This is a genomic window from Streptomyces sp. NBC_00984 (assembly GCF_045162475.1).
In the GTDB taxonomy this organism is placed as follows: Bacteria; Actinomycetota; Actinomycetes; order Streptomycetales; family Streptomycetaceae; genus Streptomyces.
On record NZ_CP108734.1, the window covers coordinates 4,006,682 to 4,119,419 of the forward strand.

The following is a 112,738-nucleotide window of genomic DNA, read 5'->3' on the forward strand; positions in this document are numbered from 1 at the left end:
TCGGCGGCATCGTCCCGATGATCCCCGAGGGCCTGGTGCTGCTCACCTCGGTCGCCTTCGCGATCGGAGTCGTACGGCTCGGCCGCAAGCAGTGCCTGGTGCAGGAGCTCCCCGCCATCGAGGGCCTGGCCCGGGTCGACGTCGTCTGCCTGGACAAGACCGGCACCCTCACCGAGGGCGGCATGGACGTCACCGAGGTGCGGACGCTGGGCGGTACGGACGACACCTACATACGCAGCGTGCTGGGCGCCCTCGGCTCGTCCGACCCGCGGCCCAACGCCAGCCTCCAGGCCATCGTGGACGCCTACCCGGACGGCGAGAAGTGGCTGTGCACCCAGACGCTGCCGTTCTCCTCGGCCCGTAAGTACAGCGGCGCCGCGTTCGACGAGGGCGGCGGCCGGGAGTCGTCCTGGCTGCTCGGCGCCCCCGATGTGCTGCTGCCCGAGCAGGACCCGGCGCTCGCCGAGATCGAGCAGCTCAACGAGCAGGGCCTGCGGGTGCTGCTGCTGGCCCGCGCGCAGGGGGCGCTCGACGGGCCGGACATCGCGGCCGGGGCGGTGCCGAGCGCGCTGGTCGTCCTGGAGCAGCGGCTGCGGCCCGACGCCGGGGAGACTCTGGCGTACTTCGCCGACCAGCGGGTCGCCACCAAGGTCATCTCCGGCGACAACGCGGTCTCCGTCGGCGCGGTCGCGGGGAAGCTGGGTCTGCCGGGCGCCGAGCACACTCTGGACGCGCGCCGGATGCCCACCGACCCGGACGACATGGCCACGGCCATGGAGGAGAACGCGGTCTTCGGCCGGGTCACCCCGCAACAGAAGCGGGACATGGTCGCCGCCCTCCAGTCCCGCGGCCACACCGTCGCCATGACCGGCGACGGCGTCAACGACGTACTGGCGCTGAAGGACGCCGACATCGGCGTCTCCATGGGTTCGGGCTCCGAGGCGACCCGGGCCGTCGCCCAGATCGTGCTGCTGAACAACAGCTTCGCGACGCTGCCGTCCGTCGTCGCCGAGGGCCGCCGGGTGATCGGCAACATCACCCGGGTCGCCACCCTGTTCCTGACCAAGACCGTCTACTCGGTGCTGCTGGCGGTCCTGGTGGTCTGCTTCCAGGTCGACTACCCGTTCCTGCCGCGCCATCTGACCCTGCTGTCGACGCTGACGATCGGCATCCCGGCGTTCTTCCTGGCGCTGGCCCCCAACAAGGAACGGGCGCATCCGCACTTCGTGCGCCGGGTCATGCGGTACGCGATCCCGTCGGGCGTCATCGCGGCCGTCGCCACCTTCGTGACGTATCTGATCGCCCGGCACCACTACTCGGGTACGGGCGCCCTCGAAGCGGAGACCAGCGCGGCCACGCTCACGCTGTTCCTGGTCTCGATGTGGGTGCTGGCGATCATCGCCCGCCCGTACACCTGGTGGCGGATCGGCCTGGTGCTGGCGATGGGCCTGGCGTTCCTGGTCGTGCTGGTGGTGCCGTGGCTGCAGGACTTCTTCGCGCTGAAGCTGGTGGGAACGACGATGCCGTGGGCCGCGGTGGGCATCGCGGTGGTGGCGTCGGCCGGCCTGGAGTACGCCTGGCGGCTGGTCGGCCGACGCTTCCCGGTGTAGGGCTCCGTCCCCCGCGCCGCCGCTACTTCACGTCGACGAAGTCGCCCGCGGTGGTGACGGCCGGGGTGGTGGACGTACCCGCGAAGCTGTAGCGCCAGTAGCCGTCGACCGAGGCCTTGGCCGTGGTCTTCAGGTTCCCGGTGCTGTTCGTCCTGATCGTCTTGACCGTGGTGTACGTGGAGCTGGTCTTCTTGCGGAACTGGAGCTTCACGGACTGGCCGGTGTAGCCGTGGTACGCGTGGTCCTCCCAGTTGGCCCGCGACAGCTTGCCGGCGACCGTGATCGTCTTGCCCTTCTTCACCGGCTCCGGCGAGGCGTTGACGGTCAGCTTGGACAGCCGCTGGATCCTCGCCGTGGCGTAGGAGTCGTAGTACGTGCTGGAGCCGTCCTTGGCCTCCGCACCCGTGAGGATGCGCCAGGAGCCCGCCTGCACGTTCTTCGTGAGGTCGACCCTCGGGTCGATCGTGATGGTGAGCGAGCAGGTGCTGGTGGTGGCGCTGGCGGCCTTGCAGGTCGCGTCGTCCTCGTTCGGCGTCAGCACGCCGTCCAGGCCCTCGTCCAGGTCCTTCCCGTGCCACAGGAGCAGCCAGCCGGATTCGATGCCGGAGGCGTGCGAGGCGGTGACCGAGACGGTGACGGTCTTCGGCGCCGTCGTCCCCAGGACGACGTCCTTGCCACCATTGACGGTGACCTTGGAGATGACGGGATCGGCCGTTGCCGCGTGCGCCGCCGGAACGGCGAGGGCGGACAGGACCAGGGCGCCGGAGGCTGCGGCGACAGTGGCACGTATACGCATGGGTTTCTCCGTGGAGAAAGGCCTTGGGGGCCGGATGGGGATGCACGGGACGGATGCGTGAACAGCGGGACCCCTCGCGGAGGGATCCCGCTGTTCACGGGTGATCACAGGTGGCCATGGATGGCCGCGGATGGCCGCGGATGGCCACGGTTGCGGCCCGGTACGGCCGATGTGGCCCGGTGGGACCTGGTGGGACCTGGTGGGGCTACTTCACGTCGACGAAGTCGCCGGCGGTGGTGACGGCCGGCGTGCTGGCCGTACCCGCGAAGCTGTAGCGCCAGTAACCGTCGACCGAGGCCTTGGCCGTGGTCTTCAGGGTGCCGGTGCTGCTCGTCTTGATGGTCTTGAGCGTGGTGTACGTGGAGCTGGTCTTCTTGCGGAACTGGAGCTTCACGGACTGCGTGGCGTAGCCGTGGTACTTCAGGTCGTCGAAGTTGGCCCGCGACAGCTTCCCGGTGACCGTGATGGTCTTGCCCTTCTTGACGGGCTCCGGAGCGGCGTCGACGGTCAGCTTCGAGAAGCGCTGGACCCTGGTGCTGCCCAGGCCGTCCTGGAGCGCGAACCCGATCTTGGAGGGGTCGGGGTTGTCCGGGTTCTCGCCGTTGTAGTCGACGGCGAAGCCCATCCCCTTCCACGTGGTGGCGTCGGAGTTGCCGATCAGGTCGTAGACGGGCGAGACGGCGATCCGGCCCGTGCAGGTGGCGACCGTGGAGGAAACCTTCTTGCAGGTGGGGGCGACATCGCCGTACAGCTCGTTCGCCGGGGTGTCGAACGAACCGCGGTAGAGGCCGACGCCCAGCTCGAAGTTCGAGGCGAAGATGTTCACGTCGGCGCCGTGCGTCACGGTGAACGTGGTCGGCACGATCTTCGTGGCGGCGGTGCCCACGGCGATCGGCTTGCCGCCGTTGACCGTGAACTTGGAGAAGGTGAGGTTGAGCTGACCCGCGGTGTTCGCGACCGCGAGGGAGCGTGCGCCGGACTTCGCGCCGGACTGCACGGCGGAGTCGGACTGGGCCGCACGCGCGGCATCGGCGACGGAGCCGATCGCGCCGTGCGCGTCGCCGGCCTGGGCGGCCGACGGTACGACGAGGGCGGAAAGAGCCAGGGCGCCGCTGACGGCTGCCACGGTGGCACGAATGCGCATGTTCATTCCCCAAGTTGGAGAAGGGACCCGCGGAGCATGACCGCCCGCAGGCCCAAGATCGTCTGCGAAGCCTGATGGCTTCACAGACGAGACCATCCTCAAACGTGAAGGGTTGTGCGGTGATTGGGGATTTCTCGCGGACATTTCATATGCCCGGCCCCGCTGTGCATCGGTCGGGGCCCGTCAGTCGAACCAGCGGTCCCGGGCCAGCTCCTCCGTACGGGACGGATCCTCCAGCAGCGCCGCGACCTCGAAGCGGCGCGGCCACTGCCCCGCCGCCCAGGCCAGGCCCGCCGCGACGCCCTCCAGCGTGGCGGCGTGGACCGTGCCGTCGGGGGCCCGGCGCCAGTCCAGCTCGACGCCGCCCGCGCGCAGTTCGCCGTGTTCGACGTACGCGTCCGGAGTCCCGGCGCCGAGCAGGGCCCGTACCGCGTCCGGTACGTGATGTTCCTCGCCCTCCGTCGACACCTCCGCCTCGACGCTCTCGCCGAGCCGGCGCACCTGGAACAGCTCGGCCAGCTCGGCCGCGCGCGTCGGGGCGACCGGGAGCAGCGGGAGCCCATCGGTGAGCGGCAGCAGATCGGGGGCGTCCGCGATCACGGCGTCCGCCGCGTCGACGACCCGTACCTCGCCGTCGACCACGGCCCGCAGTTCGTCCGGCAGCGTGACCTGTTCCGGGTCGAGATCGGCCAGGGCCGTGTACAGGGAGTGCAGCTGTACGGGGCCGACCGGGCGGTCCTCGTCCGCGAGCCGGCCGAGGAGCTCGGCGGCGCCGCCCGGCTCGTCCAGCAGGGCGGCCACGGACGTCCGTACGCCGAGGGCGCGCAGCACCTGCGCGTCGTCGAAGCCGGTCGCGTCGGCGGAGTCGTACAGCCCGGCCAGCCGGGGGTCGCCGCCCGCGGCCCGCAGCCCGGCGGGACGGCGGCCGTCGAGCACCGGGTGGTCGCGCAGCCACCAGGCCGTGTAGGGGCGCACCGACTGCGTGGTGCCGTCCGGCAGCAGCACCCGCACCGGCTGGGTCAGCGCGTCGCGCAGCGGCGGCCGGGCGAGCATGGCGAGCGCCTGCGGCCAGGCGTCGTCGTCGACCAGGTCCAGATCACGGACGGCGACGAGCTCGGTGGCGACCGGCGGCACGGGGGTGTCGGGCAGCTGGTCGAGGATGTCCTCGCACCACACGTCCACCGCGTCCAGCAGACCGGCGTCGTCGGGCTCGGCGAAGTCGCCCTCGCGCGGCTCCAGTTCGTCCGGGTCCAGCACCACGTCGGTGGCCCGTACGAGGGCGAAGGTGGCCAGCACGCCGCAGGCGGTGAGCGGCTGCTCGCCCCAGCGGTCGGCCAGCTCCTGGTCGCAGAGCGCCAGTTCGCCCTCCCGCATGATGGCGGCGAACGGGCTCGCGGGCAGCACGAGTTCACCGGCGGGAGCCGGTTCGCCGTCCTCGTCGGGGAGGGCGAGCGCGCCGAGCCAGGGCTCGTCGCCGGGTGCCAGTTCGGCGTCCCGGACGAGGGTGAGGACGGTCTCGGCGAGCTCGTCGCCGTCCAGCGCGTCCTCGTCCCAGATCTCGCCCGCGTCCAGCGATCCTGCGACGGCGGCCCGCACCTGCGGGGTCGTCAGCACGGCGCGCGGGGTGGCGGGCAGGGCGCCCAGCTTCTCCAGCAGCGGGTGGGCGGCGTCCGGGTGGGCGACCTTCAGCCCGAGCCGGGAGAGGCGTTCCAGCACCGGTCCGGCAGCTGCGTCGGGGAGCGGGAGGAGGACCTGGCGGGGCCCGATGGTGGTGCGGGGCACGGCGGGGGTGCCGGGGTCCGTGGTCTCCGGGGTCCCGGCCAGCGGCACGGGCAGTCCGGAGAGGCGGTCCGGGTCGATGCCGGACAGGCTGTCGTACAGCCGCCGCCACCAGCCGGGGTCGCGTTCCAGACCGGCGAGCCGGTCGATCGCCTCGGTCAGCGGGACGCGGGCGACCTGGAGCGTGCGCAGCTCGCTGCGGCGTTCCAGTCCGGCGGGCAGCAGACACGGCAGGACCTCGGCAAGCACCCGTACCGTCTCGGCGCCGACACCTTCCAGCACTTCGGCCTCGATGGGCCGCAGCGCCGTGGTGTCCGCCTCGGCGAGGCCGTCCGCCTGCGCGTCCCAGCTGTCCCACCGGACCGCCTCGGCGGTGGTGTCGCGCGGGGCGGCGGGCGCCAGGAACGCGATGCGCGGCAGCCGCTCCAGGATCGCGCCGCGCAGCGCACCGTCCAGTTCGCCCTTGCCGAGCGGCCCCGGTACGAGGTCGATGGTGTCGACGGACACCGGCTGCCAGCCGGCGAGCAGTTCGGCGTACGCGTCGGCGGCGCGCTGCACCAGGAAGTCGGTGAGCGGTCCCGGCGCGAAGTGGCGGCGGGCGGTGTCGAGCGGCAGCGAGGCGATGAGCAGCGCGGGGATGCCGAGGGGTTCGTCGGTGGGCGTCGGCGCGTGGACGACCGGGAGGGTGCGGGGGCGCACCGGGGCGCCCTCCGCGTCCACCGGGACCGCCCAGGTGACCGACCAGTGCGGGCGCAGCCGTTCCTCGCGGGGACGGTCGGCGAGCAGGGCGGGCTCGACCGGGCCGTGGTGGGTGACGGTGCGCCAGCGGTTCGTGCCGTGCGCGGAGTCCTCGACGTGGGTGTACGGGCCGTGCTCGGAGCGGCTCAGCGTCCGTACGGAGCCCGGGGTCTCGATCACGATCTCGTCGAGGCCGCGCAGGGTGAGCAGCAGGGCGTCGTCGACCGCGTCGAGCAGCCGGAGCACGAGGTCCTCGGCGCCGCCGTCGCGCAGCGGGAGGACGACGACGGTGTCGTACCCGTCGGGTGCGGTGCCCTCGGCGGGCAGCGGGAGCCGGAGCAGAGGTACGTGGCCGTCGCGGCGGCGCAGTTCGTCGCCGAGGCCGGGGCTGGCGACGGCCGCCCGTGCGGCGAGGTCGCGGGCCTCGGCGAGGGACCAGCGGATGCCGCCGTGCCGGCCGACGACGGCGGGCTCGTCGCTCACCGCGAGCACGGCGGCGAACCCGACGCCGAACCTGCCGACGGCTCCCTCGTGCCCCTCGCGCTTGGCGGAGGCGCGCAGGGTGGAGAGCGACTCCACGCCGGTGGCGTCGAGGGGCGCGCCGGTGTTGGCGGCGGCGAGGACCGCGGGGGTGTCCGGGGTCGCCGGGCGCAGGGTGAGCCGGAGCCGGCCGGGGACCTGTGCGCGGGCGGCGGCGTCGGCGGCGTTCTGGGCCAGCTCGACGACGAGGCGGTCGCGGTAGCCGCCGAGCGCGAGGTCCTCCTCGGCGTTGGCGTCCTCGCGGAACCTGGCGGGGCCGGCGCCCCAGGCGTCGAGCACACCGCGCCGCAGCCGTGCGGTCCCGAACGGATCGGCCCCCTCGGTCGCATTCATGCTCACGCTCTGACTCCGCTCTTTCCGGTTACGCACTGCCCATGCCGCCAAGTGTGCGCCCGAAGGTACCGGGTCCTCGCGCCGGACGGGGGCCGCGGAACAGCGCATCGGCCGGTTCAAGCCCTTGGCTCCGCCCCCAAGGGCTGAGCCCGTCGCGCCGCCCACCACGGCAAGGGTTCCGTCCTCGATCCTCAATCGCCGGGCGAGCGGGAAATACCCGAACGCGCGGAAAGTCTCCGGGGGCGGGAAGATCCCCGAACGAGCGGAAAATCCCTGAACGGGCGGCAAAATCCCTGAACGGGCAGGAAACTCCCCAGGCGGGCGGGAAGATCCCCGGGCAGGCGGCAAAATCGAGCCCGTCCCGCGATTGAGGACAGGGCGGTCGCCGGGGCGCCCGGCATCCCGCTCAAGCCCGTCCGGCGATTGAGACGGACCCGGTTCGCCGGACGCGCCCGAGGGCCCTCGGGCGCGGGGCCCCCGGAAGCTCCGGCCACCGCCTACGAGTGGCCGAGGTCCTCCGTCGGCGCGTCCGGCTCCGCCGGGACCGAGCCGGAATCCCGGGCCGGCCGCAACGGATACTCGTCCGCCTGCATCGTGTCCAGCGCGTGCGGCGCCGGCTTCGGCGGCTTCGGCATCACCGCCGCCTCCGAATGCCCACCGCACCCGTACGCCAGCGACACGACCCGCCCGTCCGCCGGACCGAACTCGTTCGCGCACACCCCGAACGCCTGCCTGAGCGAACCCGCCAGCGGCACCAGGAAGGCACAGCTGGCGCACGAGGCCGGCGCCGCCTGGGCCATCGGCGTCTTCGCGCCGAACGCCTCGTCCCACCGGTCGGCCGCCGCATGCAGCCCGTACCGGGACAGCACCCGCGCCCGCCGCATGCCGAGCTCGTCCGCGACCGCCGCGATCGAGCCCCGGCTCGTCGTCGAGGGGCGCGTCGTCAGCTCCGCGTCCTCCACGTCGACGAGGTCGGCCATCTCCTGCGACACCTCGGAGACCGCGGAGTTCGGCGGCGGCTCGTCCTCGCCGGTGTAGCCGGGCTCCAGGCGGATGTCGTCCGCCTCGGTGGGCAGCAGATCGCCGGGCCCCATGTCGCCGGGGCGCAGCCGCTCGCTCCACGGCACCCACTCCGGGGCGAGCAGCGCATCGCTGCCGGGCAGCAGCACCGTCTCGTCGAGGGTGACGTACTTCGCGCGGGAGGCCCGAGCGACGGTCACCGCCCAGCGCCAGCCCCGGTAGCCGGGCTCCTTGCACTCGAAGAAGTGCGTGACGACCCGGTCCCCCTCGGAGACCACGGCCACATGTTCACCCACGGCCCCCGGCGCGGCTGCCTCCTCGGCCGCCGCGCGCGCAAGGTCTACCGCCTCGGCGCACAGACGGTCGGGGACAGGGGTACGGGCCGTACGGCTTCGCGTCGTCGCAGCACTCACAGGTCTCGCTTCTCTCCTACGCCAGTCTCACGAGCGCGCCAGCACATCCATCGGTTTCGGCCATGACGGATGCGGGCGGAGCGGACCTGAGGGCCGCGTCGACGTCCACACCCGTTGCTGCCTGCCTCGGGCACACCTTCTGCAACCCATTCTGCGGGATCGCCGAGAGGCGCGCGGCCGAGAACAACCGCCGGTGGCGCGCTACGCACGCTACCCTCTCCGCCGCCCCCCGCCCACCTGCCCGTCCCAAACAAGGCCGTATCCGGTGTCGTGTCCCCGGCGAATCCCCTGCGAATCCCCTGCGAATCCGTTACGGAGAACCGGCCCTCGGCCGCCCACGAACGGCCACGGCTCCGGGCCGGGCCCGCCCCGCCCGGCCGGGACGGATCACTGGCCCGACAGGGCGGAGTGCATCGCGCCCCGTGCCGATGCCGGTTCGCCACCACCGGGACTGGGGCACTATGACGAGGTGACTTCCGCCAGGTCGCACGAGGGACCCGGCCCGCTCCGCAGGACGGGCCGGGCGGTCGGACATGCCCTCCACCTGCCGTTCACCGGCACCGCCAGGGGCATCCGGAAGGTGACGCACGCCCATGGCGCCGGGGAGTCCGGGCTCGGCAAACTGATCGAACTGCATGCCGTGAACGGCGCGGGTGACGTAATGATCACGATCGCGCTCGCCTCGACGGTGTTCTTCTCCGTGCCGACGGACGAGGCCCGCGGCCGGGTCGCCCTCTACCTCGCCGTCACCATGGCGCCCTTCACCCTTCTCGCCCCCGTGATCGGCCCGCTCCTGGACCGGCTGCCGCACGGCCGGCGCGCCGCGATGGCCGGTGCGATGCTGGCCCGCGCGGTGCTCGCGCTCACCATGTCGGGCGCGGTCGCCACCGGCGGCCTGGAGCTGTATCCGGCCGCGCTGGGCGTCCTGGTCTGCTCGAAGGCGTACGGGGTCGTGCGCAGCGCGGTGGTGCCGCGACTGCTGCCACCCCGTTTCTCCCTGGTGAAGGCGAATTCCCGGGTCACCCTGGCCGGGCTGCTGGCGACCGGTGTCGCCGCCCCGATCGGGGCGGGGCTGCAGACCGTCGGGCCCGGCTGGCCGCTGTACGGCGCGTGCGCGATCTTCATCGGCGGGACCGTTCTCGCCTTCACGCTGCCGCCCAAGGTCGACTCCTCGAAGGGCGAGCGGAAGGCCCAGCTGGTGCCGCCGCACGGCACGGCGGCCCCCGTCGGGACGAAGGAGCCCCGGAAGGGCAGGGCGCGGGGCCGGGAGCGGAACGGCGAGAAGCGGCCCGGTCTGCGGTCCGTGGGCCCATCCGTGCTGAACGGGCTCCAGGCCAACACCGCGCACCGCGCGCTCTCCGGCTTCCTGATCTTCTTCCTGGCGTTCCTGCTGCGCGAGTACCCGCTCGCCGGGCAGAGCGCCGCCATCTCGCTCGGCATCGTCGGCGTCGCGGCCGGCGTCGGCAACGCGCTCGGCACGGCGGTCGGCTCCTGGCTCCGGGCCCGCGGCCCCGAGGTGATCGTCGCGTCGGTGCTGGCCCTGGCCCTGGGGATCGCCGTACTCGCCGCGCTCTTCTACAGCACGGTCATGGTCGCCGCGCTCAGCGCCACCGCGGGTTTCACCCAGGCCCTGTCGAAGCTCTCGCTGGACGCGATGATCCAGCGCGACGTGCCGGAAGAGGTGCGCACCTCCGCGTTCGCCCGGTCCGAGACCGTGCTCCAGATGGCCTGGGTGGTCGGCGGCGGCATCGGCATCGCCCTCCCCCTCAACGGCGTACTGGGCATGTCGGTCGCCGCGGCCATCCTCGCCCTCGGTGCCGCAACGTCCGTACGGGGTCTGCTGGGCGCCGCACGACGCGGCTCGCCGCACCCCCGCGTGGCGTGAGCCGGAGCGACCGATAGCCTTCGGCCCATGACCGTTGCGTTCTTCTCCGGTAAGGGCCGCCGAATCGGCGTCGCTCTTGGTGCCGTGTCCGCGGGACTCCTTGTCCTCTCCGCCTGCGACAAGCCGACGCCGCTCGCGACCGTAACGGTCGGCGGCAACTCGGTGAGCTCCGAGGCGGCCTGCTACAACGACGGCAAGCCGCTCAAGAAGTCCGAGTACCAGAGCTGCCTCAACAAGAAGGCGGAGAAGTCCGTCGAGGTCGCGATGGACGACAAGGTCCACTTCGGCGTCGATCCCGAGATCGCGGACAACGGCTGGACCCTGTTCATCAACGGCCAGCAGGCCGAGCAGGAGCCGTACAAGAAGACCTACCGGTCCATCCCGGGCAGCGCCTTCTTCTCCAGCCAGACCGGCGAGACCACGAACAAGACGCAGATCAGCATCGTGGAGACCAAGGGCAAGGAACTGACCGGCGTCTGGCACTTCGAGCTGAAGAAGTCCTCCTGACACCCTCTTGACCCCCTCCTGCCCTCGGAGGCTTCCCCCGTGCGTGTGCTCGTCGTGACCGCTGTCCCAGCAGAACGGGACGCGGTCACGCGTGCGTTCGGGGACGTTTCCGAGGCGCGGGCGCGTCACGTGCCGGGCGCCGAGCTCCACCGCGTGGGGCCCTTCGATGTCCTCGCGGGCGGCGTCGGACCGGCCGCCGCGGCGGCCGCGACGGCCTTCGGTCTCGCCTCCGGGCCGTACGACCTCGTCGTCTCGGCCGGCATCGGCGGCGGATTCGCACCCGTCGCCCCGGTCGGTTCGCTCGTCGTCGCGAGCGGCATCGTCGCCGCCGATCTGGGCGCCGGGACCCCCGAGGGCTTCGTACCCGTCACCGGCCTGGGCTTCGGCCGTGACCACCACTTGCCGCCCCGGTCGCTGTTCCGGGACGTGGCCGCCGCGACCGGCGCGCTCGCCGCCGAGATCCTCACCGTCTCCACCGTGACCGGCACCGCCGAACGCGCCGCCGCCCTGCTCGCCGCGCACCCGGAGGCCGGAGCCGAGGCCATGGAGGGCTTCGGGGTCGCGGAGGCCGCCGAGCGCGTCGGCGTGCCCGTCCTGGAGATCAGGGCCGTCTCGAACGCCGTCGGCCCGCGCGACCGGGACGCCTGGCGCATCGGCGACGCGCTGGCCGCGCTCACCGAGGCGTTCGGGAAGCTCGTACCCGTACTGGAAGGTTGGACCCACCATGACCGAAACGACTCCTGACCCGCTGCGGAACCCGCTGCGGATCGCTTTCTCGCCGTGCCCGAACGACACCTTCGTCTTCGACGCCTGGGCGCACGGAAGGGTCCCCGGCGCGCCCGCCCTCGACGTCACCTTCGCGGACATCGACATCACCAATGGGATGGCCGAGCGCGGGGAGCTCGACGTCCTCAAGGTCTCGTACGCGGTGCTGCCGTGGGTGCTCGACGATTACGCGCTGCTGCCGTGCGGCGGGGCGCTGGGCCGGGGCTGCGGCCCGCTCGTCCTCACGAGGGACGGGGCGGACACGGACCTGACGGGCCGGACCGTCGCCGTACCGAGCGAGCGTTCCACCGCCTATCTGCTGTTCCGCCTCTGGGCGGCCGAGGTGGTGCCGGGCGGTGTCGGCGAGATCGTCGTGATGCCGTTCGACGAGATCATGCCCGCCGTGCGCGACGGGAAGGTGGACGCCGGTCTCGTCATCCACGAGGCCCGGTTCACGTACCAGAACTACGGGCTGCACAACCTCGCCGACATGGGCCGGCACTGGGAGGAGACGACCGGGCTGCCGATCCCGCTCGGCGCGATCATCGCCAAGCGGTCGCTGGGCGCGGACACGCTGAAGCGGCTCGCCGAGTCGGTGCGCACCTCGGTACGGATGGCCTGGGACGACCCGGAGGCGTCCCGGCCGTACGTGCTGGAGCACGCCCAGGAGATGGACCCGGCCGTGGCGGACCAGCACATCGGGCTGTACGTCAACGAGTTCACGGCCGACCTCGGCGAGGACGGCTACGCGGCGATCCGCGGGCTGCTGACCCGCGCGGCGGCCGAGGGACTGGTACCGCCCCTCGGCCCCGACGCGCTGTCGTTCGTCTGAGCCGCGCGCTCGCCCGAGCCGCGCCCGGGATCACACGTCGAACAGCGTGATCACACGTCGAGCGGAATCAGACATCCAGCTGGTCGGCGACCGCGCGCAGCAGGCCGCCGATCTGCTTGCCGGCCGCCTTGTCCGGGTACCGGCCGCGCTCCAGCATCGGCGTGATGTTCTCCAGCAGGGTGGTCAGGTCCTGCACGATGGACGCGAGCTCGTCCGGCTTGCGGCGCTGCGCGGCCGCGACGGAGGGGGTCGGGTCCAGTATCGCCACCGAGAGCGCCTGGTCTCCACGCTGACCTGCGACGACCCCGAATTCGACGCGCTGGCCCGGCTTGAGGGCGTCGACGCCGTCGGGGAGCACGGAGGAGTGCACGAAGACGTCGCCGCCGTCGTCGCGGGAGAGGAAGCCGAAGCCCTTCTCGCTGTTGAACCACTTGACCTTGCCAGTCGGCAAAGCACGCACCCCATCTCAACCCGTATGCAACCTGTATGCCGGAACAAAGCCTCAGCAGGTCAGGCTATCCAGTGGTGGTGCTCCCCTGCTGGCAGCAGCCTCCCCAGGGGGAGTACCCCTCGTCAAGCCTGGTCATCCGGACTCTGTCCGGAAACGGCGCCTGCTTCGTGCACCGGTCGTCGCGGGGTTGACTGCGGTGTTGACGGCGGGGTTGGCCGCGGGGTTGTCCGCCGCCGCCGGGAACTACCCTGACGGGGTGAGTACTACACCTTCTGGCGCAGGTGACCGGCTGGTCCGGATCGGCGCGATCGTCTTCTTCATCGGCGCACTGTCCACCCTGGCCACGATGGCCCCCCTCTTCCTGGGCACCCACCCGCTTCCGTCCATCGCCTGGTCGCTCTGCATGCTGATGGGCGTCGGCTTCCTGATCGCGGCGGCGGGCGTGATCCGCTCGGTGCGCGCGGGCTCACCGAAGCGGTAGCGGGGTCGGAAACCCACAACCCTCTTCCCTAGCGCAAACGCCACCTGCCTTTCCGGCCAGTCATCCGACCACCGCCTCGCGGGGCGGCAGCAGGAGATGGGAAAGGCGGTCCCAGCTGCCCACCCGGTAGCAGGGCTCGGTCGCCACGACACTCCGCCACCACGTTGCGTGCTCAATCCAACACGCGTTTGGCTTGAAGTGCGTTGCCACTGCTACGAACCCCCTGATACAGATGAAGATCCTGTCGCCCGTGACACGCATGTCGCCGGGCGCAGTTGACGCAACGTATTGACCGGGGGATGCAGGGGGATGGCATGACGGGGTGGGACATCAGGCCGAGCGGGGTGGAGTCCGTTCTGTCGTTGGTGGGTCTGGCCGCCGAGGACCTGAGCAAGGGCGTCAGGGGCTACGGCAAGAGCGTGGAGGACGCCGCGCTGCAGGCGGGGACGATCAGCGGACCGTACTGCGGCGAGGCACCGGCGGGACCGGTCGGCGCCGCGGTGGCGAACTTCATCTCGGACACCCAGCAGCAGATCAGGTTCATGGCCGCCCGCACGAAGAAGTCGATGGACGGCACGGTCAAGGCCACCACCGAGTACATCGAGGGCGATCTGGCCATGGCCGCCCGCGCCCAGCGCGAGGCAGCGAAGGCCCCGACCCCTGCCGAGATCAGGGCGGTCGGGCAGAAGCCCGGCCACCGGGGCGGGGAGTAGCCGACGTGATCGAACCGGGTGGGATACCTCAGTACACCGGTGACTTCGGCCAGTTGGAGAAGACCGCGTCCGGTCTGCGTACGCATGCCACGGGCATCCGGAACGGCGGGAAGGACGTCCATTCCCGCTTCCAGGCGACGGCCGCTTACTACAAGGCGCCCGAGGCCGAGAAGCTGTTCTCCTCGACCCAGCCGGTCATGGACACGGCCGAGGAGTTCGCGGGGAACATCGAGTCGCTCGCCGATGCCCTGGACACGTTCATCTACGAGGCCAAGCCGCACGCCGACCGGCTCAAGCAGCTGAGGCTGGACGCGATCGACTTCGTCGACGGCGTCCGGGGCGACGACGACTGGACCGAGGACAAGAACAAGACCGACCAGCACCAGGCGTTGATGGACGGCGTGGATGCGGCGCGCGCGGCCTTCCAGGAGGCCGAACGCAACGCGGCCAACAAGATCAACGCGATCAGCCCCGCTGTCTGCCGCCCCGCGTGGATCGTGGACGACGGCACCCACGGGCTCGGCATGTACGGCCAGAACGCCGGCGCGCTCAAGGACATGAAAGACCTGCCGTGGGGCAGCCCCGAGGGACGTACCTATGAGCGCTGGAGCCTGGAGTGGTGGGGGCACGGGGCCAAGAGCTGGGCGTGGGACGGCATAGCCAAGGACAGCATCTGGGGCGGCATCGACGGCCTGGGCACCCTCGTCGGCTTTCACGGGGGCGAGGCGCGCGACCAGGCCTGGGACGGCCTGCGACGCATCGCCGTCGGCGGCTACGCCTACGGCATGGACCTGTTCGGACAGGACGAGCACCTGTCCGACTGGCAGCGCGACAGCAAGGCGTACGCGAAGGAGTTCGGCAAGCAGTTCATCGCGTACGACATGGCGAACGAGGATCCCGCTCGCGCCCACGCCGTGGTCTCCTTCAACATCCTCACCCTCGCCACCGGCCCCTTCGCCGCTGCCGCAAAGCTCGGCAAGGGCGGCACGATCGCGAAGGCCGCCGGCACCATGGCGAAGATCGGCGACGCCCTCGACCCGCTCTCCGGCACGTTCAAGGCCGCCAAGGCGCTTTCGGGCCTGCCCAAGGTCTCCCAGGTCCTGGCCAATGTCAGCGACCATCTCCAGATCCCGAAGACCAAGTTCCCCGACGGAGCCTTCGACCTGAACGACCGTTTCCGGGTCGACAAGGACGGCAAGTTCGTCCCCCTGGGCCCCGACGGCAAACCCGACCTGACCCCGGCCAGGCACGAACCCTCCGCCGCCGAACGGGGCGCCGGCCGGCCGAACGGTGACCGCGAACCGGTCGGTGCGGGCGCGCGGACAAGCGAGAACTCTGCACATGCAGGCGGCCACAGGTCGCCACAAGCGAGCCATGACCTACGCGGCGAAAACGGTAATCGCGCTGATTCGGCGGGTGAGAGGCAGAGCGGCCAATCCGGTGAGACCGATGCTGGGAAAGCTACGGAAGGGCGGCACCCCAATGGCCTCCAGGATGGGGAACTCGGGGGCTCGGACGGCCATCCTCATGACGGTGTTCCGGACGGAGCGGGCGCATCCCCCGGCTCTGGCGGCCACGGTGGGTCCGACGGGGATGTTCCGGCGACGCCCGACGGTCCATCACCGGACGGCGATGGACAACCCATGGTTCGCGGGGGCGAGACAGAGCAACGTGTTCGTGACGCGATCAAGGGAATTCCTGGCCCGCAACGGCCGAAGCCCAATGTCCTTGACAGGGTGCTTGACCGGCTCGCTTCGGAACCCGACGGCCAACGGGTCGCCAACGTCATTGCTTCTGGGCAATTCGACCAAAGTGACAAGTTCGGGCACGTCATATCCTCCCTGGGGGCAAAAAGGGAGCAAATGTTCCAACCCGGTGCCGACCAAATCATCTTTGCGGACGACTTGGTCAGGAGTGGCGTGCCCGGGCACGCCATCGACTTCGAGCAGAAAGTTCCGGTCGGTGCCGACATGGACGTCCGCATCAAGGACGAGTCCGGTGCCGTCTACGCCTACCAGATGAAACACCTCAACAACCCCATGGATGAGGTCAGCGAGATCACCAGAGGCCATAACCTGCTTCAGCTGGCGAGAGCCGAAGCGGACCACCACGTGCTGCTCGTGGACGGTGGCCGAGGAACTCGCGCGGACTGGATATCAAACGGCTCATACGATGCCCTGATGGACATCCACCGCGGCGGGAGTGGACCGAAGGGTGAAGGCATCGCATTCGTCGTACGCCTGGAGGATGGAACCCTCGTGATCCCGCCCGGCAGCAAGCTCGACCCCAAGGACATGTTGTGATCACCTCGACGCCCATTGGCGACTGGACGTGGGAACTTACTGCGGACAGTGGTGAGATTCGGCCCACCCGTGCCGCACAGATCGCGGCAGCGATCTGGAACGAGCTGGCTGAACGAGAGCTCGCTCTGCCCGGAGGGAAGGCCAACGTTCGGGTCATGAACCGGAACAATCCGCGCGATATCCACCTCGATGCAAGGGGCCTGCGCATAGGGACGACCCCCTTGGCTCCGCGATCGGCCCTCGCACAGACCGTGGCGCAAGCCGAGGCGTTTGATGGGGACCTCATCACCATCATCCGCGTCGAATGCCCTGGCTTGTGGCTGGAGCCGGGATTCAAGTATCGCGCGGAGAAGCTGTTCGCAATCCATCTGGAAGTTTGGGGCGGCAGACTGCTTGCTGTGACGCTGGAGACGTACTCCGACGCCTGGCTGACAATGGACACACGCAACCGAGAACAGCCCGAGGTGTACGCGGCGAACGCTCCCCGACTCGCTGCCGCACTCCAGGCCATCTCGGCACTGCTCGGCACTGCGCCCGTACCCGGAGACGAGAACCACTACGCAGCACCGAGCGAGACCGGCTTCAATGACCTCCGGGACGAAGGTCCTGCCTACGACGATTCCTGGGGGACCTTCGAAGGGCTCAACCGGGCAAGCCTGCTGCAGTCCCGCATTCCGCAATCCGAGGACGAGTACGAACAGATCACCGAGCACTCGGTCCGGTACTTCACCATTCAACGGGACGGAAGGACGCTCGGATTCCTCTGGGCTTCCGTCGGCGATGCCGCCGCCGGTTATATCCCTCGAACCGCAGCCGGAGACGATGCATTCGATGTGGGAGCGGCCTGGCTGTTGGCCTTGCGAGAAGCCCACGGACAAGGGCTCGCCCCGCTCGCGGCATTGGACTGGCTGGCCAAGCACCCGGCCCGACCCGGAATCGGCGTGATCGTTGAGGACACCCCCCAGGCGGCATCTTCCCTGGACGCCTTGGAAGAGTTGTCGGGTCGGTACTGACGCCTGCCCCGCATCCCTATTTCTCTGCCAGAAAGCAGTCGATGACCCAGGACGTCATAGCCCTCACCCCGCAGATGCCCGACACCAGGACGCTGCTGGCCGGGCTCCTCGCCGGCGGTCCCGATCTGCTTGTGAACCGGGCCGGCGACGGGTCCGTCGCTCAGCTGTGCACGGCTGCCGGGCAGGCGTTGGTGTCGGTCGAGGCGCCCCGGTACGTCCAAGTGCCGGGCGAGGTGGCCCGGTTGCTCGGGCCGGACGCGCGCGCGGAGTCGCCCGTGTGGTGGACCGAGGCGCGGGCGACCAGTTCTGTGGAGGGGGCCGTGCGGCTGGCCGGGTCCGTAGCCGGGCGGCTGGTCGCCGTGCACGGGGGCGATGTCTGGCCGCGCGAGGCCGGTCACACCGAGGTCGTGACAGACCTCGCCGACGCCGTCGCGGAAGCGACACCCCTGGGCGTCGACCTGCTCACCGAGAAGGCCGCCGTCGTCATCCAGGGCCGCCCCGTGATCGCTGCCACGACCTGGCTGACCGACGTGGTGCGCAACGCCGCCCGCACCGGACGCGAACTCCAGCTCGTCACCCCGCCCAGCACACGGCTCACCTTCCCCGCCCGCACGCTGCTGGACGGGCTGCCCTCCCGCTGGGTCGTGAGCGACCCCGGGTGCGGTTACTACGACGGCCTCTCCGGATCCGTACTGCGCTGGCACGACGGGCGATTCACCCACGCCGCCGACGACAGGCCCCAGGTCGCGGATGCCTTCCGGCCCCGACCCGGCACCGAAGGCGAACGGCAGCTGCTGCTGTCCATCCGTACGGTCCACCCCGCCGACGAGCATCTCGTCCTGGGCGGCGCCCTGGAACAGGCCTGGCACACACTCACCGGAGCCCCGCCCGCCGGGTGGTCCACCGCCGAACCCGTCAACGTGCCCTGGTCACCACGGCAGTTGACCGACCTGGCCCGTACCCGCGCCCAGCAGTCCCTGCCCACCTGGGCCGTCGCGATCGGCACCCCCGACCACCCGGCGATCGCCACCGTGCGCACCGCCCGCACCCACCTCGGCGTCGAGGAGCACATCACGCTGGCCGTCGGCTACCGCGCCGATCAGAACGCCCCGGTGGCCGCCATGCCCGAACTGGCCGAATCCCTGGCCGCCAGGCACAACCTCGCCACGATGATCGGCCAACTGCGCACCGCACGCGCGGATCTGACCACCCCCGCCCACCACGAGCCACCCCCGGTGCCGCTCTCCTTCACCCTCGGCCCCGACGCCGTGGCCGAGCTCGACGCGGACCGCACACCCTTCGCACCGACCCGGCTCGGCCCTGCCGCCCGGCCTGCCCTGCACTACGCACTCGGCGACGGCACCGACCCCGCCGCCTGGCAACGCCTGCGGCAGATCAACGACCACGTGACCGCCGGTACCAGCAGGGGCTGAATCCCGCCAGGGGCCGGGTCGGCCAGGCGCAGAAGTGTCAGCCCCGGTGGGGACGCTCCTTGAGAGTGCGTACGAAGACGGCCCACACGCCCGGTGTGGTGCGGAGTATCGCTCCGGTGGGGTCGCCGCTTTCAGTGAGCTTGACGCCGCCGTCGGCGTCCGGGGCGACATGGACGCAGGATTCGCCTTGTCCGCAGTACGAGGACCTCTGCCATGCGTGCTCGTTCATATCCAGTTCCTTCACTGGTCGGCAATCAGACTGTGGATGAAGTCCCGGGACTCGTCCGGCGCCAGCGCCACGGCCTCCACGCGTGCCAGCAGGAGGCGGTAGGCCTCCAGTTCCGCCTCGGCATCCACCAGGGCAGGGCCGTGCGACTGGTCCAACGAAACCGTGTCGAGACGGGGCACTGAGCCGTGTACGTACAAGATGGTCTGGCCAGATCCGGGATAGGCGCCGATAGCGAACGGGATCACCTGGATCGTGATGTGCTCTCGCTCACTCTGTTCGAGCAGATGCCGAAGCTGGTTCCTGGCGACGACGGGACCGCCCACCGGGACGCGGAGGGCGGCTTCGTGTATGACCGCCCGAAACGCTGGCGGATTCGGTCGGTCGAGAAGGGTCTGGCGCTGAAGCCGGTGGTTCACACGATGCTCGATGTCCGAGCGGGAGAACTCCGGCACCACCTGCCGGAAGATCTCGCGGGCGTGGTCCGTGGTCTGGAGAAGCCCCGGGATATGGGACGTGTTGGCAGATCGCAGCGCGGTCGCATGGTGCTCCAGTTCTGCAATGTCCAGCAACGGGGAAGGCAGCACCTCGCGGAATGTCTCCCACCAGCCCGACGAACGTTCCCCCGCGAGATCGAGCAAACCTGCGACGTACGCGGTGTCCGAGCAGCGATAGTTGCGAGCCATCGCGCGCAGCCGTTCCGCACTCACGCCGAAGCGGCTCGCCTCGATGTTGCTGAGCTGAGCCTGGCTGATACCGAGCAGACGCGCGCCCTCCGTGGCCGTGAGCCCAGCGCGGTCCCGCAGTCTGCGCAACTCGGTCCCGAGGCGCAGGCGCCGCACGCCAGGGGTGCTTCTGGAGGCCATGCGTCAACTCTCCCTGGTCGGAAACACGTTGCCAACGTCACTCACACGAGTGCAGATCTCAATCGATTGGCAATCTGGCAAATATTTCATGTCCCGCGCCGTTAGCTTGGTCTCAGGCCACCCGCCCGGAAGTACCCCGCTCGACGGAGCGGCCTCGTCACCGGGCAACCGGAAACCCGCGATCCAACTCCCTCCCGTGAACGGAGACTTCCATGGTCGGTTCCACGGTATCCCCGCCCTGGACATACACCCTCCAACTCCCGCAGGATCCCCGCGCCCCCGGCGTCGCCCGTGCCACCCTCCGTAACGTCCTGCGCGTGCACGGCATGCCCGAACTCACCGAAGTCGCGGAGCTGTTGGCGAGCGAGCTGGTCACCAACGCCTACCTGTACTCCTCGGGGCCGTACTCCCTGCGCCTGCGCGACGCCGGGCGCAGCCGTATCCGGCTGAGCGTCTGGGACACCGATCCGCACATCCCCGCCCCGTTCCGATGGGGCGCCAGGACACCGGAGGAACTGGCCGAACGCGGGCGCGGGCTGTACCTCGTCACGCTCTACGCGGAGTCCTGGGGCGCGTACCCGATGCGCGGCGGACTGCCGGGACAGGGCGGGAAGCTGCTCTGGGCCGAGTGCGCGGCCAAGGCGTAGGCGCCCCCGCAGACCTCAGCGCGCCGCGTACCCCTCCAGCCACGCCGGGAACTCCGTCAGGGACGACAGGACGACGTCCGCCCCCGCCGCCCGGAGTTCCGTCGCGTCGCAGGGGCCCGTGGTGACCGCGACCGACAGGGCGCCGGCCGTGCGGGCGCCTCGTACGTCGCCGGTGTGGTCGCCCACGTAGATGTGCGCGCCGTGCTCGCGCAGGGCCCGGCCCTTGGCCTCGGCCCACAGGCCGCCGATGATCGCGTCGGGTTCGATCCCGAGGTGATTCATGTGAAGTTCCGCGCTCGGCCGGTGCTTGGCGGTGACGACTATCGTCCGGCCGCCCCGTTCGCGGATCGCCGCGACCGACTCCCGCGCGCCCGGCAGCGCGAGGCTCGGGTCGATGGCGTGTGTGGGGTAGATCTCGCGGTAGCGGTCGGCGGTCGCGGCCACCGCGTCGGCGGGGAACCAGTTCCGCAGCTCTTCGTCGACCGGCGGGCCGAGCCTGCTCACCACCAGGTCGGCGTCGATCGGCGTCCCCGTTTCGGCGGAGAGCGCCAGGTAGGCGGCCTTGATGCCGGGCCGGGTGTCGATGAGCGTCATGTCGAGGTCGAAGCCGACCGTCAGGGGGTGTGAGGGCATGGCAGCCATTGTCGTGGGGATGGGTGGCGTATCCGTCCCCGGTGCGGCCTTCGGGCCTGAAACGGCGGTGCTTAGACTTAGCCAAGCCTTACCTTCGCACTGTTCTCGCCACTTGTTCTTCGCCACTTGATTGGGTCCGATGTCAGCCGCCGCACCACGCCGCTCCAGACGCGCACTCGCGACGGCGGCGGCCGTCGCGGCGCTGCTCGTGGCGGTACTACTCAGCCTGGCCGTGGGGGCCCGTTCCATACCCCCGTCCGAAGTGTTCGACGTCCTGCTGCACGGCGGGCACTCCGACAACGCCGAAGTCATCCGGAACATGCGCGTGCCGCGCACCCTGATCGGCCTGATGGTCGGCGCCGCACTGGCCCTCGCGGGCACAGTGCTCCAGGGCATCACCCGTAACCCCATCGCCGACCCCGGCATCCTCGGCATCAGCCAGGGCGCCTCGGTGGGTGTGGTGCTGGCCATCGCGTTCGCCGGGATCCACACCCTGACGGGGTACGTATGGTTCGGCTTCGCGGGGGCGGCGGTCGCCTCCGTCGCCGTGTACGCGATCGCGTCGAGCGGGCGCGGGGGCGCCACCCCCGTGAAGCTCGCGCTGGGCGGCGCCGCCATCAACGCGCTGCTGGTGTCGGTGGTCTCGGCGGTGCTGACGACCAAGGCGTCCGCGCTGGACGAGTTCCGCTTCTGGCAGGTCGGCTCGATCGCCGGGCGCGAGGCCGAGGTGGCCCAGCAGATCTGGCCGTTCCTGCTGGTCGGAGCGGTGCTCGTGCTGTCCGTCGCCCGTGGGCTCGATGCGCTGGCGCTCGGCGAGGACGTCGCGAAGGGGCTCGGGCAGAACGTCGCGACGGTACGGATCGTCGGCGGCGTCGGGGCCACGGTGCTGACCGGGGTCGGTGTCGCGGCGGCCGGGCCGATCGCCTTCATCGGGCTCGCCGTCCCGCACATCGCCCGCGCGGTCGTCGGCTCCGACCACCGCTGGGTGCTGCCGATGGCGGCACTGATCGGGCCCGTGATGCTGCTCGTCGCCGATGTCATCGGCCGCATCGTCTTCCCGCCGAGCGAGGTCCCGGCGGGCGTGATGACGGCGCTGATCGGCGTTCCGTTCCTGGTCGCCCTGGTACGCCGGAAGGCGGTGCCCGCATGAGTGCCGAAGCTGCGGTCCGGGTACGGCCCGCCGGGTATCACGTCGTACGGATCGGGGCGCGGGGGCGGTTCCTGCTGCACCGGCGGGCGGCCCTCGTCGCCACCGTGCTCGCCGTGCTGCTGGCCGCCGTCTGTGTCGCGTACCTCTGCGTCGGCGAGAGCTTCGTCGCGCCCGGCGAGGTCGTGAAGGTGGTCCTGGGGCAGCCGTCCCCCGACGAACTGGTCGTCGGCACACTGCGGCTGCCGCGGATGACCGTGGGCCTGCTGGTCGGCGTGGCCTTCGGGATCGCCGGTGCGCTGATCCAGACGGTCGCCCGCAATCCGCTGGCCAGCCCCGACATCATCGGCATCAGCCAGGGCGCGAGCGCGCTCACGGTCGGCGCGATGACCTTCGGCATCACCTCGTACACCGTGCTGCCGTACCTCTCCGTCATCGGCGGGGTGGCCGCGGCGGCGCTCGTGTACGTCTTCGCCTGGCGCGGCGGGCTGCACGCCACCCGCTTCGTCCTCATCGGCATCGGCTTCGCCATCGCGCTGCGGTCGGTCACCACGCTGTTCCTGACGAAGGGCGACTACCTGGTCGCCCAGCAGGCGCAGATCTGGATGACCGGCTCGCTCAACGGCCGCGGCTGGTCCGAGGCCGCGCCGATCGGCTGGACGCTGCTGATCCTGCTGCCCGCCGTCCTGTGGGCGGCCCGCGCCCAGCGCACCGTCTCGATGGACGACGACACCGCGACCGCGCTCGGGGTGCGGCTGGGGCGGGTACGGCTGGGTCTTGTCGCGCTCGGAGTGATCCTGGCGTCCGTGGCGACCGGGACGGCCGGGCCGGTCGACTTCGTGGCGCTCCTCGCCCCGCAGATCGCCCGCCGGATGACCCGCACCGCACAGATCCCGCTGTTCTGCTCGGCGCTGCTCGGCGCGGTGATCGTGGTGTGCGCGGATCTGCTGGCGCGCAGGCTCTTCTCGCCCACCGAGCTGCCGGTGGGCGTTCTGACGGCGGCGGTCGGCGCCCCGTATCTGATCTGGCTGATCATCCGCGGTCAGGGCGGCGGTCGCGGCCGTAGTGGAGGCACAGCATGAGTTCGACCCCCAGGTCCGGCACCACGGCGACCGCGACCGCGACCGCGACGGCGACCGGCCGGCTCACCGCGCGGGAGCTGACGCTCGCGTACGAGGACCGCACCGTCGTCGACGCGCTGGACCTCGACGTGCCGGACGGCCGGGTCACGGTCATCGTCGGCCCGAACGCCTGCGGCAAGTCGACCACCCTGCGCGCGCTCGGACGGCTCCTCAAGCCGCGCGGCGGGGCCGTGCTCCTCGACGGCACCGAGCTGTCGAAGATCCCCACCAGGAAGATCGCCCAGTCGATCGGGCTGCTGCCGCAGACCCCGGTGGCCCCGGAGGCGATCACCGTCTCCGACCTCGTCGCCCGCGGGCGCCAGCCGCATCAGCACTGGTGGCAGCAGTGGTCGGAGGAGGACGAGCGGGCGGTGACGGACGCGATGGAGCGCACGGACATCACCGCGCTCGGCGACCGGTCCGTGGACGAGCTGTCCGGCGGCCAGCGCCAGCGGGTCTGGATCGCGATGGCGCTCGCCCAGGAGACCGATCTGCTGCTGCTCGACGAGCCGACCACGTACCTCGACATCGCGCACCAGGTGGAGGTCCTGGACCTGGTGCGCCGGCTCACCGCCCCGGCGGCGGACGGCACCCGCGGCCGGACCGTCGTCACCGTGCTCCACGATCTCAACCAGGCCGCCCGGTACGCGGACCACCTGGTCGCCATGAAGGCGGGCCGGATCGTCGCCGAGGGCCGCCCCGAGGACATCGTCACGGCCGATCTCGTACGCGAGGTCTTCGGCCTGGAAGCGGTGATCGTCCCGGACCCGGTGACCGGTTCGCCGCTCGTGGTGCCGGGCGCTCCCTGGCAGGCCGAACCGGCTTCGTGAGCCCGCGCCCCGCCCCCGGTCCCCCCGGCGCACCCTCGACCGACGACCACCCCCATCCCTACGAAAGGCACCCCATGGCCCCCTCCACCCGCCGCCGCGGCCTCGCTCTCGGCGCGCTCTCCCTGGTCGGCGCGCTCGCGCTCTCCGCCTGTGGATTCTCGGAGTCCGGCGGGAGCGCCAGCGGCTCCTCCGACTCCGGCTCCGACTCCGGAGACGCCAGGACCCACACCGTCAAGACGGCCATGGGTGACGTCAAGGTCCCCGTGCACCCCAAGCGCGTCGTGGTGCTCGACACCGGTGAGCTGGACTCCGCGCTCACCCTCGGCGTGCAGCCCGTCGGCGCGACGCACTCGGCGTCGGAGGACAGCTTCCCCTCCTACCTGCCCGCGAGCCGGACGAAGGGCATCAAGGAGGTCGGCGAGATCGCCAACCCCGACCTGGAGACCGTCGCCTCGCTGAAGCCGGACCTGATCCTCACCAGCAAGGTCCGTGACGGCGACCGCTACGAGCAGCTCCGGGCCATCGCCCCCACCGTGATGACGGAGTCCACCGGAAGCGCCTGGAAGGAGAACTTCCAGCTGCACGCGGAGGCGCTCGGCAAGCAGGCCGAGGCGAAGAAGGTCGTCGCCGACTACGACGCCCATGTCGCGAAGGTGACCGAGGCGATCGGCGGCAAGGAGAAGGCCGCCGCCACCGACGTCAACTTCGTCCGCTTCGTCGAGGGCGCCGACATCCGCATCTACGGCAAGCAGAACTACATCGGCTCGATCCTCACCGACCTCGGCGTGGGCCGCCCCGCCATCACCGACAAGGCCAAGGACGGCTTCTCGTACGACGTGTCGCCCGAGAAGATCGACCTCGCGGACGCGGATGTCGTCTTCACGTCGACGTACGGCGACCCGGCGAAGGCGGGGACGACCAAGACGATGAACAGCGGCCTGTGGAAGGGGCTGAAGGCGTCCAAGGACGGGAAGGTCTTCAAGGTCGACGACCGGCTGTGGATCGCGGGCATCGGCTACACCGCCGCGGGCAAGATCCTCGACGAGTTCCAGGCGAAGATGACCGGCTGACGTTCCGGGCGAGGATGACCGGCTGACGTTCCGGCGAAGATGACCGGCCGACGCTTCAGGGGCGAAGCCGACCGGCCGACCCTCCGGGCGAAGATGACCGGCTGACGTTCCGGCGAAGACGACCGGCCGACGCTTCAGGGGCGAAGCCGACCGGCCGACCCTCCGGGCCAAGCCCGACCGACCGGCCGGCGACCGGCCGTCACGAGCGTTGCCTCCGCGACCTCCACACCAGGTAGAGCGCGGAGGCGACAGCCGCCCCCCGCACCACCCACGGCCACATCTGGCCGATCGCGTCGCCCATCTGCCCGGTCCCGATGGGCTCGCCCCACCGGCCGTCGCTCCTGCCCCACAGCCAGACCAGGGCGCCCGCCGCGACCATGCCCGGCAGCCCCATCGCGGCCCACTTCGCCTCCGCTCGGGACATGGTGCGCGAGCTGTACGCGAGGAGCCAGCCGCCCGCCAGGGCCAGCCAGGAACCCGTCACGGCGCCGGTCACCAGCAGTACGGCGGCGAGCAGCAGCAGCGGGTGGGAGATCCCGCGCCCGCCCGCCCCGTCCTCGCGCGGCGCACGGCGGCGGAGCCGCGGAAGCCGGAGGCGTCGCGGCGCCGCCTCCTCTTCCTCCTCGGCACCGGTGTCCTCACCGGGCTCCTCGTCCAGCGGCTCGTCGGCCGCCGCGCGCGGGCGCGGCACCGCGTCCCGGGGCGGCGGCCTCATCATGTCCGGGATCTCGACACCGCCGACGAACCCCGGCACATCGACCCCGTCGCCGAACGGCCCCGGCTCGATCCGCCACCAGTCGGGCTCGCTGCCCGACGGCCCCAGCTCGTCCGTACCGGCCATGTGCGGCGGCGAGGGCACCCGGCCGGCCGCCGCTTCCGGCGTGCCGGAGCCGGACTCCTCCGGCTGCGACGCGCCCTTGCCGGAACTGTCTTTCCGGAGCATCCCCTTGCGCGGACGGGGGATGCCGCGCCCCTCCCCCGGTGCGGCTTCCGCCCGCTCGGGCCGCTCCGGCAGCTCCACCGTGCCGTCGCCCGACGTGACCGCGGCGGCCACCAGTTCGTCCGGTGTGCCGAGCCTTCCGATGATGCGGCGGACCGCCGCCGGGCTGTCCCCGGACTGCTTTCCGCGCTGCCGGTCGATCTCGCCCCGGAGCGTCGACACCAGCCTCATCCGGGCGGCCGAGGACAGCTGTTGCTGTTGTGCCAGGTCCCCCACCCGGCTCAGATAGTCGTAGACCAGCTGGTCGCTCTCGATCCCCACGCGATCGTTCCCCTCTACCGCCCTGCACCGACGGTAGCGCCCTCAGAGCCTGTCGGGCCTGTCCGGAGCGACTACCGTGGGACGGATGGGGATGACCACACCACCGCGGACGCTCGCCGAAGCGCTCCGCGCCCGGGACGACGAGTCGTTGGCCGGGCTGCTGCGCGCCCGCCCCGACCTCCTCAACCCGGTGCCGGGCGACATCACCCAGCTCGCGACGAGGGCCGGCACCCGCGCCTCCGTCGTACGCGCGCTGGAGCACCTCGACAAGTTCGCCCTGCAGACCGCCGAGGCGCTCGCGGTGGCCGCCGATCCCGCCCCGTACGAGACGCTGCTCGGGCTGCTCACCGGCGACGGCCGGGACGACGGCGAGCACCGTGACGACGCAGGCGCGGCGATCGTGGACGCGCTGCCCGGTGCCCTGGCCACGCTGCGCGAACAGGCCCTCGTCTGGGGCGAGGACGACCGGCTGCGGCTGGTGCGCACGGCGCGCGAGATCCTCGCGCCGTCCCCGCAGCACGCCTCCCCCACCGGTCTCGGGCCGACCGTCGCCGAGGCGACCTCCGGCATGTCCCCGGGCCGCCTTCAGGAGATCCTGGCCGCCGCCGGACTGCCCGCCACGCACGACCCGGTCTCCGCCGTGGCCTCCCTGTCCGCGCTCTTCACCGACCGGGCCAGGATGGGCGAGCTGCTGGACACCGCCCCGGCCGAGGCCCTGTCCGTACTGGACCGGCTGGTGTGGGGGCCGCCGTACGGGGAAGTGACCCCGAACCCCACCCCGCCCGTGAAGTGGCTGCGCGACCACGGGCTGCTGCTGCCCGTGTCGACGCGCACCGTGGTGCTGCCCCGCGAGGCCGCCCTGCATCTGCGGGCCGGGCGCGCCCATCGCGTACCGGAACCCCGGCCGCCCGCCGTGGAGGCGGTCGCCAACCGCAATCCACAGGCTGTGGACAGCGCCGCGGCCGGTCAGGCGTTCCTGGCCGTGAACACCGTCGAGGAGCTGCTGAAGAGCTGGAACGGCGGCGGCCCCGCGATACTGCGGGCCGGCGGACTGAGCGTCCGCGAGCTGAAGAAGACCGCCGCCGCCCTGGAGGTCCCCGAGCAGGTCGCCGCGTTCTGGGTCGAACTCTCCTACGCCGCCGGGCTGCTGGCCTCCGACGGGGAGGCCGACGAACGCTACGCGCCGACCCCCGCGTACGACGACTGGGCCGAACTCCCCGCGCAGGAACGCTGGGCGGCCCTCGCCACCACCTGGCTCGCCGTCACCCGCACCTCCGGGCTGGTCGGCGGCCAGGACGCCAAGGGCCGGGCCCTGTCCGCCCTGGGCCCCGAACTCGACCGCTCCGCCGCCCCGGAGGTGCGCCACCGGGTCCTGGCCCTGCTCGCCGCCCTGGAGCCCGGCACCGCCCCCGACCCGGAGACCGTCCTCGCCCGGCTGCGCTGGGAACGTCCCCTGCGCGGCGCCTCCGCCTCCCCCGGGGACACCACCGATCTGCGGTCCCGGATCGCCCTGTGGACGCTCAACGAGTCCGAGCTCCTCGGCATCACCGGCCGCGGCGCGCTCGCCACGCACACCCGCGCCCTGCTCGACACCGGGCCGGCCGAGGCCGCCGCGCTGCTCGCGCCGCTCATCCCGGAGCCGCTGGACCACGTCCTGCTCCAGGCCGACCTCACGGCCGTCGCCCCCGGACCGCTGGAACGCCCCCTGGCGGACATGCTCTCCGCCCTCGCGGACATCGAGTCGAAGGGCGGTGCGACGGTCTACCGCTTCACCCCCGGCTCGGTACGCCGTGCCCTGGACGCCGGGCAGTCCGCGGCCGACCTGCACGCCTTCCTCGCGGCCCACAGCCGTACGCCCGTCCCGCAGCCGCTCAGCTACCTCATCGACGACATCGCCCGCCGCCACGGCCATCTGCGGATCGGCGCCGCCTCCTCGTACGTGCGCTGCGACGACGAGGCCGTGCTGAACGAGATCCTCGCCGACAAGCGCTCGGCCACCCTTCGCCTGCGCCGCCTCGCGCCGACGGTCCTGGCCGCGCAGGTCGACCCGGCGTCACTGCTCGAAGGGCTGCGCGAGATGGGCTACGCCCCGGCCGCCGAGTCCGCCGAGGGCGATGTCCTGATCACCCGCGCGGGCGCCCGCCGCACCCCGCCCCGCACGGCCCCCGTCCCCGTGCCCGAGGGCCCTCCGCTGCCGGACGCCACGCTGCTCGGCGCGGCGGTACGGGCGATCCGCGCCGGGGAAACGGCCGCCACGGTGGTCCGCAAGGACACCCCGGAGGCCCCTGCGGCAACGCCCGGCGCCCTGCCCCGTACGACCTCCGCCGAGACCCTGGCCACCGTCCAGGCCGCCGCGATGACCGGCTCGGCGCTCTGGATCGGCTACGTGAACGCGGACGGCGCCGCCAGCCAGCGCGTCATCGCCCCGGTCCGGGTCGAGGGCGGCTTCGTCACGGCGTACGACCACACGGCGGACGAGGTCCGCACGTACCCGCTGCACCGCATCACCGGCGTCGCCGAACTGGCCGACGACGCCACGGCGTGAGCCGGCCCCGCGGCCCCGCCCCGTCCCGGCCCCCGTGCCCGACAACACACGCGCCATGACCGCCGGATGCGGCACACTGGACGTTTGGCCGCATGCCGTGGCCGCACCCCGCAGAAAGGGCCGACGTACGTGACCGGACCCCTCATCGTCCAGAGCGACAAGACACTGCTCCTCGAAGTCGACCACGACCAGGCCGACGCCTGCCGTCGGGCCATCGCGCCCTTCGCGGAGCTGGAGCGCGCCCCCGAGCACATCCACACCTACCGGCTGACCCCGCTCGGGCTGTGGAACGCGCGCGCCGCCGGGCACGACGCCGAGCAGGTCGTCGACGCGCTCGTGCAGTACTCGCGCTATCCCGTTCCGCACGCGCTGCTCGTCGACATCGCCGAGACGATGGCCAGGTACGGCCGCCTCACCCTCTCCAAGCATCCGGTGCACGGTCTGGTGCTGACCTCCACCGACCGGCCCGTGCTGGAGGAGATCCTCCGGTCGAAGAAGGTGCAGCCGCTGGTCGGGGCGCGGATCGACCCGGACACCGTGGCCGTGCACCCGTCCGAGCGCGGGCAGATCAAGCAGACGCTGCTGAAGCTGGGCTGGCCCGCCGAGGACCTCGCCGGTTACGTCGACGGCGAGGCGCACTCCATCGAGCTGGCCGAGGACGGCTGGGCGCTGCGGCCGTACCAGAAGCAGGCCGTCGAGGGGTTCTGGCACGGCGGCTCGGGTGTCGTCGTACTGCCCTGTGGCGCGGGGAAGACGCTGGTCGGGGCCGGTGCCATGGCCGAGGCCAAGGCGACCACGCTGATCCTGGTGACGAACACCGTCTCGGCCCGGCAGTGGAAGCACGAGCTGGTGAAGCGGACTTCGCTGACCGAGGACGAGATCGGCGAGTACAGCGGTACGCGCAAGGAGATCCGGCCGGTCACCATCGCCACTTACCAGGTGCTGACGACCCGCCGCAAGGGCGTCTATCCGCACCTGGAGCTGTTCGACTCCCGCGACTGGGGGCTGGTGATCTACGACGAGGTGCACCTGCTGCCCGCGCCCGTCTTCAAGTTCACCGCCGACCTCCAGGCCCGGCGGCGCCTGGGCCTCACCGCGACGCTGGTGCGTGAGGACGGCCGCGAGTCGGATGTCTTCTCGCTGATCGGGCCCAAGCGGTTCGACGCCCCGTGGAAGGAGATCGAGGCGCAGGGCTACATCGCGCCGGCCGACTGTGTCGAGGTGCGGGTCAATCTGACGGACTCGGAGCGGCTGGCGTACGCGACCGCCGAGGCCGAGGAGAAGTACCGGTTCTGCGCGACGACCGCGACGAAGCGGAAGGTGACGGAGGCGCTGGTGCGCAAGCACCGCGGCGAGCAGACCCTGGTCATCGGGCAGTACATCGACCAGCTCGACGAGCTGGGTGAGCATCTGAACGCCCCGGTGATCAAGGGCGAGACGAGCAACGCCCAGCGCGAGAAGCTCTTCGACGCGTTCCGGGAGGGCGAACTCAAGGTCCTGGTGGTCTCGAAGGTCGCGAACTTCTCCATCGACCTGCCGGAGGCGACCGTCGCCATTCAGGTCTCGGGGACGTTCGGCTCGCGCCAGGAGGAGGCGCAGCGGCTCGGCCGGGTGCTGCGGCCGAAGGCGGACGGGCACGAGGCGCGGTTCTACTCGGTGGTCGCACGCGACACGATCGACCAGGACTTCGCGGCGCACCGCCAGCGGTTCCTGGCCGAGCAGGGGTACGCGTACCGGATCGTGGACGCGGACGAGCTGCTGACCGACAGCTGACCGGCGGCCGACCGGCGCGTGTTCAGTGGGCGTGGTGGCGGCGGACGCCCGCCTCCTCCGCGTACTCGCCGAGCACGACCACGCCGAACGCGGCACGGGCGAAGACCTTGACGGCGTGGACCGCGTCGCCGACCCAGTGGGTGTGGTGGTGACCGGTGGCCGCGGTCGCGCCGTGCGCGGGGCCGGTCCTGCGGGGGTTCAGGCTGACTGTGCTCATGTGTTCCATGGTCCTGCGCCCGGCCCGTGCGGGCATCGGCCCGGGGGCGGAATCCGGCGGTGGTGCGGGTAGGTCTGCGGTCGCATGCCGTCCCCTACGGGATGGACCCGGAATTAATCCGCTCGCCCCGGACGAACGTGGTCGATACAATCGCCGGTCTGCCCGCCTCCCGCACCGTGGTACCGGCAGCCCGAGGGCTTTTCGCCCCAGGGCGCGCGCCGGCAGCCGGGGGAGCGCCGCCGACCGGACGGAAACCGGCCGACAGCCGTACGCGCACCTGCTGCGCGTACCCGTGATCGATCCCCGAGCGGACCGCATCGCCCCCGAGCACCGGCCGGGGACGAGCTGCGGTCCGCCGTCCTGCGTTGAAAAGCCGGAGGCAACACCGTGCCCGCGCACGAACACGAAAGCGACACCACCACCGATCCCCTGGCTCGCGAACGCGCCCATCTCACCGCGTCCCGCTCCGCCCTGCGGGCCATGCGTGAGGACGCCCAGGCCCTGGACATCCGCGATGTCACCGCGAACTGGGTCAACGCGGCCGTCCTGCAGGCCCAGATCGACGAGCGCATCAAGTCGCTCGCCGATCTCGCCCACACCCCGCTCTTCTTCGGGCGCCTGGACTATCTGCACCGGGTCGGTGCCGAGCAGGCCGAGGGCGCGGAGGGCGAGCAGTTCTACATCGGACGCCGCCATGTCCACGATGCCGACGGCGACCCGATGGTCATCGACTGGCGCGCGCCCGTCTCGCAGCCGTTCTACCGGGCGTCCAGGAAGGACCCGCAGGACGTGGGTCAGCGCCGCCGCTTCGGCTACACCGGCGGTGAACTGACCGCGTACGAGGACGAGCACCTCACCGACCCCGCCGAGGCCGAGCAGACCAGCAAGCTCCTCCAGGCGGAGATCGAGCGCCCGCGCGTCGGCCCGATGCGGGACATCGTCGCGACGATCCAGCCCGAGCAGGACGAGATCGTCCGTAGCGAGCTCGGCGGGACGGTCTGCGTGCAGGGTGGGCCCGGTACCGGTAAGACGGCCGTCGGCCTGCACCGGGTCGCGTATCTGCTGTACGCGCACCGCGAGCGGCTGGCCCGCACCGGCACGCTGGTCATCGGGCCGAACCGGTCCTTCCTCCAGTACATCGAGCAGGTGCTGCCCGCCCTCGGTGAGCTGGCGGTGAAGCAGGCGACCGTCGACGACCTGGTGACGGCCGGCATCGAGGTGCGCGGCTCGGACGCGGCGGACGCCGCCGTCGTCAAGGGCGACGCCCGGATGGCCCAGGTGCTGCGGCGGGCGATCCGTTCGCATGTGACGCTCCCGACGGAGCCGGTCGTGGTGGTGCGCGGTTCGCGGCGCTGGCGGGTGCCCGCGTACGAGCTGGCGGAGATGGTCACCGAGCTGCTGGCCCGCGACATGCGGTACGGGGCCGCCCACGAAGCGCTTCCGCAGCGCATCGCGCACTCCGTCCTGGTCCGGATGGAGGAGGCGGGCGAGGCGCCCGACGACCGGGTGCAGAACGCGGTGGCCCGCACCCCCGCGGTGAAGGCGGCCGTGAAGGCGATCTGGCCGGCCGTCGACCCGGCGAAGCTGGTGCTGCGGCTGCTCATCGACGCGGAGTTCCTGGCCGCCCACGCGGAGGGGCTGCTCAGCGAGGACGAGCAGAAGACGATCCTGTGGACGAAGCCCGCCCGGAGCGTGAAGTCGGCGAAGTGGTCGGCGGCGGACGCGGTGCTGATCGACGAGGCGAACGATCTGGTGGCGCGTACGCACTCGCTCGGCCATGTGGTGCTCGACGAGGCGCAGGACCTGTCCCCCATGCAGTACCGGGCGGTGGGCCGGCGCTGCACGACCGGTTCGGCGACGGTCCTCGGCGACCTCGCGCAGGGCACGACGCCGTGGTCGACGGAGAGCTGGGCGCAGGCGCTGCACCATCTCGGCAAGTCGGACGCGGTGGTGGAGGAGCTGACGGCGGGCTTCCGTGTGCCGCGCGAGGTGATCGCGTACGCCTCCCGGCTGCTGCCGGTGATCTCGCCGGGCCTCGCGGCGGTGGAGTCGGTGCGTGAGTCGCCGGGTTCGCTGGAGGTGCGGGAGGCGGCCGGTCCGGCGGAGCTGGACGCGGCGGTGCTGGCGGCGTGCGAGGAGTCGCTGACGCGGGAGGGTTCGATCGGCCTGATCGCGGCCGACGCGCGGATCCCCGCGCTGACGGAGGCCCTGATGGCGGCGGGGCACGCGTACCTCTCCCCCGGTGAGGAGACGACCGCCGAGTCCCGTCTGACCCTGGTCCCGGCGTCACTGGCGAAGGGCCTGGAGTACGACTACGTGGTACTGGACGAGCCGGCCGCGGTGGTCGACGGCGAACCGGACGAACGCACGGGCCTGCGCCGGTTGTATGTGGCGCTGACGCGTGCGGTGTCGGGATTGACGGTGGTCCACGCGACGCCCCTGCCGGAGGAACTGGCACCGCGCGCCGACTCCAGCCCCTCCGGCGGACACCCCAGCCCCTCCGGCGTACATCCCAGCCCCTCCGGCGGACACCCCAGCCCCTCCGGCGTTTGAGGAGCGGGGGTCCGGGGGCGGAGCCCCCGGTTACGGGAAGGGGCGGGTAGGGGAACAGGCCCGCCGCAGGCGACCCACCCGCACCGCCTCACCCCGCTCCCGCCCCCACCCCCGCTACGCGTCAAGCACCGCCCGCCACTCCCGCACCGCCGCCGCGTCCACCGGCCCCGACCACCCGTGCGGGCGCGCCGCGCCGCCGATGTGCACGGCGTCGATGCCCGCGGCCAGCAGCTCCGGCAGGTGCTCCAGGCGCAGGCCCCCGCCCACCAGGATCTGCGGCTCGTACCCGGGCTCGCCCGAGCGCGCCGCCTCGACCAGCAGCGTCGGGATGCCGTCGTCGACGCCCTTGGACGAGCCGGCGGTGAGGTAGGTGTCCAGGCCGGGCAGGTCCGCCAGCTGCTTGCGCAGGGCGTCCCGGTCGGCGGCCCGGTCGATCGCGCGGTGGAAGGTCCAGCGGCAGCCGTCCAGCTCGGCGACGAGCCGTTCGACGGCGACCAGGTCCGGGCGGCCCTCCGCGTCGAGGAAACCGAGGACGAACTCCTCGGCGCCCTCCGCGCGCAGCTCGCGCGCCCTGGCCACGAGCACCTCGATGTCGCCGGCCGCGAAACCGTCCGCCACCCTGAGCATCACCCGCAGCGGAATGTCCACCGCCGCCCGGATCTCCGCGAAGGTCGCACAGGACGGGGTCAGGCCGTCCGCCGCCATGTCGGTGACCAGCTCAAGCCGGTCTGCACCACCCGCCTGGGCAGCGACCGCGTCCTCCGCGTCGAGAGCGATCACCTCCAGGACTGCACGGTTGCTCATGGGATCCCAATCCTCCAGGAAACATCGACAGGGCACGTCGACAGGAAACGTCAATAGGTCTAGTCCAATGGCCAGCCTACGGGTCAGTACACCGAGGATGCAGCCTCAATGCCAGGTGAAGATACGTGAGGTCAGACGCACCTCGGGTGATCGAACGCGCACGTTCCGGGCCCGCACGACATATCCGCCCTTGCGTTTCATAGGGGAGGGGGGTATACCTGAATCAGCAATGTATACCCCCCAGGGGTATCAACGTCTCCGCCAGGGAGGACATCGTGTCCGCGCACACCGCCACAACCGGCACCGGCAACGCCACCGGCACCGCCGCAGAGGTCGAGCTCGCGATCGGCGGCATGACCTGCGCCTCCTGCGCGGCCCGCATCGAGAAGAAGCTCAACCGGATGGACGGCGTCGAGGCCACCGTCAATTACGCCACCGAGAAGGCCAAGGTCAGCTACCGGGGCGAGGACGTCTCCGTACAGGACCTGATCGCCACCGTCGAGAAGACCGGCTACACCGCGCACGAGCCCGCTCCCCCGGTACCCACCGGGGACGACGCCCCCGAGGCCGCGGACGACGACGAGCTGCGGCCCCTGCGCCAGCGGCTGCTGACCGCCGTCGCGCTCGCCGTGCCGGTGATCGCGATGTCGATGGTCCCGGCGCTCCAGTTCGACTACTGGCAGTGGCTCTCGCTGACGCTGACGGCCCCGGTCGTCACGTACGCCGCCTGGCCCTTCCACCGCGCCGCCTGGACCAACGCCCGGCACGGCGCGGCCACGATGGACACGCTGATCTCGGTCGGCACCTCGGCCGCGTTCCTGTGGTCGCTGTGGGCGCTGTTCTTCGGCACGGCGGGCATGGTCGGCATGACGCACCCGTTCGAGCTGACCATCGGGCGGAGCGACGGCGCCGGGAACATCTACTTGGAGGCGGCCGCCGGAGTCACCGCCTTCATCCTGGCCGGGCGCTACTTCGAGGCCCGCTCCAAGCGGAAGGCGGGCGCGGCCCTCAAGGCGCTCCTCGAACTCGGCGCCAAGGAAGTGACCGTGTTGCGCGGCGGCCGTGAGGTGACCGTGCCGACCGCCGAACTCCAGGTCGGGGACCGGTTCCTGGTCCGCCCCGGCGAGAAGATCGCCACCGACGGCACCGTCGTCGAGGGTGCCTCGGCCGTGGACGCCTCGATGCTCACCGGTGAGTCCGTGCCCGTGGAGGTCGGCGTCGGCGACTCCGTCACCGGGGCCACGCTCAACGCGGGCGGCCGGCTCGTCGTCGAAGCCACCCGGATCGGCGCCGACACCCAGCTGGCCCGGATGGCGAAGCTCGTCGAGGACGCGCAGAACGGCAAGGCGGCGGCACAGCGCCTCGCGGACCGGATCTCCGCCGTCTTCGTGCCCGTCGTCATCGCCCTGGCACTCGGCACACTCGGCTTCTGGCTCGGCAACGGCGCGGGCCTGACCGCCGCCTTCACCGCCGCCGTGGCCGTACTGATCATCGCCTGCCCCTGCGCCCTGGGCCTCGCCACCCCCACCGCCCTCATGGTCGGCACCGGACGCGGCGCCCAGCTCGGCATCCTCATCAAGGGCCCCGAAGTCCTGGAGACCACCCGCCGCGTCGACACGATCGTCCTCGACAAGACCGGCACCGTCACCACCGGCCGCATGACCCTCCTCGACGTCCACACCACCGAAGACACCGACGAAACCGACGTGCTCCGCCTCGCCGGCGCCCTGGAACACTCCTCCGAACACCCCATCGCCCAGGCCGTCGCCGCCGGAGCCGCCGACCGCACCGGCACCCCCCTCCCCACCCCCGAGGACTTCGCCAACATCCCCGGCCTCGGCGTCCAGGGCGTCGTCGAGGGCCACGCCGTCCTCGTCGGCCGCGAGCAGCTGCTCGCCGAATGGGAGCTCCACCTCCCGGTGGAGCTGGCCCGGCGCAAGGCCGAGGCGGAGGCCGCGGGCCGGACGGCCATCGCGGTCGCCTGGGACGGCGAGGCACGCGCCGTGCTCGAAGTCGCCGACGCGGTCAAGGACACCAGCGCGGAGGCCATCGAGCGGCTGCGGGCCCTGGGCCTCACCCCGATCCTGCTGACCGGCGACAACCGGGCGGTGGCCGAGGCGGTCGCGGCCGAGGTCGGGATCGAGAAGGTGTACGCGGAGGTCATGCCGGAGGACAAGGTCGACGTCGTCAAGAAGCTCCAGGCCGAGGGCCGTTCGGTCGCCATGGTCGGTGACGGGGTCAACGACGCCGCCGCCCTCGCCCAGGCCGATCTGGGCCTGGCAATGGGCACCGGCACGGACGCCGCCATCGAGGCCGGCGATCTGACGCTGGTACGCGGGGACCTGCGGGCCGCGGCGGACGCCATCCGGCTGTCGCGCAAGACCCTCGGCACCATCCGCACGAACCTGTTCTGGGCCTTCGCCTACAACGTGGCCGCCCTGCCGCTCGCCGCGGCCGGGCTGCTCAACCCGATGATCGCGGGCGCCGCGATGGCGTTCTCCTCGGTCTTCGTGGTCGGCAACTCGCTGCGGCTGCGGGGGTTCAGGGCGGCGGCGTAGGACCTGTTCTCAGCCCGCCCGCACGAACCGCACCCGGGTTCCCGGCACCGCCTGTGCCGCGCCCGCGAGTGCGGTTTCGTGCACGACACCGACGACCGGGTAACCCCCGGTCGTCGGATGGTCGTTGAGGAACACCACCGGGCGCCCGTCCGGCGGCACCTGGATCGCGCCGAGCACCATCCCCTCGCTGGGCAGCTCGCCCTCGCGGGCGCGCGCCAGGGCCGGACCCTGGGTGCGCAGGCCGATGCGGTTGCTGTTCGGCGAGACGCGGTAGGTGGCGCTGGTGAGCGTACGCAGCGCCTCGTCGGTGAACCAGGCGTGGCGGGGGCCGAGGCGCAGCGGGAGCACCAGCTCGGCGGGCACGCCCGGCCAGGGCACGGCGTCGGTGCCCGGGGGCCTCGACGGGTCCTGGCCCAGGGGCAGTACGTCCCCGTCGCGCAGGGGTGCCGGGCCGAGCCCGGAGAGCAGGTCGGCCGATCTGCTGCCCAGCACCGGTTCCGGCAGCAGGCCGCCGCCGAACGCCAGATAGCTGCGCAGGCCCCGGACCGCGGGGCCCGCGTCGAGCACCGCGCCCGCCGGTACGCGCACCGGGGTTCCCCAGGCCACCGGCCGCCCGTCGACGGTGACCCGGCAGGGCGCCCCGCCGACGACGGCGAGCACGGGCCGGTCCGGGCGGACCGCGCAGCCGGTGACGGTCGTCTCCAGCACCGCGGCGTCCGTCCCGTTCCCGGCCAGCCGGTTGGCGAGGCGGTGGGCGGGGGCGTCCAGGGCGCCCGCGCGCGGCACCCCGAGATGCACCCAGCCGACGCGACCCGCGTCCTGAACGGTGGTCAGGGCACCGGCCCGAACCACCTCGATGGCACCGGCCCGGACCACGTCGACGGCACCGGCCCGAACCACCTCGACGGCACCGGCCCGAACCACGTCGATGGCGCCGGTCACGCCCGCGCCTCCGCCGCGACGAAGCGCACCCGCGCCCCGGGGCTCAGCAGCGCGGCCGGTTCACGGACCGGGTTCCACAGCTCGCCCGGGTCGGGCATCCGCCCGATGAGCTGCCAGCCGCCGGGCGACGGACGCGGGTACACCCCGGTGTACGCCCCCGCGAGTGCCAGCGCACCGGCCGGGACCCGGGTGCGCGGGGTCGCGCGGCGCGGCAGGTGCAGGCGCTCGGGGAGCCCGGTGAGGTAGCCGAAGCCGGGGGCGAACCCGCAGAAGGCCACCCGGAATTCGGTCCCGGCGTGGATACGGGGCACTTCGGCGACGGCGACGCCCCAGGCCGCCGCGACGTCCGCGAGGTCCGGACCGTCGTAGACGACGGGGATCTCGACGGCTTCCCCGGTGTCGCGGCGCAACGGCGGTATCGGCCAGGAGGCGAGATCCCGGGCGAACCGCGCGCGGCCGTCCGGGGTGCGGTCCGCGATGCCGTCGAGGAGGACGGTCCGGGCACCGGGCACGATCTCGCGTACGGCGGGCAGTTCACCGAGCGCGCGGCGGCGCAGCAGCTCGGCGTGGAAGGCCTCGGCCTGTTCACCGGAGGCCAGCTCGACGAGCAGCGCCCCGGGGCCGGCGGGGAGGACCTCGATACCCCCGCCCGTGCGAACCCCCGTACTCATGCGAACGCCCGCAGGGTCACACCCGCCGCCTCCAGCGCGGCCCTGACCCTGCGCGCCAGCGCCGCCGCACCCGGGGTGTCGCCGTGCACGCACAGCGAGCGCGCCGCGACGGGTATCCGGCTGCCGTCCACCCCGGTGACGCCCCCGTCCACCGCCATCCCGACACTGCGGCGTACGACCTCGTCCTCGTCGTGCACCACCGCGCCGGGCTCGCCGCGCGGGACCAGCGTGCCCCGGGGCGTGTACGCGCGGTCGGCGAAGGCCTCCTGCACGGCGGTGAGGCCCGCGGCCCCGGCGTGGGCGAGCAGGCGCGAGCCCGGGAGCCCGAGGACCGCCAGGTCCCCGCCGGCCAGCCGGACGCCCTCGACCACGGCGGCGGCCTGGTCGTCGTCCCAGACGGCACGGTTGTAGAGGGCGCCGTGCGGTTTGACGTACGAGACCGTGGACCCGGCCGCCTCGGCGAACACCCGCAGGGCGCCGATCTGGTAGGCGACCTCGGCGGTCAGCTCGGCGGGCGGGACGTCCATCGAGCGACGCCCGAAGCCGGCCAGATCGCGGTACGCGACCTGGGCGCCGATCCGTACCCCTCTGGCGGCGGCGGTGTCGCATACCCGCCGCATCACGGAGGCGTCGCCCGCGTGGAATCCGCAGGCCACATTGGCGCTGGTGACACAGTCGAGCAGCGCGTCGTCATCGGTGAGGGTCCAGTGCCCGAACCCTTCGCCGAGATCGGCGTTGAGATCCATCGGGGCTGTCCGGCTCGGCGGGTTCGTCAGATCCATCACGGGCGCACGCTAGCGATCGTTCAACAATCTGACAAGACCCGGCTTGGGCAGTGGGAGACGCCGTACGGTTCACTGAAGCGACAGACAGCAGCGCGAACAAGCGCGGCGCACCAGGCACCGGCACGAACAGGCAGGGGACGGGGCATGACGGGGACCGCGGGCGGCCGGACTTCTCCGGACCTCTCCGAACTGGCGGCGGACAGCGCCTCCCTGGCCCGTTCCGGCACCGCCGAGCGGGTCGCCGCCATCCTGCGCGACCGGATCACCGAAGGCTACTTCCCACCGGGCAGCCGGCTCTCCGAGGAGAACATCAGCGGCGCCCTCGCCGTGTCCAGGAACACCCTGCGCGAGGCCTTCCGCCTGCTGTCGCACGAACGCCTCCTGGAACACCGGCTCAACAAGGGCGTCTTCGTCCGCGTCCTCGCCGTCGACGACCTGGTGGACATCTACCGGGTCCGGCTGCTCGTCGAGTGCGCGGCCCTGCGCACGCTGGGCGAACCGCCGTACGACCTGACGGACGTCGAGGCCGCCGTGTCGACGGGCGAACGGGCGGCGCTGGCCGACGACTGGCCGGTCTGCTCGACCGCCAACATCCGCTTCCACCAGGCCCTGACCGGCCTCGCGAACAGCCCCCGCACCGACGAACTGATGCGCAACGTCCTCGCCGAACTGCGGCTGGCCTTCCATGTGATGGCCGACCCGCGCCGCTTCCACGAGCCCTACCTCACCCGGAACAGGGAGATCGCGGACCGGCTGGCGCAGGGCGACGCGGCGGGCGCGGAGCGGATGCTGGCCTTCTACCTGGAGGATTCGCGGCGCCAGCTGGCGGAGGCGTACGCGGAACGTCTCACCGCCCGATAGCCGGCGGCTCACACCACCCTCCTGTGGGTTTGTTGAACAATCGCTTAATGTCTCGCGAAACACACCGTCCGATCAGGACCTCGCAGGTCTGTGCCTGCACGTCCATGCGCGGAAGAAGGCCGACACGTGATCGGGCCACATACCCGGTCGGGCACGGGATCCGCCCCAACAGCGCGTTCGGTCCGGGGGCTGCGTACCTGGTTCACGCCGGACCACGACGCCCCCGCCCACTGGGAGCCCTCCGGCCTGGACTTCTTCTCCCCCGGAGTTGCCGGAAGCCGGCCGGTCCCGGGCTATAGGGTCATCGCATGAGCGACAGTTCGCGTGCGGGCGGTGCCCACGGGGCCGACGGCGCCGATGACTCCCTCCGCGAGCGCTGGCAGGAAGCGCTCATCCGCGCCCGGGGCGGGGCTCCCGGGCCCGATCCGGCGCCGTACGCCGCCAACCTGCTGGCGCGCTGGGCCGAGCCGCAGCGGCGCTACCACACCACCGCGCACCTGGTCGCGGTGCTCGATCACATCGACACGCTCGCCGGGTACGCGGCCGACCCGGACGCGGTACGCCTCGCCGCCTGGTTCCACGACGCGGTGTACCGGCCCGACCGGTCCGAGAACGAGGAGCGCAGCGCGGCGCTCGCCGAGCGTGCCCTCCCGGAGGCCGGGGTGCCGGACGGTGTCACGGCCGAGGTGGCCCGTCTGGTGCGGCTCACCATCACCCACGACCCGGCGGACGGCGACACCGACGGCGAGGTGCTCTGCGACGCGGATCTGGCCATTCTCGCGGCGGCCCCCAGGGAGTACGCGGCGTACGCGGCGCAGGTGCGCGAGGAGTACGGCTTCGTGCCCGACGACGCGTTCCGGGAGGGGCGGGCGACGGTGCTGAGCCAGCTGCTCGGGCTGCCGCGGCTGTTCCGTACGCCGTACGGGGCAAAGCACTGGGAGCCGCGGGCGCGGCAGAACCTGCAGACCGAATTGCAGCTGCTCAGCCACTGACCCGCGGCGGCGGGGGAATGCCGGGGCCGTGATCGCTGTTGGCAGCTGTCATGCCCGACTCTGCCGCTAGCCGCTCCCGCATGCCCCTGGCCGTATACATCCTGGGTCTCTCGGTCTTCGCCCTGGGAACCAGCGAATTCATGCTCTCCGGGCTGTTGCCGCCCATCGCCGACGACATGAACGTGTCGATCCCCCGTGCCGGACTCCTCATATCCGCCTTCGCGATCGGCATGGTGATCGGCGCCCCGCTGCTCGCCGTGGCCACGCTCCGGCTGCCGCGCCGCACCACGCTGATCGCCCTGATCTCCGTCTTCGGCCTCGGTCAGGTCGCGGGCGCGCTGGCCCCGACGTACGAGGTGCTCTTCGCGTCCCGGGTGGTGAGCGCGTTCGCCTGTGCCGGGTTCTGGGCGGTGGGGGCGGCGGTCGCCATCGCGATGGTGCCGGTGAACTCGCGGGCCCGTGCGATGGCCGTGATGATCGGCGGTCTGTCGATCGCCAATGTGCTGGGCGTGCCCCTGGGCGCGTTCCTCGGTGAGAACCTCGGCTGGCGGTCGGCGTTCTGGGCCGTGGGCGCGGCATCCGCCGTGGCTCTGGTCGGGGTGACGACGCTGATTCCGCGTATTCCGCTGCCGGAGCAGAAGCCGCGGCTCAAGCAGGAGATGAGCATCTACCGGGACCGGCAGGTGTGGCTGTCGATCGTGATCACGGCGCTCGCCGCGGGCGGTGTCTTCTGCGCGTTCAGCTATCTGGCCCCGCTGCTGACGGATGTCGCCGGGCTGGACTCGGGCTGGGTGCCGACGGTGCTCGCGCTCTTCGGGATCGGTGCTCTGGTCGGTACGACGATCGGCGGCCGGGTCGCGGACGCGCATCTCTTCGGGGTGCTGATGACCGGTATCGCGGCCTCGACGGTCTTCCTGGTCGCGCTGGCCCTGTTCGCGTCGAACCAGGTCGCGGCAATCGGGCTCTCGTTCCTGCTGGGCCTGTCGGCGTTCTACACGGCCCCGGCGCTGAACGCCCGGATGTTCAACGTCGCGGGCGCCGCCCCGACGCTGGCCGGCGCGACGACGACGGCCGCGTTCAACCTCGGCAACACGGGCGGCCCCTGGCTGGGCGGCACGGTGATCGACGCCGACTTCGGTTTCGCGGCGACCGCGTGGGCCGGGGCGGCGATGACGGTGCTGGCGCTGGTGGCCGTGGTGTTCTCGCTGCGGCTCCAGCGCAGCCGCGGCTCGTCGTCCCGGCTGGTGACGGGCGCCCCGGCCGCCGCGTCGCGGGACGCGGCGGAGGTGTGCGCGCCCTCGACGACCGCCTGAGCGCGGATCAGCCCGGTGCGGGCCGCCCCTTGGGCCGCCGCAGTCCCGCCTCCGTGATCCGGCGGACGAGCTCCTTCGAGCCGATCTGCCGGGCCCCGGCCCGCACCGCGTCCTCGTACCGTGTTTCCGGTAGGTCGTAGTGATCCCGCTCGAACGCGCGCGGCGGGCAGCCGATGGACGCCGCGAAGGCGTGCAGTTCCTCGAAGGACACATCGCTGACCAGGTGCGACCAGAGTCGCCCGTGTCCCGGCCACTGCGGCGGGTCGATGTAGACGGTCACCGCCGCAGTATCCCGCTCAGCGAACCGACCGGTGCCACGGCCACCGCGGCCTTGGTGCACACCCAGTGCGGGTCCGGGCCCAGTTCGGGTTCGACGTCCAGGGCGTGCGGGTCGCCCGCGTCGCAGACCGGGCAGAGCGGCCATCGCCCGTACCGTTCGAGCAGGGCGTCCTGTACGTCCTGGGCGACGAGCCCGACCACGAACGCGGCGCCGTCGGGCCACTGCTCGACCCACCAGCGGCGGTGCGTCACCGCGTCCTCGACCAGCGAGACGATCCCGGCCTCGGCGACGTCACCCGCGGCAAGATCGGCCATGACCAGCGCGCGGGCCGTGTGCAACGCCTGTTCCAGGGGGTTCATCTCCATGGGCCCATTGTCACCCCGCCCGCGAACCCGCCTCGCGCGCCCGCCGCTCCCGTTTCCGCGCTGTCGGCGGCAGCGACCGAAGAGGCAGGGACCAAAGGGGGGGTTGACGGGCAACCCGGTTGAAAATATCTTTCAAAGGTGACCCATGACCTGAAGGAAAGTTTCAGCGCTGACTCCCCGCCCGCCCCGGCGGCCCTCGCGGCCAAGGTGCGCACGCTCGCGCCCTCCATGACCCGTTCCATGCAACGCGTCGCCGAGGCCGTCGCCGGTGACCCGGCCGGCTGCGCAGCCCTCACGGTCACCGGTCTCGCCGAGCTCACCGGCACCAGCGAGGCGACCGTGGTCCGCACGGCCCGCCTCCTCGGCTACCCCGGCTACCGCGATCTGCGTCTGGCCCTCGCCGGGCTCGCCGCGCACCAGCAGTCCGGTCGGGCTCCCTCCGTCACCGCCGACATAGCGGTCGACGACCCGATCGCCGACGTGGTCGCCAAGCTGGCCTACGACGAGCAGCAGACCCTCGCCGACACGGCCGCGGGGCTCGACACCGTCCAGCTCGGTGCCGCCGTGGCCGCCGCCGCCACCGCCCGGCGGATCGACATCTACGGCGTGGGCGCCTCCTCCCTCGTCGGCCAGGACCTCGCGCAGAAGCTGGCCCGGATCGGCCTGATCGCGCACTCCCACACGGACCCGCACCTCGCGGTGACCAACGCCGTGCAGCTCCGCTCCGGCGATGTGGCCATCGCGATCACGCACTCCGGCTCCACGGTCGACGTCATCGAGCCGCTGCGGGTCGCCTTCGACCGCGGGGCGACGACGATCGCGATCACCGGCCGCCCCGACGGCCCCGTCACGCAGTACGCCGACCACGTACTGACCACGTCCACCGCCCGGGAGAGCGAGCTGCGGCCCGCCGCCATGTCGAGCCGTACGAGCCAGCTGCTCGTCGTGGACTGCCTGTTCATAGGCGTCGCACAGCGCACGTACGAGACGGCCGCACCGGCCCTCGCCGCCTCCTACGAGGCGCTGGCCCACCGCCACACCCCACGCCCGCGCTGACCGGCCCGCCCCGCCGGACCAGAGCACCCGCACCCGCACCCGCTGAACCGTACGAGACCGAGAAAGCAGAGCCGCCCTCCATGACCTCCACCACCGACGCCGACCCCACCGCCGCCGACGGATACGGCGAGCTGCGCGCCCAGCTCGCGACACTCACCACCGAGGCGTTCCGTCCCGAGCTCGCCGAGATCGACCGGCTCGGCACGCTTGAGATCGCCCGCATCATGAACGGCGAGGACCAGTCCGTCCCGGCCGCCGTCGGCGCCCGGCTGCCCGAGATAGCCGCCGCCATCGACGGCACCGCGGAACGCATGGCCCGCGGCGGCCGGCTGATCTACGCGGGCGCGGGCACCGCCGGCCGGCTCGGCGTGCTCGACGCCAGCGAGTGCCCGCCCACCTTCAACACCGACCCCTCCGAGGTCATCGGCCTGATCGCGGGCGGCCCGTCCGCCATGGTCAAGGCCGTCGAAGGCGCCGAGGACAGCAAGGAGCTGGCCGCCGCGGACCTCGACGCCCTGGACCTCACCGCCGACGACACCGTGGTCGGCATCTCCGCCTCCGGCCGCACGCCGTTCGCGATCGGCGCCGTCGAGCACGCCCGCAGGAAGGGCGCGCTGACCATCGGGCTGTCCTGCAACGCGGACTCCGCGCTGGGCGCCGCGGCGGAGCACGGCATCGAGGTCGTCGTCGGCCCGGAGCTGCTCACCGGCTCCACCCGGCTCAAGGCGGGCACGGCCCAGAAGCTCGTCCTCAACATGCTCTCGACGATCACGATGATCCGGCTCGGCAAGACGTACGGGAATCTGATGGTCGACGTCCGCGCCTCCAACGAGAAGCTGCGCGCCCGCTCCCGCCGGATCGTCTCGCTCGCCACCGGGGCGTCCGACGAGGAGATCGAGGCCGCCCTCGCCGCGACCGACGGCGAGGTGAAGAACGCCATCCTCGCCATTCTCGGCCAGGTCGACGGCCCCACCGCCGCCACCCTGCTGGCCGCCTCCGACGGCCATCTCCGCGCCGCCCTCGCCGCCGCCCCCCGCACCACCTGACCCACCGGTTCCACCCCCGCACCCCCGCACAGCAAGGCCCCACGCACCATGGCAACAGAAGACAAGAACCGCGCCACCGCCGCCGCGATCCTTCCGCTCGTCGGTGGCGCCGCGAACGTCAGCTCCATCGCCCACTGCATGACCCGGCTCCGGCTGGGCCTGCACGACCGTTCGCTCGTCGACGACGAGGCCCTGAAGGCGGTCCCCGCCGTCATGGGTGTGGTCGAGGACGACACGTACCAGATCGTCCTCGGCCCCGGCACCGTCGCCCGGGTCACACCGGAGTTCGAGCAGCTGGTCGAGGAGGGCAGGACGGCGGACCCCGCACCGGGCGAAGCCGCACCTCCCGCACCGGCCTCCGCCTCCGCCTCCGCGGACGAGCTCGCCGCTCAGGGCGCCGCGATGAAGGCGGCGCGGAAGACGAAGAACGCCACCCCGTTCAAGCTGTTCCTGCGCAGGGTCGCGAACATCTTCGTCCCGCTGATCCCGGCGCTCATCGGCTGCGGCATCATCGCCGGCCTCAACGGCCTGCTGGTGAACCTGGGCTGGCTGACCTCGGTCACCCCCGCCCTGGCCGCGATGGCGTCCGGCTTCATGGCGCTGATCGCCGTGTTCGTCGGCTACAACACGGCGAAGGAATTCGGCGGTACGCCGATCCTGGGCGGTGCGGTCGCCGCGATCATCGTCTTCCCGGGCGTCGCGAACATCGAGGCGTTCGGCCAGAAGCTCTCCCCCGGACAGGGCGGTGTGCTGGGCGCGCTCGGCGCGGCGGTGCTTGCGGTGTACGTGGAGAAGTGGTGCCGGCGCTGGGTGCCCGAGGCACTGGACGTACTGGTCACCCCGACCCTCACGGTCCTGGTCTCCGGCCTGGTGACGATCTTCGGCCTGATGTACGTGGCCGGTGAGATCTCCACCGCCATCGGTACGTTCGCCGACTGGCTGCTGTCCAACGGCGGCGCGGGCGCGGGCTTCGTGCTCGGCGGTCTCTTCCTGCCCCTGGTGATGCTGGGCCTGCACCAGGCGCTCATCCCGATCCACACCACCCTGATCGAGCAGCAGGGCTACACCGTGCTGCTCCCGATCCTCGCGATGGCGGGCGCCGGCCAGGTCGGCGCGGCCGCCGCGGTCTACTTCCGCCTCCCGCGCAACGAGTCGATCCGCCGCACCATCAAGTCCGCCCTTCCGGCCGGTCTGCTGGGCGTCGGCGAGCCCCTGATCTACGGCGTCAGCCTCCCGCTCGGCCGCCCGTTCATCACGGCGTGCGTGGGCGGTGCGTTCGGCGGCGGCTTCATCGGCCTGTTCAACCAGCTCGGCGACAAGGTCGGCTCCACGGCCATCGGTCCGTCCGGCTGGGCCCTGTTCCCCCTTTTGGACGGCAACCACGGCCTGGGCACCACGGTCGCGATCTACGCGGGCGGCCTGCTGGTCGGTTACTTCGCCGGGTTCTTCGCGACGTACTTCTTCGGCTTCAGCAAGGACCTGCTGGCGGAGTTCAACGTCTCGCAGGAACCGGCCGAATCCACGGTCGCGGCAACGGGCGGCCCGACGTCCCCGACGACCGGCCCCGACAGTCCGACGAAGGAACCGGCCGGGGTCTGACCCCGGGCACACGGACATGGACGAGGGCGGCACCCGACACCGGGTGCCGCCCTCGTCCATGTCCGCTCAGGCCGGGAACTCATCCGTGAGGAGCGTCGTACCGAACGGCTCCGGCAGGACCAGCGGCTTGCCGAACGGCACCGGATCGGAGTGCTTGTACGTCCCGTCCTCGTTGGGCTCCGTGAACAGGGTGGTCATCGCCCCACGTGTGTCGAACCGGTCGATCAGCAGATACATCGACACGCCCGCGCGGGCATAGGCGCGGTACTTCTTCGTCCGGTCGTCCCGGGCGTTGCCCTTCGAGGTGACTTCGACGATGAGCTGTGCTTCCGCCGCGTCCATCGGGTCGCTGGTCTCCGGATCGGCGGCCATGATCAGTTCGCGCTCCATGATGACCAGATCGGGGACGTAGAGCCTGTCGAGGGGCGCAACGTGGATGCCCAGGGTCTGGTAGATGCCCAGTCCTTCGGGGAGCACCCGATATAGGCGATGCTGCACCATTTCAGCGATGCCGTTGTGATGCGCATGAGGCGGAGGTCCCAAGACGATCCGCTCTTCATCGATCTCGGCACGCCACCCCTCGGGCACGTCCAGTTCACGCCATGTCCGCAGCAGGTAGTCCCACGGGTGGCCCCCGGATGTCCGGTCGTTCCCGACCATCGCGGCAGTCATCGCGAGTCCCTTCTCCTGTGGCCTGTCAAAGGAGCGTAGATCGACGGTTCCGCGGCAGTTTCGCCGTTCCCCTCAGCGTCCCACGATCGTGTGACGCATGCAGTGACCGGCCGCGTAATACTGGCCCGGTGACCGCAGCACGCATTCTTGTCGTCGAGGACGACCACGGCCTGCGCGACGTCCTGGCCCGTGGCCTGCGCGACGAGGACTTCGACGTCGTGACCGCCGCCGACGGCGCCACCGCCCTGAAGGCGGTCGACGCGTCGGTGCACGCGGTCGTGCTCGATGTGGGGCTGCCGGACTCGGACGGGCGGGATGTGTGCCAGGCGATGCGCGGTGCGGGGTTCACCGTTCCGGTGATCTTCCTCACGGCCCACGGCAATCTCACCGACCGGCTCTCCGGCTTCGCCTCCGGCGGCGACGACTACCTGGTCAAGCCGTTCCACCTCAGCGAGCTCGCGGCCCGCGTCCGCGCGGTCCTGAACCGGACCGGGCACCGCGGCAGCACCCTCGCCGACAGTGCGGGCGCGATGCGGCTGGACCCGATACGGCACGAGCTGACGGTGCACGGCCACCCCGTGGCCCTGACCCCGACCGAGTTCCGCCTGCTGGCGTGCCTGATGGCCGACCCCGGCTCCGTGGTGCGTCGCCGGACGCTGCTGCGGGCGGGATGGCCGGAAGGGGCGCAGGTCAGCGACAACACCCTGGACCAGTACCTGGCCCGCCTGCGCCGCAAGCTCCGCGAGTCGGACAGCCCCCGGGGCATCGGCACGGTCCGCGGCGTCGGCTACCGCTTCGGCTGAGGCCCCCATGAACCGCCACCTCGCCCCCCGGACCCTCCGCGGTCGCCTCGCCCTGATGGCCCTCGCCACCGGCGCGCTGTGGATCGGCGTCCTGACCACCGTCTTCAACCTCGCCCTCGACAAGCGGCTGCACGGCCAGGCCGACGACGTCCTGCGCACCCGCGCCGAGGCCGTGGCGGCGACCGTGGACGTACGCCCGGACGGCCGGCTCGTCGTCCGGGAACCGGCCGAGGACCGGGCCCTGGACGCCGGAGTCTGGATCTTCCAGGGCGGCACGGTCATCGAGAAACCTCCCACCGCACCCGCCGGCCCGGAGGCGCAGGCGGCCCGGCTCGCCGGCCGGCGCGAGACCTTCGCCGACACCAAGGGCCCCGGCTCATGGCGGCTGTACGCCTTCCCCGTCGACACCCCCGCCCGGGAGGGACACCCGCCCGTCCGGGCCGGTACCGTCGTCAGCTCCGTGAGCCTCGACCCCTACCGCAGCACGGCGGACACCGCCCTGATCGGTTCGATCGCCCTGGCCGTGCTCCTGCTCGCCACCATCTATCTCCTGACCCGCCTCGTCGTACGGCGGGCCCTGCGCCCCGTGACCGCGATGAGCGAGCAGGCCACCCGGTGGAGCGCCGCGGGCGCCCCGGAACGGTTCGGCGCCGAGGGCAGGCCCGCCGAACTCGCCACGTTCGCCACCAGCCTGGACGCGCTGCTGGACCGACTGGCCGCGGTCCTGCGCCACGAGCAGCAGCAGGCCGCCGAGCTGTCCCACGAACTGCGCACCCCGCTCGCCAGGATCACCGCCGAAACCGAGTGGCTCACCGGACGGCCGCGCACCGCCGAACAGCAGGAGACCTCCCTGGCGGCCATCGCGGGCGCCGCAGCGACCATGCAGCAGATCTGCGACTCGTTGCTCTCGGAGGTCCGTACCCGCAACACGCACACCCCCGGCCGCTCCCGCTTCCCCGACATCGCGCACCGCCTGGCACAGCGCTACGCGGCCCAGTTCCCCGACGCCCCACCCCTGACCGTCACGGCGGACGGCACGCAGGACGTGACCATCGGCGTCTCGGAGGACGTCGCCGAACGCATCCTCACACCGCTCCTGGACAACGCCCGCCGCTACGCGACCCGGTCGGTCGCCCTCGGCTGCGCACCGGGCGCGGGCGAGATCACGCTGTACGTGTCCGACGACGGCCCCGGCATCCCGCCGGACTTCGTCGCCTCGCTCTTCGAACCCGGCCGCCGTGCCCACCCCGAGGACGGACACGACGGCGCGGGACTCGGTCTGGCCCTGGCCCGCCGACTGGCCAGGGCCGCGGGCGGCGACATCACCCTGGACGCCACCGCCCCCGGCGCACGCTTCGTCGTCACCCTTCCGACGGGCTGAGCTTCCGCGCGCCGGACGCCTTCAGGGGGTCTTCCTCAGTCACATCGCGCCGGGTCCGGGTCAGAAAGACCACGAGGCCGAGGATGACAACGAGGAACAGGATGCTGGTGCCGACCGTGCCCAGTCCGAGACCACCGTCCGCGGTGGGCTGCGACAGGTAGTCCCCCAGCGAGGCCCCGAGCGGCCGGGTCAGGACGTACGCGATCCAGAACGACCACACCGCGTTGAAGTCGAGCGTGCGGTGAGCGAGGGCGACGGCCGCGATCAGCGCCGCGAACACGATCGCGGAGAGCCAGTACCCCAGGTTCAGTTTCTCCGCCGTCAGGTCGCCGGCGGACGTGCCCAGGGCGAACGTGAACAGGATCGCCAGCCAGTAGAACGCCTCGCGCCGCGTCGTCCGGATCGAGTGGATCGACAGCGTCCGCTCGCTCGCGTACCAGGCGAAGAACGTGACGGCGAGCGCCACCGCGAACACCACGGTCGTGGTCTGGAGCGGGACGCCGAGGTTGTCGGTCAGATTGTCGCTGATCAGCGTGCCGACCACGCTGATCAGGACCACGGACAGCCAGTACAGCCCCGGTACGTAGGAACGCGCCCGGAACTGGAAGACCAGAGTGACGACCAGCAGCGCACTCATCAGGTACGAGGTGTTGGTCAGCCCCATGCCGAGATTGTCATTGAGCAGATCGGCCGCGGTCTCGCCCACGGTGGTGCACAGCACCTTGATCACCCAGAAGTAGAGAGTCACTTCCGGGACCTTGTTCAGCATCTGCCGCGCCCGCGTGCGCCCGCCGGGCGCGTGGGTGTCCGTCATGTCGGTTGTCATGGAACGGCACGCTGGCAGGGGCTCCCTGAAATTTTCCTGACTGCGCTCGGCCGGCTCCGGGCCGGAACCTCCACTACGGCCCCACGACGATCGGCTTCTTCGGCTGCGCCATCGAGGTCTGCGACGCGACCATCCCGTACGTCGAGGACCACCCCGACGAGGCCGGCGGCCCCTTCCTGCCCGGCCTCGCCCACTGCCCCGGGACTTCGAAAGCCCGTATGCGAAGTCCCCGCTCCGTAAACAGCACCGACCGGACCTCATCGACCCGATCGAAGGGCGGCACCCGCCCAGGGCGTCGCCCTTCCGTGCGTCCTCCGCCAGGTCACACCCGGCGTCCCGACACCGTCACGGCAGCCTCCCCTCCCTGTTGACCTCCCGGACCCGGGCCCGCAGCACCTCCCCCAGCGGAGCCGGACGCACCGACTCCGGCGGACATTCCCACTCCGCCCCACCCCCCGGCGCCCGCAGTTGTACGTATGGTCCGACGTTCCCCATCACGCGCCCCACCCGCCCGTCCCGGGTGTCCACCGCGAACGACCCCGGCTCCGGCTCGCACGGCTCAAGGCCCTCACCCGTCATGGCCCGCCTGTCCCTGCGCCTCCAGCACCATGCTCAGCCGCAGCACCGTGTCGAGGTTGCACCGGCCGAGGTCGACCAGCGGCGACACCGGGTCGCTCCCCGCACACGACACCGGGTCGATCCGCAACGACGGCAACGTGATCCCGACCCCCGAGAAACCCTCCTTCAGCCGCGCCACCGCATCCTCCGCTGCCCGCACTCTGCCCTCCGTCACCCTGCGCCGTTCCTTGATCGTCATGACCCATTCCTTTCCACGCTGAGTAATGACAATGCATACCCAGCGTGTCCAACGCGCCATTAACCTGGAAGAGGCGCAGAACCAACAACCGCACATGTGTCACAGGGAGTTGTCATGCCGGGTCCCAAGAAACTCGATCCCTCCTCCTCACCACGCGCCCTGCTCGGTGCCGAACTCCGCCATCGGAGGGAGTGCGCGGGCCTCTCGCAGGAGGAGTCGGGAGTCCCGCTGTTCGTGAGCGGTCCCCTCATCGGACAGCTGGAGTCCGGTACGCGCCGGATGCGGCTGGACCAGGCCCAGAAGCTGGACGAGATCCTGGGGCGGACGGGTTCTTCGTCCGCGACTGCGCCGCCCTGAAAAAGTCGAAGTACCGGGACCACTTCGCGGAAGAGGCCGATGCGGAGGCGGTCGCGAAGGCGATCAGGGAATACGCGTCACAGCTGATTCCGGGGCTGTTGCAGATGGAGGCATACGCCCGCGCGGTGTTCCGTGCCTACCGGCCGACCGCTCGGCAACTGCCTCGAAGTCGGCGACGGCCACCCCGGCATCGTCCCCGTGCGGGACTCCAAGGTGGCCGAGGGCCCGACGCTCGTGTTCCGGGCCGCCGCCTGGACGTCGTTCGTCGCGGACCTCAAGAACGCCTGGCCTCCGCGTCCGCGCCTACGTCCGCGCCCGCTCGCCGGGCCGTGGCAGCGATGCCCTGGAGCGCCGCGACATGCAGGGCCAGGGCCTGCTGCCCGGCAGGGGTGAGCGAGAGCCAGGTACGGGGGCGCTTGCCGACGTAACCCTTGCGGATGGCGAGGTATCCGATCCCCTCCAGGGCAGAGGCGATCTTGCTGAGCATCGAGTCGGACACCTGACAGCTACTGCGCACGGTGGCGAACTCGGCCTCGTCGCAGGCCGAGAGGAAGGCGACGACCGCCAGCCGGGTGGGGTGGTTGATCGCCGCGTCGATCGCGGGCTCGCCCGGCGCGGGGGCGGCAGTCATCTCGTCGCCTGGAGCTTCTGCTTGATCGTCGCGTTCCGCGCGACGAACACCACCCAGGCGCCGAGCCCCAGGACGGCGAACATCGCGATCTTGCCGACCGCGTTGTCGGCCCCGAACTGCCGGCACAGTCCGTACGTCGCGCCCCCCGCGACGAGAAGGATCAGGAGGGGAGCCCCGACCCGGCGCAGGCGCGCCGACCAGGGCAGCGTCACCCTCACTCCCGACCTGCGCCTGGCGACGTTGACGAGCACCAGCACCACGCCCAGGCCCGCAAAGGCGATCAGCAGGGACAGGAGCACCGCCCAGCCGCCCCGCCCCTGGGCCCAGGCGTCGACGAGGGCGGGAACGATCAGGGCCACGGCCGCAGCGGGGCCGTACCAGGCGGGAGTCAGCCCGGCCGCGAGACGGGCCCGCTCCCTGGCCGTGTCTATGCCCTGCAGAGCTTCGGCCGCGAGGTCGGCGGACACGTCTGTTCCGCCCGGACGGGCGGGGGTGTTCTCCTGCGGTGCCATCGCGCTCTCCCGGGCCTGCTCATCACTGCCTGAACTGCCTACCCCCTCATCCTGGCATCTACTTTCCAGAAAGGAAAGTACTTTCCTCTCCGTTGGACACGGCCGCTCCAACTACCCCACCGGACAGGGCGTTTGACGCACACCCCGGGGAACAGGGAAAAGAAGGGCGGGAATCGCTCGATTGGGTGGAGGTTTCAGGCCATACATACGGTTTGGGCGAAGAATGGTCTCTTCGAACGCGATCATTCGGCGGTGATCTCAACATTTCGGACGGCACACCGTCCCAAGTCGCTGCGCACGGCCGGGTTCGGCGCACTCGCCGTACTGACTCTGCTTCCGGCGATCCCGGCCGCCGCCGCCCCCGCGAAGGAGTCGGCGCCCCGGCTCGCCGCCCACGCGCTGCCCCGCCCCGTCACCCCCGCCGAGGCCAGGACCGCCGCACACCTCGCCTCGTTGCAGGGCAGGCCGGCGAAGCTGAAGGCCTTCTTCAAGGCGCTGCCCAAGGGAGGCGACCTCCACAACCACCTGTCGGGGGCGGTCACCACCGAATACCTGATCAAGCTCGCGGGCGAGAACGGGCTGTGCATCGACGCGACGGACACGGCCGTGGCGCCGCCGTGCGGGCCGGGCACGAGGCCCGCGATCGACGCGCAGCACGACGCCGCGTTCCGGCAGCGGATCGTGCGGGCCTGGTCCATGCAGGACTTCCCGGCCGACCAGTCCGGGCACGACCACTTCTTCGACACGTTCGGCAAGTTCGGGCTGGCCACCGCGTACACCCGCGGCAAGATGCTCGCCAATGTGGCCAACACCGTGGTCGAGCAGAACCAGTTCTATCTGGAGACCCTGGTCACCCCCGCGTCGGACAGCAGCAAGAAGCTCGCCGACAAGGTGGGCTACGACGCCGACCTGGCCGCCCTCCACCGCAAGCTCGTGGCGGGCGGTCAGCTCGACCGGGTGGTGGACGAGGCGGTCCAGGAGGCCGACGACACCGACGTGCAGTTCCGGGCGGCAGCGCACTGCGACACCGCCCGCCCCGCCCCGGGCTGCAGGCTCCCCGTCAGGTGGATCTCCCAGGTGTCCCGGGGCAGTTCCCCGGTACGGGTGTTCACGCAGATGGCGGTCGGCATGCGGCTGGCGGAGCGCGACCCGAGGTTCGTCGCGGTCAACCTCGTACAGCCCGAGGACGGCGAGAGCGCGCTGGCCAACTACAGCCTCCAGATGCGGATGCTGAAGTACCTGCGCGGCCAGTACCCGGGCTCCCACCTCACCCTGCACGCCGGTGAGCTGGCCCCCGGCCTGGTCAAGCCCGAGGACCTGACCTTCCACATCCGCGAAGCCGTACTCGTCGCCGGGGCCGAGCGCATCGGCCACGGCGTGGACCTGGTCCACGAGGACGACTGGCGGCAGCTGGCCCGGACGATGGCGCGGCGCAAGGTGGCCGTCGAGGTGCCGTTCACCAGCAACAAGCAGATCCTCGGCATCGCGGGCGACGATCACCCGTTCAACGCCTACCGCCGCTACGGAGTCCCGATCGTGCTGGCCACCGACGACCCGGGCGTCTCCCGTATCGACATCAGCCACGAATACCAGTACGCGGCCAGGACGTACGGCCTCAGCTACGTCGAGCTGAAGGACCTGGCCCGCGCCTCGCTGGAGTACGCGTTCCGCAACGGCCGCAGCCTGTGGGCCACCGGTTCCGCCCCTTCCGGCTACCGCCCGGTCTCCGCCTGCCTGGGCAACCGTCCGGGCACCGAGCACCCGAGCACGCGCTGCGCCCGCTACCTCGCCGCCAACCCGAAGGCGGCGACCGAGTGGCGTCAGGAGACGGCCTTCGCCGCCTTCGAACACAACAACCGCTGAGAGCAGGACGACCTCTGAGGCGCGACAACCGCTGTGCCGGGCCCGGGGCTCAAGTCCCGGGCCCGGCGCTCGGGCCCCGGGCCCGGACGTGCGCGCGGTGACCGCATCGGCTACCACCTGCGTTCCGGCGCCCACGACATCACCCCGTGCGGCTGGGGCCGCTACCTGGACTTCGCCGACCGCCATCTGTTCACGCCCCGGGCCGGGGGAACGACGCCGTAGCACCGAAGCCTCGCCTCCCCCGGGCGCCCTCCCCTACTGCGGCGCGGACCAGAGATGGCTGAGCGTGCCGAGCACAAGGCGGCAGACCTCGTCCGGCTCGGCACCGGCCAGGGGTTCCCGCGCGACAACCGTCCGCATCAGGCCGATCCCCAGCAGCCAGGCCATGGCGAGATCCGCACGCAGCGCACCGTCCGGGGCACTGGAGAGCCCGGCCAGCGCGCTCTGGTACTCCTCCCCCAGCTCCCGCAAGGTTCCGGCCGCCTCGTCGCCCCGCCCGACCGACCGCAGATAGACCTCCAGGGAACGGTCCTCCGTCCCCTCCGCGCTACGGGTCAGCATCGAGCGCAGGGCGGTCTCGAAAAGCTCCTCGGGCGGCGTCGCCCGCAACTGCTCCAGCCCGCCCAGCGCGACGACCTCCGTCAGCAAACCCCGTTTCGAGCCGAAATACCGGAACAGCAGGGCCTGATTGACCCCGGCGCGCGCCGCGATGCTCCGGACCGTCGCCCCCTCGTAGCCCCGCTCCGCGAACAGGTCGCGGGCCGCCTCCAGCAACCGGCGACGGGTGGCCGCGGCGTCCCTGCGGCGCTCTTCGGACGGCGGGACGGAACCGGGTTCCATGGTGGCATTCCTCTCGGACGGCCCGTCAGGATAACGGCCATAAAGCGTCGTTGACTGCCCCCGAGGGCCGCTCCTACCGTTGTAAGCAGCTGCTTACATCCGGGAGGACGCAGTGACCACAGCAGATGTCGCACCCCTCTCCTACCCCTTCAACACCCCCGACGGGCTCCAGCTCGCCGATGCCTACGAGCACGTCCGTGACCGGCAGGGCCTCTTACAGGTCCAGATGCCGTACGGCGAACCGGCCTGGCTCGTCACCCGCTACGCCGATGCCCGGCTGGTCCTCGGCGACCAGCGCTTCAGCCGGGCCGCGGCCGCCTCGCACGACGAGCCCCGACAGTCCGAGGGACAGCGCAACGGCGGCATCCTCGGCATGGACCCGCCCGACCACACCCGGCTGCGCTCCCTGGTCGCCAAGGCGTTCACCGTCCGCCAGGCCGAGAAGCTGCGCCCCCAGGTCCGGGAACTGACCGCCGGCCTCCTCGACGAGCTGGAAACCGCCGGACCACCCGCCGACCTGGTCGACCTGTTCGCGCTGCCGCTGCCGGTCGCCGTGATCTGCCGCATGCTGGGCGTCCCCACCGAGGACCGGCCGCGCTTCCGTGTATGGAGCGACGACGCGCTGTCGACCAGCTCGCTCACCGCCGAGGAGTTCGACGCGAGTCGCGAGGAACTGCGCGCCTACATGGCCGGGTTGATCGACCAGCACCGCCGGTCGCCGCAGGACGACCTGATGACAGCGCTCATCGAGGCCCGCGACGGCGGCGACCGTCTCTCGGAGCTCGAACTCATCGATCTGTGCGTGGGCATCCTGGTCGCGGGACACGAGACCACCGCGTCCCAGATCCCCAACTTCGTCCTCACCCTCCTCGACCACCCGGACCAGCTGGCCAGGCTCAGGGCCGAGCCCGAGCTCGTCCCGAACGCGGTGGAGGAGCTGCTCCGCTTCGTGCCCCTGGGCAGGGGCGCCGGCCAACCCCGTTACGCCACCGAAGACATCGAGGTCGGCGGAACCCTCGTCCGCTCGGGCAGCCCGGTCCTGGTCGCCGTCGGCGCCGCCAACCGCGACGCACTGCGGTTCGCCGCCCCGGGCGTGCTCGACATCGCCCGCGAGGGCAACCAGCACCTCGGATTCGGCCACGGGGTCCACCACTGCCTGGGCGCCCCGCTGGCCCGGCTGGAACTCCAGGAGGCGCTGTCCGCCCTCATCACCCGCTTCCCGGAACTGCGCCTGGCCGGCGACGTGACCTGGAAGTCCGAGATGCTGGTGCGCGGCCCGCGCGTCATGCCGGTGGAGTGGTGACCGCCATGACCTGGAACGTACGCGTCGACCCCCAGCTCTGCCAGGGATCGGGCATGTGTGCCGGAACCGTCCCCGAGGTGTTCGCCCTGGACGGTGAGCACGCCCGCGCGCGGGCCGACGGGATCGAGCCGGACGAACGGGTCCTGGACGCCGCCGACATCTGCCCGGCCCTGGCGATCACCGTGCACGACGGAACCACCGTCATCGGCCCCCGCCGCGACTGACCTGCCCCACCCCGCCCTGCCCGGTGTGCCGGAACAAGGAGAGGCAGTTTCTGCCTTTCCCCGCACACCGGGCCCCGGACCACGGACCACGGCCCACGGGCCCCGGACTCCGGATCCGTCCGCCGGATCAGTCCCGCCGGATCAGCTCGGGATTCACCCGCCGCCCCACCAACGGCAACGCCCCGACCGCCACCACACCCAACGCCGAGAACAGCAACAGCGGAACGCCCTCCCCGTCCCAGAACAGCGCGCCGCCCCCGGTGATCAGATAGCTGGACTCGGTGAGCTTCCCCGTCACCAGCGCAAGCAGCAGCCCCACCACCAGCGGCAACACCACCTGGGCACACTGCACCGCACGCAGCGTCCGAGGGCGCGCGCCGAGTGGGGCGAGCGCGGTGACCTGGGCTCTGCGTTCAACAGCCCGGTCCGTCACGGACACCAGATAGGCCGCGACACCGGTCACCAGCCCCAACACCGTCCCGGCCCCGAGCAGCGCCTTGACGACCGCGATCTGCTGCATGCCCTCGACGTTCGTACCCACCAGCGCCGCACCCTCTCACGCGCCGGACCGCCGCCAGGCGCAACGCCCGACAGAAACGTGACCGGGCCCGGAGCTCAAGCCCCGGGCCCGGTCACGGAATGTGCGGCGGACTAGCCGAGCCGCTGCAGGAACCACTGGGGCCTGCCGTCGGGGAGAACGACCGCGCGGTCACCCTCCGTGGTCAGATAGCCGAGCTCGCCCCGGCCGAGGGCGATGGCCACCGGCGCGCCGCCGTCCGGGCCCTGGATCGACCACTCGTCGGGCTGGCTGCCGCACCGGTCCACCCATACCACCGGCGGGTAGATCCGGATCGGCGAGAGCGCCAGGCAGCGGCCTTCGCCGCGCGCCTCGACGATCCGGGCCAGGCCGTTGCCCTGGTTGCGGATCTCCCACACGGTGCCGGGGTTGCACGGCTCGACATGGCCCCCGAGCGGGCCTTCGCCGCCCGCGAGACACTGACCGCTGCGCGCGTCACGGATGAAGTAGGCGCCGTCGTCGGCGGCCTGGGAGGGGGTGGCGAGCGCCAGGACCGCGACGGCGGACGCGGCCAGCGACAGGATGGATCGGATACGCACGGGACTCCTCGTACGAGTTGAGTGGGGAGTGGTTCGGGCCCGATCGGCCCGGCACTCAAGATCACAGGAGCCCGCCGCCCTTTCCCCGATTCCCGCATCGCGCCCCAACAGCTCCACCCCGTCAGCAGCGGCGCATTCGGAGCACACCCGGCGCATTCGAATCACCGCACACGCCCCCTCCTGCCAGGGACATTCCCCCCGGAGCTCAAGCCGCGAAGTCCGAGCGCTCTTTCCGAGGAATGGGAGGTGGGCCACTTCCCACCCACCCACCCCGAGCGGCGAGTTGACTTTTCGTGACCGACTTGCCACGGACGGTGGCGACGCTCTAGCGTGCCGAATACAGAACGTCGCAGAAACGCAGAACAACGCAAAACGCAGAACGGCCCCTGCCGGTGGTGGAACACCAAACAGGGGCCTGACCACTTCGATCGTCAGGAGCGATCTAATGGCTGACGGCCAGCTTAGTGCCGCCCCGTGCGCACCGCACGTATCCCTGCCCACGCCCCCGGCCCCGCACCCGATGGCCAATCCGGGTTACGGCAAGCGCTCGGCCTCCGACCAACATCCGCGTACCGAACGCGATTTCGCGCACCTCCCGCCCCGTGAGGCGTCCATCGCCGCGTACCTCGACCGACTGCCCGAGGGCGCCGACATCTCCGTGAAGACGCTGGCCAAGGTGCTCCCGTACGGGCAGTGCGCACTGCGGACCGCCCTCAACCGGCTGCAGGACGCCGGGCATCTGCGGCGCGGCAGCGAGTGCGTCGCCAACGACGAGGTACTGCTCTGGGTGACCCGGACGTTCTTCTCCCGGACCGCCCGGGACGACGAGTGGTGGGCGGCGTTCACCCGGGGCGACGTACCGCCCGAACGGCCTCAACGCCCCACTCGTTCCCGCGCGTTCGCACTTCTCGCCGCGCTGGGCCGTACCGCACCCACGCTCACGCTGTCGGCGGCGGACTGCACGACACTGGAGCCGCAGGTCACCGACTGGTTCGAGCGAGGCGCCACGGAGGCGGAGCTGCTGCACGCCCTCACCGACGGGCTGCCCGCCCCCGTCCACCACCCGGCGGCCCTCGTCCGCAGGCGGCTCACCGACAAGATGCCGCCCGAACGGGTCACTCCAGCACAACAGCGGACGGTGTTGCGCACCCTCGAATGCAGCGAGTGCCGCTCGCCGGGCAGCGCGGAGGCCCTGATCGGCGGCCGGTGCAGGCCGTGCCGGGGCGAATCGGTCGCCGTACCCGCCGGGCCCGGCGGAGCCGTACCGGCGGACGGCGTACGCGGCCGGATGAACGAGGTACGGGCCGGACTTGCCCGACGGTCCGCGCGGCCGAAGTCACGCTGACCCGGGGAGGCGGGAAGCCGCGCCGGGTGTCCGAAACCGGCTCCCACCTGGGGGTGGTTTGATCCGCTTTTCCTGGGCCGGTGACTACGTTGCGTGTTCCTCTTGGCGCGCATCGTAATCAACCATCCCAAAGGGGAACGAACCATGTCCGAACCGTCCCACGAGCAGATCGTCTCCGGACTCCGCGACAAGCCCCCCATCGCCCTGGCCCCCGGCCCCCGCCTGGACGCCGAGAAGCCCGTCTCGCTCCCACTGCCGCCCAGCACCGTGTGGGACCTGCCGGGCGGTACCGCCTGGGTCTACTACGGCGAGGGGAACACCGGTCTCGTACGGCCGGTCATCTTCGCCGACGGCTTCAACACGGGGCCCAGCGAGCTGGAATTCTCCTGGGAGATCATGGAGTTCGGTGACTACGCGCTCATCAGCGAGCTGCGCCGCCGTGGCCATGACGTCATCCTCCTCGGCTTCCATGAGCGCAGCGCGTCGATTCTGGACAACTCCCGCACCGCGCAGGCCGCGATCATGCAGGCCATCGCGGAGCGGCTGGGCGACACACCGCTGGCCGTCGGCGGGTTCAGCATGGGCGGGCTCGTCACCCGGCATGCGCTGGCCAAGCTGGAGTACGAGAGCATCGACCACCAGACCGCTCTGTACTTCTCGTACGACAGCCCGCACCGAGGCGCCTGGATCCCGATCGCGCTCCAGGCGTTCGCGCACTACATCAAGGATCTCGACAGCCGGTTCTCCGACCAGATCAACAGCCCGGCCGCCCAGCAACTGCTGTGGCGGCACATCGAGAAGTGGGACGACACGCCGGACCAGAGCGTCTTGCGCGCCCAGTTCCTCGCCGAGATGGAAGCCGTCGGCCAATGGCCGCGCCGACCCCGGCGGATCGGTGTCGCCAACGGCGTGGCCGACGGCACCGGCACCGATGTGCGGGCGGGCGAACTGGCCCTGGAGGGCAAGGGCCTGTCGATCGTGGGGACCAAGCTCTACACTCAGGCGCCGGGCCCCGACGAACTCGTCGCGAAGCTGCGCGTGGTGACGCTGAAGACCAACGAGGTGCGTGCGAACGGACTCCCCTCGATCGACGGCGCACCCGGCGGCTCGCTGGAAGGCTTCGGCATCCTCGCCGACGGGCTCAACGCCCTGAGCCCGTTCCTCGGCTTCAAGACCGACGTACGCATCCGGTCGCACTGCTTCGTGCCGGCGGTCAGCGCGGTGGACATCCGCGATCTGGACACGGACGAGGAGCTGTACGCGGACATCTCCTCGCTCCCGGAGGACGAGAGCGGGCTGGACGAGTTCAAGCTCGCCTCCCGGAACGAGGGACACACCCTCGTGACGGAGGAACTCAGCACCTGGCTGCTCGACCGCCTGCCGTAGCGCGGGTCGGCGGGCGGGAGCGTCACGGTGCCCGACACCCCGTCATACCGGGAGCCGGACGCCCACGACGGAATGGGGGCCGCGGTATCACGCGCCCACGATGCTCCGGCGGGCATCGTGGGCGCGTCCACCGCACGCCCACGGGGAGCCGCGGCTGGAAGGGCCGATGTGACGCCGACCGGTTCGCGGCACGCCTCGTACCCGGGCGCACAAGCACCGTTCGCCCCGGAAACGACATCGGGCCCCTGGACCAGCTGGTCCAGGGGCCCGACGCGGCAAAGCTGTACAGGAACTACCGATCCGTCAGGATCAGAAGTCCATGTCACCGCCCGGCATGCCGCCCGGAGCGGCCGCGGCGGCCTTCTCCGGCTTGTCGGCGATGACGGCCTCGGTGGTGAGGAACAGCGCGGCGATGGACGCGGCGTTCTGCAGGGCGGAACGCGTGACCTTCGCCGGGTCGAGGATGCCCTCGGCGATCATGTCGACGTACTCGCCGGTCGCGGCGTTCAGACCGTGGCCGACGGCCAGGTTGCGCACCTTCTCGACGACGACGCCGCCCTCGAGACCACCGTTGACGGCGATCTGCTTGAGCGGGGCCTCCAGCGCCAGCTTGACGGCGTTGGCGCCGGTCGCCTCGTCACCCGAGAGCTCCAGCTTCTCGAAGACGGCCGAGGCCTGGAGCAGAGCCACGCCACCACCGGCGACGATGCCCTCCTCGACGGCGGCCTTGGCGTTGCGCACCGCGTCCTCGATGCGGTGCTTGCGCTCCTTGAGCTCGACCTCGGTCGCGGCACCGGCCTTGATGACGGCCACGCCGCCGGCCAGCTTCGCGAGGCGCTCCTGGAGCTTCTCGCGGTCGTAGTCCGAGTCGGAGTTCTCGATCTCGGCGCGGATCTGGTTGACGCGACCCTGGACCTGGTCGCTGTCACCGGCACCGTCGACGATCGTCGTCTCGTCCTTGGTGATGACGACCTTGCGGGCGCGGCCGAGCAGGTCGAGACCGGCGTTCTCCAGCTTGAGGCCGACCTCCTCGGAGATGACGGTGCCACCGGTGAGGATGGCGATGTCGCCGAGCATGGCCTTGCGGCGGTCACCGAAGCCCGGGGCCTTGACGGCGACGGACTTGAAGGTGCCACGGATCTTGTTGACGACCAGGGTCGACAGGGCCTCGCCCTCGACGTCCTCGGCGATGATCAGCAGCGGCTTGCCGGACTGCATGACCTTCTCCAGCAGCGGAAGGAGGTCCTTCACGTTGCTGACCTTGGAGTTGACGATCAGGATGTACGGGTCGTCGAGGGACGACTCCATGCGCTCCATGTCGGTGGCGAAGTACGCCGAGATGTAGCCCTTGTCGAAGCGCATACCCTCGGTGAGCTCCAGCTCCAGACCGAAGGTCTGGGACTCCTCGACGGTGATGACGCCTTCCTTGCCGACCTTGTCCATGGCCTCGGCGATGAGCTCGCCGATCTGGGTGTCGGCGGCGGAGATGGAGGCCGTCGAAGCGATCTGCTCCTTGGTCTCCACGTCCTTGGCCTGCTCCAGGAGGGCGGCGGAGACGGCCTCGACGGCCTTCTCGATGCCCCGCTTGAGGGCCATCGGGTTGGCACCCGCGGCGACGTTGCGCAGACCCTCGCGGACGAGAGCCTGGGCGAGAACGGTGGCGGTGGTCGTACCGTCGCCGGCGACGTCGTCCGTCTTCTTGGCGACCTCCTTGACCAGCTCCGCACCGATCTTCTCGTACGGGTCCTCCAGCTCGATCTCCTTGGCGATGGAAACACCATCGTTGGTGATCGTGGGGGCGCCCCACTTCTTCTCAAGGACGACGTTGCGACCCTTGGGGCCAAGGGTGACCTTGACGGCGTCGGCGAGCTGGTTCATGCCGCGCTCGAGACCGCGCCGGGCCTCCTCGTCGAACGCGATGATCTTGGCCATGTGAAGTGGTCCTCCCGGACAGGGGTGGATTTCTCCGGACCGAGTGGCGCCCGCGACGGACGGCCTGCGTGACCGGTGGTTCCTTGCCCCACCGACCTGCGGGCCTCACCGGCCCGGTCCAAGTTCTGTCACTCTCACCTGGAGAGTGCTAACGCCAATGATTAGCACTCGACCCCCGAGAGTGCAAGCGTCCCCCTCGGGATGTGGACACCGCGCCGGGGCGCGCAGGAGGCAGACACGGCACGCGCGGGAGGCATGCACGGCGCGCGCAGGAGGCGTGCACGCCGCCCACGGAAGGCATGCACGCCGCGCGCGGGACGCACTGAGGGCCCGTACCCCCGGGGTACGGGCCCTCAGTGCGTGAGTGCAGTGCGTGAGTGGCGTCGTTGGCCGACCGCTCGAACTCAGCCGACGGCGAGCTTGACCATGTCTGCCTGCGGCCCCTTCTGGCCCTGCGAGATCTCGAATTCAACTCGCTGACCCTCTTCGAGGGTGCGGTATCCGTCCATCTGGATCGCGCTGTAGTGGACGAAAACATCCGCACCACCGTCGACCGCGATGAAGCCGTACCCCTTCTCCGCGTTGAACCACTTGACGGTGCCCTGAGCCATGCCTAACTCCCCTATTACTGGCCCTTGCGCAGGACCGCACTTCGCGGACCCGGGTCAGAACTCACCCTCCGACAGGAGAGGGTGGGTGCGCCGGAACGCGTCGACCGCGGCTGAATGTATCTGCCCAACTGCCCTCTGCAACAGGTCAATCGGACGAGAATTCTCGGCAGAACCGAACGCCCGGATATGCGGAATTCATATGAATCCTGGGCAAGTCGGGCCAGGCAAAGGCGACTTATGCCTCAAGCGGATCGCGCACTTTGGCTGCATCTTGTCGTGGCCGGGCGCATTCTCGTATGCGGGCGGCACGGGCAGCTGGGGGGACTTCCCACACTGTACCGCGCTCAACCATGCAGAATTGCCCCCTCCGTTTCAAACACGGAGAGGGCAATTCGATTACGCGGTGCGGTCGGACGGGGCGTCAGCAACCGCCGGCCACGGCCGGGATGATCGAGATGCCGGCGCCGTCCGGCGTGGCCGTCTCCAGGCCGCCCTCGAAACGCACGTCGTCGTCGTTGACGTACACGTTCACGAAGCGGCGCAGCTTGCCCTGGTCGTCCAGGACGCGGGCGGCGATGCCCGGGTGGTTCTGCTCCAGGGACTCGATGACCTGGGAGAGGGTCGAGCCCTCGGCCGGGACCTCGGCCTGGCCGCCCGTGTAGGTGCGGAGGATGGTGGGGATGCGGACCTTGACGCTCATGGTGGGTGCCCTTCCTGAAGTCTCGGGTGGTCAGCTGGTGGCGAGGCCGGCGGCGCGGAACGCGTCCAGGCTGGGACGGATCGTCGCGGTCGCCTGAGAAGTGTCGGCCACCGCGTCGAGGGTCTTGAGGCCGTCACCCGTGTTGAGTACGACGGTGGTCAGCGACGGGTCGATCAGACCGGCCTCGATGAGCTTCTTCGTCACGCCGACCGTCACACCGCCCGCCGTCTCCGCGAAGATGCCCTCGGTGCGCGCCAGCAGCTTGATCGCGTCGACGACCTGCTCGTCGTCGACGTCCTCCACGGCACCGCCGGTGCGACGGGCGATGTCCAGGACGTACGGGCCGTCGGCCGGGTTGCCGATGGCGAGGGACTTGGCGATCGTGTTCGGCTTCTGCGGCCGGACGATGTCGTGGCCGCCCTTGTACGCGACCGACACCGGCGAGCAGCCCTCGGCCTGGGCGCCGAAGAGCTTGTACGGCTTGTCCTCGACCAGGCCGAGCTTGATCAGCTCCTGGAGGCCCTTGTCGATCTTCGTGAACTGCGAGCCGGACGCGATCGGGATGACCAGCTGGTCCGGGAGCTGCCAGCCGAGCTGCTCGCAGATCTCGTAGGCCAGGGTCTTGGAGCCCTCGCCGTAGTACGGACGCAGGTTGACGTTGACGAAGCCCCAGCCCTCGCCGAGCGGGTCGCCGATGAGCTCGGAGCAGAAGCGGTTGACGTCGTCGTAGTTGCCCTCGATGCCGACCAGCTCACCGCCGTACACCGCGGCCATGACGACCTTGCCCTGCTCCAGGTCGTGCGGGATGAACACGCAGGAGCGGAAGCCGGCGCGGGCGGCGGCGGCGCCGACGGCACCGGCGAGGTTGCCGGTGGAGGAGCAGGAGAGGGTGGTGAAGCCGAAGGCGCGGGCGGCCTCGATGGCCTGGGCGACGACGCGGTCCTTGAAGGAGTGCGTGGGGTTGCCGGAGTCGTCCTTGACGAACAGCTTGCCCTGCTCGACGCCGAGTTCACGGGCGAGGTTGTCGGCCTGGACGAGCTTGGTCCAGCCGGGGTTCAGGTTCGGCTTCTCGGCGACATCGGCGGGGACCGGCAGCAGCGGCGCGTAGCGCCAGATGTTGGCCGGTCCGGCCTCGATGCGCTTCTTCAGCTCTTCGGGGGAGCCGCTCGGAAGGTCGTACGCGACTTCGAGCGGCCCGAAACAGGAAGCGCAGGCGAAAATGGGGCCGAGTTCGAAACGCTCGCCGCACTCGCGGCAGGAAAGGCCCGAGGCGGGACCGAGGTCGACGGCTTCGGCGTTGGCGTCAGCGTCGGCGGAAGAATTGGTGCTTACTGCAACGGTCTGCGCAGCCATGGTGGCGAGGCCCTTTCTCCTCATCTTCCTCGCGGCGCGTTTCGCCACGAGACGGAATTGGCACCTTCCCCACCTGACCTCACGGTCGGCGGGGGGGTTGCCGGGACTTCAACGGGCCGTTCCCTCAGTCCCTCTGGATGAGCGCTGTGGCACCGGATCTTCGATCCGGGCATTTATCGGCGGCCGGACCCCGGCATGCGATGGTCGTCCGCGTTGTTCAAGACTGTAACCGAAGCACCGGACTGTTGAGATAGTCGTCCGAACCGCGAGATGGATCACATACAGGGAGTATCGACCGTGCTGGAAGAGGTCGAATGCTGGCTGGCCAGGCGTTCCTGGTCGGCCGCCGACCGCCCGTTGGACCGCCTCCTGGCCGCCAGGGCCACGGCCGGGGAAGCGGGCCGCGGGAGCGTCAGTGTCGTACTGCCCGCGCTGAACGAGGAGGCGACGGTCGGCAAGATCGTCGCGACGATCCGGCGCGAGCTGATGGAGAAGGTCCGGCTGGTCGACGAGCTCGTGGTGATCGATTCCGGTTCCACGGACGACACCGCGAAGGTGGCCCGGGAGGCCGGCGCCCGGGTGGTGCACCGGGACGCGATACTCCCCCGGATACCGGCCGTGCCCGGCAAGGGCGAGGTGCTGTGGCGCTCGCTCCTGGTGACCGGCGGTGACATCGTGTGCTTCATCGACGCCGATCTGAAGGACTTCTCGGCGGACTTCGTCTCCGGCATCGTCGGTCCGCTGCTGACCGACCCGGACGTGCAGTTCGTGAAGGCGATGTACGACCGCCCCTTCGGTGACACGGCGGGGCAGGGCGGTCGCGTGACCGAGCTGGTGGCCCGTCCGCTGCTCAATCTGCACTGGCCGCAGCTGGCCGGTTTCGTCCAGCCGCTGGGCGGCGAGTACGCCGTGCGCCGCTCCCTGCTCGAACGGCTGCCCTTCCCCGTCGGCTACGGCGTGGAGCTGGGCCTCCTGGTCGACGCGCTGCACACGGTGGGGCTGGACGCGCTGGCCCAGGTCGACGTGGGGGTGCGCAAGCACCGGCACCAGGACGGGCAGGCGCTCGGCCGGATGGCGGCGGCGATCTACCGGACCGCGCAACTGCGGCTGTCCCGCGGCCACCTGGTACGCCCGGCGCTCACCCAGTTCGAGCGCGGCGCGAACGGCTTCGTACCGCGCACCCATGCCGTGGACACCGAGGAGCGGCCCCCGATGTGCGAGATCGAGGAGTACGTTTCGCGCCGCGCGGCCTGACGTGGCCTGACTTCGCACGTTTGGGCGGTTCGTGATCGGGCTAGATTCCGCAACATGGTCTCCGAGCACGAAGCCCAGTCCACCGCCCGACCCTCCGCCCAGGTCCTCGTCGCGTCCAACCGCGGCCCGGTGTCGTACACCCTGGGCACGGACGGATCGCTCGACGCGAAGCGGGGCGGCGGCGGGCTCGTCTCCGGGCTGAGCGCCGTCGACGACAAGCTGTGGGTGTGCGCGGCGCTGGGTGACGGGGACCGGGAGGCGGTCCGGCGCGGGGTCGGTGAGCCGGGCGTACGGATGCTCGACATCGACGCGGACGTGCACGCCGACGCGTACAACGGCATCGCGAACTCGGTGCTCTGGTTCGTCCACCACATGCTGTACCAGACGCCGCTGGAGCCGGTCTTCGACGCGGAGTTCCGGCGGCAGTGGGCGTCGTTCGAGACCTACAACCGGGCCTTCGCCGAGGCGCTCGCCGAGGAGGCGGGGCAGGGCGCCGCGGTGCTGGTGCAGGACTACCACCTGGCGCTGGTGCCGGGCATGCTCCGCGAGCTCCGCCCCGACCTGCGGATCGGGCATTTCTCGCACACCCCGTGGGCGCCCGTCGACTACTTCCGGCTGCTCCCCGACGACATCGCCGAGCAGCTGCTGCACGGCATCCTGGGCGCGGACCGGGCGGCGTTCCTGACCCGGCGCTGGGCGGACGCGTTCATCGGCTGCTGCACCCAGATCCTGGGCGGCACCGGGCGGACCAGGATCGGGGTGCACGGTCTCGGCGCGGACGGGGACTTCCTGCGCCGCCGGGCGCACGAGGCCGATGTGGACGAGCGGATGGCGGCGCTGCGCGAGCAGACCGGCCCCGGCCGGAGGACGATCGTACGGGTGGACCGAACGGAACTGTCCAAGAACATCGTGCGCGGCCTGTTCGCGTACCGCGCGCTCCTGGACGAGCGGCCCGAATGGCGCGGACGCGTCGTCCATGTCGCCTTCGCGTACCCCTCCCGGCAGGACCTCGCGGTGTACCGCGACTACACGGCCGAGGTGCGACGGGTCGCCGACGAGATCAACGCCGTGTACGGCACGGAGAGCTGGACGCCGGTCGTGCTGCACGTCAAGGACGACTTCGCCCGCTCGCTCGCCGCGTACCGGCTGGCCGACGTGGCGCTCGTCAACCCGATCCGCGACGGCATGAACCTGGTCGCCAAGGAGATCCCGGTCGTCTCCGACCACGGCTGCGCGCTGGTGCTGTCGCGGGAGGCGGGGGCGTACGAGGAGCTGGGCAGCGACGCGGTCGTGGTGAACCCGTACGACGTCTCGGCGACGGCGACGGCGCTGCACGAGGCGCTGACGATGGCGGAGGACGAACGGGCCGCGCGCACGGAACGCCTGGCCGCGGCGGCGGTCGCGCTGCCGCCGCAGCAGTGGTTCCTGGACCAGTTGGACGCGCTGCGGCGGGAGTGAGCCGCCCGGGGTGTCAGATCCGCCGGGCCAGCCCGGCCAGGAAGGCGACGACGTCGCCCGGTCCGGCCAGCAGCAGGTCGGCCCGCTCGGCCAGCTCGGGCACCTCCGCGCTGCCGCTGCAGACCAGCAGTCCGGGGATGCCGTCGGGGCCCTCGGTGCGGAGCTTCTCCACCGCGGCGTACGCGGCGAGGTCGCCGAGGTCGTCGCCCGCGTACAGCACGGACTCGGCGTCCGTCTCCCGTACGTACTGGGCAAGCGCCACGCCCTTGTCCATGCCCGGCGGGCGCAGCTCCAGGACCAGCCGGCCCGGCTCGACGATCAGTCCGTGCCGGGCGGCGAGCTCGCCGAGCGGGCCGCTCAGCGCCTCGAACGCGGCCTGCGGATCGGCGGCCCGGCGGGTGTGGACGGCAATCGCCCGGCCCTTCTCCTCGATCCAGGTGCCGTGCCACGAGCCGGCCCGGTCCAGCACGCCCGGGAGCTCGGCGCGGACCGCGGCGATGCCGGGGTGCGGGGCGGGGGCGTGGACGGTACCGGACACGGCGTCCCAGCGTTCGGCGCCGTAGTGGCCGAGGACGACGAGGTGGTCCAGGCCGGGCACTCCGGCGAAGCCGCCGTGCCGGACCGCGACGCCGGCCGGGCGGCCGGTGATCACGGCGATGGAGGCCACCTTCGGGGCGAGCGCGGCAAGGGCCGCGACGGCGTCGGGGTGGGCGCGGGCCTGCTCCGGGTCCGGGACGATGTCGGCGAGGGTGCCGTCGAAATCGAGCGCGATGACGGCGCGGTCGGGGCGGGCGAGAATCGCGGCGAGGGCCTCTTGGCCGGCCGGGGTGGTGGGAGTCGGGAGCGCGGACGGGGTTTCGCTCGGTGTGGGTGCTTCGGGGTTGCTGCCCATGGGGCGAGCCTATAGCGGAGGGCCCGGAACCGGCTCGCCCGCGGCGTGACGGGCGAGGAGCAGCCGGCCGCCACACGCGCATGAGGCATCTCGAACGGACGAACGGTCCCGGCCTGGCGTGTGGTGCCCATGGGGTGCGGACAGTGATCAGGGCGACCAGTTCCCCCCCTCGATCGGGAGCGGCCCCTGATGCGCAGGCCTCTTGTCCTTTCCACGGTACTGGCGGCTCTCCTCGCGGGTGCCTCCCTCTCCCCCGCCCCGGCTCAGGCCCGGCCGGCCGGGCCTGAAGCCCGGCACGCGGCGGATGCCGGCCTCTTCTACACCAACGGCGACCACGTCCACGTCTCCAGTACGCCCCCGGCGACGGCGTCCGGACACGGCTGGTGGGTGCGGGTGAAGGGAGGGAAGCCCGGCGAGAAGGCCAAGGTCACCATCTGGCTCCAGGCGAAGGACCGGCACGGCAAGTGGAGGTCCGTGGCCAGTGGGTCGAAGAAGGTGAAGCCGACCAAGGGCAAGGCGAGCAGCACCCATCGGGCCAACGCCCGTAAGACGTGCGAGGGCCGGAAGAAGACACAGTGGCGGAGCCTGATCGACGTGGACGTCATCGGCGAGGCCGACTCCCCGGAGAAGGCCGTCACTGCCACGATGACCTTCAACTGCGGCGCGGGTGTATAGGGAGAGGCAATGGGTGATGCGGTGCGGGATGCGACCCTGCTCATGGGCGTGCACGGAGTCCTCACCCGGCATCCCTGGCTCACACCGCCCGAGGGCGCTTCGGCGTCCGGCCCGCCCGAGGACGGCTCGGAGTCCGGCGTGCCCGAGGGCACCTCGGATTCTGATTCCGACGTGGCCGAGGACGCCTCGGAGGCCGAAGACGTCGACGTCTTCGGCCTGGCGGTGAACCGGGCCGAGGCCTACGGGTGGAGCAGCACCCTGCTGGGCGCCGGCATGGAGCTCGGCGGAAGCCGGTGGGGGCACAACGACGCGGGGGAGGACTGGACGCAGGACGGACGTGTCCGGGAGCTCGGCTGGCTCCAGGTGGACGTGTCCTCGCGCCTGAACCGGCAGCGACTGCCCGTGCTGCCGGTGGCGACGGTCCTCGGCGATGTGCTGCGGCAGGTGGGCGACGTCCGGGTCACCGGAGTACACACCGTGGCGCCGGTGCATCTGGCGCCGGATCCCGCCGCGGCTCTGCTGTACGCCGCGCATTGGTACGAGCTGGCCGATCCGGGCGCGGCCAGGGACATCACCGTGACCGTGTCGGGCCGCGAGGCGGGGCTGCCGGGCCGGGGCGGGCGCGTCCGCGACGAGGCGCTGGCGTGCGCCTACGGCCGGATGGCCGTCGAGCCGGAGAGCACCGCCGTGAACCTCCCGGGTCTGTCCCGGTCGCCGACCGGGAAGGTGCAGACCGAAGGGATGCGCCGGGCCCTGGCCTTCCGCTGCCGGGTGCCGGTGTGGTCCCTGGACGCGGCGGCCTGGACCACGGAGGTCTTCGTCGAGGCGCTCCGTGCCACCGGCACCGCGGAGCCCGTCCTGATCACCGTCTCCTGCTGAGCGGGCGCCGGTCCCAGCGCCGCCCCGCCCCGTACTTCGGCCTCAGCGGCGCTCGCGTCTGGCGTCCCTCACCCGGCGCAGGCGGTTGACCGTCACCGGGTCCTCCGCCAGTGCGCGGCGGTCGTCGAGCAGGGCGTTGAGGAGCTGGTAGTAGCGGGTGGGCGAGATGCCCAGCTGTTCGCGGATCGCCCGCTCCTTCGCCCCGGGGCCGGACCACGACTGCCGTTCGACGGCGAGCACGGCACGGTCCCTGTCGGAGAGGCCGTCCGGGTCGTCGGGGCCATGCGTGGGGGCGGTCATATCAGCCAACATATCGCCCGTCCGAAGGGCCGCCACCCGCCAGGGATTACCGGACAGCCCGGTCGGTCTTAGGGCCTGTCCGGCGGATCATGGCCGGACAGGCCCTAGTCCGCTGCCGCCGCCGCGGCCGAATCGCGCGCGATCCGTCCCAGCACGCTCCCGGGGCTGCCGTTCGGCGCGACCGCCTTGCCGATGTTCTCCTTGATCGACTCGCTGGACCGGGCCCAGGACCTCTTGCCGTACGGGTAGAACTGCGAGTCCGGCAGCGCGGCCAGGAACTTCCACAGCGGCTTGTACCTGGCGTCGGACTCCATGGCCGCGGAGGCGCTGTCGGTGACCGGGAGGAGGTCGTACTCGTCGGCGAAGCCGATGACGTTCTTGTCGGTGAACAGATAGTCGAAGAACTTGCCCAGCTGCACACGGTGGCCGTGCTGCTTGAAGCCCATGATCCAGTCGGCCACGCCCAGCGAGTTCTTGCCGGGGCCGCCGCTGCCGGGCATCGGCACCATCCCGACGGAGACGCCCTTCCGCTCGGCCTCCTGCATCAGCGTCGGGTGGCCGTTCAGCATGCCGACCCGGCCGTCGGTGAACGCGTCGAACGCCTTCTGGCGGTCGAGCTTCCCCGGGGCGACGGGGCCGACGAGGCCCTTGTCGACCAGGTTCGCCTTCAGCCAGTCGAACGTCCTGACGTTCTCGGCCGAGTCGATCTCGTACGAGCCGCTGTCGTCGATGTAGCCGCCGCCCCCGCTGAGCAGCCACATCATGGTCTCGGCCTGGGGCTCCTCCGGACCGAGCGGCAGCGCGAAGGGGTAGGTCACGCCGCGCTGTCTGAGCACCGCCGCGTCGTCGCGGATGTCGTCCCAGGTCCGCGGGGCGTCGAGGCCCGCCTGCGCGAAGTACTTCTTGTTGTAGAAGAGCAGCCGGGTGCTGGCGACGAACGGCAGTCCGTACTGGGTGCGGTCCACGCTGCCCGCGTCGGCGAGGGACGGCAGGAAGTTGGCCTGGGTGCGGATGGACAGCATCTGGTCGGCCCGGTAGAGCTTTCCGGCCTTGGCGTAGTCGGCGTACGAGCCGATCTGGGCGATGTCGGGGGCCTGCCCCTTCTTCACCATCGTGGCGACCTCGCGGTCGATGTCCTTCCACGAATGGACGCTGACGTCGACCTTGATGCCGGGGTGGGTCGCCTCGAAGCCCTTGACGAGTCCGTCCCAGTACTTCTCGGAGCTGTTGGCGGGGCCGGTTCCGTAGTCGGCCGCGACGAGCTTGAGAGTGACCTCCCCCGAACCGCCGCTGCCGCCGCCGCAACCCGCCAGCGTCGCCGTCATGCCCAGCGCGGTCACGGCCGCGGTCAGTACCCGGTAGCGCAACTGCACAGCCCAGACCGTCCTCATCCATCGCGTCATCCGTGCCGGCCACGCCGTCGTGGGGCCTTCGAACGGGGTGCGATCTTCTCCCAGGCCGTCGCCGATGGTCTACACCAGAGCGGTATCGCTTTCGCAACGTAACCGGGCCGGTACCCGGCGCCGCGCCTGAGAGCATTGCCCCCGAACTGCGCCTACTGCTAAGTAGGTTCAGGTGCGGGTGCCGCCTGCCCCGCACCGCCGCTGTGCCGTACCGCCCGCACCGTTACGTTCCACGCCGCAAGGAGCCGTTCAGCATGTCGCGTACCGCATCAGAAATTGCCACCCAGCCCGGCTGCTGGCGGCGCGCCGCAGAGGCGGGGGCGGCGTTCGACGGGCTGCCGCGGCCGGGTGAGCGGGTCGCCGTCACCGGGTGCGGCACCTCCTGGTTCATGGCCATCGCGTACGCGGCGCTGCGCGAGGCGGCCGGGCAGGGCGAGACGGACGCTTACCCCTCCTCGGAGTTCCCGGCCGGGCGCCCGTACGACCGGGTGGTGGCGATCACCCGCTCCGGCACCACGACCGAGGTGCTGGAACTCCTCGGCGAGCTGCGCGGCAGGGTCGCCACCGTCGCGCTGACCGCCGACCCGGGGACGCCGGTGATGGACGCCGCCGACGCGGTGGCCGTACTGGACTGGGCGGACGAGGAGTCGGTCGTCCAGACCCGGTTCGCGACCACCGCGCTGGCCTTTCTGCGGGCCGGCCTGGAGGCGTCGGGTCCGCTTCCGGCCGGGGTGAAGACGGTCGCCGCCGCCGCGGTGGACGCGGAGCTCGCCGTGACGGAGCCGCTGGACGAGGCGGTGGTCTCGGCCGAGCAGTGGACGTTCCTGGGGCGCGGCTGGACGTACGGGCTGGCGCAGGAGGCCGGGCTGAAGATGCGCGAGGCGGCGGGCGCCTGGACGGAGTCGTACCCGGCGATGGAGTACCGCCACGGCCCGATCTCGATCACCGGACCGCACCGGGTGGCATGGGTGTTCGGCCGGCTGCCGGAGGGGCTCGCCGGCGATGTGGCGCGGGTGGGCGGAACGCTGGTCGCGCATGCCACGGCGGACCCGATGGCGGATCTGATCCGGGCGCAGCGGCTGGCGGTCGAGCTGGCGGAGTCGAAGGGGTACGACCCGGACCGCCCGCGCAACCTCTCGCGCAGCGTGATCCTTTCGCCCTGAGGTGTCCGGGGCGGCCCGGTTCCCGTGCCGCTCCCGTCCCGTGAATCCGTGGCCGCGATTTTGTATGGATCCGCAACAAACCGGGATAGTGGACTAGACCTTTTTGCCTCCTCGGGCGAAACTGTTTCCCGTGAAACACGTCATCGCCCTCGATGTGGGCGGCACCGGAATGAAGGCCGCACTGGTCGGGGCCGACGGCACCCTGCTGTACGAGGCGCGGCGGGCCACCGGCAGAGAGCGCGGCGCCGAAGCCGTCGTGGAGTCGATCCTCGACTTCGCCGCCGATCTGCGGGCGTACGGCGAGGAGCACCTCGGCGAGAGCGCCGTCGCGGCCGGCGTCGCCGTGCCCGGCATCGTCGACGCCGAGAACGGGATCGCGGTCTACGCCTCGAACCTGGGCTGGCGCGACGTACCCATGCGGCAACTGCTCGGCGAGCGGCTCGGCGGTGTCCCCGTCGCGCTCGGCCACGACGTACGCACCGGCGGGCTCGCCGAGGGCCGGATCGGCGCGGGCAAGGGCGCCGACCGCTTCCTGTTCGTCCCGCTGGGCACCGGCATCGCCGGGGCCATCGGCATCGCGGGCACGATCGAGGCGGGCGCGCACGGGTACGCGGGCGAGATCGGGCACATCGTGGTCCGGCCGGACGGACCCGACTGCGGCTGCGGACAGCGCGGCTGTCTGGAGACCCTGGCGTCCGCCGCCGCCGTCAGCCGCGCCTGGGCCGCCGCGTCCGGCGACCCGGAGGCGGACGCGGCGGACTGCGCGAAGGCCGTCGAGTCGGGCGACCCCGCGGCCGTACAGGTCTGGCAGAACGCCGTGGACGCGCTCGCCGCCGGGCTGGTCACCGCGCTGACGCTGCTCGACCCGCGCTCCCTCATCATCGGTGGCGGTCTCGCCGAGGCCGGGGAAACCTTGTTCACACCACTCCGTGCGGCCGTCGAGGAACGCGTCACGTTCCAGAAGCTGCCCCACATCGTCCCGGCGGCCCTCGGGGACACCGCCGGATGCCTGGGCGCAGGGCTGCTCGCCTGGGATCTTCTCTCCACGGAGGTATCCGCCTGATGGCCGGACGCGCAGACAGCACAGTTCTCGCAGGTGCCCGGGTGGTGCTTCCCACCGGGATCGTCGAGAACGGCCGGGTGATCGTCGAGGGCACCCGGATCGCCGGTGCCACGGCGGAGGGCGCACCGACTGTCGACCTGAGCGGCCACTGGGTGGTCCCCGGCTTCGTCGACATGCACAACCACGGCGGCGGCGGCGCGTCCTTCACCTCCGGCACCGTGGACGAGGTCCTCACCGGCATCCGCACCCACCGCGAGCACGGCACCACCACACTGGTCGCCTCCACGGTCACCGGCGAGATGGATTTCCTCGCCCACCGGGCCGGTGTCCTGTCCGAGCTGGTGGAGCAGGGCGACCTGGCCGGCATCCACTTCGAGGGGCCGTTCATCTCGCCGTGCCGCAAGGGCGCGCACAGCGAGGACCTGCTGCGCCACCCGGACCCGGCCGAGGTCCGCAAGCTGATGGACGCGGCGCGCGGCACCGCGAAGATGTTCACGCTCGCCACCGAACTGCCGGGCGGCATCGACTCGGTGCGGCTGCTCGCCGAGCACGGCGTGATCGCCGCGATCGGGCACACCGACGCCACGTACGAGCAGACCGTCGAGGCGATCGACGCGGGCGCCACCGTCGCCACGCACCTCTTCAACGCGATGCCGCCGCTCGCCCACCGCGAGCCCGGACCGATCGCCGCGCTGCTGGAGGACGAGCGGATCACCGTCGAGCTGATCAACGACGGCACGCATCTGCACCCCGCGGCCCTGGAGCTGGCCTACCACCACGCGGGCGCCCACCGCGTCGCGCTGATCACCGACGCCATGGACGCGGCCGGCTTCGGCGACGGCCTGTACCAGCTCGGCCCGCTCGCGGTCGAGGTCAAGGACGGCGTCGCGCGGCTGGTCGAGGGCAACTCGATCGCGGGCTCCACGCTCACCCTGGACACCGCGTTCCACCGGGCCGTGACCATCGACCGGATCCCGGTCGGCGATGTCGTGCAGTCCATCTCCGCCAATCCGGCCCGGCTGCTCGGTGTGTACGACCGGGTCGGCTCGCTGGAACCGGGCAAGGACGCGGACCTGGTGGTCCTGGACGAGGACTTCGCGCTCAAGGGCGTCATGCGCAAGGGCGAATGGATCAAAGCGCCCCAGATCGGCTGATCTGCCCCATTATTGACGGTGAGTCGAATACGTAACGAAGAGACGGCGGTTGGTCCCGAGGTCTGGGCCGACCGCCACCTTTTTGGCATGATCGCCTGGAAAACAGCCAGAGAAAGCGCATTCCGTCCACGGTTTCGCGCTTCGGAGCAGGGATCGAGGGAGCGGCCGCGGTGATCCTCACGGTCACACTGAATACGGCACTCGACCTGACGTACGGCGTCCCGGAACTCGTCCCGCACGCCAGCCACCGCGTCAGCGACATGTCCGAGCGACCCGGCGGCAAGGGACTCAACGTGGCCCGGGTGCTCTCCGCTCTCGGCCACGAAACAGTGGTCACCGGCTTCGCCGGAGGCTCCACCGGAGCCGTGCTCCGCGAGCTGCTGGCCGGCCTGCCGCCGCGGGAGACCGGTACGGACTTCCCCGCACCGATCGCCGCCGCGCCGATCACCGACGCTCTCGTCACCGTCGCCGGGAACACCCGCCGCACCATCGCCGTCGTCGACCGGGCCACCGGCGACACCACCCAGCTCAACGAACCCGGCCCGCTCGTCACCGCCGACGAGTGGACCGCCCTCCTCGGCCGGTACGAGGAGCTCCTCACCGGGGCCGACGCCGTCGCGCTCTGCGGCAGCCTGCCGCCCGGCATCCACGTCGGCGCCTACGCCGAACTGGTCCGGTCGGCCCGTGCCGCCGGTGTCCCCGTGCTCCTGGACACCAGCGGCGAACCGCTCCGCCGCGGCATCGCCGCCCGCCCCGATCTGATCAAGCCGAACGCCGACGAGCTCACCCAGCTCACCGGCTCCCGCGAACCGATGCGCGCCACCCGCGACGCCCGCCGCCGCGGCGCGCACGGAGTCATCGCCTCGCTGGGACCGGACGGCATGCTGGCGGTCACCCCCGACGGCAGCTGGCGGGCGGCGCCGCCCGCCAAGGTCCTGGGCAATCCGACCGGCGCGGGCGACTCCGCGGTGGCCGGGCTGCTGTCCGGCCTCGTCGAGGGGCTGAGCTGGCCGGACCGGCTGCGGCGGGCGGTGGCACTGTCGACGGCGACCGTGCTCTCCCCGACGGCCGGTGATTTCGACCGCGCGGCGTACGAGGAGCTGCTGCCGCGCGTCGGCATCGAGGAACACGCACCGGCGGCCTGAGAGGCCGCGCCCGTCCCGAACCCGCCCGATCGCGGTTCGAAAGAAGTAGCAAGAGGTCAGCATGCCGCTCGTCAGCACCGGTGAACTCGTCTCCGCCGCCCAGGCCGAGGGACGCGGGATCGCCGCCTTCAATGTCATCACGCTGGAGCACGCGGAGGCCATCGCGGCCGGCGCGGAGCGCGCCGGAGCACCCGCCATCCTCCAGATCTCCGAGAACGCCGTGAAGTTCCACGGCGGACGGCTCTCCGCCATCGCCGCCGCGGCCGCCGCCGTCGCCCGCACCTCGGGCGCCCCGCTCGCCCTCCACCTCGACCACGTCGAGTCCGTGGAGCTGCTGCACCAGGCGCACGCGGAGGGCTTCGGCTCCGTCATGTTCGACGCGTCCAAGCTGTCGTACGAGGAGAACGTGCGGGCCACGGCCGAGGCGGTGGCCTGGGGCCACGAGCGCGGCATCTGGATCGAGGCCGAGCTCGGCAAGGTCGGCGGCAAGGAGGGCGAGGCCCCGCTCGACGCCCACGCCCCCGGCGTCCGCACGGACCCGGCCGAGGCCGCCGCGTACGTCCGCGACACCGGGGTGGACGCGCTGGCCGTCGCGGTCGGCTCCTCGCACGCCATGACCGAGCGCACCGCCGCCCTGGACCACGAGCTGATCGGCCGGCTGCGCGAGGCCGTCCCGGTCCCGCTGGTGCTGCACGGCTCCAGCGGCGTCCCGGACGAGGAGATCCGCCAGGCCGTCGCCTCCTCCGGCATGGTCAAGATCAACGTGGGCACGGCCCTGAACACCGCGTTCACCGGCGCGGTACGGGCGTACCTGGCCGAGAACACCACGGGCGTCGACCCGAGGAAGTACATCGCCCCGGGGCGCGAGGCGATGGCGGGGACGGTGGCGGGGTTCCTGAGCCTGATGGGCTGAGCCGCTCCGCGCCCGGAAAACGATCCGGCCCCCTCGCCCGGAGGCGAGGGGGCCGGAGTGCGTCCAGGGATGGTCAGCGCTTCACGTGACCGGCCTTCAGCGACAGCTGATCCAGGTTGGCGTCGCACTGGTCACCCTCGTTGCACGAGATCGTGATCGTGTTCGGGCCCTTGTTGAGCTGCATCCAGGAGAACGTGGTCGTCCAGCCCTTCTCCAGATCGCCCTCAGGGGCCCCGGCGAAGTTCTCCATGCTGATGCTGCGGGGAGCCTCGGCGTTGACCGTCAGGGACGTCTTGGCATCCTTGCCCGGCACTCCGTAGGTCACGAACAGCGTGTACGGACCGGCCTTCGGCACCTCGACCGACCAGGTCGCCGACCGGCCGACCTCGTTGAGGTTGATGTACTGGCCGTTGGAGCTCTTGGCACCCTTGGTCGCGTTGTCCAGCTGGGCCGAGCCGCCGAGTTTCAGCGTCGCCGCGTCCTGCTTGGGGAGCTCGACCGGGGCCTCGGAGCTCGCGGACTCCTTGGGCTTCGGGGACTCCTCGACCTGGTCACCGGGGCCGGCGGAGGAGGTGGCCTCCTCCTTCTTCTTGTCCTTGTTGCCGTTGCCCGTGATCAGCGCGGCGCCGATGCCGATGAGCACGACCAGGACCACCGCGACGGCACCGATCAGCAGGCCCTTGGTGTTCGGGCCGCCCTTGCCGGGGCCGCCGGAACGGCCGCGGCCGCCCTGCTGCGGCACCTGCGCGGTGGGGGCGCCGGGGTACGTCTCCGGGGCGGCGTACTGCGCGTTCGGCTGGCCGTATGCCTGCTGCTGCGGCATCTGCTGGCCGTACTGACGCTCGCCGACGGTGCGGACCTGGTTGTACGAGGTCCGGGGCACGCCGGGCTGCGGGGCCGCCGGGGGGTAGCCGTAGCCGCCCTGCCGCGGCGGCTGGGCGCCCGCTGCCTGTCCGTCCTCGTACAGGTAGCCGAACGGATCGTCGTCCTCGGGCGTGTTTGCGCCGTTGTTCCCGGCCGTCATCCCTGGGTCACTCCTCACCATGTCGCCAGCCGTCGCCGAATAGTGCCAGCCGTGGCCGACCGGCCGAGCCTACCCCGAACGGCCCACACCAAGAATTGCCGTCGCCGGTACCGGAACGGCGGCGGAGCCCGGGAAAGGCGCCGCCGTGAACGTCAGCCTGCCCTGCGGTGAACCTTCGAGCGCGACCGCTTCTCCACGTACATCCGCTGGTCGGCGGAGCGCAGCACCTCTTCCGCGGTCATGCCGCAGGCGGCCCAGCCGATGCCGAAGCTCGCCCCCACCCGCACCGCCCTGCCGTCGACCCGAATCGGCGGAATGATGGCGTTACGCAGGCGTACGGCCAGGTCCGCGGCGTCCGCGTCGCCGAGTCCGTCGGCGAGGACGACGAATTCGTCACCCCCGAGCCGGGCCACGGTGTCGCCGTCGCGGACACAGGTGGTGAGCCGGCGGGCGACCTCGATCAGCACGGCGTCACCGGTGTGGTGGCCGAAGCGGTCGTTGATCGACTTGAAGCCGTCGAGGTCGCAGAAGAGGACCGCGAGCCCCTTCGCCCCGTCGTCGTGCTCGGTGTCGGGTGCGACGGCGTGCACATGGTGGTCGTGCGGGCCGCCGGGTGCCTGGTCCACCTCGTAGCCGTGCGTCCGCGCGTCCTGATCGTCGACGTCTCCGTAGGCCGCGTCCAGCGCCTCCACCGGGGTGGTGGCCGCCGCGTTCGGGCGCTCGCAGAGCCGGGCGCCCAGCCGGGAGCGCAGCTCGGCACTGTTGGGCAGGCCGGTGAGCGCGTCGTGCGAGGCACGGTGCGCGAGGTGCAGCTCGTGGCGCTTGCGCTCCTCTATGTCCTCGACGTGGGTGAGCAGGAAGCGGGGGCCGTCCGCGGTGTCGGCGACGACGGAGTTGCGCAGCGAGACCCAGAGGTAGGTGCCGTCCCGCCGCCCGAGGCGCAGCTCGGCGCGACCGCCCTCGGCGGAGGTGCGCAGCAGGGTGCCGATGTCCTCGGGGTGGACGAGGTCGGCGAAGGAGTAGCGGCGCAGCACGGACGCGGGACGGCCGAGCAGCCGGCACAGGGCGTCGTTGGTGCGCAGCAGCCGGCCGTGCTGGTCGCCGCCCATCTCGGCGATGGCCATGCCGCTGGGCGCGTACTCGAAGGCCTGGCGGAAAGACTCCTCGCTGGCCCGCAGCGCCTGCTGTTCCCGTTCGAGGCGGACCAGCGCCCGCTGCATGTTTGCTCTGAGCCGGGCGTTGCTGATCGCAATGGCCGCCTGCGACGCGTACATCTGGAGGGCCTCACGGCCCCAGGCGCCGGGGCGGCGGCCGTTGCGCGGGCGGTCCACGGAAATGACGCCCAGCAGATCGGGGCCGCCGCCGGAGGCGTACATAGGGGCGTAGAGGCGGTCCTGCGGGTGCCACTCGTCCTCGAAACGGGGATCCGGCCCGTCGGTGTGCCACTGCGGTACGTCGTCGTCGAGGAGGACCCAGCCGTCGGTGTGCGGTATGAAACGGAGCTCGTCCCAGGCCTGCCCCATCGTCAGCCGGCGCTCCCAGGAGGCACGCGAGCCGACCCGGCCGGTGATCAGGGCTTCCGCCGCGCTGTTGCCCGCGAAGGCGGCGACCACGAGATCGCCGTCGGGGCGGACCAGGTTCACGCAGGCCAGCTCGTAGCCGAGACCGGTGACGATTCCGTCGGCCACGGTCTGCAGTGTGTCGGCCAGGCTCCGCGCCGTGTTGAGATCGGCCACGGCCTGGTGCAGCTGCCGCATCGTCGCAAGACGGACGTACGGCTCCGACTCGGCCTCCATTGCTCGCACTCCCCGAGACCTCGACAGCACTCCAGGTTTCATATCGACGTACTTACTGCAGTGTCACGGCAACTGAATCACAGTGAGCTGTGCAGCCGGTACACAGGGTCAACAAATATTGCACTCTGTGACCCAAGTCACAACAGATGGTAAAGGGTTGTGAGTGGCGTACGGATCCGCTCCGTCCTTTTCTTGAACGCAAATCCGAACGCCGATCCGCGACGCCGATCCGCCACGCGGACCCCTGCGTCGCGGCGCCGCCGCATCCGCCACGGACCACGGGTCCTAGGACCCGGCTGGTCCCTTGGCCCGATGCGGAGGCACGCGCTCCGCGGCTAGCGTGCCCGATGTGCTGCAGACGACGACCCCCGCCCCGCGTTCCCGGCCCGTCCCCCATGCTGAGGGGGTGAGCAACGATGAGTTCCGAGGCGCCCTCGCCCGGCTGGCCGCCGGTGTCGTACTGATCACCGCCCAGGAGCCGCCGCTGGACGAGAACGGACGCGGCGAGGACGTCGGCATGACGGCGACCGCCTTCATGTCGGTGTCCCTGGACCCGCCACTGGTGATGGTCAGCCTGCGCAACGACTCCCGGATGGACGACCTGCTGTCGGAGCAGCCGCTGTGGGCGGTGTCCGTGCTCGCCGAGAGCCAGCGGCACATCGCCGGACGGTTCGCGATGAAGGGCCGGATCAGCGACCGGCTGCTGTTCGAGGACATCCCCTATGCACGGGGCGAGGTCACCGCCGCGCCGTTGATCGGCGGCGCGCTGGCCACGCTGGAGTGCCGTACCGAGCAGCGGGTCCTGGCGGGCGACCACACGCTGGTGATCGGGCGGGTGCTGAGCGCGGCCCTGCCCAGCGGGGACGGTTCGCCGCTGACGTACTTCCGGGGGCGCTACCGCCGACTGGGGTGAGGACGGCCGGGGACCGGGCGGGAGAACCGTCCCGTCACCAGTCGCGGCCGGAGCGGCCGCGCTTGGTATCGCCGCGCTGCTTCTTCTCGCGCAGCCGGCGTTCGTTGATGCCTCGTGGGATCCGCGTCTTGCGGCGCGGCCTCGGGGGTGGCGCCGTCGCCTCGGCGAGCAGGGAGGCGAGCCGGACGAGGGCCGTCTCGCGGTTGCGCCACTGGGAGCGGTGCTCCGAGGCGCGTACCGCGATCACCCCGCCGACGAGCCTGCTCTCCAGCCGCTGGAGCGCCCGCTCCTTCCACACCTCGGGGAGCGACTCGGTCGCCGCGAGGTCGAAGCGGAGCTCCACCTGGGAGTCGCTGGTGTTGACGTGCTGCCCCCCGGGTCCCGAGGACCGCGAGAAACGCCACATGAGCTCGGCCTCCGGCAGGGAGACCGAACCGCGGATGACATAGGGCCCGGACATGACACCCATGTTCCCCGCACCAGAGGGTGTTCGTCACCTTCTTTTGCCGTACCGGCCGGCCGCCCGGCCGGGGGACTTCGGTAAAGAAAGTAAAGGGATCAGGAACCTCCTGGTCCCTTGTCCGCGTTATGCCCTGTGACGGTAGCTTCGTGATGGCATGAAGCCCGCAATCGACGATGAAAGGGACTTCCCATGGCTGTAAGCCTGTCCAAGGGCGGCAACGTCTCCCTCACCAAGGAGGCCCCGGGCCTGACCGCCGTCACGGTCGGCCTCGGCTGGGACGTCCGCACCACCACCGGCACCGACTTCGACCTCGACGCCTCGGCGATCGCGGTCAACCCGGCCGGGAAGGTCGTCTCCGACGGCCACTTCGTCTTCTTCAACAACAAGTCGACGCCCGACCAGACCATTGTCCACACCGGTGACAACGTCACGGGCCAGGGCGAGGGCGACGACGAGCAGATCAACGTCAACCTGGCGGGCCTGCCGGCCGACGTCGACAAGATCGTCTTCCCGGTCTCGATCTACGACGCCGAGACCCGCAGCCAGAACTTCGGCCAGGTGCGCAACGCGTTCATCCGCATCATCAACCAGGCCGGCGGCGTCGAGATCGCCCGCTACGACCTGAGCGAGGACGCCGCCACCGAGACCGCCATGGTCTTCGGCGAGCTGTACCGCAACGGCGCGGAGTGGAAGTTCCGCGCGGTCGGCCAGGGTTACGCCTCCGGCCTGCGCGGCATCGCCCAGGACTTCGGCGTCAACCTCTGACGCACGGGCACGACCACGGAAGCCCCCGGCCGTTGCGGCCGGGGGCTTCCGCGTGCGCACGGCGCGAGGGTGTGCGCGGCCGAGGGTGTGCGCGGCCGGAGCACGCGCACCGCCGGAGCAGCGGCAGGGGCAGAGCACCCCGTATGTGGTGTCACCGGACATCTACGCCCAACTCCCGCCGATTAACGAACACATGTGTATTCCATTCGGACAAGAATTAGTCAAATAAATGTGAGGTAATTGTTAGTGCTCCGTCAATGTCGGTCATTCGATGGCACGCTCTCGGCTCGTAACCCCCCACGGAACGAGCAACGGAGAGCGCATGACCCCCCACATGAACACCCGTCGCGCCGCAGCCCTGGCCGCCGTGGCCGCGATGGTCGTCGTCGGCATGCAGACCGGTGCGGCGAACGCCGCGCCCGACAACGGCAATGACGGTCCCTCCGCCACTCACAGCGTCGTGCCCTTCAGCGCGAACAAGGCCTCGCAGCGCAACGCCGCCATCAAGTCCGCACAGAGCGAGGTCTCTTCGACCGCCGACTCGCTCGGGCTCGGCGGCAAGGAGAAGCTGATCGTCCGTGATGTGATCAAGGACGCGGACGGCACCGTCCACACCCGCTACGAGCGCACCTACGACGGGCTGCCCGTGCTCGGCGGCGACCTCGTCACCCACACCGCCCCCGGCGGAAAGCTCAAGAGCGTCACCAAGGCGACCAAGGCCCGGATATCCGTGCCCTCCACGACGCCGAAGATCAAGACCGCGGCCGCCGCCCGCAAGGTGATCTGGGCCGGCTCCGGCAAGCCCGTCCTCGCCCTGGAGACGGTGAAGACCGGGGTGCAGAAGGACGGCACGCCGAGCCGGGTGCACACCATCACCGACGCGATCACCGGCAAGAAGCTCCAGAGCTACGAGGCGGTCGAGACCGGCGTCGGCAACAGCCAGTACAGCGGCGAGGTCGAGCTGTCGACCACCGCGGCCGGCTCCGGCTTCGAGCTGACCGACGGCGACCGCGGCGGCCACAAGACGTACGACCTCAACCAGGGCGAGAGCGGCACCGGTGACCTCGTCACGGACGACGACGACACCTGGGGCGACGGCACCGGCAACGACCGCCAGACCGCCGCGGTCGACGCCGCCTACGGCGCCGCGCAGACCTGGGACTTCTACAAGTCGGCGTTCGGCCGCGACGGCATCGCCGGTGACGGCAAGGCCGCGTACTCGCGGGTCCACTACGGCGACGCGTACGTCAACGCGTTCTGGGACGACAGCTGCTTCTGCATGACGTACGGCGACGGCGCCGACAACAAGAGCGCGCTGACCGCCCTCGACGTCGCGGGCCACGAGATGAGCCACGGCCTGACCGCGTCCACCGCCAACCTCGACTACTTCGGCGAGTCCGGCGGCCTGAACGAGGCGACCAGCGACATCCTCGGCACCTCGGTCGAGTTCGCCGCGAACAACAGCACGGACGTCGGCGACTACCTCATCGGCGAGAAGATCGACATCAACGGCGACGGCTCCCCGCTGCGCTACATGGACAAGCCGAGCAAGGACGGCGGCTCGGCCGACTCCTGGGACAGCAGCGTCGGCGACCTCGACGTGCACTACTCCTCCGGCGTCGCCAACCACTTCTTCTACCTGCTGTCCGAGGGCAGCGGCGCGAAGACCATCAACGGGGTCGACTACGACTCCCCGACCAGCGACGGCTCGACCGTCACCGGCATCGGCCGGGACAAGGCCGTCCAGATCTGGTACAAGGCCCTCTCCGAGTACATGACGTCGACCACCGACTACGCGGGCGCCCGTGAGGCGACCGAGAAGGCGGCGACCGACCTGTACGGCGCGGACAGCGCCGAGCTCACCGCGGTCCAGGCCGCCTGGGGCGGCGTCAACGTGAAGTAGTCCGAACAGCAGCACTCCGACGGGAGCCGGTCAGCCCTTCGAGGCGGGCCGGCTCCTGCCGTACAGCCAGGTGTTCCACAGCTCCGTCAGGTCCTGCCCGGTCGTCTTCTCCACGTAGGCGGTGAAGTCGGCGGTCGACGCGTTGCCGTGCCGGTGGGCCTTCGTCCAGCCCCTGACGAGCGCGAAGAAGCGCTTGTCGTCGTCCACGGCCTGCCGGATCCTGTGGATGACCATCGCCCCGCGCCCGTACACCGGCGCCTGCGAGATGTCCGCGGCCGTCGGCGGATCGGCCGGCGGGAAGGCCCAGTTGTCGTCGTCCGCGAAGGCGGCGTCGAACCGGCCCTGGACCGGTCTGCCGTTCTTGTCGGCCTCCCACAGCCACTCCGCGTACGTCGCGAAGCCCTCGTTCAGCCACATGTCCCGCCAGCTGCCGGGCGTGACGGAGTCCCCGAACCACTGGTGGGCCATCTCGTGGACGAGGAGCCCGGCGCCCGGCGGCCCGTGGAAGAAGGGCCGGTTCTGGGTCTCCAGGGCGTAGCCGGCGTCCCCGGTGCGCTCGACGATCGCGCCCGTGGCGGAGAAGGGGTACGGGCCGAACCGCTCCGCCTCCCACTTCACGACCTCGGGGACCCGGGCGAGAATCCGCGCGCTGTCCGCCGCCACCGTCGTGTCCGCGGCGGTGAACACCTTGATGCCGTCCGCCGTCGTCGACTCCTTCGTGTCGAAGCGGCCGATGACGACGGTCGCCAGATAGCTCGCCATCGGTTCGGCCGTGTGCCAGCGGTACGTGGTGGTACCGCCCGAGGTCCGCCGGGAGGTCAGCTCCCCGTTGGACACCGCCGTCAGCCCCTCGGGGACGGTGACGGCGATGTCGTACGACGCCTTGTCGCTCGGGTGGTTGTTGCCGGGGAACCAGGCCATCGAGCCGGTCGGTTCGCCGAGCGCGACCGAACCGTCCGCGGTCCGCAGCCAGCCCTCCTGCGACCTGTCGGGATCGGTGAGGGTCCGCGGGGAGCCCGAGTAGCGGACGACCGTACGGAAGGTGCTGCCCCTGCGCAGCCGGCTCGCGGCGTCGGGACGCAGCGTCAGCTCCTGCCCGGCCCGGTGGACGGCGGCGGGACGGCCGTCGACGGTCGCGGAGTCCACGGTGAGACCGACGAGGTCGAGGTCGAAGGCGCTGAGGTCCTGGGTGGCGCGCGCGGTGATCGTGGCGGTGCCGCGCAGCCGGTGGGCGGCCGGGTCGACGTCGAGCGCGAGGTCGTAGTGCGTGACGTCGTAGCCGCCGTTGCCGAGCCTCGGGAAGTACGGATCGCGCAGGCCGGCGGCGCCGGGCCTGCCCTCGACACCGCCGGTGCAGCCGGTGGACGTCGTCAGCACCAGCAGGACGAGAGCGGCGGCGCGGGCCGTGCGGCGTACAGGTGTTCGCTGATCCACACCGGCGATCCTAGGCATGGAATGCCCGGTTGGCGCGATATCGGCTCGGAGGACCGCGATCCCCAGCGGGCGGGCGCCCGCGTTCACCTCGAACGGCCGCTTCCCGCCCGTGAGACCGACGACGGTGATGCCGTTGCCGTACCCGTCGCGCCTCCTGGTGCGCCCGGCCGCCGTCGCCGAGGATCACGGCCTCCAGCAGGGCCGTCCGGCCGAGCCGGTTGACGTGGTCGACGTCGATGTCGGTGACCCGGAGCAGCTCCCGTACGCAGGCGGCGTGGCCGCGCTCGCTCGCCGGGATGAGCGCGATGGCGCCGAAGCGGTTGCGGAGCTTCAGATCGGGGCCGGCCGGCAGCAGGACGTGCAGCATCGGGACGCTGCCGGTGACTCCGGTCGCCAGCCAGGGGCTCTCCTCGCGCCGGTCCTGTGCGTCGGGGTCCGCGCGCGGGACGGTCGACGGCCCCATCAGCCGATCGGTTGATGCGACGGTGGTCATCCGGGGTGACCATGGATGTATCCGTGCAGGTCAGCGGTGCCGCTGACGGTGAGGAGCGAGAGGTAGGAGGTGATGCACCGAACCCCATCGGCCGCACCGGACCGGACCGGCGACCCGGACGCCCGGTGGCTCACGCTCCTGATGCACGCCGCGTTCTTCCTGCTGCTCGGCGCCTCGCTCACCCGCTTCCTGCTGCGCCACCCCGGCGAGGCCCGCACCCCGTGGATCATCGCGCTCTCCGTCGCCCTCGCCGTGCTGTACGTGCTCGGGCCGGTGCTCGGCTCGCGTCCGACACCGCGCTCCCTGGTGTGGCTGGGGGTGCTGGTCGCCGTGTGGATGGTGCTGGTCGTCCTCGCGCCGAGCTTCGCGTGGTGCGCGGTGCCGCTCTTCTTCACCGGGCTGCGCATCCTCCCGCCGCGCGCCGCGCTCGCGCTCGTCGCCCTGCTCACCCTGTTCGTCGTCGCCGCGCAACTGCGGCTGGCCGAGGGCTTCGACCCGAATCTGGTACTCGCCCCGCCCGCCGTGGCGGCGGTCGCGACGGCGGTCTTCGTCCATATGCAGCGCCAGGCCGGGCGTCAGCGCGAACTGTCCGAGCGGCAGGGCGAACTCATCGACGACCTGCTGCGCACCCGCCGCGAACTGGCCGCCACCGAGCGCCGCGAGGGCACCCTCGCCGAACGCCAGCGGCTGTCCATGGAGATCCACGACACCCTGGCGCAGGGCCTCTCCAGCCAGCAGATGCTGCTCCAGGCCGCCGACCGCACCTGGGACGCCGACCCGGTGACCGCCCGCCGCCACGTCCGTACGGCCACCGGCATCGCGGAACGCAATCTCGCCGAGGCCCGCCGCTTCGTCCACGACCTGGCGCCCGCCGATCTCGCGGAGGGCGGCGGCCTGGAGGCGGCCCTGCACGCACTGGCCGCCCGCGAGACGGCACAAGGGCAGGGGCGGCTCACCGTCCGCTGCCATGTGGAGGGGGAAGGGCACACCGCGCTGCCGGACCGGGTGCAGTCCGCGCTCCTGCGCATCGCGCAGGGCGCCCTGGCCAATGTGAAGGAGCACGCGCACGCGACGGAGGCGGCGCTGACGCTGACCCACCTCGACGACCGGGTCGTCCTGGACATCGCCGACGACGGACAGGGCTTCGCACCCACCGAAGCCACCCGGGCCACCGGCAGCGTGCGCGGTCACGGGCTGTCCGCGATCCGGGCCCGGCTGCACCAGCTCGGCGGCACGCTGACGATCGAGTCGGCGCCGGGCGAGGGTACGGTGCTGTCCGCCGCCGTCCCGCTCACCCCCGCCGCCCCGCCGACCGCCCCGGAGGACCTCGCATGACCGCGACGCCGCCCGTACGCATCCTGCTCTGCGACGACCATGTCGTCGTACGCGCCGGTCTGCTCGCCCTCCTCGACCGCGAGCTCGACATCCTGGCCCAGCTCTCCCAGGGCCTGGGCAACCGCGACATCGCCCGCGCCCTGTTCATCAGCGAGGCCACGGTCAAGACCCACCTCGGCCGGATCTACGACAAGCTCGGCGTCGACACCCGCGCGGGCGCCGTCGCCGTCGCCAAGGAGCAGCGACTGCTGCCGTAGGGCCTCTGGGCGCCGACGCCCCCTCCGGCATGACACCATCGAAGCGTGCTCGACATCGGCTACTCCCTCTCCCGACGCTTCCCCGATCCCCCGCAGACCGACTACCGCCGCGCGGACGTCCACGCCCTGCGGCACGATCTGTTCTCCGGGGACGTCTACCTCGCGGACACCAAGGAGGACCGCGAGGTGTCCACGGCCTGGGGATGGGTGCCGGTGCTCGACTTCGCGTGGGCGCTGTGCGACATCGTCGAGCAGATCGACCAGGACCCGCGCGGCAACCGCTCGCACCGGCAGCAGTTCGCCGAGCTGGACTTCACCGAATCGTCCGACCGGATGCTCTTCGAGCGCCGCTTCGGCTGGGTCGACGTCGAAGCGGACTGGATGCCCGGCGAGGAGCCCCCGCTCACCTTCAGCCACTCGCTGCTGCGCCGCGAGGCCCGCGACTTCCTGCACGATCTGATCGCCGACCTCGCCGACATGCACGAGGGCCTCGCCGACAACCCCGTGATCTGGGACCTCCAGGCCCGCTTCCCCCGTATCTGAACCCGGCCCCGGTCCTCGCGAAAGGGCCCTACGCCTCCACGCGCACCCCGATCTGCGCCGCGAACGCGGGCGCCAGCTCCATCAGCTGCGCCGGGCTGATCACCGCGCCCGCCAGCCGCTCCACCCCACGCGCGATGTCCAGCTCCGCGACCGAGCGCAGGTCCACCGACTCCATCCGGGCGGAGCTGAAGTCGGCCCGCTTCAGCACACAGTCGCGGAACTCCACCCGCACCAGCTGCGCGTCGCCGAAATCCGGCTCGGACAGCACACAGCCCTCGAACACCACGTCCTTGAGCCGGGCCTTCCGCAGATTCAGGTAATCGATCTTCCCGCCGCGCACCAGCACCCGCTCCAGCACCGCGCCGTGCAGCTGCACCCCGCCCAGCCGGGCGTCCACCACCTCCACGTCACGCAGCGACGCCCCCGCGAGATCGGTGCCCACGCCCCGTACGCCCGTCAGCACCGAGTCGATGAAGCGGGCCCTGACCAACTCCGTGCGGTCCAGCGCGCAGCCGTCCAGCGCACAGTCCATGAACCGGGCTCCCGGACCCGACTCGTCCGCGAGATCCGTCCCCTCGAACCGCACTCCGTCGTAGTCCCCGTCCGGCTCCAGGCCCTCGCCGTCGTACGGAACGAGCGGGGGGAGCCGCACCTCCGGCCGCCGAGCCGCCGCGATGGTGTCCGTCTTCCTGCTGTTGCTGCGTGCCATGCCCTCCATCGTGACCCATGCCACTGACAACGCCCCCTCGCGGCGATGCGACGGGACCAGGACGGCGGGCCCGCCCCCGCCTACCGCTGCCCGCCGAGCTCCGCCAACGCCTCGTCCGTCAGCCGGTACACCGTCCACTCGTCCTGCGGCCGCGCGCCCAGCGACTCGTAGAACGCGATGGACGGGGCGTTCCAGTTCAGCACCGACCACTCCAGACGCTCGTAGCCGCGCTCCGCACAGATCCGCGCCAGCTCCGTCAGCAGCGCCTTCCCGTGGCCGCCGCCGCGCCGCTCCGGGCGTACGTACAGGTCCTCCAGGTAGATGCCGTGCACCCCGCGCCAGGTGGAGAAGTTCAGGAACCACAGCGCGAAGCCGACGACCTCGCCGTCGTCGTCCGACTCGGCGATGTGCGCGTACGCGGCGGGCCGCTCGCCGAACAGCGCCTCGTGCAGCTGCTCCTCGGTGGCGTTCGCCTCGTCCAGGACCTTCTCGTAGTCGGCCAGCTCACGGACCATGGCGTGGATGACGGGGACATCGGCGGGGACAGCGGTACGAATCATGGGGGCAGCGTAAACAGAGGCACGTCCCCCGCCCGCCCCACCCCCTCGCCCGGCGGCACCGCCCGTTCCGCGCCGGTCAGCTCCGTCCCAGCAACTGCCGTGCGATCTCCGCCTGGTTCGGGTCCAGCCGCCGCCGGCCGTCCGACACGTCCCACAACGCGTTCTGCAGCAGCCGCCCCAGCGTCCAGGCCAGCGCCCGCTCCCGGTCCAGGCCCAGCACCCGGGTCAGCAGATCGAACCGCCACCGGACCGCCGCCGGGTCGAACCGGTTGACCAGGGCCGGCAACAGCTCGAAGCCCGGATCGCCGACCAGTGGCTTCGGGTCGATGGCCACCCACCGGCCCGCCCCGTCGGCCAGCACATTGCCGTAGTGCAGGTCCCAGTGCAGCAGCCGGTCCCCCGGCTCCCCCGCGACCTCCCGCACCGCCGCCGCGCAGTCCGCGAGCAGCCGCGCCTCCGCCGCGTCCGCCAGCTCCGCCACCGCGCCCGGCGCCGCCGCCAGCATCCGCTCCGCCAGATCCCCCAGCCCCCGCAGCCCGCTGCCCGCCGGGGCGGGGACGGACGTCAGCCGGGCCAGCAGCTCGGCGAGAATCCCCGAGGCCTCGCGCTCGTCCGCCATCCCGTCCAACGAGCGGTGTCCGTCCAGCCGTTCCAGCAGCAGCGTCCCCGTCTCGGCATCGTGGTCCAGCAACCCCACGGCCCCCGCGCCCGCCTCGCCCCACACCCGCAGCGCGACCGGCTCGCCCACCGTCTCCTCGTCCACCGGCTGGAGCTTCAACGCCGCCGGGCAGCCGTCCGCCACCCGCACCACCGGGAGCACCAGCGCGCACACCCCGTGGAACGCCTCGCCGTCCCGCCGCAGCCCCCACCGCTCCAGGAACCCGGCGGCCCGCTCCGGCAGCGCCGCCAGGAATGCCCGCCCGGCGTCGCCGTTGTACTTGGACTGGGTGGCGATCAGCCCGTCCGGAATGTCGATCACGCCGACGATCCTAGGGCCGTGCGTCAATCGGATATGACTCCGAGCAGCCCCGCACCGCCCACCCGGCACCGCACCATCGCCGGTTCGTGGATCCGCAGCGCCGGCTCATGGATCCGCAGCGCACCCGGCACCTACGTCTGGCTGGCCGCGCTCTTCGTCACCACGGTCATCGTCCACCAGATGTCACCGGACTTCGAAGAGGACTTCCTGCGCCAGCGCTCGACCAACATCCACGAACTCACCGCGGACCCCCTACGCGTCCTGTTCGCCAGCTCCTTCTGGATCGACGGCGGCCAGTGGATCCCCTACGCCCTCCTGTACACCGTCTTCCACGCCCCCGCCGAACGCTGGCTCGGCACCCTGCGCTGGCTCACCGTCGCCGTCCTGGCACACGTCCTCGCCTCCCTCGCCAGCGAAGGCGTCCTGGCCTGGGCGATCCGGCACGGACACGTACCACCCGCGGCTGCCAACACCCTCGATGTCGGCGTCAGTTACGCGCTCGCGGGGGTCGTCGCCGTCCTCACGTACCGCGTCCCGCCGCCCTGGCGGTACGTGTACCTCTTCGCCGTCCTCGTCATCTACGGCGTCCCCCTCATCGCCGGCCGCTCCTTCACCGACCTCGGCCACTTCACCGCCGTGCTCATCGGCCTCGCCTGCTACCCACTGGCCTGGTCCCGGCAGAGGACGAAAACGCCCGTTCCGCAGTAACGTCCCGCCCCAGAGGAAACGCGGCCTCGCGCACACCCTCGCACCACGCTTCACGCAACACTCCACACAGGGCTTCACACCGGACAAAGCAGAGGCAACATGAGCACCGTCAGCACCGTCAACGGCGGCATATCGTTCTGGTACGCGGACCGAGGCACCCCTCTCGCCCGGGAGCCCCTGCCGGGCGACGCCACCGCCGACATCTGCATCGTCGGCGGCGGATACACCGGACTGTGGACCGCCTACTACCTCAAGAAGGCCGTCCCCTTCCTCAACATCACCGTTCTCGAAGCCAAGTTCTGCGGCTACGGCGCCTCCGGGCGCAACGGCGGCTGGCTGTACAACGGCATCGCGGGCCGCGACCGCTACGCGAAACTCCACGGCCACGAAGCCGCCGTCCGGCTCCAGCAGGCGATGAACGAGACGGTCGACGAAGTCGTACGGGTGGCCGCCGAGGAGAACATCGACGCCGACATCCATCAGGGCGGCGTCCTCGAAGTCGCCTACACGCCCGCGCAGCTGGCCAGGCTCAAGGACTTCCACTCCGTCGAGATCGCCTTCGGCGAGACGGACCGCGTCCTGCGCGGCGCCCGGGAGACCTGCGAACGCGTCAACGTCACCGGAGCCGTCGGCTCCACCTGGACCCCGCACGGCGCCCGGCTGCACCCGGTCAAACTCGTCCAGGGGCTCGCCGCGACCGTCGAGGCGCTCGGCGTCACCATCCACGAGTCGACGCCCGTCACCGAGATCAAGCCCAAGCACGCGCACACCCCGTACGGCACCGTCCGCGCCCCGTACATCCTGCGCTGCACCGAGGGCTTCACCGCGAACCTCAAGGGCCAGCGGCGCACCTGGCTCCCCATGAACTCGTCGATGATCGCCACCGAGCCGCTCCCCGCGTCGGTCTGGGACACCATCGGCTGGGACGGCCGCGAAACCCTCGGCGACATGGCCCACGCCTACATGTACGCCCAGCGCACCGCCGACGACCGCATCGCGCTCGGCGGCCGGGGCGTCCCGTACCGCTACGGCTCCGGCACCGACAACGACGGCCGCACCCAGCCCGCCACCATCGAGGCCCTCCGCGACATCCTCGTCCGCTTCTTCCCCAGCACCGCGGGCGCCCGGATCGACCACGCCTGGTCCGGCGTCCTCGGTGTCCCCCGCGACTGGTGCGCCACGGTCACCCTCGACCGTTCCACCGGGCTCGGCTGGGCGGGCGGCTACGTCGGCTCCGGCGTCGCCACCACCAATCTCGCCGCCCGCACCCTGCGCGACCTGATCCAGCAGGACTCCGGCCAGTCGGGTCCCACCGAGCTGACCACCCTCCCCTGGGTCGGCCACAAGGTCCGCCGCTGGGAGCCGGAACCCTTCCGCTGGCTCGGCGTCCACGGCATGTACGCCGCCTACCGCGCCGCCGACCGCCGCGAACTCACCTCGCCGCGGGCCGGCACGGACCCGGTGGCGAAGGTGGCGGACCGGCTGGCGGGGCGGCACTGACCGGAACAACGGACGGGCACCCGCCACCGGGTGGTGGCGGGTGCCCGTGGTTCGTTCGGTCAGCTCTGTGGAGGTCGTGTCACATCGAGCGGCAGAAGTCCTTGCCGTGGCACGGCTTGGGCTTCGGCTTGCACTGCTTGTCATGCTTGTCGTGGCACGGCTTCGGCTTGCACTGCTTGCCGTGCTTGTCGTGGCACGGCTTCGGCTTGGGCTTGGGCTTGCACTGCTTGTCGTGCTTCGCGTCGCACGGCTTCTTCCCGACGGTGATGCGCGCCTGGTCCTGGTTCGACCGGACGGTCCCGTTCTCGGCCGTGGCCACCGCGCGGTTGACGACCTCGCCGCGCTTGGCGTCGGCGGCCGTGACCCGGTAGGTGCCGGTGCAGGTGGTGCTGTCACCGGACTGCCCGGCCGGGGCGAGCGTGGTCGAATCGCAGGTCACACCCGTCACCCGGTCGTCGGCGACCGAGAGCCCCGTCAGCTCCTCGGGGCCGGTGTTGGTGACGGTGTACGTGTACGTCACCTCGTCGCCGACCTGGTACACGCGGGTGTCGTCGGCCGACTTCTCCAGCCGGACCCCGGGCCCGGACCGGACCTCCAGGGTGACGTCGTCGGGTGGCGACTGGACCGGGGTGCCGTCGGCCTGCCCGTGCGCGGCGGCGGTGTTGGTGACCGAACCGGCCGTGCCGTCCGCCTGGGTGACGGTGTAACTGCCGGTGCAGGTCATCGTCTCGCCCACGGCGAGCGTGGTCTTCGGACAGATGATGCCGGTGACCCGGTCGTCGGTCACGGTCACGTTCGTCAGCGGGACGCCGCCGCTGTTGGTCACCACGTACTCGTAGGGCACCTTGGTGCCCGGTGTCAGCGGGGTCGGCAGCGGCGGATTCCGGGAGACCTGCTTGACCAGGTTGAGCTGGGGCAGCGCGGCGGCCGGATGGACGCTGAGGTTCCGGATGAGGTGCACGTCGGTGAACAGTCCGGTCGACGCGGCGAAACCGAACTTGTAGGTGTCGGGCACCGGTTGGGGCGCCGGGGTCGACAGCACCTGCTGGGTGCCGTTGCCGTCGTGGAAATCGATCGAGACCGTGATCACCGGGTTCGGTGACGGGGAGACCTCGACGGTCACCGTGCGGCGCGACGGCTCCAGCAGCGCTTCGGCCTCCTGCGGGGTGGAGTCCGGCGGCACCGAGGTGGTCGGCCCCTGCAACTGCCCCGGAAGCGTGGAGGGCCAGGGCCCCGTCGTCGAGAAGTTGCTGGTCGTCGCATCGAGGAAGCAGTAGCCCTCGGTGCCGTCGCCCGGCCCGCGCAGCGTCACCATGTTCGCGCCGGGCGCCGGGATCCGGAAGGACGTACCGGCCGGGGAGCGGGTGGCACAGCCGTTGCCGCGGTGTTCCCAGTCACCGAAGTAGTTGCCGAGGACGTCCAGGCCGACACCCACGTAGCCGCGGTTGACGCCCGGCAGAAACGTCTCGTTCGGGTCGTCATCGGGAAGCTTCTGCGCGTAGCCCAGGCTGCCGCCGAAGGCCCCGGGCGAGGTCAGCGACGCGGCGCCGTCGATGAGGAAGAACGAGATGCCGTCGGCCGGAGGATTGGTCGTACCTCCGTACTGCCACTGGTCGAACCTCGTGACCAGCCCCTGGTTCGCCGGGAGGGCGTGGTTGTAGAGCACCGCGGCGGACCGGTCGTTGGACGCGTCGGTCAGTCGGAGGTAGCCGTGCGGCGCGGCATTGTTCGGCGGCACGGGGCCGGTCGCGCCGGCCGGGCAGCCGGTGAGCGGATGGGTGCCGGGACCGGGCGCCGGGGCCTCGGGCGCACCCGTCAGGCAGGCGGGCCCGAACGCCTCGAACCCCGCGACGGCGTCGGCCCCGGTGAACGTCTCGTCCACCAGCGGTACGCCCACGGGCTGCGCGGCGGCCGTCTGCCCCGGCAGCCCCAGCCCGGCGGCCACCAGCCCCAGCACACCGAGCCCGCCCGCGGCCAGCCGCCCCAGCCGATTCTGTCCACGACGCCGGCCACGACTCCTGGTCGGGGCACCGAAATCCCTCAGAGCCTGTCGGGTGGCTGACCATGCGTGATGCGTGACGGTCGTGATCTGCCTTCGGGGCATGGCGACGGCCCCGGAATGATCACGTGGTGTGTGCCAGTGCGACAACTCCGAGGCCGTCAGCGGCCCATGCTATCCGTCCAGCCTGACCGATGAGATGTGGGAGATCATCAAGCCGCTCCTTCCCGCGCGTGACCTGCGAAAAGGCGGCGGGATGCGCAAGTACGGAGACCGGTTGGTGCTCGACTCGGTGTTCTACGTGCTGCGGTCGGGCTGCCAGTGGCGGATGCTTCCGCGCGATCTGATGCCCTGGGACGCGGCCCACCGCTGGTTCACCAAGTGGCGCCGGGACGGTACCTGGGACCGCGTCCACGACGAGCTCCGCCGCCGGGTCCGGATCGGGGCCGGACGCGATCCCGAGCCGTCGGCCGCGGTGATCGACGCCCAGTCGATCAAGACCAGCGAGGGCGGCGAGGCGCGTGGATTCGATGCGGGCAAGCGAACGACAGGGCGGAAGCGACACGTGATCGTGGACACGATGGGCCTGCTGCTGGTCGTCGCCGTCACCTCCGCGTCCGTGCAGGACCGGGCCGGAGGCCGCGCCGTCCTGGCCCAGCTCGCCGTGGGCTTCCGCACGATCAGTCTGGTGTGGGCCGACGGCGGATACGCCAACTCCGTTGATTCCACGCTGCTTTCGTGGGCTCGCGACGCGTGGAACATCGTCGTCGAGATCGTTAAACGGACCGACGACGTCAAGGGCTTCAAGGTCCTGCCCCGCCGCTGGGTGGTGGAGCGAAGTTTCGGCTGGCTGGTCCGAAACCGTCGGCTGGCCCGCGACTACGAACGGCTGACCGCGACCTCCGAGGCCATGATCAAGGTGGCAATGATCCGTCTGATGCTCGTCCGGCTCGCCGGGCAGTCCTTGCGGTGGAGCCATGAATCCCACCGCAAGATCGCACGAGCCAACACCGTCGAGGACTACATCGCGGCGTAATCAACCGGCCACCCGACAGGCTCTCAGCCTCATGGCGGGCAAGGTAGGGACTCGTCCCGGCGCCGGGACGTAACACGCCCCGCGACCGCCGCCCTCCCTCCTTCCGGCGTACGCATCCGAATGACGGCCGACGGTGACGGGTGGTCCGAGCGGATCGCCCGGTCGCATGAACGGATCGCACGGTCGCCCGGTCGCACGACCGGACCGGGAGCCGGAAACGGTAGAAGGCCGCTGCCCTCCCGGGGCACCGGCCTTCTGCATGAGGGTCAGGCGACGAGCTCGGCGTCCTCCGCCGGGGCCGGGGCGGGCTCGGGCTTCGTGTCGCGCATGACCAGGGCGGCCAGGACGGCGGCGGCCAGGACGCCGATCGCGCTGATGGTGAAGGTGGTCGACATCGAGGAGGTGAAGGCCTCCCGGGCGGCCCGGACCAGGCCGGTGTCACCGTGGGCCAGGGACAGCGCGTCGGTGATCGAGCGCTTCGCCTGCTCCGGTGCGTCGGCGGGCATCTCGCGGGCGAAGCCACTGGACAGGAGCGAGCCGAGGATCGCGATGCCGAGTGCGGTGCCGGCCTGCTGGATGGTGTCGTTGAGGGCCGAGCCGACGCCCGCCTTCTCCGCCGGGATGGTACCCATCAGCGCGCCGACCGCGGCCGGCATCGCGAGGCCCGCGCCGAGGCCGAGAAGACCGAGCGCGACCGCCGGGAGGGTGAAGCCGCTGTCGGGCGAGACGGAGGTCAGCAGCCCGAAGGCGGCGGCCATGACGATCATCCCGGCCAGCACCAGCATGCGGTTGCCGGTCTTCGCGGCGAGCCCGGTGCCGACGAAGTTGCCGATCAACGCCGCGACGGCCAGCGGTACGAACGCCAGACCCGCCTTGACCGGCGAGTAGCCGAGCACGAACTGCAGGTACTGGGTGAAGACCAGCAGCAGGCCGCCGTTGCCGATCTGCACGAGGGTCAGCGAGAGCGAACCGCCGCTGAAGTTGCGGTGCTTGAAGAGGACCAGCGGCACCATCGGTGCGGAGGTGACGTTCTCCCAGACCACGAACCCGACGAGGGCGACAACCGCGACGGCCAGAGTGATCGCGGACCGGCCGCCGAAGGCACCGTGCTGCGGGATCTCGATGATCCACCAGACCAGGGCGGTCATGCCGGCCGCGGAGAGCACCGCGCCGAGCGGGTCGGCCTTCTGCCACGGCCCCTTCGACTCCGGCATGAGGGTGAGACCCGCGAGGACGGCCAGCGCGACGACCGGAACGTTGATGAAGAAGATCGAGTGCCAGGAGAAGTGGTCGATCAGCACACCGCCGAGCACCGGGCTGCCGACCAGGCCGAGCATCGCCACCGAACTCCACACCGCCATCGCCTTGTTGCGTTCCTGCTCGTCGAAGACGGTGATGAGGATCGACAGCGTCGACGGCATGATCAGGGCGCCGCCGACGCCCATCGTGACCCGGGCGGCGATCACTTCACCGGGGTTGGTGCAGAAGGTCGCGGCCAGCGACGCCGCCCCGAAGAGCAGCAGGCCGATGATCATGATCTTCCGGCGGCCGAACCGGTCGCCGAGGCTGCCGGAGGTGAGCAGCAGCCCGGCGAAGACCAGGATGTAGGAGTCGAGGATCCACTGCGTGTCCTGGGCGCTCGCGCCGAGGTCCTCGGTCATCGCCGGCACCCCGACGGTCAGCGCCATGCTGTCGACCACCAGGACCAGCGAGCTGAGGCACAGCACGATCAGGATCCACCAGCGGCGTGGATTACGGGTCTCCATGACGGTCTCCATGAGACTTTCCCTTCGGGTTGCGCACACCGTTCCTTCGATGCGAACACTGTACGCAGATGAGTACGGCGTGCGCAACCATCCCTCATGTACGCTCGATGCGAACGGTGTGCGCACCTCGCTTTGCCGCCAAGCGCCACGCACCTCCGGGTTCCACGCACCGCCGAGCGCCAGGCACCGCCGAGTTCCACGCACCACGGGTTCCGCGCACCCCGAGTTCCGCGCACCACCAAGGAGGAGACGTCATGGCAGCCAGGACCAACCCGATCCCGTCCGTGTGGACGCGACAGCAGCGCGAGCCCGACCAGCCCGCGCTCAGCCGGGCCGCGATCATCCGCGAGGCGATCGTGATGCTGGACGCCGACGGCATCGAGGCGCTCAGCATGCGCAAGCTCGGCGCCCGCCTGAACGCCGGCGCGACCTCCCTCTACCGGCACGTCGCGACCAAGGACGAGCTGATGGAACTCGCGGTGGACGAGGTCTTCGCCGAGATCACGGTGCCCCCCGCCGACAGCCCGGACTGGCGCGCCGCCGCCACCGAGGCCGCCCGGTCCTTCCGCTCGACCGCCCTGCACCACCCCTGGCTGGCCTCGGTCCTCGGCCAGGCGGGCCTCGCCTACCTGGGCCCCAACCTGATGTCGTTCTCCGAACGGCTGGCCGCCCTGTTCACCGCAGTCGGCTTCCCCGAGCCGAGCCGCGCGATCGACACCGTCATGACCTACGTCATCGGCATGAGCACCACCGAGGCGGCCTGGCTCACCACCGTCGCCCGCTCCGGCGAGACCGAGGCCGACTTCATGTCCCGCCTCATGCCCGCCGCCCAGCAGGCCGCGTCCGAGCACGACCACCTCGCCGGCACCTTCACCGCCTCCGCGGAGACCGCCCCCGAGGAGATCCGCGACTCCAAGTTCACGTACGGCCTGGAAGTCGTCCTCGACGGACTGGCGTTGCGGCTCCCGCCCCGGGCGCACTGACCACGAGCACCGTCACCGGCGGCCGGGCCCGCGCGGGCCCGGCCGCCGACCCGGGCGGCCCCCGTCCCGACAACTGAACAAATGTTCAGTATCTGCACGCATTGACATGGGCGATCCACACTCCAAATACTGACTACTCATTCAGTAAGGAGCCCTGCGCAGTGCCTGGAGAAACCATGTCGGAACCACCCGCGACCATCCCCGCCCGGCCCCCGCGAGGCGGGCTCACCGGCGGGGAAGCCCTGGTGCGGGCGCTCGCCGCGCACGGTGTGACCCAGGCGTTCGGCATCCCCGGCACCCACAACCTGGAGATCTACCGGCACCTGGCCGCCTACCGGATCGGCCACCTCAACCCCCGCCACGAACAGGGCGCGGGCTACGCCGCCGACGCCTACGCCCGGGTCTGCGGACGGCCCGGCGTGGCGATCACCACCACCGGCCCGGCCCTGCTGAACATCGCGGCCGCCGTCGGCCAGGCCTACTCCGACAGCGTCCCGCTGCTCGTCGTCTCACCCGGCATGCCGCTGCGCCACCCCCGGCAGTCGACCGGCCTGCTGCACGAGATGCGCAGCCAGACCGAGGCGCTGCGGGGCGTCGCGGCCGTCAGCCACCGGGTGTCCTCCGTCGAGGAGATCGGCGTGGCGGTCGCCCGCGCCTTCACCCTCTTCCGTACGCGGCGCCCCCGGCCCGTGCACATCGAGGTACCGCTGGACCTGCTCACCGCCGTGGAACCGGCCGGGCCCGTACGGACCGCCCCGCCGGCCTCCCCCGCGACGGCGGACCCGGACGCGCTCTCGACAGCCGCCGAGGCGCTGCGTTCGGCCGCCCGGCCCGCGATCGTGCTCGGCGGCGGAGCGCGCGGAGCCGCCGCCGAGTGCCTGCGACTGGCCGAGGAGCTGGGCGCCCCCGTGGTGACCTCGGCCAACGGCAAGGGCATCGTCGCGGAGACCCACCCGCTGTCGCTCGGCGCCTCGCTGCACAGCCGGGCCGTCCGGCGCTGGCTGGCGGAGCGCGACGTGGTGCTCGCCGTCGGCACGGAGCTCGCCGAGTCCGACCTGTGGGAGCCCCTGCCCGCGCTCGGCGGCACCCTGATCCGGGCCGACATCGATCCGGCGCAGATGTACGCGGGCCCGCCCGCCGGCATCCCCCTGGTCGGCGACGCCCGGCACACCCTGCGCTCGCTCCTCGCCACCCGCCCCGGCGCCGCCGCCACCATCGCCACCACCGAAACGCACCACGAGGTCCACCGCGCCGTCGTCGCACTCCGCGACGAGCGGAACGCCGAGACCCGGAGCGAGGACGCGCACCTGCTGCCGTACCTGGCGGCGATCGGATCGGTGCTCCCCGCGAACGCGGTGTTCACCTCCGACAGCGCCCAGTGCTGCTACTACGGCGCGATCCCGCACCTGCCCGTCGCCCCGGAGGGCCGCTACCTGCACCCGACGGGCTTCGGCACCCTCGGCTACGCCCTGCCCGCCGCCATCGGCGCCAAGACCGCGGACCCCGCCCGGCCGGTCGTCGCGCTGAGCGGCGACGGCGGGCTCCAGTTCTCCGTACAGGAGCTGGCCACCGCCGTACAACTGCGACTCCCCCTGCCCGTCGTGGTGTTCGACAACGGCGGCTACGGCGAGATCCGCGACGAAATGGTGTCCCGCGGCGACCGCCCCACCGGGGTCGACCTGCCACCGGTCGACCTGCCCGCCCTGGCCCGCGCCTACGGCGGCCACGGCGTACGCGCCGACTCGCCCGAGGCGCTCGCCGAGGCCCTGCGCCGGGCCCTGGACACCCCCGGCCCCACCCTCATCGCCGTCCCCGAGGAGCACTCCCGATGACCACGTCCCCCACGACCCCGCGGACCACCGCCGGGCCGGCCGCCCCCCTGATCTCCCTCACCTGGACCGACCAGGAGACCGGGCACCAGGGCCACCTGGTCATCGACCGACTGGTGCGCGGCGTCTCCAGCGGCGGCCTGCGGATGCGTGCCGGCTGCACGCTGGAGGAAGTCACCGGCCTGGCCCGCGGCATGACGATGAAGGAGGTGCTGCACTACAACCCGCAGGGCCGCTACATCCCGTTGGGCGGCGCCAAGGGCGGCATCGACTGCGACCCGCGCGACCCCGCCGCCTACGGCGTCCTCGTCCGCTACCTGCGTGCCGTACGCCCCTGCATCGAACAGTTCTGGACCACCGGCGAGGACCTCGGCCTCACCCAGGACCTCGTCGACCGGGCCGCCGCCGAGGCGGGCCTGGTCTCCTCCATCCAGGCGGTCTACCCGCTCCTCGACGACGAGGAAGCCGCCCGGCGGCGCCTCGCCGACGCGTTCGCCATCGACGTGGACGGCATCGGCCTGGACGAGCTGGTGGGCGGCTGCGGAGTCGCCGAATCGGTGCTCACCGCCCTGGACCGGACCGGCGTCGCCCACCGGGGCACCCGCGTCGCGGTGCAGGGCTTCGGCACCATGGGCGGCGCCACCGCCCGCTTCCTGGCCCGCGCCGGACTGCGCGTCGTGGCGGTCGCCGACATCAAGGGCACCGTCGCCAACCCCGACGGCCTGGACGTCGAGGCGCTGCTCGCCGCCCGCGACGGCCACGGCGCCGTGGACCGCGCCGCACTCCGCGCCGAGGACCGTGAACTGCCGGCCGACGCCTGGCTGACCGCCGACGCCGAGGTACTGGTTCCGGCCGCCGTCTCGTACGCCGTGGACGCCGCCAACCAGGCGGGCATCACCGCCCGCTGGATCGTCGAGGCCGCCAACATGCCGGTGGTCCCCGAGGCGGAGACGCTGTTGGCCGCCCGGGGCATCACCGTACTGCCGGACGTCGTCGTCAACTCCGGCACGAACGCCTGGTGGTGGTGGACCCTGTTCGGCGACATCGGCGCCGACGCCGACGAGGCGTTCGCGTACACCCGCCGGTCGATGCGCGCCCTGGTCGACCGGATACTGGCCCGCGCCGAAACCGAGAACACCACCCCCCGGGCCGCCGCACACGCCCTGGCCGCGGACCGGCTGCCGGCGGTCGCGGCACGCTTCGGAACGTTCCGCTGACAGCTGGAATCCAGCCACTCGGAGACTCAGAGCCAGGATGCGCCCGTCACTGGTCCAGGGCGGAGACGTCACGGGCAGCCCGCTCTACTGGCTGCGCGAGTTCCCTCATGTGAATCCTCGGCGAGATCGCGCCCCCTGCTGGGCGTACGAGCTCCGTCCGCGCATAAAAAATCCCAGGTCAACAAAGCGTTGACCTGGGGTTGAGCCGCCTGTCGGACTCGAACCGACGACCTATTGATTACAAATCAATTGCTCTAGCCAACTGAGCTAAGGCGGCGTCCCACGCGATGACAACTACGCGCGCGAACCCTCACTCTACACAGCGCCCCACCATCGAACCATGCGGTTCCGCCGCCCCCGTAACCGCCCGAGCACCCATGCGTTAAGAACACTGACGTACCAAACCGGATATCGGACAATCGGGCGGAAGAGGAGCGTGATGGGCACCGCAGACCAGCCGCCACGGGTGACGGTCGGCGATGCCGGGCGCATCAAGCGTGAGGCCCTTGGCATCGCCGACCGCAAGAAGCACCACGGCCGGGCGGCGACCGCCGTGAAGAGCCGGGCCAAGGAACCCGGTACACAACAGCGCGTGTACCGGTACCGCTTCTACCCGACCCCGTCACAGACCGAGCAGCTGGAGAAGACCTTCGGGGCCTGCCGCTGGGTCTACAACGAAGGGCTGGCCCTGCGGGCGGGCGCCTGGGAGAGACATCGGGTGTCGGTGGGGTTCGCCGAATCGTGCCGGGCGTTGACGGGATGGCGACAGGCGTCTGAGACGTCCTGGCTGCGTGAGGTGTCGTCGACGGTGTTGCAGCAGTCGTTGCGGCATCTGGACGGGGCGTTCACGAGGTTCTTCAAGCAGTCGGCGAAGTATCCGCAGCGGAAGAGGAAACACCGGTCGCGGGATTCGGCGACGTACGTACGGACCGGTTTCCGGTGGTCGGAGGACCCGGAGCGGCCCGGTACGGGTCTGGTGACCCTGGCGAAGCAGACGGTGCCGCTGGACGTGCGGTGGTCGCGGCCGTTACCGGCCGGGGCGGCACCGGTGAAGTTGTCGGTGACGCGCGACCGGGCGGGCCGGTATTTCGTCGCGGTGCTGATGGAGGAGCGGATCCAGCCCCTGCCTGCGGCGTTCGTACCGGGCGGGCACGAGCCGACAGCGGTGGGGATCGATCTGGGGCTCGCTGCGCTGGTGACCCTGGACGACGGAACGAAGCTGGATCATCCGCGGCTGATGAAGAAGTACGGGGAGGAGCTGGCGCGGCTGCAGCGGGGGCTGCACCGCAAGGAGAAGGGATCGAAGAACCGGGAGAAGGCCCGGGAGCGCATCGCCCGGTTGTACGCGCAGATCAGCGACGTACGCAGAGACATGCTGGCAGCTGCGCTACAAGTGCGCCTGGTACGGACGGACGCTGGTGATCGTGGACCGCTTCTTTCCGTCGACGCGTCGGTGTTCCGGCTGCCGAGCGAAGGGGCCGTCGCTCGATGTGTCCGTGCGGGAGTGGACATGCACGGAGTGCGGTGCGGTGCATGACCGGGACGTGAATGCGGCGCGCAACCTCCGGGAAGAGGGCATGCGGCTGTACTGGTTGGTGGCTTCCGCGCTCCCACCCTGGCGGATGCCGCCGTCGGTGATCAAGGCATCGGAGCCGGCAGACGTGCTGTCGGCTGCGTGACGGAGTGAAGGACTGCGGTACGGACCGACGGGCCGTCGGCCGTAAAGCCTGTGGAGCCTGCGTAAGACCGGTCCGGAGTGCCCTCCAGGGGTGCGTCGGGGGCGGCGGGGGCGCCGAAGCAGGAAGTGTTGCGAGTGGCACAGGTCAAAAGTGCGTCGCTCTGGTCCCCGGCGGGCGGGCGTCGGCCCCACCCCGTCAGAAGATATTCCTCCCCGTCGAACTACTGACAGATTCGAAATGGCCAGGTAGCGTCGCTGAAGGTTCACCCAAGTGGACCAGACCACTCCCGCACTCGGATCGTCCGGCACGTTCCTGCCGGTGGAGGAGAAGATCCAGCATGGCCAGTGTCACGTTCGACAAGGCGTCCCGCGTCTACCCCGGCTCCACGAAGCCGGCCGTGGATCAGCTCGAGATCGACATCGCGGACGGTGAGTTCCTCGTCCTCGTCGGTCCTTCCGGTTGTGGCAAGTCGACCTCCCTGCGCATGCTCGCGGGTCTTGAGGACGTCAACGGCGGCGCGATCCGCATCGGTGACCGCGACGTCACGCACCTGCCCCCGAAGGACCGGGACATCGCCATGGTGTTCCAGAACTACGCGCTGTACCCGCACATGACGGTCGCGGACAACATGGGCTTCGCGCTCAAGATCGCCGGGGTCAACAAGACCGAGATCCGGGCGAAGGTCGAAGAGGCCGCCAAGATGCTGGACCTCACCGAGTACCTGGACCGCAAGCCGAAGGCGCTCTCCGGTGGTCAGCGTCAGCGTGTCGCGATGGGCCGTGCCATCGTGCGTGAGCCGCAGGTCTTCCTCATGGACGAGCCGCTGTCGAACCTCGACGCCAAGCTCCGTGTCTCCACCCGTACGCAGATCGCCTCGCTCCAGCGCCGTCTGGGCATCACGACCGTGTACGTCACGCACGACCAGGTCGAGGCCCTGACCATGGGTGACCGGGTCGCGGTCCTCAAGGACGGTCTGCTCCAGCAGGTCGACTCGCCGCGCAACATGTACGACAAGCCGGCGAACCTCTTCGTGGCCGGCTTCATCGGCTCCCCGGCCATGAACCTGGTCGAGGTCCCGATCACCGACGGCGGTGTGAAGTTCGGCAACAGCGTCGTCCCGGTCTCCCGCGAGGCGCTCACCGCCGCCGCGGACCGTGGTGACACCACCGTCACGGTCGGCATCCGCCCCGAGCACTTCGACATCGTCGAGCACGGTGGCGCCGCCGCGAAGTCCCTGTCGAAGGACAGCGCCGACGCCCCGGCCGGCCTGGCCGTCTCGGTCAACGTCGTCGAGGAGCTCGGCGCCGACGGCTTCGTCTACGGCGCCGCCGAGGTCGGTGGCGAGCACAAGGACCTGGTCGTCCGCGTCGGCGGCCGCGCCGTCCCGGAGAAGGGCACCAAGCTCCACGTCGTGCCGCGCCCGGACGAGCTGCACGTCTTCGCGACGTCGACCGGTGAGCGTCTCACCGGCTGACGCCCCGCACACCCGCGCCACAGCGGCCCCGCATCTCGGCGGGTTCTAGCGATCCCCGCAACACCCTGGATTTCAGGGAGTTGCGGGGATCGTGGATTTTGAGGAGTTGAAGGCGCGGTTCTTCGAGGCGCTGGACCGGGAGAACGGGAGTGTCTCGGGTGCTGCTCGGGCGGTTGGGGTGAGCCGACACACGGCGGCGGGCTGGGCGCGGAAGGCCGGCGTCCGTGGTCGTGGGAAGACGGGCACCAGTGGGCATCCGGGGCGGGCGGAGTACGACCGGCTTCGCGCGTCGGGGGTGCGACGACGGGATGCCGCGGCGCAGGTCGGGGTCCACGAGCGCACAGCCAAGGACTGGGACCGCGGGATCCGGAAGATCGGCAACGCGCGCCTGCACCCCGATGGGCGAAGGATCGACTACACAACGGGCATGACCAGCACCGTCGCCGTCACGTCGGCGCCCTCTCTTGCGGCAGTCGAAGCCGAGCTGCACCCACGGTTCCTGACGGTGGCCGAGCGGGAGTTGATCGCCGACATGCGTCGTGAGGGCCGCTCACTGCGGGCGATCGGACGGGCACCGGGCCGGCCGGCATCCACCGTCAAACGTGAGATCGATGCCCGTTGCGTCGAGGGCGTCTATCAGCCCCACCGGGCACAGCGGGCCTGGGCGAAGAGCCGGGCACGCCCCAAGCAGTCCAAGCTCGCCCACGACGGTCCGCTGCGCGAGTACGTCGCGGGCAGACTGCAGCAGCAGTGGTCACCCGAGCAGATCTGTCACGCTCTGGTCATGGAGTTCCCCGACGACGAGGGTATGCGGGTGAGTCCGGAGACGGTCTACCAGGCGATCTATGTCCAGGCCCGTGGCGGGCTGCGGCGCGAGATCGCACTCGCGCTGCGCACCGGGCGCACCCGCCGCAAGCCACACCGTGGCCCGGAGCAGCGCACTCGCCGGTTCGTCGACGAGATGGTGATGATCTCCGAGCGGCCTGCCGAGGTCGAGGACCGGGCGGTGCCCGGCCACTGGGAGGGCGATCTGATCGTCGGCCCCCGCAGCGAGAGCGCGATCGTGACGTTGGTCGAGCGTTCCACCCGCTACGTCATGCTCGGGCATCTGCCCGGCGGACACACCGCCGAGGAGGTCCGTGACGTGCTGGTGCCCTTGATCCAGACCCTGCCCGCGCACCTGCGCGGCTCGCTGACCTGGGACCAGGGCTGCGAGATGGCCGCGCACAAGCAGTTCACCGTCGCCACGGGAGTACCGGTCTACTTCTGCGATCCGCACTCCCCTGGCAGCGCGGATCGAACGAGAACACCAACGGTCTGCTGCGGCAGTACTTCCCCAAGAGCACCGACCTGTCCGTGCACAGCGCCGCAGACCTCGAACACGTCGCTCAGCAACTCAACGGCCGACCACGCAAAACGCTCGGCTGGAGAACCCCAGCCGAGCGCCTGCGTGATCTACTGACGACCGCATAGGCCATCAGGTGTTGCGAGGACCCCGAGAATCCGCCTCTGCGTGCGGGGCCGTTCGCGCGCCATGGGGCACGAGCGGGTTTGGATCCGTACGGCGCCGGATTCCCCGGCACACCGGTCATTTCGCCCCCGTTCGTCAACACCCGATTCGAAAAGCACCCTCGAACCATCCCCCTCAAGGGTGACGAAATGTCGCCAAATCATTACTGCCCGCTACGCTCGCTGCGTGACCCACACTGCGCGCCGCATCGGCCGATCCCTCGCCTTCGTACTGCCCGTCGTGATGGTCCTCTCCGGGACCCTCGCCGTCACCAGCGTGCCGTGGGCAGCGCACAACTCCGAGCCGCAGGTCCTGACCGCGTCGGCCCACGACATCTCGAAGCGCGCCAAGACGCGCACCCCGCAGGACGCCCTCCGTGACCGGCTTCTCCTGGAGCTCCAGGAGAAGGACCCGGGTGTCGCGCTCACCGACCTCCAGCGCTCCGTCGAGGGCCGCCCCTCGCTCGCCCGGCACTGCATGTCGATCGCCAGGGCGCTGGGCCGCGCCGCCGTCGAGAAGTACGGCCCCACGCACGCCCACCGGTTCTCGCGTCCCGTCTGCGACACGTCCTTCGCCTCGGGCGTCGCCCGGTTCAGCTGACCGGCCGTGCCGGGCACCGCATATCGTGCCTGGCATGCATACGTATCCGACGCAGGCCGTGATCCTGGCGGGTGGCCAGGGATCGCGGCTGCGCCCGTACACCGATGACCGCCCCAAGCCGATGGTCGAGATCCCGGGCACCGGGACTCCGATCATCGGCCATCAGCTTTCCTGGCTGGCCGCCGAAGGCGTGACCGACGCCGTGGTGTCGTGCGGTCATCTGGCCGAGGTGCTGCAGGAGTGGCTGGACTCGGCGGTGCTGCCGCTGCGCGTGACGACCGTCGTGGAGTCCGAGCCGCTGGGCCGCGGTGGCGGGCTGAAGTACGCCGCCGCCCGGCTGCCCGACCCCGACCAGCCCTGGTACGCCACCAACGGCGACATCTGGACGCGCTTCTCCCTGCGCGAGATGGCCGCGTTCCACACCGAACGCGACGCGACCGCGACGCTGGCCCTGGCCCGTCCCCGTATCCCGTGGGGTGCCGTGGAGACGGACGCGTTCGGGCACATCACCGACTTCATCGAGTCGCCGCCCTCGCCGTATCTGATCAACGCCGGTGTGTACGTCTTCTCCCCGGAGTTCACGACGCTGCTGCCGGACCGGGGCGACCACGAGCGGACGACGTTCCCCCGGCTGGCCCGCGAGCGCAGGCTGGCCGGGTACCCGCTCCCGCACGGCGCGTACTGGCGGGCCATCGACACGGCGAAGGACCTCACCGAGGCCGCCAAGGAGCTCGACGGGCAGTAGCGGAGCCCCGGGCGTACGACGAACCCGGGCGTACGACGAAGGGGCTGTCACCGGTACGAATCCGGTGACCGCCCCTTCGTCGCGTGCCGGCGCCGGCCCGGCGGCTCAGCCGAGCAGGCCGCCGATGGGGTTTTGCCCGCCGCCGGAAGTGCCGCCGGTGGAGTCGCCGCCGTCCGAGCCGCCGGTGGAACCGCCGCCCGTGCCGGTGGTGCCGGAGGACGACGGGCCGGAGCTGCTGGACGGGGGCTGCTGCGGGGCCGTCTGCTGCGGGGTCTGCCGGCCGGTGCCCTGGGTCTGGCTGGGCTGTCCGGCACCGGCCGCCTGGCCGGACTCGCGGACGGTGCCCGCGGCGGGCGTGGACGGCGCGGTGGAGGGCGTCGTGGCGGCGCCGCTCCGGGTCGGCGAGGGGCGCCGGCCCTCCGGCGTGTGCGAGGCCCGGCCGCTGTGGGATTCCTGCGGGAGCGGGGAGCCGGGGAGCTGGTTGGTCGGGTCGCCGTTCGGGCCGGGCACGGTGACGACCCCGGAGGAGCGGACCGCGCCGCCGAGCACGGAGCCCACGAGAAGGGTGAGGCCGACGACGACGGCGGCGACGAGGGCGCCCCGGCGCAGCACCCGGCGGCGCAGGTCCCAGATCGCCGAGCGCGGGCCGAGCCTGCGCCAGGCCTCACCGGCGAGCCGTCCGTCGACGGAGTAGACCGGCGCGCCCGCGATGATCAGCGGGCTCCAGGCGGCGAGGTAGATGATGTCGGGCGCGTCGTAGACGGCGACAGTGCGCCAGCTCACGGTGACCAGCAGCGCGGCGGACAGCAGCGCGCCGACCGAGGCGGCGACCCGCTGCCAGAGGCCGAGGACGGTGAGGACGCCGACGACGACCTGGAGGAAGGCGACGCTGAGTCCGGCGCCGACGGGGTGGGAGAGCGCGAAGTCGCGCAGCGGCTCGGCCAGCGCCCAGGGGTGCAGCGAGGTCAGCCACTTGACCATGGAGCCGCGTTCGCCGCCGTCGAAGTAGACGGGGTCGCAGAGCTTGCCCATGCCGGCGTAGATGGAGATGAAGCCGAGGAAGACCCGCAGCGGCAGCAGCACGACGCCGAGGTTCATCCGGCGGCCGGGGTAGTACGCGTGGCGTACGGAGTCGCTGTCCTGGCGCCCGCTCCGGTCCCCGGTCTCCTCGTCGAAGCCGTCCTCGTCGAAGCCGTCCTCGTCGTACGCCGCTTGCGGGTACGGGCCGCTGTCGGCGGAGTCGTAGGCGCCGACCGCCCGGCGCATGGGCGGCAGCAGGGGTCCGTTGTCGTAGCGGCCCGGCTGGTGGGGGGCGGTGATGACGGGGGTGGGCTGGGTCTCTTCGAGGAGATCGATGACCTGGGTGCCGCCCGTGCCGTGTCCGCCGTCGAATTCCGGGGGCGCGTAGGGGCCGTAGGAGTCGAACCCGGCGGCCGGGCGGCCCGCGGCGGAGTTCCGTACGGCCTGGAGGAGCCCGGTGGCGCCGGGGTCGCCGGGGGCGGACCTGCCGCTCCACACGACGGGCGAGCGCCTGCCGCGGGCCGCTCCTGCGCCGCTCATGGCGGGGATCCTGGGCGCGCCGGCGGGGGCCAGACCGCGCAGCCGCGGGCGCTGGCCGGGGGCGAGCTGCACCCGGAAGCTGGCGTGGTTGACGATGACCTGCGCAGGGTCGCAGTCCACCTTGGCCATGCTCAGGGCGGGTTGTTCGTCGAACCGAGGCGTTCTGGTGTCCACACTCATCTAACCGAGTGATGTGTGTTTAGGACACTGCCTTGACAGGCCCGATGTGTCCGAGGCCCGTCAATGGGGTCCGGCGGGGGCGCCGGGGGCCTGTCCGGCGACAGGCCCCGGTCGGCCGCCCCCCGGCCGGGTGGACTTCAGGCCCGGCGCCGCGCGACCTCGTACAGGACGATCCCGGCCGCGACACCGGCGTTCAGCGACTCCGCGCCGCCCGGCATCGAGATGCGGACCCGGTAGTCGCAGGTCTCGCCGACGAGGCGGCCGAGGCCCTTGCCCTCGCTGCCGATGACGATGACGACGGGTCCGGCGAGCTCCGCCAGGTCCTCGACGGTGTGCTCGCCGTCGGCGGCGAGGCCGACGACCGTGAGGCCGGCCTTCTGGTAGCCCTCCAGGGCCCGGGTCAGGTTCGTGACGCGGGAGACCGGCGTACGGGCCGCCGTGCCGGCCGAGGACTTCCAGGCGCCCGCCGTCATCCCGGCCGCGCGCCGCTCGGGCACGACCACGCCGTGGCCGCCGAACGCGGAGACGGAGCGGACGATCGCGCCCAGGTTGCGCGGGTCGGTGACGCCGTCGAGGGCGACGATCAGCGGGTCCTCGCCGTTGTCGTACGCGGCGGCGGTGAGGTCCTCCGGGTGTGCGTACTCGTACGGCGGGACCTGGAGGACGAGGCCCTGGTGGTTCAGGCCGTTCGTCATCCGGTCCAGCTCGGGGCGCGGGGCCTCCATCAGGTTGATGTTGCCGCGCGCGCCGGCGAGCTGGAGCGCCTCGCGGACGCGCTCGTCGTTGTCGATGTACTGCTGGACGTACAGGGTCGTCGCCGGGACGCCGTCGCGCAGGGCCTCGTAGACCGGGTTGCGGCCGACGACCATCTCGGACGTGCCCTTGACGCCGCCGCGCCGGGGGGCGGGGCGGCGGTTGGCGGCCTGCTTGGCCTTGGCGGTCGCGATGCGGTTCTTCTTGTGCTTCTTACGGGCCTCGGCGGGCGGCGTCGGTCCCTTGCCTTCGAGACCACGGCGTCGCTGGCCACCGCTGCCGACCTGCATGCCCTTCTTGTTGGACGTGCGGCGGTTCCTGCGCTGGCTGTTCCCGGCCATGACCTACCTGTTTCGTTGCTTCAGACGTGCGTGCGTATAAGTGAAAGTGTGCCGCCCGGAACGCCGGGCGGCACATGGTGGGGACTACTGGCGCGGGCCGAGTGTCCACCGTGGTCCGGTGGGGCTGTCCTCGATGACGAGTCCGGACTGGTTGAGCTGGTCGCGGATGGCGTCGGCGGCGGGCCAGTCCTTGCGCTCGCGGGCCGACTGGCGCTGGTCGAGCACGAGACGTACGAGGGTGTCGACGACGCCGTGCAGATCGTCGCCGCGGTCGCTCTCGCCCGCCCAGTGCTCGTCGAGCGGGTCGAGGCCGAGGACGCCGAGCATCGCGCGGACCTCCGCGAGCCGGGCGACCGCCGCTTCCTTGTCGTCGGCGGCCAGTGCGGAGTTGCCCTGGCGGACCGTGGTGTGGACGATCGCGAGGGCCTGCGGGACGCCCAGGTCGTCGTCCATCGCCTCGGCGAAGGCCGGCGGCACCTCGGCGGCGGGCTCGACCGTCTCGCCCGCCTTCTCGGTGACGCGCTGGACGAAGCCCTCGATCCGCGCGAACGCGGACTCGGCCTCGCGCAGGGCCTCCTCGCTGTACTCGATCATCGACCGGTAGTGCGGGGTGCCTAGGTAGTAGCGCAGCACGATCGGGCGCCATGCCTTGACCATCTCGCTGACCAGCACCGAGTTGCCCAGCGACTTCGACATCTTCTCGCCGGCCATGGTGACCCAGCCGTTGTGCACCCAGTACTTCGCGAACTCGTCGCCGTACGCCTTGGCCTGGGCGATCTCGTTCTCGTGGTGCGGGAAGATCAGGTCGATGCCGCCGCCGTGGATGTCGAAGGCGGTGCCGAGGTACTTGTGCGCCATGGCGGAGCACTCCAGGTGCCAGCCGGGGCGGCCGCGGCCCCAGGGGGTCTCCCAGCTGGGCTCGCCCGGCTTGGACGCCTTCCACATGGCGAAGTCGCGCTGGTCGCGCTTGCCGGTCTCGCCGTCGCCGGACGGCTGGCGCAGATCGTCCAGGTCCTGGTTGGACAGCTCCAGGTAGCCGGGGAACGAGCGCACGTCGAAGTAGACGTTGCCGTCGGCCGCGTAGGCATGACCGCGTTCGATCAGGCCGCGCATCATCTCGATCATCTCGGGGATGTGGCCGGTGGCACGGGGTTCGTAGGTGACCGGGAGGCAGCCGAGCGCGTCGTAGCCGGCGTTGAACGCCCGCTCGTTCTCGTAGCCGATGGCCCACCAGGGGCGGCCCTGTTCCGCGGACTTCGCGATGATCTTGTCGTCGATGTCGGTGACGTTCCGGACGAACGTGACGTCGTAGCCGCGGTACTCGAACCAGCGGCGCATGATGTCGAAGTTCAGCCCGGACCGGATGTGCCCGATGTGCGGGGCTGCCTGGACGGTCGCGCCACAGAGGTAGATCGAGACACAGCCCGCTGTGAGCGGTACGAAGTCACGGATCTGCCGGGCGCTGGTGTCGTACAGGCGAATAGTCACGCCTCAAGGGTAGTGGGCGCGCACCAGTGCCCCGCGACCCCTTGGGGATCGCGGGGGACAAGTTTGTGACCGCGGGGGCGCCTCAGATGCTTCCGACGACCTTGCGCGGGGTGATCCGGACGACCACGCGTTCGGCGTCGTCGGCGGCGGCCGAGGGGTTGAACTCCGCGAACTTCTTGCCGGTGTACTTCACGGACAGCTCGTCCATGAGCTCCTCGGCGCCCTCGGTGGTCAGGGCGGCGGTGCCGCGGATCTCGGCGTACGTGTACGGGGCGGCGAAGGGCTGCACGACGACGGAGACCCGCGGG

General features: G+C 71.4%; 103 protein-coding genes, 1 tRNA gene, 6 pseudogenes and 1 riboswitch (2 of these 111 cut by a window edge). Of the genes and pseudogenes, 63 read left to right on the forward strand and 47 right to left on the reverse strand.

The annotated features are described in order from the left end of the window. On the forward strand, positions 1–1,610 hold the 3' portion of the coding sequence (locus tag OG520_RS17615) for an HAD-IC family P-type ATPase (RefSeq protein WP_406013793.1). It extends 871 nt beyond the left edge of the window; 1,610 of the gene's 2,481 nt are visible here — the last part of the coding sequence; its start codon lies off the left edge, out of view; the stop codon is at positions 1,608–1,610. Positions 1,611–1,632: 22 nt separating this feature from the next. Here OG520_RS17615 and OG520_RS17620 read toward each other — a convergent pair whose 3' ends face one another. The 4 genes from OG520_RS17620 to OG520_RS17635 all read right to left on the reverse strand — a co-directional run bounded on the left by OG520_RS17620 (position 1,633) and on the right by OG520_RS17635 (position 8,373). Then, positions 1,633–2,406 carry a DUF5707 domain-containing protein gene (locus tag OG520_RS17620; RefSeq protein ID WP_406013794.1) on the reverse strand — a complete coding sequence of 258 codons (774 nt, stop codon included), beginning with the start codon at positions 2,404–2,406 and terminating at the stop codon, positions 1,633–1,635. 205 nt (positions 2,407–2,611) lie between these two features. Beyond that, on the reverse strand, positions 2,612–3,550 hold the full coding sequence (locus OG520_RS17625; RefSeq protein ID WP_406013795.1) for a hypothetical protein: 939 nt from the start codon (positions 3,548–3,550) through the stop codon (positions 2,612–2,614). Between the two features lie 183 nt (positions 3,551–3,733). Next, the gene (locus OG520_RS17630; RefSeq protein ID WP_406016509.1) at positions 3,734–6,940 is read right to left on the reverse strand and encodes a sacsin N-terminal ATP-binding-like domain-containing protein; all 3,207 of its coding nucleotides are present in this window, start codon (positions 6,938–6,940) and stop codon (positions 3,734–3,736) included. Between the two features lie 497 nt (positions 6,941–7,437). Then, entirely contained in the window at positions 7,438–8,373 is a 936-nt protein-coding gene (locus OG520_RS17635) for a DUF3027 domain-containing protein (protein ID WP_406013796.1), read from the reverse strand. A gap of 469 nt (positions 8,374–8,842) precedes the next feature. Between OG520_RS17635 and OG520_RS17640 the strand changes: the two genes are divergently transcribed. From OG520_RS17640 to OG520_RS17655, 4 genes are read left to right on the forward strand one after another with little or no spacing between them, the layout of a single operon-like run. Further along, on the forward strand, positions 8,843–10,258 hold the full coding sequence (locus OG520_RS17640) for an MFS transporter (RefSeq protein ID WP_399331297.1): 1,416 nt from the start codon (positions 8,843–8,845) through the stop codon (positions 10,256–10,258). 27 nt (positions 10,259–10,285) lie between these two features. Then, a complete protein-coding gene (locus tag OG520_RS17645; protein ID WP_266415952.1) occupies positions 10,286–10,765 on the forward strand; it encodes a DUF2771 domain-containing protein in 480 nt (159 codons plus the stop codon). A 39-nt stretch (positions 10,766–10,804) separates the two neighbouring features. Beyond that, positions 10,805–11,509: a futalosine hydrolase gene (locus tag OG520_RS17650; protein ID WP_406013797.1), complete on the forward strand. Its 705-nt coding sequence runs from the start codon at positions 10,805–10,807 to the stop codon at positions 11,507–11,509. Continuing rightward, positions 11,490–12,362, forward strand: coding sequence for a 1,4-dihydroxy-6-naphthoate synthase (locus OG520_RS17655; protein ID WP_399331293.1), 873 nt, complete (start codon positions 11,490–11,492; stop codon positions 12,360–12,362). Before OG520_RS17650 ends, OG520_RS17655 begins: the two co-directional genes overlap by 20 nt. Before the next feature lie 67 nt (positions 12,363–12,429). Here the strand turns inward: OG520_RS17655 and OG520_RS17660 are convergent, their stop codons facing one another. Further along, positions 12,430–12,813, reverse strand: coding sequence for a cold-shock protein (locus tag OG520_RS17660; protein ID WP_037692759.1), 384 nt, complete (start codon positions 12,811–12,813; stop codon positions 12,430–12,432). A gap of 256 nt (positions 12,814–13,069) precedes the next feature. On the opposite strand from OG520_RS17660, the gene OG520_RS17665 reads away from it, so the two are divergent. The 5 genes from OG520_RS17665 to OG520_RS17685 all read left to right on the forward strand — a co-directional run bounded on the left by OG520_RS17665 (position 13,070) and on the right by OG520_RS17685 (position 18,756). After that, positions 13,070–13,294 carry a hypothetical protein gene (locus tag OG520_RS17665; protein WP_072485777.1) on the forward strand — a complete coding sequence of 75 codons (225 nt, stop codon included), beginning with the start codon at positions 13,070–13,072 and terminating at the stop codon, positions 13,292–13,294. 314 nt (positions 13,295–13,608) lie between these two features. After that, the gene (locus OG520_RS17670) at positions 13,609–14,007 is read left to right on the forward strand and encodes a DUF6507 family protein (RefSeq protein ID WP_406013798.1); all 399 of its coding nucleotides are present in this window, start codon (positions 13,609–13,611) and stop codon (positions 14,005–14,007) included. A 5-nt stretch (positions 14,008–14,012) separates the two neighbouring features. Then, a complete protein-coding gene (locus OG520_RS17675) occupies positions 14,013–16,310 on the forward strand; it encodes a hypothetical protein (protein ID WP_406013799.1) in 2,298 nt (765 codons plus the stop codon). Further along, entirely contained in the window at positions 16,307–17,323 is a 1,017-nt protein-coding gene (locus OG520_RS17680) for a hypothetical protein (protein ID WP_406013800.1), read from the forward strand. The genes OG520_RS17675 and OG520_RS17680 overlap by 4 nt, the downstream gene beginning before the upstream one ends. 41 nt (positions 17,324–17,364) lie before the next feature. Further along, positions 17,365–18,756, forward strand: coding sequence for a DUF6177 family protein (locus OG520_RS17685; RefSeq protein WP_406013801.1), 1,392 nt, complete (start codon positions 17,365–17,367; stop codon positions 18,754–18,756). Between the two features lie 37 nt (positions 18,757–18,793). On the opposite strand, the gene OG520_RS17690 is transcribed toward OG520_RS17685, so the two are convergent. After that, positions 18,794–18,985, reverse strand: coding sequence for a DUF397 domain-containing protein (locus OG520_RS17690; protein WP_406013802.1), 192 nt, complete (start codon positions 18,983–18,985; stop codon positions 18,794–18,796). An 11-nt stretch (positions 18,986–18,996) separates the two neighbouring features. Beyond that, positions 18,997–19,848, reverse strand: a complete 852-nt coding sequence (locus tag OG520_RS17695) for a helix-turn-helix domain-containing protein (protein WP_406013803.1) — start codon at positions 19,846–19,848, stop codon at positions 18,997–18,999. 212 nt (positions 19,849–20,060) lie between these two features. On the opposite strand from OG520_RS17695, the gene OG520_RS17700 reads away from it, so the two are divergent. After that, complete coding sequence (locus tag OG520_RS17700; RefSeq protein WP_406013804.1) at positions 20,061–20,495, forward strand: ATP-binding protein; 435 nt, start codon at positions 20,061–20,063, stop codon at positions 20,493–20,495. A 15-nt stretch (positions 20,496–20,510) separates the two neighbouring features. Here the strand turns inward: OG520_RS17700 and OG520_RS17705 are convergent, their stop codons facing one another. Continuing rightward, a complete protein-coding gene (locus OG520_RS17705; protein WP_406013805.1) occupies positions 20,511–21,128 on the reverse strand; it encodes an HAD family hydrolase in 618 nt (205 codons plus the stop codon). Positions 21,129–21,267: 139 nt separating this feature from the next. Between OG520_RS17705 and OG520_RS17710 the strand changes: the two genes are divergently transcribed. The 4 genes from OG520_RS17710 (at position 21,268) to OG520_RS17725 (ending at position 25,296) form a co-directional block, all read left to right on the forward strand. Further along, positions 21,268–22,278 carry a FecCD family ABC transporter permease gene (locus OG520_RS17710; RefSeq protein WP_399331275.1) on the forward strand — a complete coding sequence of 337 codons (1,011 nt, stop codon included), beginning with the start codon at positions 21,268–21,270 and terminating at the stop codon, positions 22,276–22,278. Next, positions 22,275–23,357, forward strand: a complete 1,083-nt coding sequence (locus OG520_RS17715; RefSeq protein ID WP_406013806.1) for a FecCD family ABC transporter permease — start codon at positions 22,275–22,277, stop codon at positions 23,355–23,357. The genes OG520_RS17710 and OG520_RS17715 overlap by 4 nt, the downstream gene beginning before the upstream one ends. Further along, on the forward strand, positions 23,354–24,226 hold the full coding sequence (locus OG520_RS17720; RefSeq protein ID WP_406013807.1) for an ABC transporter ATP-binding protein: 873 nt from the start codon (positions 23,354–23,356) through the stop codon (positions 24,224–24,226). Before OG520_RS17715 ends, OG520_RS17720 begins: the two co-directional genes overlap by 4 nt. Positions 24,227–24,300: 74 nt before the next feature. Then, positions 24,301–25,296 carry an ABC transporter substrate-binding protein gene (locus OG520_RS17725; protein WP_406013808.1) on the forward strand — a complete coding sequence of 332 codons (996 nt, stop codon included), beginning with the start codon at positions 24,301–24,303 and terminating at the stop codon, positions 25,294–25,296. 199 nt (positions 25,297–25,495) lie between these two features. Here the strand turns inward: OG520_RS17725 and OG520_RS17730 are convergent, their stop codons facing one another. After that, complete coding sequence (locus OG520_RS17730; RefSeq protein WP_406013809.1) at positions 25,496–26,557, reverse strand: hypothetical protein; 1,062 nt, start codon at positions 26,555–26,557, stop codon at positions 25,496–25,498. 85 nt (positions 26,558–26,642) lie between these two features. Here OG520_RS17730 and OG520_RS17735 point away from each other — a divergent pair, with 85 nt between their 5' ends. Together OG520_RS17735 and OG520_RS17740 are read left to right on the forward strand one after the other, a co-directional pair. Then, entirely contained in the window at positions 26,643–29,102 is a 2,460-nt protein-coding gene (locus OG520_RS17735; RefSeq protein ID WP_399331265.1) for a helicase-associated domain-containing protein, read from the forward strand. Positions 29,103–29,231: 129 nt separating this feature from the next. Continuing rightward, positions 29,232–30,875, forward strand: coding sequence for a DNA repair helicase XPB (locus OG520_RS17740; RefSeq protein WP_406013810.1), 1,644 nt, complete (start codon positions 29,232–29,234; stop codon positions 30,873–30,875). 22 nt (positions 30,876–30,897) lie between these two features. Here OG520_RS17740 and OG520_RS17745 read toward each other — a convergent pair whose 3' ends face one another. Then, complete coding sequence (locus OG520_RS17745) at positions 30,898–31,092, reverse strand: hypothetical protein (RefSeq protein ID WP_406013811.1); 195 nt, start codon at positions 31,090–31,092, stop codon at positions 30,898–30,900. Between the two features lie 387 nt (positions 31,093–31,479). On the opposite strand from OG520_RS17745, the gene OG520_RS17750 reads away from it, so the two are divergent. Continuing rightward, on the forward strand, positions 31,480–33,645 hold the full coding sequence (locus OG520_RS17750) for a HelD family protein (RefSeq protein WP_406013812.1): 2,166 nt from the start codon (positions 31,480–31,482) through the stop codon (positions 33,643–33,645). Between the two features lie 114 nt (positions 33,646–33,759). On the opposite strand, the gene OG520_RS17755 is transcribed toward OG520_RS17750, so the two are convergent. Further along, on the reverse strand, positions 33,760–34,449 hold the full coding sequence (locus tag OG520_RS17755; protein WP_406013813.1) for a copper homeostasis protein CutC: 690 nt from the start codon (positions 34,447–34,449) through the stop codon (positions 33,760–33,762). A 275-nt stretch (positions 34,450–34,724) separates the two neighbouring features. On the opposite strand from OG520_RS17755, the gene OG520_RS17760 reads away from it, so the two are divergent. Further along, entirely contained in the window at positions 34,725–37,007 is a 2,283-nt protein-coding gene (locus OG520_RS17760) for a heavy metal translocating P-type ATPase (RefSeq protein WP_406013814.1), read from the forward strand. A gap of 9 nt (positions 37,008–37,016) precedes the next feature. On the opposite strand, the gene OG520_RS17765 is transcribed toward OG520_RS17760, so the two are convergent. The 3 genes from OG520_RS17765 to OG520_RS17775 all read right to left on the reverse strand — a co-directional run bounded on the left by OG520_RS17765 (position 37,017) and on the right by OG520_RS17775 (position 39,366). After that, positions 37,017–37,883, reverse strand: a complete 867-nt coding sequence (locus OG520_RS17765) for a biotin-dependent carboxyltransferase family protein (RefSeq protein WP_406016510.1) — start codon at positions 37,881–37,883, stop codon at positions 37,017–37,019. A 62-nt stretch (positions 37,884–37,945) separates the two neighbouring features. Further along, positions 37,946–38,620: an allophanate hydrolase subunit 1 gene (locus OG520_RS17770; protein WP_399331253.1), complete on the reverse strand. Its 675-nt coding sequence runs from the start codon at positions 38,618–38,620 to the stop codon at positions 37,946–37,948. After that, positions 38,617–39,366: a LamB/YcsF family protein gene (locus OG520_RS17775; RefSeq protein WP_406016511.1), complete on the reverse strand. Its 750-nt coding sequence runs from the start codon at positions 39,364–39,366 to the stop codon at positions 38,617–38,619. Before OG520_RS17775 ends, OG520_RS17770 begins: the two co-directional genes overlap by 4 nt. Before the next feature lie 183 nt (positions 39,367–39,549). Here OG520_RS17775 and OG520_RS17780 point away from each other — a divergent pair, with 183 nt between their 5' ends. The 4 genes and pseudogenes from OG520_RS17780 (at position 39,550) to OG520_RS17795 (ending at position 42,571) form a co-directional block, all read left to right on the forward strand. Further along, complete coding sequence (locus tag OG520_RS17780) at positions 39,550–40,266, forward strand: GntR family transcriptional regulator (RefSeq protein ID WP_406013815.1); 717 nt, start codon at positions 39,550–39,552, stop codon at positions 40,264–40,266. A gap of 131 nt (positions 40,267–40,397) precedes the next feature. Next, positions 40,398–40,536 (forward strand): annotated as a pseudogene (locus OG520_RS17785) (DUF2891 family protein); the annotation flags it as partial. 38 nt (positions 40,537–40,574) lie between these two features. Then, a complete protein-coding gene (locus OG520_RS17790) occupies positions 40,575–41,258 on the forward strand; it encodes a hypothetical protein (protein ID WP_406013816.1) in 684 nt (227 codons plus the stop codon). A gap of 80 nt (positions 41,259–41,338) precedes the next feature. Then, the gene (locus OG520_RS17795) at positions 41,339–42,571 is read left to right on the forward strand and encodes a Cmx/CmrA family chloramphenicol efflux MFS transporter (RefSeq protein ID WP_399331247.1); all 1,233 of its coding nucleotides are present in this window, start codon (positions 41,339–41,341) and stop codon (positions 42,569–42,571) included. 7 nt (positions 42,572–42,578) lie between these two features. On the opposite strand, the gene OG520_RS17800 is transcribed toward OG520_RS17795, so the two are convergent. Both OG520_RS17800 and OG520_RS17805 read right to left on the reverse strand, forming a co-directional pair. Then, positions 42,579–42,851, reverse strand: coding sequence for a DUF4031 domain-containing protein (locus OG520_RS17800; RefSeq protein WP_406013817.1), 273 nt, complete (start codon positions 42,849–42,851; stop codon positions 42,579–42,581). Beyond that, positions 42,848–43,216 (reverse strand): hypothetical protein, encoded by a 369-nt coding sequence (locus OG520_RS17805; protein WP_072487914.1) that lies wholly within the window; start codon positions 43,214–43,216, stop codon positions 42,848–42,850. The genes OG520_RS17800 and OG520_RS17805 overlap by 4 nt, the downstream gene beginning before the upstream one ends. Before the next feature lie 138 nt (positions 43,217–43,354). On the opposite strand from OG520_RS17805, the gene OG520_RS17810 reads away from it, so the two are divergent. The 3 genes from OG520_RS17810 to OG520_RS17820 all read left to right on the forward strand — a co-directional run bounded on the left by OG520_RS17810 (position 43,355) and on the right by OG520_RS17820 (position 46,917). Next, positions 43,355–44,272 carry a MurR/RpiR family transcriptional regulator gene (locus OG520_RS17810; protein WP_351075215.1) on the forward strand — a complete coding sequence of 306 codons (918 nt, stop codon included), beginning with the start codon at positions 43,355–43,357 and terminating at the stop codon, positions 44,270–44,272. An 80-nt stretch (positions 44,273–44,352) separates the two neighbouring features. Further along, positions 44,353–45,318 carry an N-acetylmuramic acid 6-phosphate etherase gene (gene murQ / locus OG520_RS17815; RefSeq protein WP_406013818.1) on the forward strand — a complete coding sequence of 322 codons (966 nt, stop codon included), beginning with the start codon at positions 44,353–44,355 and terminating at the stop codon, positions 45,316–45,318. A gap of 48 nt (positions 45,319–45,366) precedes the next feature. After that, on the forward strand, positions 45,367–46,917 hold the full coding sequence (locus tag OG520_RS17820) for a PTS transporter subunit EIIC (protein ID WP_406013819.1): 1,551 nt from the start codon (positions 45,367–45,369) through the stop codon (positions 46,915–46,917). Positions 46,918–46,983: 66 nt separating this feature from the next. Here the strand turns inward: OG520_RS17820 and OG520_RS17825 are convergent, their stop codons facing one another. Further along, positions 46,984–47,589 (reverse strand): Uma2 family endonuclease, encoded by a 606-nt coding sequence (locus OG520_RS17825; RefSeq protein ID WP_406013820.1) that lies wholly within the window; start codon positions 47,587–47,589, stop codon positions 46,984–46,986. A 128-nt stretch (positions 47,590–47,717) separates the two neighbouring features. Here OG520_RS17825 and OG520_RS17830 point away from each other — a divergent pair, with 128 nt between their 5' ends. After that, entirely contained in the window at positions 47,718–48,392 is a 675-nt protein-coding gene (locus OG520_RS17830) for a response regulator transcription factor (RefSeq protein ID WP_406013821.1), read from the forward strand. Positions 48,393–48,399: 7 nt separating this feature from the next. Beyond that, on the forward strand, positions 48,400–49,773 hold the full coding sequence (locus OG520_RS17835; protein ID WP_406013822.1) for an ATP-binding protein: 1,374 nt from the start codon (positions 48,400–48,402) through the stop codon (positions 49,771–49,773). Here OG520_RS17835 and OG520_RS17840 read toward each other — a convergent pair. From OG520_RS17840 to OG520_RS17850, 3 genes are all read right to left on the reverse strand, one after another. After that, positions 49,754–50,599 (reverse strand): hypothetical protein, encoded by an 846-nt coding sequence (locus tag OG520_RS17840; RefSeq protein ID WP_406013823.1) that lies wholly within the window; start codon positions 50,597–50,599, stop codon positions 49,754–49,756. The genes OG520_RS17835 and OG520_RS17840 overlap by 20 nt on opposite strands. Before the next feature lie 345 nt (positions 50,600–50,944). Beyond that, entirely contained in the window at positions 50,945–51,178 is a 234-nt protein-coding gene (locus tag OG520_RS17845; protein ID WP_399331232.1) for a hypothetical protein, read from the reverse strand. After that, on the reverse strand, positions 51,168–51,416 hold the full coding sequence (locus OG520_RS17850; protein ID WP_406013824.1) for a hypothetical protein: 249 nt from the start codon (positions 51,414–51,416) through the stop codon (positions 51,168–51,170). Before OG520_RS17850 ends, OG520_RS17845 begins: the two co-directional genes overlap by 11 nt. Before the next feature lie 114 nt (positions 51,417–51,530). Here OG520_RS17850 and OG520_RS17855 point away from each other — a divergent pair. Further along, positions 51,531–51,943 (forward strand): annotated as a pseudogene (locus OG520_RS17855) (Scr1 family TA system antitoxin-like transcriptional regulator); the annotation flags it as partial. Beyond that, positions 51,906–52,166 carry a DUF397 domain-containing protein gene (locus OG520_RS17860; protein ID WP_406016512.1) on the forward strand — a complete coding sequence of 87 codons (261 nt, stop codon included), beginning with the start codon at positions 51,906–51,908 and terminating at the stop codon, positions 52,164–52,166. The pseudogene OG520_RS17855 and the gene OG520_RS17860, both read left to right, overlap by 38 nt. Here the strand turns inward: OG520_RS17860 and OG520_RS17865 are convergent. Together OG520_RS17865 and OG520_RS17870 are read right to left on the reverse strand one after the other, a co-directional pair. Further along, entirely contained in the window at positions 52,048–52,404 is a 357-nt protein-coding gene (locus OG520_RS17865; protein ID WP_406013825.1) for a winged helix-turn-helix domain-containing protein, read from the reverse strand. The genes OG520_RS17860 and OG520_RS17865 overlap by 119 nt on opposite strands. Continuing rightward, a complete protein-coding gene (locus OG520_RS17870) occupies positions 52,401–52,916 on the reverse strand; it encodes a hypothetical protein (RefSeq protein ID WP_406013826.1) in 516 nt (171 codons plus the stop codon). Before OG520_RS17870 ends, OG520_RS17865 begins: the two co-directional genes overlap by 4 nt. A gap of 252 nt (positions 52,917–53,168) precedes the next feature. On the opposite strand from OG520_RS17870, the gene OG520_RS17875 reads away from it, so the two are divergent. Next, entirely contained in the window at positions 53,169–54,779 is a 1,611-nt protein-coding gene (locus OG520_RS17875) for an adenosine deaminase (protein WP_406013827.1), read from the forward strand. A 33-nt stretch (positions 54,780–54,812) separates the two neighbouring features. Continuing rightward, on the forward strand, positions 54,813–55,001 hold the full coding sequence (locus OG520_RS17880) for a hypothetical protein (RefSeq protein WP_406013828.1): 189 nt from the start codon (positions 54,813–54,815) through the stop codon (positions 54,999–55,001). Between the two features lie 33 nt (positions 55,002–55,034). On the opposite strand, the gene OG520_RS17885 is transcribed toward OG520_RS17880, so the two are convergent. Continuing rightward, positions 55,035–55,619: a TetR/AcrR family transcriptional regulator gene (locus tag OG520_RS17885; protein WP_399331220.1), complete on the reverse strand. Its 585-nt coding sequence runs from the start codon at positions 55,617–55,619 to the stop codon at positions 55,035–55,037. Between the two features lie 112 nt (positions 55,620–55,731). Between OG520_RS17885 and OG520_RS17890 the strand changes: the two genes are divergently transcribed. Together OG520_RS17890 and OG520_RS17895 are read left to right on the forward strand one after the other, a co-directional pair. Then, on the forward strand, positions 55,732–56,922 hold the full coding sequence (locus tag OG520_RS17890; RefSeq protein WP_399331218.1) for a cytochrome P450: 1,191 nt from the start codon (positions 55,732–55,734) through the stop codon (positions 56,920–56,922). A 5-nt stretch (positions 56,923–56,927) separates the two neighbouring features. Beyond that, on the forward strand, positions 56,928–57,146 hold the full coding sequence (locus OG520_RS17895) for a ferredoxin (RefSeq protein ID WP_266416058.1): 219 nt from the start codon (positions 56,928–56,930) through the stop codon (positions 57,144–57,146). Positions 57,147–57,273: 127 nt separating this feature from the next. Here the strand turns inward: OG520_RS17895 and OG520_RS17900 are convergent. Both OG520_RS17900 and OG520_RS17905 read right to left on the reverse strand, forming a co-directional pair. Continuing rightward, positions 57,274–57,687 (reverse strand): annotated as a pseudogene (locus OG520_RS17900) (ABC transporter permease); the annotation flags it as partial. A 110-nt stretch (positions 57,688–57,797) separates the two neighbouring features. Then, positions 57,798–58,262 carry an RICIN domain-containing protein gene (locus tag OG520_RS17905; RefSeq protein WP_406013829.1) on the reverse strand — a complete coding sequence of 155 codons (465 nt, stop codon included), beginning with the start codon at positions 58,260–58,262 and terminating at the stop codon, positions 57,798–57,800. Positions 58,263–58,707: 445 nt separating this feature from the next. On the opposite strand from OG520_RS17905, the gene OG520_RS17910 reads away from it, so the two are divergent. Next, positions 58,708–59,607, forward strand: a complete 900-nt coding sequence (locus OG520_RS17910; protein WP_406013830.1) for a hypothetical protein — start codon at positions 58,708–58,710, stop codon at positions 59,605–59,607. A gap of 144 nt (positions 59,608–59,751) precedes the next feature. Continuing rightward, complete coding sequence (locus tag OG520_RS17915) at positions 59,752–60,993, forward strand: hypothetical protein (RefSeq protein ID WP_399331212.1); 1,242 nt, start codon at positions 59,752–59,754, stop codon at positions 60,991–60,993. A gap of 309 nt (positions 60,994–61,302) precedes the next feature. Here OG520_RS17915 and groL read toward each other — a convergent pair whose 3' ends face one another. The 4 genes from groL to thrC all read right to left on the reverse strand — a co-directional run bounded on the left by groL (position 61,303) and on the right by thrC (position 65,589). Beyond that, positions 61,303–62,925 (reverse strand): chaperonin GroEL, encoded by a 1,623-nt coding sequence (groL, locus tag OG520_RS17920; RefSeq protein WP_072487928.1) that lies wholly within the window; start codon positions 62,923–62,925, stop codon positions 61,303–61,305. 404 nt (positions 62,926–63,329) lie between these two features. Beyond that, complete coding sequence (locus tag OG520_RS17925; RefSeq protein WP_003967346.1) at positions 63,330–63,536, reverse strand: cold-shock protein; 207 nt, start codon at positions 63,534–63,536, stop codon at positions 63,330–63,332. Positions 63,537–63,957: 421 nt separating this feature from the next. Continuing rightward, a complete protein-coding gene (locus tag OG520_RS17930; protein WP_072487929.1) occupies positions 63,958–64,236 on the reverse strand; it encodes a MoaD/ThiS family protein in 279 nt (92 codons plus the stop codon). 30 nt (positions 64,237–64,266) lie between these two features. Beyond that, on the reverse strand, positions 64,267–65,589 hold the full coding sequence (gene thrC / locus OG520_RS17935) for a threonine synthase (RefSeq protein WP_399331209.1): 1,323 nt from the start codon (positions 65,587–65,589) through the stop codon (positions 64,267–64,269). Positions 65,590–65,606: 17 nt separating this feature from the next. Then, a riboswitch (SAM riboswitch) is annotated at positions 65,607–65,733 on the reverse strand. A gap of 153 nt (positions 65,734–65,886) precedes the next feature. Between thrC and OG520_RS17940 the strand changes: the two genes are divergently transcribed. Together OG520_RS17940 and OG520_RS17945 are read left to right on the forward strand one after the other, a co-directional pair. Continuing rightward, positions 65,887–66,843, forward strand: coding sequence for a glucosyl-3-phosphoglycerate synthase (locus OG520_RS17940; RefSeq protein ID WP_406016513.1), 957 nt, complete (start codon positions 65,887–65,889; stop codon positions 66,841–66,843). 54 nt (positions 66,844–66,897) lie between these two features. Further along, on the forward strand, positions 66,898–68,301 hold the full coding sequence (locus tag OG520_RS17945; protein ID WP_406013831.1) for a trehalose-6-phosphate synthase: 1,404 nt from the start codon (positions 66,898–66,900) through the stop codon (positions 68,299–68,301). Positions 68,302–68,314: 13 nt separating this feature from the next. On the opposite strand, the gene otsB is transcribed toward OG520_RS17945, so the two are convergent. Next, positions 68,315–69,193, reverse strand: a complete 879-nt coding sequence (gene otsB / locus OG520_RS17950) for a trehalose-phosphatase (RefSeq protein ID WP_389977816.1) — start codon at positions 69,191–69,193, stop codon at positions 68,315–68,317. 189 nt (positions 69,194–69,382) lie between these two features. Between otsB and OG520_RS17955 the strand changes: the two genes are divergently transcribed. After that, positions 69,383–69,868: a hypothetical protein gene (locus OG520_RS17955; RefSeq protein ID WP_406013832.1), complete on the forward strand. Its 486-nt coding sequence runs from the start codon at positions 69,383–69,385 to the stop codon at positions 69,866–69,868. A 9-nt stretch (positions 69,869–69,877) separates the two neighbouring features. Next, entirely contained in the window at positions 69,878–70,747 is an 870-nt protein-coding gene (locus OG520_RS17960) for a hypothetical protein (protein WP_406013833.1), read from the forward strand. Between the two features lie 42 nt (positions 70,748–70,789). Here the strand turns inward: OG520_RS17960 and OG520_RS17965 are convergent, their stop codons facing one another. Further along, positions 70,790–71,047 carry a DUF3263 domain-containing protein gene (locus OG520_RS17965; protein WP_399331198.1) on the reverse strand — a complete coding sequence of 86 codons (258 nt, stop codon included), beginning with the start codon at positions 71,045–71,047 and terminating at the stop codon, positions 70,790–70,792. Between the two features lie 104 nt (positions 71,048–71,151). After that, the gene (locus OG520_RS17970) at positions 71,152–72,438 is read right to left on the reverse strand and encodes an ABC transporter substrate-binding protein (RefSeq protein WP_399331196.1); all 1,287 of its coding nucleotides are present in this window, start codon (positions 72,436–72,438) and stop codon (positions 71,152–71,154) included. Between the two features lie 266 nt (positions 72,439–72,704). Here OG520_RS17970 and OG520_RS17975 point away from each other — a divergent pair, with 266 nt between their 5' ends. The 5 genes from OG520_RS17975 (at position 72,705) to OG520_RS17995 (ending at position 77,888) form a co-directional block, all read left to right on the forward strand. Further along, positions 72,705–73,613 (forward strand): SIS domain-containing protein, encoded by a 909-nt coding sequence (locus OG520_RS17975; RefSeq protein WP_406013834.1) that lies wholly within the window; start codon positions 72,705–72,707, stop codon positions 73,611–73,613. 130 nt (positions 73,614–73,743) lie between these two features. Then, positions 73,744–74,676, forward strand: coding sequence for an ROK family protein (locus OG520_RS17980; protein ID WP_406013835.1), 933 nt, complete (start codon positions 73,744–73,746; stop codon positions 74,674–74,676). Continuing rightward, a complete protein-coding gene (gene nagA, locus OG520_RS17985) occupies positions 74,676–75,830 on the forward strand; it encodes an N-acetylglucosamine-6-phosphate deacetylase (protein ID WP_406013836.1) in 1,155 nt (384 codons plus the stop codon). Before OG520_RS17980 ends, nagA begins: the two co-directional genes overlap by 1 nt. Positions 75,831–76,000: 170 nt before the next feature. Continuing rightward, positions 76,001–76,975, forward strand: coding sequence for a 1-phosphofructokinase family hexose kinase (locus OG520_RS17990; RefSeq protein WP_406013837.1), 975 nt, complete (start codon positions 76,001–76,003; stop codon positions 76,973–76,975). A gap of 61 nt (positions 76,976–77,036) precedes the next feature. Continuing rightward, the gene (locus OG520_RS17995; RefSeq protein WP_406013838.1) at positions 77,037–77,888 is read left to right on the forward strand and encodes a ketose-bisphosphate aldolase; all 852 of its coding nucleotides are present in this window, start codon (positions 77,037–77,039) and stop codon (positions 77,886–77,888) included. A 73-nt stretch (positions 77,889–77,961) separates the two neighbouring features. Here OG520_RS17995 and OG520_RS18000 read toward each other — a convergent pair whose 3' ends face one another. After that, positions 77,962–78,912: a carbohydrate-binding protein gene (locus OG520_RS18000; RefSeq protein WP_399331185.1), complete on the reverse strand. Its 951-nt coding sequence runs from the start codon at positions 78,910–78,912 to the stop codon at positions 77,962–77,964. Positions 78,913–79,064: 152 nt separating this feature from the next. After that, positions 79,065–80,708, reverse strand: a complete 1,644-nt coding sequence (gene cdgB / locus OG520_RS18005; protein ID WP_399331183.1) for a diguanylate cyclase CdgB — start codon at positions 80,706–80,708, stop codon at positions 79,065–79,067. 406 nt (positions 80,709–81,114) lie between these two features. Between cdgB and OG520_RS18010 the strand changes: the two genes are divergently transcribed. Continuing rightward, positions 81,115–81,621 carry a flavin reductase family protein gene (locus tag OG520_RS18010; RefSeq protein ID WP_406013839.1) on the forward strand — a complete coding sequence of 169 codons (507 nt, stop codon included), beginning with the start codon at positions 81,115–81,117 and terminating at the stop codon, positions 81,619–81,621. 34 nt (positions 81,622–81,655) lie between these two features. On the opposite strand, the gene arfB is transcribed toward OG520_RS18010, so the two are convergent. After that, entirely contained in the window at positions 81,656–82,090 is a 435-nt protein-coding gene (gene arfB / locus OG520_RS18015) for an alternative ribosome rescue aminoacyl-tRNA hydrolase ArfB (protein ID WP_266416089.1), read from the reverse strand. A gap of 183 nt (positions 82,091–82,273) precedes the next feature. Here arfB and OG520_RS18020 point away from each other — a divergent pair, with 183 nt between their 5' ends. Together OG520_RS18020 and OG520_RS18025 are read left to right on the forward strand one after the other, a co-directional pair. Continuing rightward, entirely contained in the window at positions 82,274–82,849 is a 576-nt protein-coding gene (locus OG520_RS18020) for a TerD family protein (RefSeq protein WP_266416091.1), read from the forward strand. 322 nt (positions 82,850–83,171) lie between these two features. Then, on the forward strand, positions 83,172–84,752 hold the full coding sequence (locus OG520_RS18025) for a M4 family metallopeptidase (protein ID WP_406013840.1): 1,581 nt from the start codon (positions 83,172–83,174) through the stop codon (positions 84,750–84,752). A gap of 30 nt (positions 84,753–84,782) precedes the next feature. On the opposite strand, the gene OG520_RS18030 is transcribed toward OG520_RS18025, so the two are convergent. Both OG520_RS18030 and OG520_RS18035 read right to left on the reverse strand, forming a co-directional pair. Beyond that, a complete protein-coding gene (locus OG520_RS18030; RefSeq protein ID WP_406013841.1) occupies positions 84,783–86,186 on the reverse strand; it encodes a M1 family metallopeptidase in 1,404 nt (467 codons plus the stop codon). Positions 86,187–86,196: 10 nt separating this feature from the next. Then, positions 86,197–86,625 (reverse strand): annotated as a pseudogene (locus OG520_RS18035) (ankyrin repeat domain-containing protein); the annotation flags it as partial. A 126-nt stretch (positions 86,626–86,751) separates the two neighbouring features. On the opposite strand from OG520_RS18035, the gene OG520_RS18040 reads away from it, so the two are divergent. From OG520_RS18040 to OG520_RS18050, 3 genes and pseudogenes are all read left to right on the forward strand, one after another. Next, positions 86,752–88,014 (forward strand): sensor histidine kinase, encoded by a 1,263-nt coding sequence (locus tag OG520_RS18040; RefSeq protein WP_406013842.1) that lies wholly within the window; start codon positions 86,752–86,754, stop codon positions 88,012–88,014. Positions 88,015–88,082: 68 nt separating this feature from the next. Next, positions 88,083–88,271, forward strand: a pseudogene (locus tag OG520_RS18045) (response regulator transcription factor); the annotation flags it as partial. 45 nt (positions 88,272–88,316) lie between these two features. Then, positions 88,317–88,814, forward strand: coding sequence for a hypothetical protein (locus OG520_RS18050; RefSeq protein WP_124717226.1), 498 nt, complete (start codon positions 88,317–88,319; stop codon positions 88,812–88,814). A 28-nt stretch (positions 88,815–88,842) separates the two neighbouring features. Here OG520_RS18050 and OG520_RS18055 read toward each other — a convergent pair whose 3' ends face one another. The 3 genes from OG520_RS18055 to OG520_RS18065 form a co-directional block, all read right to left on the reverse strand. After that, positions 88,843–89,523 carry a pentapeptide repeat-containing protein gene (locus OG520_RS18055; protein WP_406013843.1) on the reverse strand — a complete coding sequence of 227 codons (681 nt, stop codon included), beginning with the start codon at positions 89,521–89,523 and terminating at the stop codon, positions 88,843–88,845. 80 nt (positions 89,524–89,603) lie between these two features. Further along, the gene (locus OG520_RS18060; RefSeq protein WP_406013844.1) at positions 89,604–90,083 is read right to left on the reverse strand and encodes a GNAT family N-acetyltransferase; all 480 of its coding nucleotides are present in this window, start codon (positions 90,081–90,083) and stop codon (positions 89,604–89,606) included. Positions 90,084–90,159: 76 nt separating this feature from the next. Continuing rightward, the gene (locus tag OG520_RS18065; RefSeq protein WP_406013845.1) at positions 90,160–91,062 is read right to left on the reverse strand and encodes an aminoglycoside phosphotransferase family protein; all 903 of its coding nucleotides are present in this window, start codon (positions 91,060–91,062) and stop codon (positions 90,160–90,162) included. A 33-nt stretch (positions 91,063–91,095) separates the two neighbouring features. Between OG520_RS18065 and OG520_RS18070 the strand changes: the two genes are divergently transcribed. Together OG520_RS18070 and OG520_RS18075 are read left to right on the forward strand one after the other, a co-directional pair. After that, a complete protein-coding gene (locus tag OG520_RS18070; protein WP_406016514.1) occupies positions 91,096–91,770 on the forward strand; it encodes a rhomboid-like protein in 675 nt (224 codons plus the stop codon). Between the two features lie 99 nt (positions 91,771–91,869). Continuing rightward, on the forward strand, positions 91,870–93,270 hold the full coding sequence (locus OG520_RS18075; protein ID WP_399331170.1) for an NAD(P)/FAD-dependent oxidoreductase: 1,401 nt from the start codon (positions 91,870–91,872) through the stop codon (positions 93,268–93,270). 79 nt (positions 93,271–93,349) lie between these two features. Here OG520_RS18075 and OG520_RS18080 read toward each other — a convergent pair whose 3' ends face one another. After that, positions 93,350–95,227: a lectin-like domain-containing protein gene (locus OG520_RS18080; RefSeq protein ID WP_406013846.1), complete on the reverse strand. Its 1,878-nt coding sequence runs from the start codon at positions 95,225–95,227 to the stop codon at positions 93,350–93,352. Between the two features lie 175 nt (positions 95,228–95,402). Here OG520_RS18080 and OG520_RS18085 point away from each other — a divergent pair, with 175 nt between their 5' ends. Beyond that, the gene (locus OG520_RS18085; protein ID WP_406013847.1) at positions 95,403–96,305 is read left to right on the forward strand and encodes an IS5 family transposase; all 903 of its coding nucleotides are present in this window, start codon (positions 95,403–95,405) and stop codon (positions 96,303–96,305) included. A gap of 266 nt (positions 96,306–96,571) precedes the next feature. Here the strand turns inward: OG520_RS18085 and OG520_RS18090 are convergent, their stop codons facing one another. Next, the gene (locus OG520_RS18090; RefSeq protein ID WP_406013848.1) at positions 96,572–98,071 is read right to left on the reverse strand and encodes an MFS transporter; all 1,500 of its coding nucleotides are present in this window, start codon (positions 98,069–98,071) and stop codon (positions 96,572–96,574) included. 254 nt (positions 98,072–98,325) lie between these two features. On the opposite strand from OG520_RS18090, the gene OG520_RS18095 reads away from it, so the two are divergent. From OG520_RS18095 to OG520_RS18105, 3 genes are all read left to right on the forward strand, one after another. Next, positions 98,326–99,054 carry a TetR/AcrR family transcriptional regulator C-terminal domain-containing protein gene (locus tag OG520_RS18095; RefSeq protein ID WP_406013849.1) on the forward strand — a complete coding sequence of 243 codons (729 nt, stop codon included), beginning with the start codon at positions 98,326–98,328 and terminating at the stop codon, positions 99,052–99,054. 176 nt (positions 99,055–99,230) lie between these two features. Then, complete coding sequence (locus OG520_RS18100) at positions 99,231–100,886, forward strand: 5-guanidino-2-oxopentanoate decarboxylase (RefSeq protein ID WP_406013850.1); 1,656 nt, start codon at positions 99,231–99,233, stop codon at positions 100,884–100,886. After that, positions 100,883–102,100: a Glu/Leu/Phe/Val dehydrogenase dimerization domain-containing protein gene (locus tag OG520_RS18105; protein WP_406013851.1), complete on the forward strand. Its 1,218-nt coding sequence runs from the start codon at positions 100,883–100,885 to the stop codon at positions 102,098–102,100. The genes OG520_RS18100 and OG520_RS18105 overlap by 4 nt, the downstream gene beginning before the upstream one ends. Positions 102,101–102,303: 203 nt before the next feature. On the opposite strand, the gene OG520_RS18110 is transcribed toward OG520_RS18105, so the two are convergent. Beyond that, positions 102,304–102,377 (reverse strand) — tRNA-Thr (locus OG520_RS18110). Between the two features lie 162 nt (positions 102,378–102,539). Between OG520_RS18110 and OG520_RS18115 the strand changes: the two genes are divergently transcribed. The 6 genes and pseudogenes from OG520_RS18115 to OG520_RS18140 all read left to right on the forward strand — a co-directional run bounded on the left by OG520_RS18115 (position 102,540) and on the right by OG520_RS18140 (position 108,108). Then, on the forward strand, positions 102,540–103,637 hold the full coding sequence (locus OG520_RS18115; RefSeq protein WP_406013852.1) for an RNA-guided endonuclease InsQ/TnpB family protein: 1,098 nt from the start codon (positions 102,540–102,542) through the stop codon (positions 103,635–103,637). Then, positions 103,525–103,779, forward strand: coding sequence for a zinc ribbon domain-containing protein (locus OG520_RS18120; protein ID WP_406016515.1), 255 nt, complete (start codon positions 103,525–103,527; stop codon positions 103,777–103,779). The genes OG520_RS18115 and OG520_RS18120 overlap by 113 nt, the downstream gene beginning before the upstream one ends. A gap of 337 nt (positions 103,780–104,116) precedes the next feature. Next, complete coding sequence (locus OG520_RS18125) at positions 104,117–105,253, forward strand: ABC transporter ATP-binding protein (protein ID WP_399331160.1); 1,137 nt, start codon at positions 104,117–104,119, stop codon at positions 105,251–105,253. A gap of 295 nt (positions 105,254–105,548) precedes the next feature. Continuing rightward, a pseudogene (locus tag OG520_RS18130) lies at positions 105,549–106,726 on the forward strand (IS30 family transposase). A gap of 223 nt (positions 106,727–106,949) precedes the next feature. Beyond that, on the forward strand, positions 106,950–107,363 hold the full coding sequence (locus OG520_RS18135) for a hypothetical protein (protein WP_093540283.1): 414 nt from the start codon (positions 106,950–106,952) through the stop codon (positions 107,361–107,363). A 34-nt stretch (positions 107,364–107,397) separates the two neighbouring features. Beyond that, positions 107,398–108,108, forward strand: a complete 711-nt coding sequence (locus OG520_RS18140) for an NDP-sugar synthase (protein WP_399331158.1) — start codon at positions 107,398–107,400, stop codon at positions 108,106–108,108. Between the two features lie 105 nt (positions 108,109–108,213). Here the strand turns inward: OG520_RS18140 and OG520_RS18145 are convergent, their stop codons facing one another. The 4 genes from OG520_RS18145 to OG520_RS18160 form a co-directional block, all read right to left on the reverse strand. Next, positions 108,214–109,848, reverse strand: a complete 1,635-nt coding sequence (locus OG520_RS18145; RefSeq protein ID WP_406013853.1) for a DoxX family membrane protein — start codon at positions 109,846–109,848, stop codon at positions 108,214–108,216. 137 nt (positions 109,849–109,985) lie between these two features. Then, positions 109,986–110,942, reverse strand: coding sequence for a 23S rRNA (guanosine(2251)-2'-O)-methyltransferase RlmB (rlmB, locus tag OG520_RS18150; RefSeq protein ID WP_124717238.1), 957 nt, complete (start codon positions 110,940–110,942; stop codon positions 109,986–109,988). Between the two features lie 84 nt (positions 110,943–111,026). Continuing rightward, entirely contained in the window at positions 111,027–112,430 is a 1,404-nt protein-coding gene (gene cysS, locus OG520_RS18155; protein WP_399331154.1) for a cysteine--tRNA ligase, read from the reverse strand. A gap of 82 nt (positions 112,431–112,512) precedes the next feature. After that, on the reverse strand, positions 112,513–112,738 hold the 3' portion of the coding sequence (locus OG520_RS18160; RefSeq protein WP_266416129.1) for a PPOX class F420-dependent oxidoreductase. The gene runs 182 nt beyond the window's last position; the window shows 226 of its 408 coding nt (coding positions 183–408); the start codon falls outside the window, past its right edge — the gene reads right to left on this strand; it ends in the stop codon at positions 112,513–112,515.

Coding starts and splice junctions, on each gene's coding strand:
- OG520_RS17620 (WP_406013794.1), bottom strand. CDS start 2,406: ATGCGTATACGTGCCACTGTCGCCGCAGCCTCCGGCGCCCTGGTCCTG.
- OG520_RS17625 (WP_406013795.1), bottom strand. CDS start 3,550: ATGCGCATTCGTGCCACCGTGGCAGCCGTCAGCGGCGCCCTGGCTCTT.
- OG520_RS17630 (WP_406016509.1), bottom strand. CDS start 6,940: ATGAATGCGACCGAGGGGGCCGATCCGTTCGGGACCGCACGGCTGCGG.
- OG520_RS17645 (WP_266415952.1), top strand. CDS start 10,286: ATGACCGTTGCGTTCTTCTCCGGTAAGGGCCGCCGAATCGGCGTCGCT.
- OG520_RS17655 (WP_399331293.1), top strand. CDS start 11,490: ATGACCGAAACGACTCCTGACCCGCTGCGGAACCCGCTGCGGATCGCT.
- OG520_RS17670 (WP_406013798.1), top strand. CDS start 13,609: ATGACGGGGTGGGACATCAGGCCGAGCGGGGTGGAGTCCGTTCTGTCG.
- OG520_RS17685 (WP_406013801.1), top strand. CDS start 17,365: ATGACCCAGGACGTCATAGCCCTCACCCCGCAGATGCCCGACACCAGG.
- OG520_RS17690 (WP_406013802.1), bottom strand. CDS start 18,985: ATGAACGAGCACGCATGGCAGAGGTCCTCGTACTGCGGACAAGGCGAA.
- OG520_RS17695 (WP_406013803.1), bottom strand. CDS start 19,848: ATGGCCTCCAGAAGCACCCCTGGCGTGCGGCGCCTGCGCCTCGGGACC.
- OG520_RS17700 (WP_406013804.1), top strand. CDS start 20,061: ATGGTCGGTTCCACGGTATCCCCGCCCTGGACATACACCCTCCAACTC.
- OG520_RS17705 (WP_406013805.1), bottom strand. CDS start 21,128: ATGCCCTCACACCCCCTGACGGTCGGCTTCGACCTCGACATGACGCTC.
- OG520_RS17710 (WP_399331275.1), top strand. CDS start 21,268: ATGTCAGCCGCCGCACCACGCCGCTCCAGACGCGCACTCGCGACGGCG.
- OG520_RS17715 (WP_406013806.1), top strand. CDS start 22,275: ATGAGTGCCGAAGCTGCGGTCCGGGTACGGCCCGCCGGGTATCACGTC.
- OG520_RS17720 (WP_406013807.1), top strand. CDS start 23,354: ATGAGTTCGACCCCCAGGTCCGGCACCACGGCGACCGCGACCGCGACC.
- OG520_RS17725 (WP_406013808.1), top strand. CDS start 24,301: ATGGCCCCCTCCACCCGCCGCCGCGGCCTCGCTCTCGGCGCGCTCTCC.
- OG520_RS17735 (WP_399331265.1), top strand. CDS start 26,643: ATGGGGATGACCACACCACCGCGGACGCTCGCCGAAGCGCTCCGCGCC.
- OG520_RS17745 (WP_406013811.1), bottom strand. CDS start 31,092: ATGAGCACAGTCAGCCTGAACCCCCGCAGGACCGGCCCCGCGCACGGC.
- OG520_RS17755 (WP_406013813.1), bottom strand. CDS start 34,449: ATGAGCAACCGTGCAGTCCTGGAGGTGATCGCTCTCGACGCGGAGGAC.
- OG520_RS17770 (WP_399331253.1), bottom strand. CDS start 38,620: ATGAGTACGGGGGTTCGCACGGGCGGGGGTATCGAGGTCCTCCCCGCC.
- OG520_RS17775 (WP_406016511.1), bottom strand. CDS start 39,366: ATGGATCTCAACGCCGATCTCGGCGAAGGGTTCGGGCACTGGACCCTC.
- OG520_RS17780 (WP_406013815.1), top strand. CDS start 39,550: ATGACGGGGACCGCGGGCGGCCGGACTTCTCCGGACCTCTCCGAACTG.
- OG520_RS17790 (WP_406013816.1), top strand. CDS start 40,575: ATGAGCGACAGTTCGCGTGCGGGCGGTGCCCACGGGGCCGACGGCGCC.
- OG520_RS17795 (WP_399331247.1), top strand. CDS start 41,339: ATGCCCCTGGCCGTATACATCCTGGGTCTCTCGGTCTTCGCCCTGGGA.
- OG520_RS17805 (WP_072487914.1), bottom strand. CDS start 43,216: ATGGAGATGAACCCCCTGGAACAGGCGTTGCACACGGCCCGCGCGCTG.
- murQ (WP_406013818.1), top strand. CDS start 44,353: ATGACCTCCACCACCGACGCCGACCCCACCGCCGCCGACGGATACGGC.
- OG520_RS17820 (WP_406013819.1), top strand. CDS start 45,367: ATGGCAACAGAAGACAAGAACCGCGCCACCGCCGCCGCGATCCTTCCG.
- OG520_RS17825 (WP_406013820.1), bottom strand. CDS start 47,589: ATGACTGCCGCGATGGTCGGGAACGACCGGACATCCGGGGGCCACCCG.
- OG520_RS17835 (WP_406013822.1), top strand. CDS start 48,400: ATGAACCGCCACCTCGCCCCCCGGACCCTCCGCGGTCGCCTCGCCCTG.
- OG520_RS17840 (WP_406013823.1), bottom strand. CDS start 50,599: ATGACAACCGACATGACGGACACCCACGCGCCCGGCGGGCGCACGCGG.
- OG520_RS17845 (WP_399331232.1), bottom strand. CDS start 51,178: ATGACGGGTGAGGGCCTTGAGCCGTGCGAGCCGGAGCCGGGGTCGTTC.
- OG520_RS17850 (WP_406013824.1), bottom strand. CDS start 51,416: ATGACGATCAAGGAACGGCGCAGGGTGACGGAGGGCAGAGTGCGGGCA.
- OG520_RS17865 (WP_406013825.1), bottom strand. CDS start 52,404: ATGACTGCCGCCCCCGCGCCGGGCGAGCCCGCGATCGACGCGGCGATC.
- OG520_RS17870 (WP_406013826.1), bottom strand. CDS start 52,916: ATGGCACCGCAGGAGAACACCCCCGCCCGTCCGGGCGGAACAGACGTG.
- OG520_RS17885 (WP_399331220.1), bottom strand. CDS start 55,619: ATGGAACCCGGTTCCGTCCCGCCGTCCGAAGAGCGCCGCAGGGACGCC.
- OG520_RS17895 (WP_266416058.1), top strand. CDS start 56,928: ATGACCTGGAACGTACGCGTCGACCCCCAGCTCTGCCAGGGATCGGGC.
- OG520_RS17910 (WP_406013830.1), top strand. CDS start 58,708: ATGGCTGACGGCCAGCTTAGTGCCGCCCCGTGCGCACCGCACGTATCC.
- OG520_RS17915 (WP_399331212.1), top strand. CDS start 59,752: ATGTCCGAACCGTCCCACGAGCAGATCGTCTCCGGACTCCGCGACAAG.
- groL (WP_072487928.1), bottom strand. CDS start 62,925: ATGGCCAAGATCATCGCGTTCGACGAGGAGGCCCGGCGCGGTCTCGAG.
- OG520_RS17925 (WP_003967346.1), bottom strand. CDS start 63,536: ATGGCTCAGGGCACCGTCAAGTGGTTCAACGCGGAGAAGGGGTACGGC.
- OG520_RS17930 (WP_072487929.1), bottom strand. CDS start 64,236: ATGAGCGTCAAGGTCCGCATCCCCACCATCCTCCGCACCTACACGGGC.
- thrC (WP_399331209.1), bottom strand. CDS start 65,589: ATGGCTGCGCAGACCGTTGCAGTAAGCACCAATTCTTCCGCCGACGCT.
- OG520_RS17945 (WP_406013831.1), top strand. CDS start 66,898: ATGGTCTCCGAGCACGAAGCCCAGTCCACCGCCCGACCCTCCGCCCAG.
- otsB (WP_389977816.1), bottom strand. CDS start 69,193: ATGGGCAGCAACCCCGAAGCACCCACACCGAGCGAAACCCCGTCCGCG.
- OG520_RS17955 (WP_406013832.1), top strand. CDS start 69,383: ATGCGCAGGCCTCTTGTCCTTTCCACGGTACTGGCGGCTCTCCTCGCG.
- OG520_RS17960 (WP_406013833.1), top strand. CDS start 69,878: ATGGGTGATGCGGTGCGGGATGCGACCCTGCTCATGGGCGTGCACGGA.
- OG520_RS17965 (WP_399331198.1), bottom strand. CDS start 71,047: ATGACCGCCCCCACGCATGGCCCCGACGACCCGGACGGCCTCTCCGAC.
- OG520_RS17970 (WP_399331196.1), bottom strand. CDS start 72,438: ATGAGGACGGTCTGGGCTGTGCAGTTGCGCTACCGGGTACTGACCGCG.
- OG520_RS17975 (WP_406013834.1), top strand. CDS start 72,705: ATGTCGCGTACCGCATCAGAAATTGCCACCCAGCCCGGCTGCTGGCGG.
- nagA (WP_406013836.1), top strand. CDS start 74,676: ATGGCCGGACGCGCAGACAGCACAGTTCTCGCAGGTGCCCGGGTGGTG.
- OG520_RS17995 (WP_406013838.1), top strand. CDS start 77,037: ATGCCGCTCGTCAGCACCGGTGAACTCGTCTCCGCCGCCCAGGCCGAG.
- OG520_RS18000 (WP_399331185.1), bottom strand. CDS start 78,912: ATGACGGCCGGGAACAACGGCGCAAACACGCCCGAGGACGACGATCCG.
- cdgB (WP_399331183.1), bottom strand. CDS start 80,708: ATGGAGGCCGAGTCGGAGCCGTACGTCCGTCTTGCGACGATGCGGCAG.
- arfB (WP_266416089.1), bottom strand. CDS start 82,090: ATGGGTGTCATGTCCGGGCCCTATGTCATCCGCGGTTCGGTCTCCCTG.
- OG520_RS18020 (WP_266416091.1), top strand. CDS start 82,274: ATGGCTGTAAGCCTGTCCAAGGGCGGCAACGTCTCCCTCACCAAGGAG.
- OG520_RS18025 (WP_406013840.1), top strand. CDS start 83,172: ATGACCCCCCACATGAACACCCGTCGCGCCGCAGCCCTGGCCGCCGTG.
- OG520_RS18040 (WP_406013842.1), top strand. CDS start 86,752: ATGCACCGAACCCCATCGGCCGCACCGGACCGGACCGGCGACCCGGAC.
- OG520_RS18055 (WP_406013843.1), bottom strand. CDS start 89,523: ATGGCACGCAGCAACAGCAGGAAGACGGACACCATCGCGGCGGCTCGG.
- OG520_RS18060 (WP_406013844.1), bottom strand. CDS start 90,083: ATGATTCGTACCGCTGTCCCCGCCGATGTCCCCGTCATCCACGCCATG.
- OG520_RS18070 (WP_406016514.1), top strand. CDS start 91,096: ATGACTCCGAGCAGCCCCGCACCGCCCACCCGGCACCGCACCATCGCC.
- OG520_RS18075 (WP_399331170.1), top strand. CDS start 91,870: ATGAGCACCGTCAGCACCGTCAACGGCGGCATATCGTTCTGGTACGCG.
- OG520_RS18090 (WP_406013848.1), bottom strand. CDS start 98,071: ATGGAGACCCGTAATCCACGCCGCTGGTGGATCCTGATCGTGCTGTGC.
- OG520_RS18095 (WP_406013849.1), top strand. CDS start 98,326: ATGGCAGCCAGGACCAACCCGATCCCGTCCGTGTGGACGCGACAGCAG.
- OG520_RS18100 (WP_406013850.1), top strand. CDS start 99,231: ATGTCGGAACCACCCGCGACCATCCCCGCCCGGCCCCCGCGAGGCGGG.
- OG520_RS18105 (WP_406013851.1), top strand. CDS start 100,883: ATGACCACGTCCCCCACGACCCCGCGGACCACCGCCGGGCCGGCCGCC.
- OG520_RS18115 (WP_406013852.1), top strand. CDS start 102,540: ATGGGCACCGCAGACCAGCCGCCACGGGTGACGGTCGGCGATGCCGGG.
- OG520_RS18125 (WP_399331160.1), top strand. CDS start 104,117: ATGGCCAGTGTCACGTTCGACAAGGCGTCCCGCGTCTACCCCGGCTCC.
- OG520_RS18140 (WP_399331158.1), top strand. CDS start 107,398: ATGCATACGTATCCGACGCAGGCCGTGATCCTGGCGGGTGGCCAGGGA.
- OG520_RS18145 (WP_406013853.1), bottom strand. CDS start 109,848: ATGAGTGTGGACACCAGAACGCCTCGGTTCGACGAACAACCCGCCCTG.
- rlmB (WP_124717238.1), bottom strand. CDS start 110,942: ATGGCCGGGAACAGCCAGCGCAGGAACCGCCGCACGTCCAACAAGAAG.